Here is a 113,807-nt window from a genome sequence, read left to right as displayed (position 1 = left end):
GATGATGGCGGCGATGGTCGACGGCCCCTCCATCTGCACCACGCGGTCCAGATGCTCCAATGCCCGCTGGCATTCCTGCTCCTCGGTGTCCGCGTAGAACGCCGACCGGTACAGGAATGGCCCGTGGAAGTGCACGATCCCGGCGTTGCCGTGGTCGTTGGGCCAGCGGCGCGGGTCACCGGTGAGGTTGATCGCGGTCTCGGTGCCGCCGTGGTAGGAGCGGTAGCGCGACAACACCTTGTAGCGGCCGGTGTGCAGCCGGGCCATCCGCACCGCGTGCTCGACCGCCTCGGCGCCGGCGTTGGTGAAGAAGATCCGGTTGAGGTCGCCCGGGGTGCGCTCGGCGATCAGCCGGGCCGCCTCCGAGCGCATGTCGTTGACGTGCTGGGGAGCGATCGTGCACAGCGTCGCCGCCTGATCGGCAATGGCGGCAACGACTCTCGGGTGCTGGTGACCGATGTTGGTGTTCACCAGCTGGGACGAGAAGTCGAGCAGCCTGTTGCCGTCGCCGTCCCAGACGTAGGAGCCCCGCGCCGCCAGCACCGTCATCGGGTTCAGCTGGGCCTGCGCCGACCAGGAGTGGAAGACGTACTTGCGGTCCAACTCGTGGGCGCGACGGCCCCGCGCGATGGCGCTATCGATGTCCTCGCCGGGAGGCAGACTGCTCATGGGTGTGATTGTCACAGAAGGTCCTGATTCTTAACCGTTTTGCGGGAAGCCGAGGTTGATGCCGCCGTGGGACGGATCGAGCCAGCGTTGCGTGACCGCCTTCTGGCGGGTGAAGAACGCGACGCCGTCCATACCGTGGGCGTGGCTGTCGCCAAACAGCGAGGCCTTCCAGCCGCCGAAGCTGTAGTAGGCCATCGGGACCGGGATGGGCACATTGATGCCCACCATGCCGACTTCGACCTCGTTCTGGAACCGCCGCGCCGCGCCGCCGTCATTGGTGAAGATCGCGGTGCCGTTGCCGTACGGGTTCGCGTTGACCAACGCCAGGGCCTCGTCATAGCTGTCCACACGCACCACCGACAGCACCGGCCCGAAGATCTCGTCGGTGTAGACGCTCATGCCGGGGGTGACGTTGTCGAGCAGGGTCGGGCCCAGCCAGAAGCCTCCTGGATCCCGCTCGGTGGCCTCCTCGCTACTCACCGTGCGACCGTCGACGACGACCTTGGCGCCGTCGGCCTCACCGGCGTCGATGTAGGAGGCCACCTTGTCGCGGTGTGCCCGGGTGACCAGTGGGCCCATGTCGGAGCCGCGTGTGCCGTCGCCGGTGCGCAGCGTGCGTGCCCGCTCGGCGATCTTGGCGACCAGGTCGTCGGCGACCGGACCGACCGCGACGCAGGCCGAGATCGCCATGCAGCGTTCGCCGGCCGAGCCGAAGCCGGCGTTGACCATCGCGTCGGCCGCCAGGTCGAGGTCGGCGTCGGGCAGTACCACCGCGTGGTTCTTGGCCCCGCCCAGCGCCTGCACCCGCTTGCCGGCGGCTGTGGCGGTCGAGTACACGTACTGCGCGATCGGGGTCGACCCGACGAAGGATACCGACTTGATCTTCGGGTTGGTCAGCAGTTCGTCGACGGCGGTCTTGTCGCCGTGCAGGACGTTGAACACGCCTGCAGGCAGACCGGCTTCGCGCCACAGGTCGGCCAGCCACAGCGACGCCGACGGGTCCTTCTCCGACGGCTTGAGCACCACGGTGTTGCCGGTGGCGATCGCGATCGGGAAGAACCACATCGGCACCATGGCCGGGAAGTTGAACGGGGAGATGATCGCCACCGGGCCCAGCGGCTGCCGGATCGAGTAGGTGTCGACGTTGGTCGACGCGTTCTCGGTGAAGCCGCCTTTCAGCAGGTGCGGTATACCGCAGGCGAATTCGACGACTTCCTGGCCGCGCGAGACCTCGCCGAGCGCGTCGGAGACGACCTTGCCGTGTTCGGAGGTGATGATCTCGGCGAGCTCGTTCTTGCGTTCGTTGAGCAGCTCGCGGAAGCGGAACAGCACCTGGGTGCGTTTGGTCAGCGAGGTGTCCCGCCAGGCCGGAAACGCTGCGGCCGCGGCGTCGATGACCGAGCGGGCGTCGGCGACCGAGGCCAGCGCGACCTGGCCGGTCACCGCGCCGGTGGCCGGATTGGTGACCGGCGCCGTCTGCGCGCCGCTGCTGGCGAACGGCGCGTTGTCGAGCCAGTGCGGAATGGGCGTCGTCATGACCTCAGTGTGGTGCCTCCCATGTCTGTTGGTGTGGTTCAGACCGTAACTGAATAGCCGTAATTGTTTACACTGTGTCAATGGCGGTCACGGTGGGCGAGGTCGTGGAACTACCGGTGGTCCAGCAGGGTGAGCCGGAGGTCCTCAGCGCGCGCCGCTGGTCGGATCCGGTCCGGTGGCTGCACATCGGCGGGGTGGCCGACCTGTCGTCTCTGCTGCAGGGCGGGGAACTCGTGCTGACCACCTCCGCCGGACTGGGCCGTGCGCCGCGACGCTATCTGCAGGGGCTGGCCGACGCCGGCGCACTCGGCGTGGTGGTAGAACTGGGCGGTGCGTCGACCCGACTGCCGCCGTCACTGGCCGTGCTGGCCGACGAGCTGGATCTCACGCTGGTCGTGCTGCACCGCCAGATCAGGTTCGTCGACGTGACCGAGGTCGTACACCGCCGGATCGTCGCCGAACAATACGACGAGGTCGCGTTCGACCGGCGGGTCCACGAGGTGTTCACCGAGCTGAGCATCAAACGGGCGTTGGTGACCTCGATCGTCGACGCGGCCGCCGAGATCCTGGAGCTGCCGGTGGTGCTCGAAGATCTCGCGCACCAGGCCATTGCGGTATCGGCCGCCGGCGCGAAAACCGCCGTACTGCTGGAAGATTGGGAGAACCGGTCCCGCCGCACCCCGACATCAGGCGGCCCCGAGCAATGGGCGCTGACCTCGGTCGGGCCCCGCGGCGAGGAGTGGGGCCGGTTGATCGTGCCCGTACCGGCTACCGACGGACCGCGGGTCACGATGGTGCTGGAGCGGGCCTCGGCCGCACTGGCCCTCAACCGCATGGTCGAACGGAACAACACCGGGCTGCACCAGCAGGCGCAAAGCGGTCTGATCGACGACGTGCTGCAGGGCCGGGTGGCCGATGCGCGGGAGGCATCCGCACGGGCGCACGCGCTCGGCCTCGGCAAGGCCACGCGCTACCACCCCGTGGTGGTACGGGTCGAGCAGACCGCCGCGGAGACTGATCCGCTTGCTGCCCAACGCCGCAACGTGTCCCTGTTGGACGCGGTGGCGCACACCGTCAACGCCGCGGGTCACACCGGCGTGTTCACCAGTCGTCGCAACGGCGAGGTCGAAGCGCTGGTGTCGGTCAGTACCACACGCGGTGGGTCCGACCGGGCACTGACCGATCTCGGTCGCCGGCTGCGCACCGACCTGCGCCGGGTGGACGGGGTGACGCGCTCCGTGTGTGCGGTGGGGACACCGGAAGCCGACGTCACCGATGCGATCCGGGGTCTGGCCGAGGCGGGCCACGTCGCCGAAGTGGCACTGGCCATGCGGGACGACGCGCGACCGTACTTCCGCGCCTCCGATGTCCGGTTGCGGGGCCTGATGGCGCTGCTGCGCGACGATCCCCGGGTGCAGCGGTTCGCCGAGACCGAACTCAAGCCACTGCTGGACCGCGACGCCGCCGCGGATATCGACGTGCTCCGCGAGTATCTAGGGCTGGCGGGCAACAAAGCGGCACTGGCGCAGCGGCTGCACATCAGCCGGCCGGCGCTCTACAAGCGGTTGGCCGCGATCCAACAGGCACTCAGGGTCGACCTCGACGACGCGGAGTCGATGACCTCACTGGCGGTTGCGCTGATGGTGCTCGACGCCCGACAGCGACCGTGACGGGCGCCAGGCCAGGAAGCCGACGATCAGGCCCACGAACGGGATCGCGGCCAGGATGGTGCTCAAGGTGACACTGCCGCCGGTGACCAGCGTGAAGTTCGACAGCACCAGCCACAGGCTGCCGGCCAGCCCGGCCACCGCCAGCGCGGGCGCGACCAGCGTCGTCGCGACCCGCCCCGAAGCCCGCTCGCGGAGGAAGAAGACCAGGACGGCGACCGACGTGGTGAGCATCAGCGTCACCATCCCGACCGTCGCGACACCGGCCATCGACCCGAAAACCCCGACCAGCGGGTCGATTCCGAGCAGCGCGAGCACGCCGATGATCACGGCTGCGGTGACGGTCTGTACCACCGACGAGAACGACGGCGAGTGGTGGCGACCGTGCACGTCAGCCAGGCGCGCCGGCAGGAGGCCCTTGCCCGCCAGCACGAACTGGTAGCGCGCGATGACGTTGTGGAAGGACAGCACGCAGGCGAACAGGCTGGTCAGCAGCAGGACGTTCATGATGTCGCGGCCGAGGCCGCCCAGCATGTCGCCGGTGGTGTCCAGCAACATGTTTCCCTCGCCGTCGAGGGTCTGCTGGGCCACGGCGCCGACCTCGTCGGGTCCGATCGCGACGACGAACGCCCAGGACGTGATCGCGTAGAACGCGCCGATGAGCAGCACCGCCGCATAGGTGGCGCGCGGGATCGTGCGCTCCGGGTCGCGGGCTTCGTCGCGGAACACCGCGGTGGCTTCGAAGCCGATGAAACCGGTGAGCGCGAACAGGATCGCGATCCCGAGGGCGCCCTGGGTGAAGGTGGCCGGGTCGAACGAGGTGAAGGTGATGCCGGCCGGGCCGGGGTTGGCGACCATCACGGCGTCGAGGATGACGACGATGCCGATCTCGAGGGCCAGCGCCACGCCCAGAACCTTCGCGCTGAGCTCGATGTGCCGGTAGCCGAGCACCGCGACGATCGCGAGCACGGCGAAAGAATAGACCGGCCAGGGGATCACCGGCCCGTTGTAGTGGGCCACGGTGTCGGAGATGGCCCAGCCGATGTATCCGTAGATGCCGATCTGGATTGCGGTGTAGGCGATCAGCGCGACCACCGCGATGCCCTTGCCCATGCGTTCGCCGAGGCCGACGGTCACGTAGGAGAAGAACGCGCCGGCCTCGGGCACGTAGGGCGTCATCGTCACGAAACCGATGCTGAAGACCAGCAGCACCAGCGCGGCGATGGCGAAGCCGACCGGTGCGCCGGCGCCGTTGCCGATCCCCATCCCCAGCGGCATGTTGCCGCCGATCACGGTCAACGGTGCGGCGGCCGCGACGACCATGAAGACGATCCCGACGGGCCCGAGATGCCCGGTGAGGCGCCGACTCTCGCTCCGGGTGGATGCAGTGGTCACGAGATCTCCTGAGGTGGTGGGGTATTGACGCGCAGCGCCTGCCGGAGCAGGACGTGGTCCAATGCATGGGCGGTGAAACCGTGTCGCCCGGTCATGGTGGTTGCGGCGACCATCGCGTTGACGATGGCCTCCTCGGTCGCCTCGATGGTCAGGTCGAACAGCCGGGTCATCAGTTGCGGGGCGACCATGCGCACCGCGACCTCGGGCTGGGCCGCGGTGGGGTCCTCGTCCCAGGCGTAGGCCGGGATGCCGCGATTGCCGGTCGAGAACGCCAGCATCAGGTCACCGCTGTACTGCTCGCCGGTCCCGCCGAGCCGTCCCACCGCGAGTGCGGCCCGCTGGGCCAGCCGGGTGCATTGGTGGGGGAGCAGCGGGGCGTCGGTGGCGACGATGACGATGATCGAGCCTGAGCCCGGCTCATAGCGTGCGGGCAGGTCGGGCAACGGCACCGCGTTCGGTCCGATCCGTTCGCCGACCGGGACACCGTTGATGCGCAGGCGTTCCCGCCGGCCGTGATTGGCCTGCACCAGCACGCCGACCGTGTAGCGGCCGGACGCGGTGGCGGTGACCCGTGACGAGGTGCCGATGCCGCCCTTGAAGCCGTGGCAGATCATGCCGGTCCCGCCGCCGACGTTGCCTTCGGCGGGACGCGCGTCCGAGGCGGTTTCCAGCGCGGAGCGCACGTGCTCGGGCCGGACGTGAAAACCGTTGATGTCGTTGAGCAGCCCGTCGTAGGTCTCGCCGACCACTGGTAGCGACCAGTACAGGCCGTCGCCGCGGGCACGCACCTGGGCAGCCACCAGTTCGTCGCGGACGACGCCGACACTGTGGGTGTTGGTGAGGCCGATCGCGGTGGTCAGCTCGCCGGACTCGCGGATCCACTCCAGACCGGTGAGCTCACCGCTGCCGTTGAGCCGGTGCGAACCGGCGAACACCGGTTCGGTCCAGATGTCGTCGTGCGGGACGACGACGGTCACGCCGGTGTGCACGGCCGGCGGCCCGTCGGCGTCGAGGGTGGTGTGCCCCACCCGCACACCGGCCACGTCGGTGATGGCGTTGACCGGCCCGGTGGGATGGTCGCCGATCACGATGCCGAGGTCTCTGGCACGCACAGCTTCTACTCATTCCGTATAGTTGTTTTCCTTAGTGGAAAAGAACTATGCGCCCGTGTGATCCCCAGCGCAACCGGAACGGCAGAATAAGTTCACACCAATGCGGGGTGCGGAGGAGGTGACCACGATATGGCGCGGCCGAATCGGCAGGTGGAGCGGCGCGGCGACATCATGGACGCCGCGATCGCGCTCATCGAGCGCCACGACCTGGCCACCCTCAAGCTTGCCGATGTGGCCGTCGAGCTCGGGCTGACGACCAACGCGGTGCGCTACTACTTCAAGGACATGTCCGCGCTGCTGTCCGAGCTGGCGCTGCGTTCGGACATCCGCTTTTACGACGAGCGTCGGCGGCTGGCGGCCGAGGCCGGTGATCCGCCGGCGCAACTGGCGGTGACCATCGCCGCGGGCCTGCCGACCGGGCCGGAGGACGCCGAGTGGCGCGCCATCTGGCGGGCGGTGCTGGCCGCGGGATTCGAACTCGATCAGCGCAGCGACGTACAGGGCATCTATCACCGTCAGGTCGGCCTCTACCGGGACCTGCTCGACGCCGGCGCCGATGCCGGCGCCTTCACGCTGGCCAACCCGGCCGCGGACATCGCGATGACGCTGATGTCGATGGAGGACTACTTCGGCTACCGCATCGTCGCGCGCGACCCCGCGATCGACCGTCCGACCGCACTGCGGCTGATGCGCCAATACGCCGAGTTGGCCACCGGGGCCCGGCTTCCCGAGACGGTCTGAGCTCGACGCGGTTTCGGCGTGATGACGATCGCTGAGCGTCGAGAATCACGCCGAAATCACGCGCGGCCGGTGAGTCGCTTGATCGCTTCGTGGGAGCCGAGGACGACGGCCGCGCGGTCGGGGCCGCTGCTGCGCGCCGCCTGGGCGGCGTTGCCGCCCGCGACGCAGACCGGGCCGTCGGCGAGGTGGCGCAGGCCCTCGCGGGCCACGTCCGCCGGGTCGTTGATGATCATCCCCGGCACGTCGAAATTCAGCCCCGCACGCTGCATCGCCGGGGTGCGCGTCACGCCGAGCACCAGCTCGAGCACGTCGACGTTGTCGTCGCGCAACTCGAGCCAGAGGCTCTCGGCGAACACCCGGCTGAATGCTTTGACACCCGCGTACACCGAGTGCCGTTCGGCGCCCATGTAACCGGACAGTGATCCGACCAGGATGATGCCGCCCCGTTTCATGGAAACCATGCGACGGCCGAAATGCTGGGTCAGCTCCAGCATTCGGGTGGTGTTCAGATCAATGACCTTGGAGAACTCGCTGAGCTCGGCGTCGAGGAACCGCTCGTTGCAGGTGCTGGCGCCCGCGTTGTATACGAACAGTCCGACCTCCACGTCGGAGGTCGCCTCGGCGATGAGCGACGTCGCGTCGGCGCGCAGCAGATCCAGCGCCAGCGTGCGGACCTCGGCGCCGAGCTGCCGGCATCGGTCGGCGGTCTGCTCGAGCGGGTCGGGCTTGCGGGCGATCAGGACGAGGTTGAACCCGTCCTCGGCGAGCGCCGCCGCGAACTCCGCGCCCACGCCCTCCGATCCGCCGGCGATGACCGCCCAGGGCCCGTACTTAGCGATGTCCACCGTTCGGGTACTGCCTGAAGTCATGAGGCCATCTAACAACATCGTCGGCAGTGACATATAACAGAACGGTGCTGATCGGACTGTCGACACCCGTCGTGGTGCAAACACCGGCGACCGCCAGTTCGTGGGAGGCAGGCGCCGACATCGAGGACATCGCGCGCATCGCCCAGACTGCCGACCGCCTCGGGTTCGACTACCTGACCTGCTCGGAACACGTGGCGGTGCCGGCCGCCGACGTCGGCGTCCGCGGTGCGGTGTACTGGGATCCGCTGGCCACGCTCGGCTTCCTGGCCGCCCGGACGAAACGGATCCGGCTGGCAACCTCCGTGCTGGTGCTCGGATACCACCACCCGCTGGCGATCGCGAAGCGCTACGGCACTCTCGACCGGGTCAGCGGCGGCCGGCTGGTGCTCGGGGTCGGAGTCGGTTCGCTACAACCCGAATTCGAGATGCTCGGCGCGCCGTGGGGCGACCGCGGCGCGCGGGCCGACGACGCGATCCGGGCATTGCGCGCGTCGTTGTGCGAGCCCGAACCGGTCTACCACGGCGAGTTCTACCGCTTCGACGCAATGGTGGTCGAGCCACACGCCGTGCAAGCCCGGGTGCCGATCTGGGTGGGCGGACGCAGCCGTTGTTCGCTACGACGCGCGGTCGAGCTTGCCGACGGCTGGATGCCGTTCGGGCTGCGGGCATCCGAAGTCGCCGAGATGCTGGCCGCGGTAGATGTTCCCGACGGATTCGTCGTCGCGTTGCCGACCGGCCCCGTCGACCCGCGCGCACCGTCGGAGTGCCTGAAGCGGCTGAGACGGTTGCGCGAGGCCGGCGCCACCGCCGTCACGTGCTCGTTGGTCGCGACGTCGGCCGACCACTACTGCGAGCAGCTCTCGGCGTTGCGCGCCCTCGCCGGCGAACTCTGAGATGACGAACGGAGAGTGACGATGCCCGCTGATCTCAATGCCCTGGAAGCCCGCCTGCATCAGCTGGAGCGACGGCTGACCGCGGTCGAGGACGAACGCGACATCGCGCGCCTGATCGCGACCTACGGTCCGCGCGTGGACGCCGCGGATGCGGCCGGAGCAGCGGCATTGTGGAGCAGCGACGGCATCTACGACGTCGAAGGCTGGAGAATGACGGGGCGCGGGGACGTCGACGCGATGGTGCGCTCGGACAACCACCGTCGGCTCGTCGACCACGGCTGCTGTCACTTTCTGGGCCCGGCGGTGATCACGGTGCGGGGCGACGACGCGGTCGCAGTGTGCGAGTCGCTGGTGGTGCTGCGCGCCGCCGACGGGTATGCGGCGCGCGAAAAGACCTCGACCGCAGACGGATTACCCGGCCCTGGATACGTCGTGTGGCGCGCAGCGGCCAACCACTTCCAGCTGCGGCGGGTCGGCGGTCAGTGGCAGATCACCGCGCGCACCAGCCGGCTGCTCGACGGCAACCCGGCTGCGCACGCGTTGCTGACCGCCGGTGTCGCCGGTCAAGCGATCACAGACGAACCAGCGTGAACGGATAGTTCAACACCCCGCCCGGGGCGCCGTCGCAGCCGGTCGCGAACGACGACGTCAGCGTTCCGTGCAGAGTGGCCGCATCCCAGGAGTACACGTCGCGGGTCGGGATGATCGGCCCGTAATACACGTTGCCGCAGCGTAATCCGTCGGGCACATCGACGGTCAGCGTATAGCGGCCGTCAGCCAGTCGGGCGTCACCCTGGTACTCGAAGGCCTTCGCAATCGGCATCGGGATGGCTTGGATGTGCGCGCAGTCAGCCGCAGCTGGGATGCAGTGCGTCACCGACCATGTCCAGGTGTGGAAGTCGTAGCGACCACCGACGTTCAGCGAGTAGTTCGCGAAGAACGGCTCCGCCTGGGCGGTCGGAGCCGCGATCAGAGACGCTGCGGCCAGCACCGCCACGCTACATATGCGCACCGCCATCAATGCGGACCTCCGTCCCGGTGATGAAGAATGCATCCGGACTGCCCAGCATCGCGACCACCCCGGCGACCGCGTCCGGGCCGGCGAAGATCGCGCCGCCGGGTAGCGGCAGCATCGGCGCCACCTTGCCGAACAACGAGTAGTCGGCGTCCTCGGGCAGCCCAGGCCCGACGCTCTGCCGAGACGATCCGCTGCCGTCGGTCATACCTGACGAGATGGATCCCGGCTGAACGCAATTGAAGCGTATCCCGGCCTTGGCGAACTCCAGCGCCCAGGCGTGGGTCATGGCCAGCACGCCGCCCTTGGACGCTGCGTAGGCCGCCATGTACGGGTGCGCGAAGTGCGCCGAGGTGGAGCTGAAGTTCACCACAGCCGGACCCTCACCTTCGTGCAGCGCCGCAATGGCCTCCCGGGTCACCAGGAACGTCCCGATCAGGTTGATGCGCAACACCTGCTCGAAATCGGCCAGCGTGGTCTGGGCCAGGTGTGCCGAGCGCAGGATGCCTGCGGCGTTGACCAGCGTGTCCAAACCGTCGAGTGTCGCCAGCGCCTCAGCCACGCCGGATCGCACCGAGCCCTCGTCGCCGACGTCCATCACCACCGTCGACAGTCTCGCGCCGTGCTTACCGGCCCTGTCCAGGGTGTCGGCCAGGCCGTCAGGACTGATGTCGGCGGCCACCACGCGGCCGCCCTCGGCGAGGATGCGCAGCACGCAGGCCTGGCCGATGCCCGACCCCGCGCCGGTGATCAGCACGCGCCGATCCGTGTAGCGCGAGAGATGCGGCGCCTGCGCCGACGGTGCGGTCATGCACAACTCCTTGTCGATCGGTCGGGCAGCGACGATGTTCGACGAGGCCGAATGTGGCCCGCCGGGCGCTTCCCGGTGGATGGGACGCAGTGTGTGCTGCGCCACGGTCAGGTGTCAACGTGTGTCTCGCCGCCGCGGCGGCGCATTTCGAGTCAGTCATCGGAGAAGGGTGCGGCGGCACATGGTGAACAAGGCCGCAGACCACTGGTCCTCCGGGATCCCAGCACTGGGCGCCGGCGTCGCCGGGCCGATGCAGGGCGTCGGTGGGCTGCTGTCGATGTCGGCCGACGCGGTGAAGTTTCTGTTCCGAAGGCCGTTTCAGGTCAAGGAGTTCGTCGAGCAGTCCTGGTTCGTGGCGCGGGTGTCACTGATGCCCACGCTGCTGGTGGCCATCCCGTTCACGGTGCTGGTCAGCTTCACCCTCAACATCCTGCTGCGCGAGCTCGGCGCGGCCGATCTGTCCGGTGCGGGTGCCGCGTTCGGTGCCGTCACCCAGGTCGGGCCGATGGTCACCGTGCTGATCGTCGCCGGCGCCGGCGCCACCGCGATGTGCGCCGACCTGGGGTCGCGCTCCATCCGCGAGGAGATCGACGCGCTCGAGGTGCTCGGCATCAACCCGGTGCAACGGCTCGTGACGCCGCGCATGCTCGCGTCCGGCGTGGTCGCGCTACTGCTCAACAGCCTGGTGGTGATCATCGGAATCCTTGGTGGTTATGGATTCTCGGTGTTCATCCAAGACGTCAACCCGGGCGCGTTCGCCGCGGGCATCACGCTGCTCACCGGCGTCGGTGAGGTGGTCATCTCGTGTATCAAGGCCGCGCTGTTCGGGCTGATCGCCGGCCTGGTCGCCTGCTACCGGGGGTTGAGCATCACCGGTGGCGGCGCAATGGCGGTCGGCAATGCGGTCAACGAGACCGTGGTGTACGCATTCATGGCCTTGTTCGTGATCAACGTGGTCGTGACCGCGATCGGCATCCGGATGACGGCATGATGGCGGTACGCGCGCTGCACCCACGGCTGGCCCAGCAGGCCGGTCGTCCGCTCGATGCTCTCGGCCGGATCGGTGACCACACGTCGTTCTACGGCCGCGCCCTGGCCGGTGTCCCGCACGCCGCGGTGCACTACCGACGCGAGATCCTCCGGTTGATCGCCGAGATCAGCATGGGGGCAGGCACTCTGGCGATGATCGGCGGAACGGTCGTCATCGTCGGCTTCCTCACTCTGGCCGCCGGCGGCACGCTCGCGGTCCAGGGCTACAGTTCGCTCGGCGACATCGGGATCGAAGCGCTGACCGGCTTCCTGGCCGCGTTCATCAACGTGCGGATCTCCGCGCCGGTGGTCGCCGGCATCGGCCTGGCCGCGACGTTCGGTGCCGGGGTCACCGCCCAGCTGGGCGCCATGCGCATCAACGAGGAGATCGACGCGCTGGAGACGATGGGCATCCGACCGGTCGAGTACCTGGTCAGCACCCGCATCGTGGCGGGGATGATTGCGATCACCCCGCTGTACTCGATCGCCGTCATCCTGTCCTTCGTGGCGAGCAAGCTGACCACCGTGGTGCTGTTCGGCCAGTCGGCCGGGCTGTACAACCACTACTTCACCACCTTCCTGAACCCGATCGACTTGCTGTGGTCGTTCCTGCAAGCGATCCTGATGGCGATCGCGATCCTGTTGGTGCACACCTACTTCGGCTACTTCGCCAGCGGCGGCCCCTCCGGCGTCGGGGTGGCGGTCGGCAACGCGGTGCGCACCTCGCTGATCGTGGTCATCTCGGTGACCCTGCTGGTGTCACTGTCCATCTACGGCTCCAACGGCAACTTCAACCTGTCGGGTTAGGGATCTGATGGCGGCGAAGTTCGGTGAGCGGCGGACGTGGATCGGCCTGGCCAGTGTGCTGGCGGTGCTGGCGGTGATCGCGCTGGCGGTTGGCCTGTTCCGCGGCAGCTTCACCGCGACGGTCCCGGTCACAGTGCTCTCGCAGCGGGCCGGGCTGGTGATGAACCCCGACGCGAAGGTGAAATTGCATGGCGCCCAGGTAGGTTCAGTACAGTCCATCGAATCGCTGCCGGACGGCCGCGCGGCGATCCACCTCGCGATGGACCCCGCCTACCTGGATATCATCCCGTCCGACGTGACCGTCGACATCGGCTCGACGACAGTGTTCGGGTCGAAATCCGTCGAGCTGGTGCCGCCCGCCACACCGTCGGCCGGCTCGCTGCGCGCCGGACAGGTGTTGACCGCCGAGCACGTCACCGTCGAGATCAACACCGTCTTCGAGCAGCTCTCCGCGGTGCTGGCCACGATCGAGCCGGCCAAGCTCAACCAGACCCTGGGCGCGCTGGCCACCGCCGTCGACGGCCGGGGCGAGCAGATCGGGCAGATGCTGGCCGATGTCGACGGTTTCCTGGCCACGATCGAGCCGAGCCTTCCGGCCATGGAGCATGAACTCGCGATCGCGCCGACCGTCATCGGGACCTACGCCGACGTGGCTCCCGAACTCATTGACACGCTCGACGCGGCCACCACGATCAGCCGGACCGTCGTCGACGAACAGGACGATCTCGACCGCCTGCTGGTCGGCGTGATCGGACTGTCGGACACCGGAATCCAGGTAGTGGGAGGTAACAGGCAGCAGATCACCGAGGTGATGAAACTCCTGGTCCCAACCACCGACCTGCTCAACCAGTACCATGAGGCGCTCAACTGCGGCCTGGGCGGCGCCGTGCAACTCGCCAAGGCCCCGGGCACGCCGGTTCCCGGTGGACTGCTGCTGCAGACCATCGTCTTCGGCCAGGAGCGCTACCGATACCCGCAGAACCTGCCCAAGGTGGCGGCCAAAGGCGGCCCCCAGTGCACCGACCTGCCGAAGGTCCCGTTCCAGAAACATCCACCGTTCGTGATCACCGATGTCAACGCCAACCCCGCGCAGTACGGCAACCAGGGCATCGTGCTCAACTCCGATGGACTCAAACAGCTGCTGTTCGGGCCCATCGACGGACCGCCCCGAAACAGCGCCCAGATCGGTCAGCCCGGATGAGCACCGTGAGCAGATCCGCGCTGAAGTTCGGAGCCTTCGGGATCACGATGGTGCTGCTGACCGCCGGGTTGTTCGTGATCTTCGGCGAGTACCGGTCCGGTTCCACCCACCGGTACTCCGCGGTGTTCACCGACGCATCCAGTGTGCAGAGCGGTGATTCGGTGCGCGTCGCCGGAATTCGCATCGGGACCGTTCGAGGTGTGGAACTCCTCGAGGACAACACCGTGGTGGTCGACTTCGACGCCGACGACACCATCCGGCTCACCGAGAGCACCCGCGTCGCCGTGCGCTACCTCAACCTCGTCGGCGACCGTTACCTCGAACTGCTCGACGAACCCGGCCCGGCGACGATCCAGCAACCGGGCACCCGCATCGGCGCCGACCGTACTGAGCCGGCGTTGGACCTCAACCTGCTGCTCGGCGGCCTCAAACCGGTGATCCAGGGCCTCAACCCCGACGACGTCAACGCGCTGACCAGCTCGCTGATCCAGGTCCTGCAGGGCCAAGGCGGCGACCTCGAGTCGCTCTTCGCCAGAACCTCGTCGTTCACCAACGCCCTGGCCGACAACGGCCAGACCGTCGAGCAGCTCATCGAGACCCTCAACGACACCATCACCACCGTCGCCGAGAACGGCGAGCAGTTCTCCGGCGCGATCGACCGGCTCGAACGGCTGGCAACCGGCCTCGCCGAGGACCGCGACTCCATCGGAGAAGCCATCACCGCGCTGGACGACGGCACCGCATCGCTGGCCGGGCTGCTGACCGAGGCGCGGCCTCCGCTGGCGGGCACGGTCGATGAGCTCACCCGGCTGGCTCCGCTGCTGTCGAACGAAACCGATCTGGCCCGATTGGACCTCGCGCTGCAGAAGACACCGAAGAACTACCGCAAGTTGGTCCGGCTGGGGTCCTACGGAAGCTGGCTGAACCTCTACATCTGCGGTGTGTCGATCCGCGTGTCCGACCTGCAGGGCCGGACCGCCCACTTCCCGTGGGTCATCCAGAACACCGGAAGGTGCGCCGAGCCCTGATGCACAAATACCGCGGTTCCACACTCGTGCGCGCCGGCTTCCTCGGCGTCGTCCTCATCGTGCTGGTCATCGTCGTCGGCCTGCAGCCCCAACGGCTGTGGTCGATGGCGACGTCGGTGCGCTACCAGGCCGTGTTCGCCGAGGCCGGCGGGCTGTCGGCGGGCAACGAGGTCAAGGTCTCGGGCGTCACCGTCGGCACCGTCTCCGACGTCGCACTCGACCGGGGCCGGGCCGTGACGACGTTCGCCGTGCACAGTGGCGTGCGGTTGGGCCGCGACACCACGGCCAGCATCGGAATCGCCACCGTGCTGGGTGAGCGGGTACTGGTGCTCGAACCGGCCGGCAGCGGCAGTCTCGGCGCGATGGGGGTGATCCCGCTGTCCCGGACCGGATCCCCGTACTCGCTGACCGACGCGGTGGGGGAGTTCACCTCGAACACCGCGCAGACCGACACCGCCGCGATCAACCAGTCGCTGGACACGCTGTCGGACACCATCGCACGCATCGCTCCGCAACTCGGGCCGACATTCGACGGGGTGAGCCGACTGTCGAAATCACTCAACAGTCGCAACGAATCGCTGAGCAGCCTGTTGGCGGCCGCGGCCGATGTCACCGGGGTGCTCTCCGAACGCAGTGCGCAGGTCAACGCGCTGCTGCTGAACGCCAACGACCTGCTCGCGGTGCTGCGGGAGCGCCGCTACGCGATCGTGAACCTGCTGGCCAGCACGACGGCGGTGGCACAGCAGCTGACCGGCATGGTCGCCGACAACGAGCAGGAGCTCGCCCCGACCCTGCAGCAGCTCAACACGGTGGCCGAGATGCTCGAACGCAACCGTGACAACATCACCGCGTCGCTGAAAGGCCTGGCGAAGTATCAGGTCACGCAGGGCGAGGCCGTCAACAACGGATTCTTCTACAACGGGTTCGCGTCGAACCTGCTGCCCGGCCCCGCAATTCAGCCCTTCCTGGATTATGCGCTGGGCTTCCGCCGCGGTGTCGACGCCGGACAGCCACCGGACAACGCCGGCCCGCGCGCCGAGTTCCCGTTCCCGTACAACGGAATCCCCGGGGGATCGCGATGAGCCGAACCATCACCCGCACACTGCTATCGACCGGCCTGGCCGTGCTCGCCGTGGCCGGCATCGGTGTCGTCGTCTATGAGAAGTTCCTCAGCCCCATCACGATCGTGGCCTACTTCCGCTCGGCCACGGCGATCTACGCCGGCGACGAGGTTCGCGTCGCCGGAGTTCGGGTCGGCACGATCGACGCAATCGAACCGCAGGGCACGCGCACCAGGATGACGCTGTCCGTGGACCGCGACGTGCCGATCCCCGCCGACGCCGAAGCGATCATCGTCGCGCCCAACCTGGTGTCCGCGCGCTATGTGCAGCTGACGCCGGCCTGGGGGACCAGCCCGGAAACCAGCGGACCGACGATGGCCGACGGCGACGAGATCGGCCAGGACCGCACCGCGGTACCCGTCGAGTGGGACCAGATCAAAGAACAGCTCACCCGTCTGGCCACCGAGCTGGGCCCCGGCAGCGGCGTATCGGAAACCTCCCTCGGGCGCTTCATCGACACCACCGCCGACGCGATGGCCGGCAACGGGGACAAGCTGCGCGAGACCATCGCCCAGCTCTCCGGGGTGGGACGGATCCTCGGCGAGGGCAGCGGCGACATCGTCGCGGTGCTGCAACATCTGCAGACGTTCGTCACCGCGCTGCGCGACAGCAACACCCAGATCGTGGCTTTCCAGGACCGGCTGGCCGACGTCACCAGCGTCATCGACGGCAGTCGCAGCGACCTCGACTCCGCGCTCACCGCGCTGTCCGAGGCGGTCGGCGAGGTGCAGCGCTTCGTCGCCGGGTCGCGCGACCAGACCGTCGAGCAGGTGCAGCGGCTGACCAACGTCACCCAGGTGCTCGCCGACGACACCATGGTGCTCAAGAACATCCTGCACGCCGCACCCAACGCGTTGGTCAACGGCTACAACATCTACAACCCCGACACCGGCGGGCCCCGAGGTTCTTTCGCACTGAACAACTTCGCCAACCCGGTGACCGCGATCTGCTCGGCAATCGCCGCTGTCGAGAACGCCACCGCCGAGGAATCGGGCAAGGCCTGCGCGCAGTACCTCGGGCCCGCCCTGCGGTTGATGAACTTCAACTACCTGCCGTTGCCGTTCAACGCGTACATGGGACCGGCGCCGCAGAACGTGATCTACTCCGAGCCGGGCCTGGCGCCGGGGGGTGGCGGGACGCCGGCCGCGCCCGCCGAGACTCCGCCGGCGGTGTCCGCATACACCGGTGCCGGCGACGTGCCACCCCCGCCGGGCTGGTCCGATCCGCCGCACCCGCCGGGCGCCTATGCACCGCACGGTCTGCCGGCCAACCCGCATCCGGCGCTGTACCCGGGGGCGCCGGTCCCGCCCGGGGTGCCGCCGGCTCAACCCGCCCCGTCGAGCATCGGCGACATGTTGCTGCCGGCCGAGGCGGCACCCTCCGCACCGGAAGGACCGCAGGGATGACGCGATTGTGCGCGCGCGCCCTGCAGCGGTGGCTGGCGGTGGGCGGCTGCGTAGCCGTGACGGTGACCGGATGCTCGTTCGACGGGTTGAACTCGCTGCCGCTGCCGGGCACGGTCGGCACCGGGTCGGACGCCGTCGTCTATCACCTACGACTGGCCAATGTCGGCACGTTGGAATCGAACTCGCCCGTGATGGTCAACGACGTCGTGGTCGGTGCGGTCGGCCGGATGACGGTGACCGACTGGCACGCCGAGGTCGACGTGTCGGTGCAGCCCGACGTGGTGGTCCCGGCCAACGCGGTCGCGACCGTCGGACAGACCAGCCTGCTCGGTTCGATGCACGTGGCGCTGGACCCGCCGGTCGGCGAAGAGCCGACGGGCCGGTTGCAGCCCGGAGCGCTGGTGCCGCTGCAGAAGACGTCGACCTACCCGTCCACCGAGCAGACGCTGTCGTCGTTGTCGGTGGTGGTCAACGGTGGCGGGTTGACCCAGATCGGCGACATCATCGAAAACTTCAACGCAGCCCTCGACGGCCGGCAGGATCAGGTTCGCAGCCTGATCACCCGGATGAACGACGTCGTGGGCATTTTGGACCGGCAGCGCGAGAACATCCTCACCACGGTCCGGGCGCTGCACCGCCTGTCCGAGACGTTCGCCGGGCAGCGCGACACCTTGACCGCGGCGCTGCGCAGAATCCCGGAGGCTCTCGACGTGCTCGACCGCCAGCGGCCGCAGATCGTCACCGCGATGCAGCGGCTCGGCGAATTCAGTGACACCGCAACGCAGTTGATCGATGAGACGCAGGGCGACATCGTGACCAACCTGCGCAATCTCGAGCCGACCGTGCGCGCGCTGGCCGACGTCGGACCGGATCTGGCAACCGCGCTGTCCTTCCTGCCGACCTACCCCTACACCCAGGAGTTCATCGACCGCGGAATCCGGGGCGACTACATGAACCAGTTCATCGTGTTCGACTTCACCATCTCGCGGCTCAAGAGCGGCATCTTCCTCGGCACGCGCTGGGGAGAGCCGGGAGCCTCGCTGGTGCCGGCCCCGGGCGATCCGTGGTACTCCACCTACACGCGTGATCCGCTGATGGCTCCGGTGACACCGGTTCCCGACCAGGTGGCGACCATGCCGCCGCTGGTCGAAGCGCCGGCCGAGCCCGCACCCGCAGAAGGCGGCAACTGATGCTGACCAGGTTCGTCCGGATCCAGTTGATCGTCTTCACCATCGCGTCGGTGGTCGGGGTGGGGGCGATGGTGCTGGTCTATCTGCAGGCTCCGGTACTGCTCGGCTTCGGGCGTATCGCGGTGACCTTGCATCTGCCCAGAACCGGCGGCCTGTACGAGTTTTCGAACGTGACGTACCGCGGCGTCGAGGTCGGCAAGGTCACCGAGGTCCGCCCGACCCGTGACGGTGCCACCGTGACCATGTCGCTGAAGACCTCACCGAAGATCCCGGCCGACCTCACGGCCACCGTGCGCAGCGTGTCCGCCGTCGGCGAACAGTACGTCGATCTGGAACCGCGGTCGGACAGCGGGCCCTATCTGGTCGACGGTGCGGTGATCACCGGCGATGAATCGTCGATTCCGCAAGCCGTCGGCCCGATGCTGGAACAGATGAGTGCGCTCGTCGAGAGCATCCCGAAGGGTTCTCTGCGCGGACTGCTCGACGAATCCTTCATCGCGCTCAACGGAACCGGCCACGAGCTGGGGTCACTGTTCGACTCGTCGGCCCGGCTGGCCGGCGACGCCAACGCCGCTGCAGCGCAGACCCGCACCCTGATCGACGACAGCCGTCCGCTGCTCGACGGCCAAGCCGCCACAGCCGACGCCATCACCACCTGGGCGCGCAGCGTGGCCGGGATCAGCCGTCAGGTCGCCGCCGACGACGAACAGGTGCGGACCATCCTGCAGACCGCACCGGGCGCCGCCGACGAAACATCCCGGCTGCTCAACGAGATCAAACCGACTCTGCCTGTGCTGCTGGCCAACCTGACCAGCGTCGGGCAGGTCGGGGTGGCCTACCACCCGTCGCTGGAGCAGCTGCTGGTGCTGTTGCCGCCGTATCTGGCCGCGACGCAGTCCTACGGTTCCTCGCTGAACAATCCGACGGGCATGGCCCTGTCGGAGTTCAGCCTCACCCTGGGGGATCCGCCCGCGTGCTCCGTGGGGTTCCTGCCCCCGTCGTCGTGGCGCTCGCCGGCCGACCTGACCGATGTCGACACCCCCGACGGGTTGTACTGCAAGCTTCCGCAGGACTCGCCGATCGGCGTGCGCGGCACCAGGAATTTCCCGTGCATCGAGCAACCGGGTAAGCGGGCGCCCACCGTCGAGATCTGCGAGAGTGACCGGCCGTTCGAGCCGCTGGCGATGCGCCAGCATGTGCTGGGGCCGTATCCGATCGATCCCGCACTGCTGGCTCAGGGCGTTCCACCGGACGACCGCATCGACTTCGGTGAGCAGATCTTCGGCCCGACCGAAGGCACGCCGCCGGCCCCTCCCGGCCCCGCGGCGCTGCCAAGCGGAGGAGCCACCCCCGTCGCCCCCAGCAGTTCGACCGCGCCCGAGGGTGATTCACCGGTGGCCTTCGCGACCTACAACCCGGAGACGGGGCAGTACGCGACGCCCGACGGTGGGGTGTTCACTCAAACGGACCTGGGAGCGGCGACGCCGCAGACTTGGGAGGACCTGCTGCCCCGGTAGGGCTCAGCCGGACTTGACCAACTTGAACGGCATGTTGATGTAGACCGGCTTGCTCACACCGCAGGCGCCGCTGACACCGGTGGTGATGTCCTCACCGACCAGCGTGTCCGAGGTCGGGTCGGCCGTGCCGCCCTCCGGGGTCATCGGCTTGAACCGGAACACCTGCAGGCCCGGCGCCGAGGTGCCGTCCGGACAGGGAATCCAGTTCTCCACGGTGTGCTTGACGTACCAGACACCGCTGCGCTGGTAGATCGGTGCGCTCCAGCCCCACTCGCTGTCGACGGTGCCGGTGCACTCACCCGGGTAACTGCACTGGGTGCGGACGGTCCACGTGCTGCGCAGACTCGCCTGGTCGTAGAAGACCTCGTTCTTGCGGGCCCACTCGCCGTTGGAGATGGCGATGTAGGTGCCGTTGAGGCCCCAGTCCGGGCCCGCCGTGGCGGACGGCACACCGCACACGGTGCCGCACACCACGATCGCTGCAACACCATTCATCACCGCGGCGCCGTGATTCATGACTGTACCTCCGAACGAGCTGCGGCATGTCTGGGCAGCGGACGTTAACACCGACGGGGACGGGGCCACGGCGCAGTGTCCGCTGAGCGGACTGCGTGGGTGCGACAGGCGTTTCCGGATGTCAGGCTGTGCGGCGTGCGCAAGGGAAGTCGTCGTCGTGGCCGCGTCGCTGGCGGCAGGGCTGATGCACGCTGTGCCCGCTTCCGCGCAGCCCGCGTCCTGCGACGGCCCCGGCTGCACCCCGAACATCACGGGCGGCGTCGTCCTCGGCGCCCCGTGCGCCGACACGGCCTACCACGTGTTCGGTACCACCTCCTGGGGGCGGTTGGTGTTCTGCGGATCACCGCGCCGCTACGAGCCCCGCTACTTCCGTTCGCCGTCGATGGCGGGGGTCAAGGAGTTCGGTGCGAGCTGCGCCGGGTACGAGAACTGGGTCGCCCAGGCCCCGGACGGACTGTTCCTGAGTTGCCAATCCAACAACGGCGCCCCACGCTGGGACCGCGGCGATGACGAGTAGAGCCCTCGTCGTGCTGATCGGCGCCGTGACGGTCCTCGCGCCCGTCGCCCCCGCCCGCGCCGACGGGCCGCGACAGGTCACCTACACGGTCATCACCGACCATCCCGTCACTGCCGACATCTACTATCGCGAGGTCGATCCGCCGACCTGGGCCGACTACAGCCACAACCCGTACCTGTACAGCCCGAAGGCGCGCGTCGACATCGGCCCCGACAGACCGTGGGTGCGGACCGTCGCACTCACCGATCCGCAGCGGTGGGCGATGGTGTCGGCGACCAGCGGCCGGGAACCGGTCGAACCGGGCTTCCGGTGCCAATTGACGGTCGACGGCGTCATCGTGGGCACCGGCGACGGACCGAAAGGTGCGCTGTGCTCAATCAGGCATTGGTGACGACTGAGGCCCGCCGCCGGCCACGTCGGCGGCTGATCGTCACGATCGTCGCGCTGCTGAGCGCGGCGGCGATGGCGGCCGCGAGTGGCTATCTCGCGTGGTCTCATCAGCAGGTGCAGGCCGACCGGCAGAACCGCGCCGAGTTCGCCGCCGCGGCCAAACAGGTCGCGATCACCCTGATGTCGGTCGACGCCGACGACCCTGAGTCCGGCGTGCAGCGCATACTGGACAACGCGGTCGACCCGTTTCGTGCCGAATTCGCTAGCGCTGCAGACGATTTTGTGAGGGTCAGTCAGGACGCGAAGGTGACCACGAAGGCGACGGCGGATGCGGCTGCGGTCAAGTCCGTCGACGATGACTCGGCGGTCGTTCTGGTCGCCGCGACGTCGACGGTGACCGACGCCGAGGGCGTGGCCGAACCGCCGCGCAGTTGGCGGCTTTCGGTCGACCTGCGCCGAGACGGGGACCGCATCAAGATGTCGAGCGTGGAGTTCCTGTCGTGACCGCCGTGCGGGGGCGCGCGCTGGCGCTCGCGGCAGTGGTGGTCGCGTCGGCGGCAGTGCTGGTCGCGGTGTACCTGACGCAGTACCGCGTCGACCGCGCGAGCGGTCCTGCCGCGGAGCGGTCGGCCGTGGCGGCAGCCTCGAGCGCGACCGCAACGCTGCTGTCCTACGCCCCGGACACCATCGAGGAGGATCTCGCCGCCGCGAAGTCGGTGATGACGGGCGACTTCGCGACGTATTACGGAAGGTTCACCGCCGACGTGGTCGGGCCCGCCGCTCGAGACCACGGAGTTCGGGGCAGCGCCCGCGTGGTCGACGCCGCAGCGATGGAGGTGCACTCCGACCACGCCACGGTGCTGGTGTTCCTGCATCAGGAGACGACCAGCGCCGATCGGCCGGAACCGGCGCTAACGGCCAGCAGCGTCATCGTCAACCTGACCAGGGTCGACGACAGATGGCTGGTGTCGGGGTTCGACCCGGTGTGACGCTCAGCCGCCGCGGACTCGGGGCCGGATGAAGATCCCTTCGGCTTCGACGGTCACCGTCCCGTTCGCATCGGTGATGCGGCCCGCCGCGAACGTCTTGATGCCCTCCTCGCGGTCGACCCACGCCTCGGCGCGCAGGGCTCCCAGGCGGGTGGGCGCCACGTAGCGGACCGTCAGGGTGCCCGTGAAGGCCGGCGCGTCCGGGCGATGCGCGGTCGCGCCGAGGATGTGGTCGAGTATCAGCGCGCAGACCCCGCCGTGGACGTGTCCGACCGGACCCTCGTAGGCCGCACCCAACACGAGATCCGTTGTCACCCGACCGTTCTCGACCCGACGGACCTTCAGCGGCGGAGCGATCGCGTTGCGCAGCCCGATCGCCACGTTGCCCCAGGTCAGAAATCGCCCGTCGACGGTGCGCCGCACCGGGTACGGGTCGGGGTGCACGTGGCTGCCGAGCAACTCGGCGGCCTCCTCGATAAGCTGGCGCGCCCGCACGACGTCGGGTTCGTCGGCGTCGCTGCGGATGGTCACGTCGACCAGCCGGCGCAGCGACTCGGTCAGCGGTCCGTACAGCTCCTCGGTGCGACGGGCGTCGTCAGGGTCGGGTGCTGCGGTCACTCGGAGCGGTCCTGGGTGGCCATGTCCAGCGCTGCCAGGTGGCTGAACAGCAACGATGCGCCGATCGGGTTGCCCCCGCCGGGATAGGTCGTGCCCGAGACGGCGGCCATCGTGTTGCCCGCCGCGTACAAGCCGGCGATCGGTGTGCCGTCGGCGGTCAGGACCCGGGCGCGCGCGTCGGTGCGCAGTCCGCCTTTGGTCCCCAGATCCGACAAGCCGAACGCGGCCGCGTGGTAGGGCGGGGTGTCGATCGGCACCAGCGGTGATCCACCGTCGGTGAAGGTTCGGTCATAGGCCTCGGCGCCGCGGTTGAAGTCCTCGTCGACACCGGCCGCGGCCAGCGTGTTGAATCGCTCGACGGTCGCCTGCAACTCGACGGCCGGAACGCCGATCGCTTCGGCGAGCCCGGCGAGGGTGTCGGCGGTGTGCCACAGCCCATTCTGCCGATACTGCGCCGGTTCGACCATCGACACGTTGGTCGCGCCGACCGGCGGGAGGTCTCCGGCGCGGCTGTCGTAGACCATCCAGAACGGCAAACGCATTGTGCCCTGCTCGATCTGGCGGATCGCCTCGCGGCCAAGCCGGTCATAGGGGGCCGATTCATTGGCGAAGCGGCGGCCGTCCTGGTTGACGAAGATGCCGCCGGTGAACCACAGTGCGAACGCCGAGCGCCCGTCGGGATGCGTCATCCCAGGAGACCACCAGGCCTGATCCATCAGGTCGACGTCGGCGCCGGCGGCGATGGCCGCGCGATGGGCACCGCCGGTGCTGCCCGGGCCGCCCATGGTGTCGCGGGCGCTGCCGGGGACCCGGTAGTGCGCGCGCATGTCGGCGTTCTGTTCGAAGCCGCCACTGGCCAGCAGCACCCCACGTCGCGCCCGGACCCGGACCGGAGTGCCGTCGTGGTCGATCACCGCGCCCACCACACGGGCGTTCTCGAGGATCAGTTCCACCAGCGGAGCGTTGCGCCAACACTCGACCTGCGGATTCCGCGACATCGCGGCGAGGAACCTGCCGACCAGGGCGCGCCCACCGACCAGCAGATCGGGGGCGGGGGTACCGAGCCGCTCGGTGTCGAGCGGCCCGCGCACCAACCCCGCGTACTCGCCCAGTGCGCTGTCGGGCAGCGGTAGCGCGACGGTGTGCCGGTACCCGTCGTTGCGCGCGCCGGGCGCCGAGCCGTAGTAATCGGGCCAGGGAAAGACGGTGAACTCGAAGGCTGAATCCTGCTCGAGGTAGGCGATCAGATCGGCGCCACCGCGCACGTAGGCGTCCTGCAGATCCCGGGGGGTGCGGTCGCCGACGACGGCGTGGAAGTACGTCAGCGCTGCCTCGATGGTGTCGTCGGTTCCCGCGCGCTGGAGTACTGGATTGCAGGGGAACCACATGCCGCCCCCGCCGGAATAGGCTGTCGTGCCACCGAACCTGTCGGTGGCTTCCACCAACAGCACCGAAAGACCCTCCCGGGCTGCGGTGTAGGCCCCCGCAACCCCGCCTCCGGACCCGGCGACGACGACGTCGACCTCTGAATCGAATCCGGTGGCAGTCATCGCCCTCCTGCAGTCGACGTCGGTGCAGTTCTCGCGGTTACTGTCCGTCATCGGGCTCGTCGAGCGCAACGACGGTTCCCGGTCAGCGGTAGTGGCGAGACGGGCGGTGACCGGCGTTGCTAGCCTTGGCCGGTGACGGAAAGCGCCGAGCAGGCTCCCCGGGAGCTCAATGTCTCACCCACGGGGTGGGCGTTGCTCGGCATGCTTTCCGGCGGCGAGGAACTGTCGGGTTACGACATCAAGAAGTGGATCAACTGGGCGATCCGATTCTTCTATTCGAGCCCGGCCTACAGTCAGATCTATTCCGAGCTCAAGCGGTTGGAGCGGCTGGAGCTCGTCAGTTCGCGCGTCGACGCCGGTATCCGCAACCGCAGAATGTACAAGCTCACCGAGAAGGGCATGGCGGCCGTGACCCGCTGGGCCAACGAGGAGCCGGTGGAACCGCCGACGCTCAAACACAATCCGCTGCTGCGGGTGATGCTCGGTCACCTGCTCCAGCCGGGCCGCCTCCGGGAAATCCTCACTGAGCACGCGGCATACGCAGAGCAGTTGCAGCGCGCTGCAGCCACCGAGGTGCGGTGGACCGCCGAGCAACCCTCGTGGTCGTATGCGCGCCTGGCGCTGCGGTGGTCGGAGCAGTACTACGCCGCCGAACGCGATCTCGCGCTGCAGATGATCAAAGAGCTCGACGCCGTCGAGGAGGCGTTCGGCGAGACCGGGCCCGAGGGCGTGCAATTTCCGATGCCGGAGTACTGGCACGAGGTCGAGCGGCGCATCGCCGCCGAGGATTCGTCGGACTCCACGGGTTAGGGGAGTCTGCCGGCGGCATGCCGGGCAGCGATATAGCCGAACACGAAACCCTGTCCGATGGTCGCGCCCGCTCCGGGGTACGACTTGCCGAAAGCATTGGCCGCGGTGTTGCCGATCGCGTACAGACCTTCGATCGGCGGGCCGTCCTCGCGCAGGACCCGGCCCCGGGTGTCCGCGCGCAGACCGCCGCAGGTGCCGAGGTCGCTCAGCACCACCTGCACCGCGTAGTAGGGGCCTTTCTCCAGTGGACGCAGGTTCGGGTTGGGGGTGACGGTCGGGTCGCCGTAGTAGCGGTCGTAGGCACTGGCCCCGCGGCCGAAGTCGTCGTCGACTCCGGATCTAGCCAGGTCGTTGAAGCGACTGATCGTGGCCAGGAGAGTCTGTGGCGACGCACCGATGCGCGCCGCCAGACCGTCAAGATCATCGCTGCGGTGGGCGATGCCGGCGTCATACCATGACTGCGGAATCGGCATCCGCGGAAACAGTTCCGCCGCCATCAGATAACTGTTGCGGTAGCGCTGGTCGAACACCATCCACATGGCCTCGACCGGGTCGCCGGCCTGCTCGCGGCGCAGCAGTTCCTGACCGAAGGTCATGTAATCGGTCGCCTCGTTGATGAAACGCTGCCCGGTCTGCTCGACCAGCAGGCAGCCGGGAAGCGACCTCTCGGCCAGCATCACGGTGGGTTCCCCGCCGGGCAGCGGCGCGAAAGCCGGAAACCACCAGGCTTGGTCCATCAGGGCGGTGTCCGCACCCAGATCCTGCCCGAGGCGAATGCCATCGCCGGTGTTGCCCTCGCCGCCGAGGCTCAGATGCTCGCCGAGACGTTCGGACTGGAACTTGTGCCGCCAGCTCATCAGGTGATCGAAGCCACCGGCCGCCAGCACCACGCCGCGCCGTGCCGAAATCTGGGTCTTCACACCGTCTCGAGCGACGATCGCGCCGGTCACCCGTCCCTCTTCGGTGAGCAGGTCGACGACCGGAGCGTCGGTCCACACCGGTATGCGCGCGTCCAGCACCCCGGCGAACAGTCCCGCGGCCAGGGCCTGGCCGCCGGCGGCGTAACGGCGGCGCATCGCCAGGCCACCGATGCCCTGCGCCGCGCGCAGCAGGATGCGCGGCCAGGACTTTCGCGGCACCCGGACCATCAGGTTCAGCCACCGGTAGTCGGCACCTGTCACCGGCATCGGGAAATCGGACTCCATGACACCGGGGCGCAGCCGGGCCAGCGCGTCACCCAAGACCGCGGTGTCGAACGGGCGGCACTCGCAGGTGCGGCCGACCGCGCTGCCGCCGGGTGCTTCGGGGTGGTAATCCGAATAGCCTTTGGCCCACTGGAACTTCATCGGCGTGGTCCGGCACAGCATCTCGATGGTGGCGGGCCCGTGTTCGACGAACGCGTGGGCCCGCTCGATGGGCGCGTCGCCGTCGACCACGGCATCGAGGTAGGTGCGACCGTAGTCCTGGGTATCGCTGGACCCTGCCGCGGTGAGGATGGAGTTGCCCGGCATCCAGAAGGCGCCCCCGGAGCGGGCCAGCGAACCACCGACGAGAGACGTCTTCTCCACGACCAGCACCGAAAGACCGAGTTCGTGCGCTGCCAGCGCGGCGGCCAGACCGGTGCCCGAGCCGACGACCAGGAGATCGACGGAGATGTTCTGCGGAGTCGTCACCGGGAGATTCTGCAGTGCAGGGGCTGGGCGCGTCCCCAGTGCTGCCCGGTCAGTGGAACAGCTGGGGTCCGCGGGCCCGGGAGCGGTGCTACAACATGTTTCTCCGCCGGCAAGCAACCACGTGAGGATGGCAGGCGATGACCTCGTTCCAGTCCGACAGCCCCACAGACGTCCGCCAGATCGAGGCGCAGGCCGCTCCGGCGAGATATGCGCGCGGCTGGCACTGCCTGGGCTTGACGCGGGATCTGGGTGACGGAAAGCCGCACGCCATCGAAGCTTTCGGCGGAAAGCTGGTGGTCTTCCGCGCTGAGGACGGCACGATCAACGTTCTCGATGCGTACTGCCGGCACATGGGTGGCGACCTGTCCGACGGCGAAGTCAAGGGCAATGAGATCGCATGCCCGTTCCACGACTGGCGGTGGGGTGGGGATGGCCGCTGCAAACAGATCCCGTACAGCCGGCGGGTGCCCAAGCTCGCGCGCACCGCGACGTGGCCGACCATGGAGCAGGACGGCATGCTGTTCGTCTGGAACGACCCGGAGAAGAAGGCCCCGCCGGCCGACGTGACGATCCCCCGGATCGAGGGCGTCGGCGGCGACTCCTGGACCGACTGGCACTGGTACAGCACCGTGGTGCACACCAACTGCCGCGAGATCATCGACAACGTCGTCGACATGGCGCACTTCTTCTACATCCACGGCGGACTGCCCACCGGCTTCAAGAACGTCTTCGAGGGTCACGTCGCCACGCAGTACTACACCAGCGACGCGCGCCCCGACCTCGGCGGCGGGGAGGGGGCCAAGATCCTCGGCACCACTTCCGTGGCGTCCTACTACGGCCCGTCTTTCATGATCGACGACCTGACCTACCACTACGAGCACGGCGACCAGCGGACCGTGTTGCTGAACTGTCATTATCCGATCGACGCCGAATCCTTTGTGCTGCAATACGGCATCACCGTGCAGAAGTCCGATGCGCTGCCCGAGGACGCCGCGATGCAGATGGCGATCGCACTCGGCGATTTCGTCAAGATGGGCTTCGAGCAGGACGTGGCGATCTGGCGGCGCAAGGCGCGCATCGACAACCCGCTGCTGTGCGAGGAGGACGGGCCCGTCTACCAGCTGCGCCGGTGGTACGAACAGTTCTACGTCGACGCCGCCGAAGTCACGCCGGACATGGTGGACCGCTTCGAGTTCGAGATCGACACCACCCGCCCCCGTGAGGCGTGGCTGAAGGAGGTGGAGGCCAACCTGGCGGCCGGCCGGCTACCGAGGCTGGTGGGTGTGAACAAGTGACCGTGCGCCCCGACAACCGGCTCGCCGATGCGCCCATGCAACCGGTCGAATGCCGGACGTGCGGGGCGCGCGTGCTGGTGCGCAAGAGCAGTTGGGAGCAGACGAGCGTGCAGTGGGATGCCGCGGCCGCGGCGCGCTGCGAGGAGCGCCGAGCTGCGGCGCGGGCCGGTGACACGTTCCTGCGGGGGTGTACCAACGTGCGTGACGCCATCGAATCCGCGGTGTCGCGCGGGGATCTGCGGGTCCTGTCGGACACCTAGTCGACGGCGACGAGATGGGTTCGGCCGCACCGGGGTAGAGGACCCCGTTTTTGTCGGGGGCCGAATGTATGTTCGAGTCATGTCGGGTGTGGCTGTGCGGGAGGCGGTTTCGGCGGTACGCGCCGCCGTGGACGCGCTCGCCGCCTGCGATCTGGACCTGCTGACCCGGCCGGAACTGGTGGCCGCGCTCGACGAGTTGGAGACCCTGGGGTGTCAGCTGCCCGCGGTCCGTCACCGGCTGCTGGGCCGGTTGCAGACCGAGACCACCCCGCAGCAGATGGGCGCCAAATCGTGGAAAGAAGTGCTCTCGGTGCGCTGGCGCATCTCGCGCGGCGAGGCCGGCCGCCGGCTGACCGAGGCCGCGCTGCTCGCGCCGCGCCAGCCGATCACTGGGCCGGCGCTGCCGCCGGCGCTGCCTGCCACCGCCGCCGCCCAGGCCCACGGCCTGATCAACGACGAACACGTCGAGGTGATCCGCAAAGCCATCAACAAGCTGCCCGGCTTCGTCGACACCACCACCCGCGAGAAGTTCGAGCTCGACCTGGTGCGCAACGCGGTCGGGGCCGGGCCCAAAGAACTCCAGGATGCCGCCGCGCTCACCCTGTTCCTGCTCGACCAGGACGGGCCCGAACCCGACGACACCGAACGCGCCCGCAAACGCGGGGTGTCGATGGGCAAGCAGCGCGACGACGGAACGACTTCGGTCACCGCCGAGTGGACCCCCGAAGCCCGCGCGGTGTGGGAAGTCATTTTCGCCAAATACGCCGCACCCGGGATGTGCAACCCCGACGACCCCCAACCCTGCACCTCCGGCACGCCGACCCAAGCCCAGATCGACAACGACCACCGCAGCCTGGCCCAACGCCAACACGACGCGATGGTCGCCGCCGGACGCATCGTGCTGATGAGCGGTGAACTCGGCCACCTCAACGGGCTTCCGGTGTCGGTCATCATCCGCACCACGCTGCAAGATCTCGAATCCCGGGCCGGGATCGGCACCACCGGCGCCGGCACCGTGTTGCCGATCGCCGAGGTGCTCCGGCTAGCTTCCCACGCCCACCACTATTTGGCGGTGTTCGACCGCGCCACCGGCTCCGCACTGGACCTGTTCCGCACTAGACGCACCGCGTCCCCGGCCCAGCGGATCATGCTCATCGCCCGCGACGGCGGCTGCACCAAACCCGGCTGCACCATCGGCGCCTACGGCTGCCAAGTCCACCACGACACCGACTGGTGCCGCGGCGGCAACACCAACGTCGACGAACTCGCCCTGGCCTGCCCACCCGACAACCGCAGCGTCGACACCAACGGCTGGACCACGCGCATCACCGGCGGCGACGTCGAATGGATCCCCCCACCCCATCTGGACACCGGGCAGGCCCGGCTCAACAACTACCACCGCCCCGAACGCCTGCTGCGCCCACCCGAACCAGAATGGCTCAGCGACAACGCCGAGGCGACCACCAGATCCGTTGGCGGTGAGGCGATCGACGACTCTGAGTCAGACGCCGCACTCCCCGTAGACGATCCCGGCGAGCCCGGCGGACCCGCACCACCGGACGGCCTCACGGCCTGACGGCGGTCACCGACGTTCAGGTGAGCTGGAACGCGCTGAGCGGCGCTTCCTCAGGGTAGATCGCCGGACCGCCGAGGTCGTAGGCGGCGTTCAACGCGCCGATGAACGCCGGATCGTGCAGGGGCGCGCTCGGGATGTCGAGTTTGATGCCCTTGGTGGCCAGATCGTCGACCATCATGTCGATGGCCTTATCGATGGTCAGATCGTCGGTGTGGTCCATGTTCTTCTTCAACTCGTCATAGTCCGAATACACTTCGGCGGACCAGTGCACGAGGAACCGCAACTCGTCGGTGTGGTGGCGGGCGATCACGTCATCACCGTTGCGCAGCACCCAGTGGTCGCGAGAGTCAGGGTCACCGGCGAACACAGTGTCGAACGACAGGCCGGCTGGAACCTGTTGGTCCAGCGGCCCGTTAGCCTCACCGCGGTGCACCATCATCTCGTTCTGCACCACGACGCCGCGGTTGTACACGGGCGGCTGGACACGCTTGGGGGCCTTGAGCGGGCCGTCGGGCCAGTACGTGAATCCGCTGCTCTCATCGTGAGAGAACCAGGTGATCACCTGGGCCATCTTGATCAGGTAGTCGGTGAACAGACCGGACTTGCCCATCACGCTGACCAGCCAGGTCGGCGCGTTCTCGTACCGCACGCCGCGGAAGCTGGGGGAGTCGAGATGACCCGGGTCGCGGTTGCAGCACGGCCCGTTGATGTTGAACAGCATCATCTGCGGTTTGGCGTACTGCGCACCCCAGTACGACTTTGCTTCCTCCAAAAAGCCTGCGTTATAGAAACAGTCGTGCAGCTCGGGGTAGAGGACGGTGCCGTAGTTGGCGAGATGTCCGCGGAACGTCGGCGTCAAGAACAGGTCCAGCGTGGGGGTGAAGCCCTCGGGGAACTGCCCGCTCATGGTCGCCATCAGCTCCTCGGGAGACGCAAAGTGCTGGGCGATGATCAGACTCCAGGGCGCGTCTCTGCGCACCACATCGAGCAGGCGGTCCCGTTGGTCGTCGGTGTAGACGTTGTCGACCTCGCGCGGCGGCGCCGCCGGACGCAGGACGTCGGACAGCTCCATGCGCCGTTCCTCGGTGAGCATCACTGGCACTCCTTCTCTCATTACGGCGCCGCTGCGCCGGTGTTGTGTTCGATTGTGGTTTCGTCCACCGCGGTCGGGACGGGGCATGTCCGGCCATCGGGAGATTGGTCGGTGTCAGGGGAAAAGCAGTGGGTGGGCGAACTTCGCCCGTAGCAGGGCACCGATTTCGGCCATCGCCAGCCGGCCGCGGGCGGTGGTCTCCGAACGCATCAGAAACCCGTGGTAGATACCGGGATAGCGGGTGAGCGTGGTCTGCACGCCGGCGTCTCGGAGCCGGCCGGCGTACCGTTCGCCCCAGTCGGCGATGGGATCCAGTTCGGCGGTGACGACAATCGCCTGCGGCAAACCGCTCAGGTCGGTGGCATACGCGGGCACGCGGCGGACGTCGTGCAGGTTATCCGCGCCTCGGTCGGCGAGCTCGTGCAGGTAGACGATGTCGTCGTGAAGCAGCATGGGCGCCTGCGGGTTCGCCAGTACCGACGCTGCCGCCATGTCCCGGTCCAGGCCGGGATACAACAGCACCTGTGCGAACAGGTCCGGCCCGCCGTCGTCCCGCGCGGCGAGCGCAACCGCGGCGGCCAGCGCCCCGCCGGCGCTGTCACCGCAGACGACTATTCGATCGTGGCGGAACCCGAGCCTTTCCGACTCCGCGGCGACCCACGTGGTCACCGCCCATGCGTCGTCGAACTGGGCCGGCGGCGGGTGCTCCGGCGCCAACCGGTAGTCGACGGCGACGACTACGGCGCCGCTAGCTGCGGCCAACGCCCTGGCCATGGGTTCGAAGGAACGGTTGGAGCCCATCACCAGACCGCCGCCGTGCAGATGAACGATCACCGCAGAGGGACGGTCCGGCGCATCGGGCCGGTAGATCCGCACCGGCACCGGTCCGCCGGATCCGTCGACCTGGATGTCACTGATCTCGGCCATCGCGGGCATTTCCACTGGGAGAGGGGCAGACTCGATCGCATCGCGCACCGCCTCCAGACCACGCTCACGCATCGGGACCTGCGGCCCGAAGGACGCGACGCGGGCCGCGGCGTCGGGATCCAGCACCGGCTGGTGGGTCACCAGGAAGCCTTCAGTGCTCGGCCGGGTCGAACCGGCGCGTGGTGCGAAGCTGGGGCGGGGTCCGGGATCGCAGCACCTCGGCACGCTCGGCCATCGCCGAACCGACGTAGTCCGGCTGGGTCAGCAGATAGAACGCGCCGTCGGCGGCCTGGTCGAACACGACCTCGGCGGCCTCGATCGGGTCCATCGCATCGGCTTTGATGTCGAGCATGGCCGCGCGTTGCGACTCGGCCGCGGCGACGTCGGTGCCGTCGGCGGCCGGGTCGACGCCGCCGGCGGTTTCGAAGATGTTCGACTTCACCGCGCCCGGCAGGACGGCCTGCACCTGAATCAGGTCGGCGTGACCGGCCAATTCCACTTCCAGACGCAGACATTCGGTCAGCGCCAGCACGGCGTGCTTGCTGACGATGTAGGGGGTCTGTAGCGGGACCACCGCCACCCCGCCGATCGACGACAGGTTCCACACCCACGCGCGGGTCTGCGCGGCGATCATCCGCGGCAGGAACGCGCGCACCCCGTGAAACACCCCGCTGACGTTGATGTCCATCACGCGGTTCCAGTTCGCCACCGGGGTGTCCCACAGATAGCCGAACTGCTCCACGCCCGCATTGTTGACCAGCAACCGCACCGAACCGACGTCGCGGTAGACGCGCTCCGCCAGGGCTGCCATCGCGTCGGCGTCGCGCACATCGCACACCACGTCGATCGATCCGGGCAGCTCGTCGCGCAGCGCGGCGGCGGCTTGGGCATCCACGTCGACCAGTACCACCGTCATGCCGAGCCGGTGGGCATGCCGGGCGAGACCGGCACCGATGCCGGCGGCGGCGCCGGTGATGACGGCGACACCGCCGCCGAAAGTTTCGCGAGCTCGCGTCATGCCGTGACGCCAGTGGCGGCCTTCGTCCGATGCTGGGCGAACGGGATCGAGTCCTCGGCGTCGAGAATGACTGTCATCGAGGTGAAGACCAGACAGCCGCCGGCGCGCCGGATGCCGACGTCCACGACGCCCGACGACACGTCGAAGGGCACGTTGTTGGTGACCTGGTTGACGTACAGGTAGAAGCGAACAGTGGTGATGTCGCCGTCGGTCCCGGTCCGATGGATGTTCGTCGCGTGGTGCCGCAGCGGGTACGGGTTCTCGTCACGGTGCTGGTTCAGCCAGGCCAGCGTCTCCGGTCCGCCCTGCACCTCGGCCGCCAACAGTTCCTCGAACGGGCAGTTGCCCGAGTCGGAGCGGCTCAGATACCGCATGTCCTCGGCGAGATAGGCGCCGAGGACGTCGAACTGACCCTGGTCGTAGTGGTACCAGAAGCTGGCGATGAACTCCTGGACTTCGGGCAGCGTGATCTCGTTGGTCATGCCCTCGAGTGAACCGCCGCCGTGTGGCTTCCGGCACACTGCCGTCCGGTCAGCGGAACACTCCTCAGCCGGCGATCAGCGGCCACAGACCCGCAGCGCCGGCGGCCACCGCACCACGGGTCAGCTGTTCGTCCCAGTGCTGCACCGAACCGTATTCCGAGCGCCAAGCCAACGCGGCGCGGGTGTAGCGGTGCAGCGTGTGTTCGACAGTGGTGCCGATCGCGCCGAACGCCTGGTGCGCATTGCGCACCACCACCGACGCGGCATGGCCGGTGCACGAGCGCGCCGTCGCCACCCGGAAAGCGAGCGAGGCGCCGGACCAGTCCGTGGCGATCGCGGTGGACATGGCGGCCTCGGTGGCCGCCCGCGCGAGGGCTGCTTCGGCGGCGAGGTCGGCGACCAGGTGCTGGATCGCCTGGAATTTCGACAAGGGACGGCCGAATTGCACGCGGGTGCTCGTGTGCTCGATGACGAGGTCGACGATGGTGTCGAGGGCGGCACAGACCTGAAGCGACCGCACCAGCGCCGACTTGAGCCGCAACTGCTCGACCAGTTCTTCCGGCACGGTGATCGCGTATGGCGCCAGGTCCGTGAGGTCGGCGGTCACAGTGTCGCGGGGCTCGTCGACCATGTTGGTGCCGGGTGTGATCCGCATTGCGGCGGCGTCGGCGTCGACCAGGTGGTGGCCGTGGGTGTCTGCCCAGACGACGACGATGCGCCGTGCGGTCGAGGCCCACGGCACGCTCGTCGCGGTTCCCGAGTCGTCGAGCACGCACACCGTACGACGGTTGCTGTCGGCCGGCAGGCCTGCCGCCTCCAGCAGCCAGCAGGCCAGCAGATCGTGCTCGGCCAGGGGAACCCGGACCGCGTGCCGGACGGCGGCCGAGATCAGCTCGGCCGCCTCGGCCCATCCTGCTCCGCTGCCGCCGTGCTCCGGTGAGCCGGTGAGGCGCACCAGACCCAACTCGTCCAGGGCTTGCCATATGTCGGGGTCGGCGCACGGTCGTGCTGTGGGCCCGTGGGTGGCCAGCACCCGGTCCATCATCTCGATGAGAGCGGCGTCGACGGTCATCGCATGCCCAATCCGCGCGCAATCACACCGCGCAGTACCTCGGTAGTGCCGCCGCGCAGGGTGAAGCCCGGCCGTTGATCCACCGCGGCGGTGAGGAGCGTTCGCAGCGCCGGATCGGTCGGGGACTCGTCGCCGGTGCGCAGATCGACGAAGTCGGCGATGTCTCCTTCGGTGGTGGTGCCGAGCAGTTTCACCACCGCGGCCGGCACGTCGGCGGGCTCGCGGCGTTCCAATGCGGCAGCTACCGCGGTCGACATGTGGTGCAGCCCGGCGATTCTGCCCACCAGCCGGCCGAGGCCGGGATGGTGGGAGTCTGCGCCGTCCACGGCGGCGGCGAGCAACCTGAACGTCGACAACAACCGTTCCGGTCCGCTGCGTTCGAACGCGAGCTCGGAGGTGACCTGGCGCCAGCCCTGCCCGATCTCGCCGAAGACCATGTCGTCGGCGACGAAGGCGTCGTCGAGGATCACCTCGTTGAAGTGGTGGCTGCCGTTCATCGACACGATGGGCCGGACCTCGACACCGGGGCCGTCGAAACGCACGATGAACTGGCTCAGACCGTCATGGCGGTGGGCCGGATCAGCCGGGGAGGAACGGGCCAGCACGATGAATGCGTGGGCGCGGTGCGCGCCGGACGTCCACACCTTGGTTCCGGTGAGACGCCATCCGCCGGCGACCCGCGTGGCCCGCGTCCGCACACTCGCCAGGTCCGAACCCGAGTCGGGTTCACTCATGCCGATCCCGAAGAAGCATCGTCCCGCGGCGATCTCCGGGAGGAATTCGCGCTTCTGGGCCTCGGTGCCGTCCTTGAGGAGCGCCGGCACGATCTGGCGGTCGGCGATCCAGTGCGCGGCCACCGGTGCACCGGCGGCGAGCAGTTCCTCGGTCACGACAAAACGTTCAACGTGGGAGCGGCCGTGGCCGCCGTACTCGGTGGGGACGGTCATGCCGATAAAGCCGCGTTCTGCCAGCGCTGCGGTGAAGCCTTCGTCCCAGCCGCACAGCCACCCGTCCACCGAGGGCGTGAAGGCACCGGCGGCCAACTGTTCGGTGAGGAACGAACGTACTTCGACACGCAACGCGGCGGTGCCGGCGTGGTCTTCCCCGGTCGCGGGCACCAGCCGAGGCGCGTTCATCAGCTGCTCCGCCAGCGTTCGATGCGGGCTGCGTGCTCCGGGTCGCGGTGGGCCAGCGGCTGCATGGCCGCCGCCATCGCCAGAGTCGATTCCAGCGAGCCGGTGCGCGACTCCTGCAGTAGACGCTTGGCCATCCGCAACGCATGCGGTGGGTTCTTCGCGATGCGGTCCGCGATATCCTTTGCAGCCGTGAGGAGTTCGTCGTGGGCGACTACCCGGCTGACCAGCCCCCACGCCAGCGCGGTGGCGGCGTCGATGCGATCCCCGGTCAGTGTCATCTCGGCGGCGCGCTCGTAGCCGACGGCGCGCTGCAGGAACCAGGTTCCGCCGTCGCCGGGCACCAGGCCGATCTGCACGAAGCTCTCCGCGAACGACGCGCGCCCCGACGCGACCCGGATGTCACACATCGCGGCCAGGTCGCACCCGGCGCCGACGGCCGCGCCGTTGACCGCCGCGATGATCGGCACCTCCAGCCGCGCGAGCGCGCGGGGAATGCGCTGGATACCGTCGACGTACGCATAGCGCTGCGCGATGGGTTCCAGCCCGAACATGCCTTCGCGGTCGGCCATCTCCTTGACGTTGCCGCCGGCCGAGAAGATCTTGCCCGTTCCGGTCAGGATCACCGCGGCCACCGTGCTGTCGGAGTTCGCGGCGTCGACGGCCGCCTCGAACGCGGCAATGAAATCGATTCCACTGACCGCATTTCCGGCGTCGGGGAGGTTGATCGTCCACGTGGTGACTGCGCCGTCGGCGGAGATCAGCAGCGGATCGGGTGTGTTCACGATGTGTCCTTCTTTTCGATTGCTGTCGGTCAGGGCAGCTGCAGGGACTTCACCTGCAGGTACTCCTCGAAACCGAAGCGGCCGAGTTCGCGGCCGACGCCGGAGCGCTTGTACCCACCGAACGGTGCGGCCGGGTTGTACTTCCCTCCGTTGATGTCGAGTTGCCCCGTCCGCACCTGCCGGGCGAAGGCGATCGCGGTGTCGTCGTCGCCGGCCCACACCGCCCCGGACAGGCCGTACGGCGTGCCGTTGGCAATCGTCAGCGCTTCGTCGGTGTCACGGAACGGAATCACCGCCAGGACCGGGCCGAAAACCTCCTCCTGGCCCAGCTCCGACTGCGGATCGACATCCGCGAACACCGTCGGCGCCACGTAATACCCGGTGTCGGCGATCTTCTCGGCACCACCGGTCAGCAAGCGTGCACCGTCGCGCTGGGCCCGCTCGATGAAACCCCGCACCGTGCGGTACTGCGTCTCCGACGCGGAAGGCCCAATGCGAGTGGCCGGATCGCACGGGTCTCCGACTGTGTACTTGGCCACCGCGGACTCGATGATCTCGAGTGCTTCGTCGTAACGGGCCTGCGGCACCAGCATGCGGGTCCATGCCATGCAGGTCTGTCCGCCGTTGAGGAACGCGTTGCCGACGCCGACTTTGACCGCGGCGGCGAGGTCGGCGCCGTCGAGGATCACGTTGGCGGACTTGCCGCCCAGTTCCAGCGCCACCTTCTTGATCGTCGCGCCGGCCAGCTCACCGACCCGGCTCCCGACGCTGGTGGATCCCGTGAACGAGACGACGTCGACATCGGGGTGGACAGCCATCCGCTCGCCGATGACCCGGCCGGGACCGGACACCAAGTTCACCACCCCGGGCGGCAATCCGGCGTCGGCGAGCGCCTCGACGAACTCGAACACCGCCAGCGGGGCCTCGTTGCTGGGCTTGAGAACCACCGTGCAGCCCGCAGCGATCGCCGGGATCACCTTGGCCACCACCTGGTACAGCGGATAGTTCCATGGGGTGATGGCCGCGACCACGCCGTAAGGCTCACGTACTACGAGCGAATTGCCGATGCGTTCCTCGAACTCGAAGCGCCCCAACACCTCCGCGACGGCGCGGGCGACCGCCAGCGGAACCTGCGTCTGGACGGTCTGCGCGACACGGATCGGCGCGCCCATCTCGCTGGTGATCGTCTCGGCGATGTCGGGCAACCGCTTGTCCATCGCGGTGATCACCGCGTCGAGGCGTGCGCGGCGTTCGGCAACGCTGATCAGCGGGTCGAACGCCCGCTGGGCCGCGGCGACCGCGATGTCGACGTCGGCGTCAGAGCCGTTGGGCACGGTGCCCAGCACCTCTTCGGTGGCCGGATTGACCACCTCGATGACTCCGGTGCCGGCCGGGGTGACCCACTCACCGTCGATGAACAGCTGCGTGCGGGTGTACTCGTGGTTGCTCATGGATCCTCTCGGGAAGGGGTCAGGGCACGATGCTGGCGCGGACGTCGCGCTTGTCCGACGCGGCAGCGAAGGCGGCGTTGATGTCGTCGAGCGGGTACGCGGTCGCGGCGAGCCGATCCAACGGCAAAGTGTGCTGGTAGCGCTCGAGGAACGCCAGCGCACGGGACAGCACCGACGGATCGTAGAGCGAGACACCGACCATCGTCTTGTTGGAGAAGACGAACCGCGACGGATCGAACTCGAAGGTCCTGCCGACATTGATGTTGCCGATCTCGACGTAGCGGCCGAACTGGCCAAGCAACTTGAGACCCTCGTCGATCGCCGACGGGTGCCCGACCACCTCGACAACGACGTCGGCGCCCTGCCCGTCAGTGAGCTTGCGGACCATCCTGGTCCGGTCCTGGTCGGTGGTCCCGGTGATGTCGATGACGGCGTCGGCGCCGAACGCGGTGGCCAACTCAAGGCGCTCGGGCACCCCGTCGATCGCGATGACCTTGGCCGCACCGCGGGCCTTGGCCACCGCGACGGCATAAAGACCCAACGCGCCCGCACCCTGGACTACGACGTACTCGCCGAGTTGTTGGTCGACTCGTTCGAGCCCGTACATCACCTGTGACAGTGCACAATTGGCGCCAGCGGCGATCTCGTCGGGTACCGAGTCCGGAACCGTATAGATCACCGCACCGGCCGGCAGTACGAAATAGTCGGCATAGCCGCCGACGAAATACGGCGGCTCGTCGGCGCGGCCCAGCATCGCCATCGTCAGGTTCAGGCACGCGTTGCGCCGCCCGGACAGGCAGTTGCGGCAGGTGTGACAGCAGAAGAAGTAAGGGAAGACCACGCGCGTGCCGACCGACAGCGGGGCGCCGTTGGAGTCCGCGTCCACACCGTCGCCGAGCGCATGGACCATACCGACCATCTCATGGCCCAGCACCGTCGGTAGCTGACCGCCCAACCCGCGCGTGGCGAACGTGCCGTGCCAGGCATGGACATCGGAACCGCAGATGTTCGCGCGCAAGACCTTGACCAGGATCTCACCCGGACCGAGGTCGGCCAGTGTGACCTGTTCGATCTCGAAGGGCGTGCCGGGCTCGTCGAAGCGGGCGATGCGGCCCTGGACACCCTGGAACGGAGCGTGGCTCACAATCGTGAATCCTCCTCGAACAGCAACGGTTTGAGGAACGGTAACGGTGTGTCGGTGGTGAAAAACCGGTAAATCCCGCCCAGCGGTCCCCACCGGCGGCATCGACTAGGCGAACCGCTCCCGAAGTACGCGTTTGAGCAGTTTGCCACTCGGGTTCTTGGGCAGCGCGTCGATGAAGTAGAGCTTCTTAGGAGTCTTGAAGCCGGCCAGGTGAGTGCGGCAGTGCTCGAGGAGTTGCGGTTCGTCGACGTCGGCCCCTGCCCGGACGACGACGGCGGCCACGACCGCCTCCACCCACGTCGGGTGCGGGAGGCCGAAGACGGCGGCCTCTTCGACGGCCGGATGGCGGTACAGGACCTCTTCGACCTCGCGGCTCGCGACATTCTCGCCGCCCGTCTTGATCATGTCCTTCTTGCGGTCGACCACATGCAGTAGCCCGTGTTCGTCGTAGTAGCCGAGATCGCCGGAGTGAAACCAACCGCCACGGAACGCCTCGGCGGTTTTCGCGTCGTCGTCGAGGTAGCCGAGCATCAGATGCGGGCTGCGATGCGCTATCTCGCCCACCACACCGGTGCCCACCTCGGTGTTGTCGTCGTCGAGGATGGCGGTCACGACGTTGACCACCGGCCGGCCCGCCGAGCCCGCATGCGCGTCCTGCTCGTCGGGACCCAGCGCCGAGGCCAGCGGTGCCATCTCGGTCTGCCCGTAGAAGTTCCACAGCCGCAGGTTAGGCAGCCGCTCACGCATCTCGGCGAGGATCTCGACCGGCATCGCCGAGGCGCCGTAGTACCCCTTGCGCAGACTCGACAGGTCGACCTGATCGAAGACCGGCGAGCGCAGCAGAGAGATCCACACCGTCGGCGGGGCGAAATAGTTCGTCGCACCGAAACGTTCGATGTTGCGTAGCACGTGCTCCGGATCCGGGCGGGGCAGGATGATGCTGGTGGCGCCCAGAAAGACGTCGGTGATCAGGAAATTGTCGAGCTGCGCACAGTGATACAGCGGTAGCGAATGGATCTCGACGTCGCTGCCCTCCATCGACCCGGCGATGATCGAGCTGATGTAGTTGCCCATCAGGCTCCGGCTGGAGTGCATGGCGCCCTTGGGATGAGATTCGGTACCGCTGGTGTACATCAACCGAATGAGCTGATCATCGGCGATGTACGGGTTCGGCGCGGTCGAGGTGGTCTGTGTCCACTGCGCGAAGTCGGTCCAGCCCGCCGGTAGGGTCTGTCCCGGCAGGACGAGTGCGGCGGCGGCGCGCACGCTGCCGCCGAGGCGCATCGCCGCTTCGGCGGTGGGTGCCAGGTCGGCTTCGACGAGAAACCCGGTGGCCCTGCTGTGGCCGAGGATGAACGCGATTTCCTCCGCGGTGAGCATGAAATTGACGGGGACCAGCACCACCCCGGTGCGGGCGGTGGCGAACGCCAGCACCGCGTACTGCCAGCAGTTGTGTGACAGCAGCGCCACCCGGTCGCCGACGCCGAAACCATTGTCCGCCAGCGCTGCTGAGACGCGATCGACCAGATACTCGAACTCGGCGAACGTCAAACTGACCTCGCCGTCGACGATCGCGAGCTTGTCGGGATTCCTGCGTGCGGGCCGCCGCGGGATGTCGCCGAGCGCGTGGCTGCGCGCGGTCGCGAGCACCTGGTGCAGATCATCCATGCCGGCGACTGTAGGCGCGCCGCCACGCGCGCCCCCGCCTGGTATCCCGCTGAGTAGACAAGGCCCGGGCTGTCCGGCGGTAGGCGTCCGATACTCGGTGCCGGCAGCGAGGAGGAGCGATGACAACGCGTGACCCGGACCGGATGCGGGCCAACCTGCGGCAGGCCGACGCAGGAATCCTGGTGGCGGTGCTGGCACAGCTGACCGGCGACCCCGGCGTGGTCGACCGCTACGCGCGACGGATCTCCTTCGTGCCGGACCCGCCCGAACACATCGGGGTCACCGACCCGCGGACCCTCGACGAACTCGTCGAGGAGGTGGCCGCCGCGCTCGAGGCACCCTGCCGGCCCGACGCTCTGGCCCCTGATGATCCCGCGTTGTTCGCGCGCGTGGCTCCGCTGGCGCTGGGCACCGAGGTGGACGAGGAGTATCTGGAACTGCTCGCCGAACAAGGCGGATTTCATCCCTCGCAGCCGGTGCTGCCGCGCACCGCGAAACTGCCGCACGACTTCACCGTGGTGATCGTCGGCGCCGGCATCGCGGGGATGGCCGCGGCGCTGGAATGCGCAGCCGCCGGGATCGACTACGAGATCATCGACCGCAACGACGAAGTCGGCGGCACCTGGTACACCACCGTCTATCCGGGTATCGGGGTCGACACCCCGTCGGCGTACTACTCGCTGTCGCGCGACATCAACGGCGACTGGACGAGCTACTACCCGCAGGGTGCGGAGTATCAGCGCTACCTGCAGGCGGTGGCGGACCGGAACGGGCTACGCGAGCACATCCGGTTCAGCACCGAGGTCGAGGCGCTGTGGTGGGACGACGAGCACGCACGCTGGGAGGTTCACACCGTCGGCGCGGACGGCGGCCGAGGGGTCCGTCACGCCAACGTCGTCATCCCTGCCGCGGGATACCTCAACCGGCCCCGATGGCCGGACCTGGCCGGTCGCGAGACGTTCGGCGGGGTGAGCATCCACTCCGCGGAATGGCAGCCCGACCTGTCGCTGACAGGGAAAAGGGTGGCGGTCATCGGCGCCGGCTGTACCGCTGTGCAGATCGTCGACGCCTGCGTGGACGAGGTCGAACACCTGACGGTGTTCCAGCGCCAGCCGCACTGGGTCGCCCCGCGCAAGCGGTCCACCGATGACGTGCCCGAGCATCGACGCTGGCTCAACGCCCATCTCCCGTTTCACGCCAACTGGGTTCGTCTGAAGTCCTTCTGGGGCACCGCGGACAACAACCACCCGGTGATCCTGCGTGATCCGGAGTGGGCCGCCGGACATCTGTCGATCTCGCCGGCCAACGACCGGTTGCTGCAGATCTGCCTGGAATACATCGACCGCACCTTCGGCGCCGACTCGGAGCTGGCGAAGAAGGTCACACCCGACTTCGCGCCCTACGGCAAACGCATCATCCGCGACCCCGGCGGTTACTACGCGGCACTGACCCGCGACCACGTCGACGTCGAGGCCGCCGAACCGGCCGCGGTGAACGAACACGGGATCGTCACGGCCGACGGCCGGCAGATCGATCTCGACGTGATCATCTACGCCACCGGTTATCACCTGGACTTCCTGTCCACGGTCGACATCCGCGGGCGCGATGGGGTGCGGCTGACCGACGTGTGGGGGGACAGTCCCGCGGCTTACCGCGGCGGGCTGGTCCCCGGCTTCCCGAACATGTTCATCTCCTCGGCGCCGAACTACAGCCCCGGCCACGGGGCGGGTCACAACTTCGGCGTCGAGGTGATGGTGCACTACGTGATGGAGTGTCTGCAGCTCATGGCTCTGCGCGGGGCGTCCACGATCGAGGTGAAACCCGAGGCGTTCGACGCCTACGTCCGCCAGATCGACGATGCGATGGCCCAGACCGTGTGGTGCCACACGCCGACGGCGCACACCTACTACCGGTCCGGCGGTGGCCGCATCGTGACCGCGTTCCCGTTCCGGCTGCTCGACGTGTGGCAGAGCCACCGCGTCCCCGACGAAGAGGACTTGGAGCTCCGATGAGTGGATTACTCTCCGGCAGAACGGCTCTGGTGACCGGGAGCAGCCGGGGGATCGGGCGGGCGATCGCGCAGCGCTTCGCCGCCGAGGGTGCGACCGTCGCGGTCACCGCGCGCTCGTATCAGCCCTCACCCTCGTGCCGGGCCGGCCGTCGGGAGGAACTGCCCGGCACCATCGGCGAGACGATCGCACTGATCGAGGAGGTCGGCGGCAAGGCGTTCGGCCTCGCCTGCGATCTCGAGGACGCCGAGGCCCGCGCCGGCCTGGTCGACGCGGTCGTCGAGCGCACGGGCCGGATCGACATCCTGGTCAACAACGCGGGCTACGCCGACTACTCCGTCGTCGAAGACATGGCGATCGACACCTTCGACCGCACCGTCGAACACTATGTGCGTACCCCGTTCGTGTTGACGCAGAAGGCCGTTCCGCACATGCGCCGGCAGGGGGAGGGGTGGATCGTCAACATCGGATCGGTCACCGGACTGGCGCCGGCGCGGCCGTACCGCGAGTACAACAAGACCTCCGGCGACGTCGTCTACGCGTCGATGAAGGCCGCCCTGCACCGGTTCACCCAGGGCGTCGCCGCCGAGCTCCTGGACTCGAACATCGCCGTCAACGTCGTCGGCCCGTCGAGCGCAGTGCGCACCCCCGGGGCCGCGAGCCTGATTCCGGACAACTTCCCGACCGAGCCGGTGGAGTACCTCGCCGAGACCGTGCTCGCCATGTGCCACCTGCCGGCGTCGGTGCGCACCGGTCTGGTGGCCTTCAGCCTGCACTATCCGTGGTCGCAGCAGCTGCCGGTACACAGCCTGGACGGCACCCGAGTGTTACCGCCGCTGGAACCGCCGGCGACCGCAAACCCGAACATCCTGCCCACCGGGCTGTAGGCGCTCAGCGCAGCACGCGAGCCTCGTCGCTGCAGAAGCTGTGGCAGACCCGTTCGCGAACGATCACTTTCGGGCATTCCGGGTCGAACCACTGGTCGACGACGGCCCAGTGGATCGGGTGCATGAGGTAGGCGCCCATGATGCCGTCGGCGTCGGTGAACTCCTGCTCGAACACGTGGGTCCACTGCGTGTCGCCCACGGTGCGCTCCGCGCGGCTGAGCTGCCAGGCGCTGATCGTGTCGACATAGCCGGGGAGCAACCGCAGGTCGGCTTCGAACCGGTCCGCGGTCGGGCCGTCGGTGCCCGGTGCGACCCGCAACAACAGGGTGCGGTAGACACGTCCGGGGGACCGGCCGCCGATGATCTGTGGACTCCCCGGGTAGTCGGCGCCGTTGACCCGGGTGATCGCCGGGTCACGCAGCGCCGCGTCGAACCGGTCGGCGGCCGCTGACCATGCCTCGGCGCTGTCGAAGCGCAGGTGAACCAGCAGGTCGCCGCCGTTGCGGCTGCCGGTCAGGGTGGGGGCGACCAACTGCCGGACCGCGTCGCACTGTCGAGCCACCTGCTGCAGCTCCTGCCGTATCCGGACCCGGTCAGCCTCGACGACATCGAGGAGGCGGGTGACGCTATACATCGCAGAGGCTTTCGACGTCGTCGAACGCCGCCGCCGCGCTGCGGTCGCGCTCCATGACCAGATCGGCCACGCTGTCCCACCACGCCGCCAGAGTCGGGTCGGGGCGGCCCTGCCAGGTCATCTCCCACCAGGCCTGCGGACTCGGCAGCGACCAGGTGACGGTGACGGTGTTCGGCTCGGTGTCGAACCAGATCGGCGGCGACACCAATACGCTGCGCAATGTCATCCCGCGCTGCCGGGCCCCCGGGGCGTAGCCGCTCAGATAGGTGTCGACGAACTCGCGGGCGCGGCCAGGCCGGGTGACCACCCGGTCGATGACGAAGACCTCGGTCATGGCTGCACGGTAAGTGCCCGCCGACGGAGCGGCGGTGACGATCCCGGCCATCGGGAGAGCATGGTTGACGGCGTGCCGCGTGGCGTCGACGCTGCTCCCATGACCGACTCCCCGCCGGACCCGTTCGCTCCGTCCGCTCTGGGCCCGGTGCGGTTGCGTAACAGGATCATCAAAGCGGCGACCTCAGAGGGGCGATCGCCGCATGGCCTGGTGACCGACGACCTGATCGCCTTCCACCGCAGGTTCGCCGAGGGCGGGGTCGGCATGACGACGGTGGCGTACTGCTGCGTCTCACCGCAGGGAGCCAGCGCCCCGGGCCAGATCGTGATGAACGATCAGGCCCTGCCCGGGTTGCGCAAGCTCACCGACGCCGTGCACGACGCGGGGGCGGCCATTTCGGCACAGCTGGGCCATGCCGGGGTCGTCGCGCCCAAGAAGCTCACCGGTGTGACCGCGGTGGCGCCGAGCCGGTTCGTCAACCCCACTTCGTTCGCCTATTGCCGCGAGATCCGCCGCGACGAGATCGCTGCCGTCATCGACCAGTTCGGCCGCGCGGCGCAGACCGCCATGGACGCCGGATTCGACGCCGTCGAGCTGCATTTCGGCCACCTCTATCTGCCGAGCTCGTTCTTGAGCCCGCTGATCAACCGGCGCAGGGACCAATACGGCGGGGACATCGACAACCGGTCACGGCTGGTGCGCGAGATCGCGCAGCGGGTGCGCGACGTCGTCGACGACCGCGTCGCGGTGATCGCCAAAGTCGACATGGACGACGGGCTGCCCGGCAGCATCTGGATCGACGAGGCGCTGCGTACCGCGCAGCTGCTCGACGCCGACGGCACCCTGGATGCGCTGGAATTGACCCAGGGGTCCTCGGTGTACCGGCCGATGTACCTGTTCCGTGGTGACGTCCCGGTGCGCGAGTTCGCCGCGGTGATGCCCCCGATGCTCCGTCCCGGAGTTCGGCTGATGGGTAAGGCCGCGATGGGTTCCTACCCGTACGAGGACCTCTACATGCTGCCGGCAGCAAGGCAATTCGTGCCGGTCATGCAGAACACGAAGCTGATCCTGCTGGGCGGCATCACCAACCGCGGCCATGTCGAGACCGGCATGCGCGAGGGCTTCGAGTTCGTCGCGATGGGACGGGCGCTGCTGCGCGAACCCGACCTGGTGAACACGATGGTCGCCGACCCCGCCGCCCGGAGCCGGTGCACGCACAACAACAAGTGCATGGTGACAGTGTTCGGTCGCACGCATTGCGTACTCGACCCGGAACAGCGCTACGGCGCAGTGGTTTCCAACAGCGTGGCGACATCCGCGCAGACCTGAGCCCGGGCGCGCCGGCAGATGTCGAATGCCGGCATCGTCATGAACCCGTGGACACCGCCGTCGAAGTAACGGCACACGGCCGGCACCCCTGCGGCCTCCAACGCCTCGGTGTAGGCCAACCCCTCGTCGCGGAGCGGGTCATGTCCGGCCACCACGGAGATCGCGGGCGGCAGTCCCGTCAGATCGTCGGAGCACAGCGGCGACGCGTACGGGTGGGTCCGGTCGTTCGGGTGCGGCACGTACTGCTCCCAGTACCACTGCAGGGCCGGGCGGGGGTTGTAGAAACCCTGACCGAACAATCGGTAGGACTCGGTGCCGAAATCGGCTGCGATGAGCGGGTACAGCAGCACCTGCCCGGCCAGGTCGGGACCGCCGCGGTCGCGTGCCATCAGCGCGGTGACAGCGGCGAGGTTGCCGCCGGCGCTGTCCCCGGCGACCAGCACCGCAGACGGGTCACCGCCGAATTCGCCGATGTGGGCGGTGACCCAGTCGGTGACGGCGTACACGTCCTCCGCGGCCGCCGGCCACTGCCCCTCTTCGGAGGCGCGGCGGTAGTGCACGGAGACGACCACGGTGTTCATACCGTTGGCGAAAGCGCGGCAGAGTCCGTCGTGGCTGTCCAGGTCACAGAACACCCAGCCCCCACCGTGGGCGAAAACCATTGTCGGAACGACACCCTCGCGTGCGGCGGCCGGGCGGTAGACACGCACCGCCACCGGACCGCCGGGTCCGGGCACGGTGGTGTCGGCGACGGAGTCGACCGGCTCGGGATCCGGGGGCGCGACGAAGCGTGCTCTGATCGCCGCGCGGGCCTGCTGCCCGGTCATCGTGTGGACGGGCGGAAAGCCCGAATCCAGGGTCTGGATGATCTCCGCGATCTGCGGGTCGAGGCTCATACCAGGTGCAGCGCGGGCTGAGGGCCGGCCGGCCGTGCCGCGAGTCCGCCACGCAGTGGCCGGGGCTGCTGCAGGGTGGGCGTCACCCGGCGGGCGCCGCCCTCCACCGCGCGCCAGATGTGCATAGCGGCCATCCGGACCGGCGCCACCAGGCGCTGGTCGAACCTCAGCTGGTTCATCGGGCCGCACACCGATACCGCGGCGACCGCCTCGCCCGGGTCGCCGATCGGCGCCGCGACGCACCCGAAGCCGGGCAACGACTCCTCACGGTCGAATGCGTAGCCGTGCGAACGCACCCTCGTCAGTTCCTTGCGCAGTTGTGCCGGCGTCGAGATCGAGTACTTGGTGCGTCGCGCGAGGAACTCGGTGTCGAACAACGGGATGTCGGCCTCGTCGGCGAACGCCAACACCGTTTTGCCCACCGCAGTGCAGTGCGCAGGGGCGCGTCCGCCGACCCGGCTGGGGATCGCCGCGGTCATCCGATTGCCGACCTTCTCCATGTACACCACGTCGGAGCCGTCCAGGACCGCGAGGTGGACGACCAGACCGGTCGCGGCGTGCAGCTCGTGCAGCATCGGGATCGCGGCCCTGTGCAACCGGTCCTGATGAACCGCCAGTGAACCGAGCTCGACCAGCCGCATGCCCAGCTCGTAATCGCGGCCACTGCGCCGCAGCCAGCGCAGCTGAACCAGCCGCTCCAACATGCGATGGGCCGACGAACGCGGGAGACCGGTCCGCCGCACGATCTGCGCCAACGTGAGACGTCCCGGCCCGTCGAAGGCGTCGAGCACCAGCGACACCCGGTCGATCACGGCGCTCGGTGTCTCGGGGGCGGCCTTGGGGGCGGTGGTGACGCTGTCGACGGTCACGGTCATCGGGAACCTCCGGAAAGTTACATTCCTAATAGGCATATGCCTAGTGGTCATATAGGTACCACATCGACGTGGGTGCTGTCACATGAACGCGGCGAATGTCATCGCGGCCACGCGTCGTGCCGCCGAATGGGCGGGTGGAGGGGTGAACTCAGGCGCGGGCGGCGCTGTGACCGGCCCGGCGGCCGTAGAAGCTGCCGTCGCCCAGCGAGACGCCGCTGGCATACCCCCACGCGGCCAGACCGGCGGTGCAGCGGCCGGCGGCGAACAACCCGGGGATGGGCTCTCCGCTGACGTGCAGTACTTCGGCGTCCAGCGTGGTCGCCAGTCCGCCGAGGGTGAAGCCACCGGTGCTCTCGCGGAGGTCGATCGCGCCGACCGGTGACCCGATCGGCTTGAGCCACTGGGCCTTCTTGTGCAGCAGCGGGTCCTCGCCACGCGCGGCGCCGTCGTTGTAGGCCGCCACGGTGGCCTGCAGCGACCCGGCGGGCAGGCCGATCTCGGCCTCCAGATCGGCGACCGTCTCGGCCACCCAGGTGGGTGGCCGCATCATCAGGTGCGGCGACAGCGAGGCCATCGCGTCGTCCTGCGCATCGCCGTCGATGATCAGGTAGGCGGTGTTGTTCTGGTGGTACAGCGTCAGCTGACCGACCCGGCCGGGGTAGGTGTCCTCGGTGACGAATCGCTGGCCGCGTTCGTTGACCAGGATGCCCCGCACCAGCTGTTGCGGGTCGATGAAGATCGCGACCTCGGTGGCATCCATGTGTGCGAGGTCGGCGCCCAGCGCCTGGGCCATCCGGATGGCACGACCGTCGTGCTGCTCGATCGAGGCGGCGGGACGGCCGGCGATGCGCGGTGCGTACCGCGCGACCATGGCGTCGTTGTAGGCGAAGCTTCCGGTGGCGAGCACCACCCCGCGGCGGGCGCGCACGCTGATCTCGGTGCCGTACTGCCGGGCGATGACGCCGACGACTCGTCCGTCGGATCCGACGACGAGCCGTTGCGCCCGAACGTCGTAGAGGGCTCGCGCGCCCGCGGCAGTGGCGGTCTCGACGAGTGGTTTCATCAGCATGTAGCCGGCGCTGGCCTCGCCCTGTTTCTTGTCGGCCATCTGCGGCACGTGACCGCGGGGCGCCGGGGCGGCGATGGTGTTGAAGGGGTAGGCGTTCTCGCCGCCGGAGTACATCAGGCCCTGGTCGGCCATCGGCTCCCAGCCGGGTTCGCCGAAGAACTCGGCCTTGAACGGAACGCCGCATCCGACCAGCCAGTCGAAGTGCGCGACGCTGCCCGCGCAGTAGTCGGCGATGCGCTCCTCGTCGGCCCCGGGGCCCATGGCCGCGGTCAGGAACGCGGCCATGTTGTCCACGGAATCGTCGAAGCCGCAGGCCTTCTGGAGGGCGGTGCCGCCACCGAGGTAGATGAAACCTCCGGCCATCGACGCCGCACCGCCCCAGGAGCCGGTGCGCTCCAGGACGAGCACGTCGGCTCCGGCGCGCGCGGCTTCCACGGCGGCCGCAGCACCGGCGATGCCGAAACCGGCGATGACGACATCGGCCTCGTGGTCCCATGCGGTGATCTGCGCGGCCGGGACCGGGACGACCGTCACGGGCGCATCGCCGCGGGCAGGTCGTCGACCCACTGATGACCCCAGTAGCTGTCGGCGGTGATCTCCTCCGCGGTGTAGTAGGTTTCGTCGACGCGCATACCGTCGGTGCCGAACTCGATGTCCCAGTCGCCGGGAGCGCGCACGTAGAACGACACCATCTTGTCGTTGGTGTGGCGGCCCAGCGTGGACGACAGCTGGAAGCCGTCCTTGGCGACGCGGTCGAGCGCCTGGCCGACGGCGTCGAGCGAGTCGACCTCGACCATCAGATGGATCAACCCGGGATCGCGCAACGTGGCGGCCGGGCACAGGGCCAGGCTGTGATGACGTTCGTTGATGCCGAGGAAGCGCACCCGGATCGGCCCGAACTCCGGCGGCGCCGGCACGCGGAACGCGCCGCGAGATCTGAAACCGAGTACCCCGGTGTAGAACTCGAACATGGCGGGGACGTCCATCGCCGGCAGCACCACGTGGCCGAGGCCCTGCTCACCGGTGACGAACCTCGCGCCGAACGGGGTGACGACCGGGCTGTGGTCGAGTACGGCGCCGTGGAAAATCTCCAGCGACGTGCCGGCCGGATCGCGAAACGCGATGACCTCCTCGACCCGGCGGCTGTCCGCGTCGGCCGACGACAACTGCTCGTAGGGGGTGCCGGCCGCATCAAGGGCGCGTTTGACCTCTTCGAGGGCGGCGTGGTCGCGGACCTCCCACCCGACGGTGACGATCTTGTCGACGTCACCAGGGTTGACGATGATGCGGGCGGCACGTTCGTCCATCCGCAGGTACAGCGCATCGGGGTCGGGCCCGCTGCCCTGTGCGAAACCCAGTACGCCGAAGGCGAACTGGCGCCACCGCATCAGATCGGTGGCCTGCACAGTGACATAGCCGAGGCTCTTGATCGGACTCATCGCGGAACCCTCAGATCATCGCCCGCAGCGGGCCCTGCGGATCGACCCCGAGGGAGCTCAGCGCCGAGGCGTGGTAGACGGTACCCGGGACGTGAATGGCGTGCGCCTGTCCGACGTGCACGTCGCGCCAGTACCGCTGCAGCGGCTTGTCCATCCGCGCGGCATTGCCGCCGCAGCGCGCGAAGATCTCGTCCACGGCCGACACCGCGCGCCAGACCGCACGCACCTGGGTGCGTCTGCCGGCGGCGCGCTGCTCGAAAGTGACCTCCTGGCCGGCGGCCACCATGTCGTAGACCCGATCGGCGTTGGCCAGCAGTTCCTGCCGTGCGGCGTTGATGTCCGCGGCCGCCTCGCCGATCGCGTACATCACATAAGGGTCGTCCTTGATCGCGACGCCGCTGGAGTTCACACGCTGACGCTGATAGTCCAGTGCGGCGGCCAGGGCCCCTTCGGCGATGCCGATGGTGGCCGACGAGATGCCCAGCGGGAACATCGTCGACCAGGGCATCAGGTACAGCGGTTCGGTCATGCCGGCCTCGAGTTGCGCCGAACCGTCCATCACTTTCATGCCGTCCATGGTCCGATAGTCGGGGACGAAAGCCCCGTCGACGATCACGTCCTTGGAGCCGGTACCGCGCAACCCGACGACGTCCCAGGAGTCCTCGACGATCTCGTAATCCTTGCGCGGCAGGATCATGTGCAACATCCGGGGCGGCATCAACGGCTTGCCGTCGGAATCGCCGACCATCGCGCCGAGGATGATCCAGTCGCAGTGATCGGTGCCGGAGCTGAACTGCCAGCGGCCGGTGAAGATGTAGCCGCCGTCGGTGGGCACCGCGACGCCCTGCGGCGCGTACGGCGAGGCCACCCAGGTGTCGACGTCGTCGGCCCAGATCTCCTGGCCGACCCGCGGATCGGCGTAGGCGAGCTGGTACGGGTGCACCCCGACCACGCCGTTGATCCAGCCGGCCGACGGGTCCAGCGCGGCGGTGGCCATCACAGTCTCGGCGAACTCCCGCGGATGCACCTCCAGACCGCCGTGCGCTTTGGGTTGCAGCAGCCGGATCGAGCCGATCCGCTTCATCGTCTTGACCGTGTCGTCGGTCAGCTTGCCGATCTTCTCGGCCTCCTCGGCCTGCCCGCGCAGCTGGTCGGCCAGTTCGGCGATGTGATCGATCACCCGTCGTGTCATAAGTCTGATCGTGCCGTGTCGCGGCGTGGCCCGGTGCCGTTTTCCCGTTGAGCGGAAGTCAGAACTCGACGGTCACCGAGTCCGATCGCGGTCGGGCCTGACAGGCCAGGATGAGGCCTTCGGCGATGTCGTCGGCTTCCAGGATCGCCGCGTTGCCCGGGTCAACCTCGCCCTCGACGACGGTCGCCGCGCACGAGCCGCAGTTGCCCTCGCGGCAGGAATACGGCACCTCGATGCCGGCGGCAAGCATGGTGTCCACGAGGTTGCGGTCGACCGGCCACCGCAGATGGTGCCGCTCGCCGTCGATGAGCACCTCGGCGTCGGCGGCCTCCCCGTCGTCGGGGCCGGCGTCGGTGGCCGGCGCGGTGAACGGATCGCCTTCCAGGGATTGGAAGACCTCGAGGTGGATGTTCTCGCGTGGCACACCGGAGTCGATGAGGGTCTCCCTGACCACCGCCATGAACGGCGCGGGTCCGCAGATGTAGGACTGGTAACCGCCGAACAGTCGGCTGAAGTGACTCAGTTGCACCCCGGTGGGCAGGCCCTGGACGGACTCCAGCCAGTGCAGCACGGTCAGCCGCCCGGCATAGCGGGCGGCGAGGTCACGCAGTTCGGCGGCGAAGATCACCGAGGCCTCGTCGCGGTTGGCGTAACAGAGCACGACTCGGCCGGTTCCGGCCGCGAGAACCGATTTCAGGATCGACATCACCGGGGTGATGCCGCTGCCGGCGGCCCACAGCAGGTGGTCACTGTCGAGATCACGAGGGGTGAAGGCGCCCGACGGCGGCAACGCTTCGATCACATCTCCGGCGGAGACGTTGTCGCACAACCAGTTCGAACCGTAGCCGCCGTCAGTCCGCTTGACCGTCACCTTCGGCGCGGTGTCGGTGTGCGGCGAGCTGGCCAGCGAATAGCAGCGCGCCACCGCCCCCGTCCGCTCGCTGGGGATGCGCAGCGTCAGGAACTGACCCGGCCGGTAGCCGAACCGGTCGCGGTGTTCTGCGGGCACCGAGAAGACCAGGGACTTGGCGTCGGGTCCCTCGTCGAGTACGTCGGTGACCGTCAGGGGCACGGCACGGGGCGCGTCGCTCATGCCGCCATCCTGACCGAGGACGAGCCCCCCGCGATGCCGCGCCTACCGGTGGCCGGGACGGCAATCCCGATGACCGTTGACCGGGAGATGCCCGGCGCGTTCCCGGGCCTCGCTCCTACCGTCGGTCGGTGTGAGTAGTCCGGCTCAGAGTTCAGTCGACATCGTGGTGGTCGGTGCGGGTTTCGCGGGTCTGTACGCCCTACACAAGTTCCGTGCCCAGGGATGGTCCGTGCGGGTCTTCGAAGCCGCGCCCGAGGTGGGTGGCACCTGGTACTTCAATCGGTACCCGGGCGCGCGCTGCGACGTGGAGAGCCTGGACTACTGCTACTCGTTCTCCGACGATCTCCAACAGGAGTGGACGTGGACGGAGAAGTACGCGACCCAAGCCGAGATCCTGGACTACATCAAGTGGGTCGCCGACAAACTCGACCTGCGCGCGGGTGTCACGTTCAACACCCGGGTCGTCTCGGCGGTGCTCGACGAAGTGGCCCTCCGCTGGACCGTCACCACCGACAGCGGCGAAGTCGTCTGCGCCCGCTTCGTGGTGATGGCCACTGGGCCGTTGTCCTCGCCGCTGACACCGGACATCGCAGGCCTGGACACCTTCGCCGGCGAGGTCTATCACACCGCCGATTGGCCGCAGGGAGGTGTGGACTTCACCGGCAAGCGTGTCGGCGTCATCGGCACCGGATCCTCGGGAATCCAATCGATTCCGATCATCGCCGAGCAGGCCGACCAACTCGTGGTCTTCCAGAGGACACCCAACTACAGTGTGCCCGCCGGGAACCGTCCGTTGTCGGCCGACGAGGTCGCCCACGCCAAGGCGACCTACGCCGAGCGGCGCCGCATGTCGTGGCGCAGTGGTGGCGGCTCCCCGCATGTCGCGCACCCGAAGCTGACGATGGAGGCCACCCCCGAAGAGCGCCGCGAAGCCTTCGAGAAACGTTGGCAACTCGGCGGTGTGCTGTTCTCCAAGACCTTCGCCGACCAGATGATCGACCTCGACGCCAACGAGGAAGCACGCAAGTTCTACGAGGAGAAGGTCCGGGCGGTCATCGACGACCCCGGGGTCGCAGACCTGCTGATCCCGAATGACCACCCCATCGGCACCAAGCGAATCTGCACCGACACCAATTACTTCCAGACCTTCAACCGACCGAACGTGCGCCTGGTCAGCGTCCGTGAGACCCCGATCGAGACAGTGGACGCCACCGGCATCAACACATCTCGAGAGCATGTCGACCTGGATGCGATCGTGCTGGCGACCGGCTTCGACGCGTTGACCGGGACGCTGGCCAAGATCGACATCGTCGGGCGCGGCGGGCAGCGGTTGGTCGACGACTGGGCCGAGGGGCCCCGCACCTACCTCGGGCTCGGCGTCGACGGCTTCCCCAACCTGTTCCTGGTGTCGGGTCCGGGGGCACCGGCCGTGCTGGCGAACATGGTGCTGCACGCCGAGGCCCACATCAACTGGATCGCCGAGGCGATCGCGCATCTCGACGCGCACGACCTGGTAGGGATCGAGGCAACTCCCGAGGCGGTGGACAACTGGATCGCCGAGTGCAATCGCCGCGCCGAGGCCACGCTGTTCCCGCGGGCCAACTCCTGGTACATGGGCGCCAACGTGCCGGGCAAGCCCCGGGTGTTCATGCTCTTCATCGGCGGGTTCGGGGTCTACCTCGACATCTGCGCCGAGGTGGCCGGCGCCGGCTACAAGGGGTTCAGCCTCATTTAGCGATTTCGGCGTGATTATCGTCGCTCCGCGTCGACAACCACGCCGAAATCACCGGGTGAGGAAGCCGAGCACGGTCTGCTCGAACGCGGCTTTCGCCTCGATCATCACCCAGTGCCCGCAGTTCGGGAACACATGGAACTCGGCGTTCGGGATGGTGCGCATCGGCACCAGCGCCATGTCCAGCGGGCTGACCCGGTCGTCGCGGCCCCAGGTGAGCAGGGTGGGCGCGGCGACCTTGTGCATCAGCGCCCACGGCATCGGCAGGTCGGCGGCGCGCATCATCTGCATCATCGCCGCGAACGCCGCCTTGCCGTACATCCTGCGCGCGGCGGCCAGAGTGCCGGGCTCGGTGGCCAGCGCCCACCGTTCCTCGATCAGTTCGTCGGTGACCAGCGCCGGGTCGTAGACCATCGACCGCAGCCAGTCGATCAGCCTTTCGCGCGTGGGGTTTTCGGTGAACTCCTGCAGAAGTCGGATGCCCTCGCTGGGGCCGGGGCTGAAGATGTTGGTGCCGATGCCGCCGATGGTGACGAGCCTGCCGACGCGCTCAGGATGCTGGATGGCGAAGTTGATGCCGACGCCGCCGCCCATCGAGTTGCCGATCACGTCGACGTGGTCCAGGCCCAGCGCGTCGGCGAAGGCGACGACGGCACCCTGCGCGTCGACCATCGGGTGGCCACCGAAGTCGTCGCTGACGCCGAAGCCGGGGAATTCCAGGACCAGGCACCGGAAGTGACGGGCGAACACCTCGAGGTTGCCCCGGAAGTTCCGCCACCCGGTCACTCCGGGCCCCGACCCGTGCAACAACAGTAGGGTCGGGCCGGTTCCCGCCTCGTGGTAGCGCAGCACTCCCGACGGGGTGCTGACCTCGCGCAGACTCTCGTGGTAGTCGACCGTCATGGGACTGATTGGACACGATCACCGCGCGGGCGGCCAACTCCGTTCCGATGAGTGGGCGTCGCCCTTGTGCGGACCGCTCCCGACACCCAAGGTCTCACCATGCAGCAGGTGCTGGCGCCGGACCGGACGGTGTTACGGCGGGTGGCGCTGTCCAGCCTGCTGGGCACGGCCATCGAGTACTACGACTTCCTGGTCTACGGCACCATGAGCGCTCTGGTGTTCGGGTGGGTCTTCTTCCCGGAGGCCAACCCCGCGACGGCCACCATCGCGGCCTTCGGGACGCTGGCCGCCGGTTATGTGGCGCGACCCGTCGGCGGCATCCTTTTCGGGCACTTCGGTGATCGGCTGGGCCGCAAGGCGATGCTCGTCGTGACGATGGTGTTGATGGGTGTGGCGAGCTTCCTGATCGGAGTGCTGCCGACGTATGCGGCCATCGGCGTCGCTGCACCGGTGCTGTTGGTGACGCTGCGGGTGATCCAGGGGATCGCGATCGGAGGGGAGTGGGGTGGGGCCACCCTGATGGTCACCGAGCACGCCGAGCCGCACCGCCGGGGATTCTGGAACGGCGTGATGCAGATGGGGTCACCCATCGGGTCGCTGCTCTCGGTTGCCGTGGTCACCGTCATCACGCTGCTGCCCGACGAGGACTTCCTGTCCTGGGGCTGGCGGCTGCCGTTTCTGCTCAGCGTGCTGCTGCTGGCGATCGGTGTCTACGTGCGGCTGTCGATCAGCGAGAGCCCGATCTTCGAGGCGACGCGAGGCAAGCCCGCGCCGAAAAGCCTGCCCCTCGTCGACGTGCTGCGCAGGCCGCGCGCATTGGTGCTGGCCTGCGCGGTCGGGATCGGTCCGTTCGCGCTGACCGCGTTGATCAGCACCTACATGATCAGTTACGCCACCGCGATCGGGTACCACCGCACCGACGTGATGACCGCGCTGATCTTCACCTCGGTGACCGGGCTGATCGCGATCCCCGCCTTCTCCGCTCTGTCGGACCGGTTCGGGCGGCGGGCCGTGATCGTCACCGGTGCAGCGGGCATCGTCGCCTATGCGTGGCCGTTCTACGCGCTGGTCGACCTGCGGTCGCAGGTGTGGCTGACCATCGCGATGGTGCTCGCCCAGATCGTCCAGTCCATGATGTACGCCCCGCTGGGCGCGCTGTTCTCGGAGATGTTCGGCACCACCGTCCGGTACACCGGTGCCTCGATGGGCTACCAGCTCGCGGCGCTGCTCGGTGCGGGCTTCACCCCGTTGATCGCCAGCAGCCTGCACGCCCAGCAGATCTCGCGGACGCCGCTGGTGCTGCTGGCCGCCGGTTGCGGCGTGGTCACCATCGTCGCAGTCTGGCGTCTGCGCGAAACCCGCGGAACGGATCTGACGATGGTCTGAGCCCAGCGCCGCGATGTCTGCCATGGTGATGTGGCGTACATCTGCGAAAAGAGGCAAGCGTGACCACGTTCGGTTGGATCGTCCTCGTCGTCGCGGCCGTGTTCTTCGCCGGGATGGGCGTCTACGCGTTGGTGACGCCAGCGAGGCTGGTCGCCCCGTTCGACGTCACCCTCGGCTCGGCGACGGCACGCTCGGAGGTGCGGGCGGTCTACGGTGGCTTCGGTCTGGCGATCGCGGCGATCCTGGTGGTGGCCATCGCCGACGCACAGCTGCGCGCCGGGATCGTCACCACGGTGGCCGCCGCGCTGGCCGGCATGGCGTTCGGCCGCGCGGTGTCGGCGCTCGACGCGCGAACATCGTTCTACCCCAACTGGTTCTACTTCCTGGTCGAGGCCGTCGCCGCGGCGGGGCTGTTCTGGGTGGCCGCCGTCACCGCCTGACGACCACGGGGCCGAAACGCCCCGTGCACGTCGCCGCGCAGCGGAGCAGAATGGGGTCATCGCGACGTGCCGGAGGGGGCTCTGGGCATCGGCGCACCAGACCGCGGGGACCCTCCGCGGGCCGCGAGCAGTACGGCCCACGAGGGAGGAGGCGTGCCATGAAACCAACAGCAGCAGCAGCCGCGGCACTGTTGACCGTCGGCGGGATCGCCGCCGCGGCGCCGGCGTCCGCGCAGCCGTGTGTCGGTCCCAACACCGTCATCGCCGGTCACGGCGGCGGCCGATGCGACCACCCGCCCGACCCGGACGGGAGTTTCATCCGGTGCGACACGATGTACGTGTTCGGCGTCGGTGGAACGAACTGCTATCGCGTGCCGCCGGGCACGCCGCACATGTAGCGGTTCCGGGCAATCGGCCCCATCGCTGAGGTAATCTCCAGGTCATGGAAATACTACGGTCTGTAGTTGTCCTGCTGCACATCGTCGGCTTCGCCGTGCTGTTCGGACCGTGGGTCGTCGAGGCGGTCGCGCGCCGCTTCCAGGTGACCCGGGTGATGGACTACGGACTGCTGCTGTCCCTGATCACCGGTCTGGCGCTGGCCGCGCCGTGGCCCGCCGGCATCGAGCTCAACTATCCGAAGATCGGCATAAAGCTGGTCATCCTGATCGTCATCGGCGCTCTGCTGGGCATGGGCAGCGCCCGCCAGAAGCGCACCGGGGAACCCGTGCCCAGGCCGATGTTCGTCACCGTGGGGGTGCTGGCCTTCGTGGCCGCCGCGCTCGCCGTGGTCTGGTGAGCGCGGGTCACCGTTCGTCGAGTCCCAGCAACGCGGTGACGCCGTGGTCCCGGCCGGCGGTGTAGCCGCCGTCCACCGCGATCGCCTGTCCGCTGACGAAGCTCGCGTCGGCGGAGAGCAGAAACGCCGCCACCGCGGCGACCTCGTCGGGCCGGCCGAACCGGCGCAGCTTGTGCTCCCGACGCAGTTCCTCGCGAACGCCCTCCATGCCGGCGAGTCCCAACGTGTCGTCGAGCAACGGCGTCTCGATGAACCCGGGGCAGATCGCGTTGACCCGGATACCGCTGGGGCCGTAGTCGATTGCCGCGTTCTTGGTCAGTAGCACGACCCCGCCCTTGGAGGCGTTGTAGGCGCTGCCGCCCGCGGTGCCCTCGAGACCCTCGATGCTCGACAGTGTGACGATCGAGCCGCGCTCCCCGGCGATGCGGTCCTGGGGAAGCATCTGGGTCACCGCGGCCCGCAGCACCACGAACGTCGCCGTCAGGTTCACCTCCAGCACGCGTCGCCACTCGTCGTCTGGCAGCAGGTGCACCGGCCCGCCGCCCGCCACCCCGGCCGAGTGCACGACACCGTCGAGGCGTCCGGCGCCGTCGACCACGTCGGCCACCGCGCGCCGCACCGCGTCCGCATCGCACACGTCGCCGGCCAGGCACCGAAACCCGGGCTGATCGGTGGCCGTGCGGTCGAATCCGACCACGTGCGCACCCTCGGCGACCAGCCGCGCCGCCGTCGCCGCTCCGATCCCCGAAGCGGCGCCGGTCACCAGAACACCCTTGCCCGCAAGCCCGTTCACCGGGCCAGTATGGCCCGCCGCACTTGCCGCACACCCTACGATCGGCGGATGACGTCAGCGCCGGAGTCCTTCCTCACCGACGGGCACGGCGGCGTGCGCATCGCCGCCGACCGGACCGGGCACCCCGACGCGACGGCGGTGGTGTTCCTGCACGGCGGTGGGCAGACCCGCCGGTCGTGGGCGAAGGCGGCCGCAGCGGTCGCCCAGCGGGGCTGGCAGGCGGTCACCGTCGACATGCGCGGGCACGGCGAGTCGGACTGGTCGGCCGACGGTGACTACCGGGTGTCGAGTTTTGCCGCCGACGTGCGCGAACTGCTCCGCCGACTCCCGCCGCAGCCCGTGCTGGTCGGCGCGTCGCTGGGCGGCATCACCTCGATGCTGTTGGCCGGCGAACTCGCTCGCGGCTGCGCCGCCGCGGTCGTCCTGGTCGACATCGTGCCGGACATGGACCCGTCCGGGGCCGACCGCATCCACGCGTTCATGGCCGACCGGATGGTCGAGGGCTTCGAGTCGCTCGACGAGGTGGCCGACATGATCGCCGAGTTCAACCCGCACCGCCCCCGGCCCGCCGACCTCGACGGCCTGCGCGCCAACCTGCGTCGTCGCGGCGATCGGTGGTACTGGCACTGGGACCCCCAATTCATCGATGGCACCGCGGAGCACCCGCCGATGGAGGTGACCGACGTCGACCGCCTGCATGCCGCGATCGCGGCCATCCTGGCCGACGGCGTGCCGATGCTGCTGGTGCGCGGGCAGGTCAGCGACCTGGTCAGCCGGGACCGGGCGACCGCGTTTCTGGATCGCTTCCCGCAGGTCGAGTTCGTCGACGTGGCGGGCGCGGGCCACATGGTCGCCGGGGATCGCAACGACCTGTTCGCCGACGCGGTGCTGAACTTCCTGGTTCGGCACCGGCCCGAGCAATCCTGACCATCCACCCGCGCGGCTCTGTATGGTGTGGCCCATGCCACAGGTCAGCGATGCTGCGGTGCGCGATCCCGAACTCGTCCGACTGACCGGCCTGCCGTTCCCCGACGCCGACGACGACGTCCTGCGTCGCGCGATCGACGAGGCCAGCGTGCCCGCGCTGCTGATGTCGCTGGTGCACATGACCGGCGACCTCGGCCTGCTCGACGAACTGCCGCGGCCGGTGATGCTCATCGCGATGGATCTGCAGGGCGCGATGAGCGAACCCGACAAGGCCGCGGTCCGGGAGCGGGCCTTCGACATCGCCCGCGCCTACCGGGACCGGGGGTGCCCGCCGCCGTTCCTGCCCGACGCCGCTCAACTCCGCACGATGCTCGATGTGATCACCGCCGGGCAGGTCACCGACGAGTTCGTCGACTACATCGCCGCGGACCTGCGGTTGACCGACACCGACCAGCACGGGCCGCGGCTGGCGTCGACCGCGGCGCAGCGCGCCGACTTCCCGGTGATCGTCATCGGCTGCGGTGAGGCCGGACTGCTGGCCGGCATCAAACTCAAGCATGCCGGGATTCCGTTCCAGATCATCGAGAAACAGTCCGCGGTCGGCGGAACCTGGTTGGCCAACCGCTATCCCGGCTGTCGCGTCGACATCGCCAGCCAGTACTACACCTACTCGTTCGAACCGACCGACCACTGGGAGCACCACTACGCCACCCAGCCGGAGATCCTCCGGTACCTCGATGACGTGATGGCCCGCCACGACATCGGCCCGCACGTCCGCTTTCAGACCGAGGTGGTGGCCGCGCACTGGGACGAGGCCACTGCGACCTGGCAGGTGGAGATCCGGTCGCCCGACGGTGCCACGGAGACACTGCGCGCCCGTGGCCTGATCTGCGCGGTCGGACAGTTCAGCAACCCGGTGATCCCGGACATCAACGGCGCCAACAGCTTTGCCGGACCAGCGTTTCACACCGCGGACTGGGACGACGCCGTCGACCTGACCGGCAAACGGGTCGCGGTGATCGGGGCGGGCGCCAGCGGATTCCAGCTCGTACCCGCCATCGCCGGGCGAGCCGCCCACGTCGACGTCTACCAGCGCACCCCGCAGTGGATGGCGCCCAACGTGCACTACCACGAACGCGTCGGCGACGGCGCGCGGTGGGCCACCCGCCATCTGCCCTTCTACGCACGGTGGCTGCGGTTCGTGTCCTGGTGGCCGATCGCCGACGCGCTCAACGAACAGATCACCATCGACCCGGCATGGGACAACGGCGGGCTGTCGGTCAGCGAGGGCAACCAGATGATCCGCGACGTGTTCGAGGCCTGGATGCGCGGATTCACCGACGACGAAGACCTGCTGGCCAAAGTCACGCCGAAGTATCCGCCGATGGGCAAGCGCACACTGCAGGACGACGGCACCTGGCTGCGGACGCTGCAGCGCGACGACGTCGAACTGGTCGCCGACGGCATCGCCGAGATCACCGCGCACGGAGTGACCGACGTGCACGGTAACCACCGGCCGGCCGATATCCTGCTGTGGGCCACCGGGTTCGACGTCAACCACCAACTCGGCCCGATCGACATCCGCGGAGTGGACGGCGCCGGCCTCAACGACGTCTGGGGCGACTCCGCATTCGCCTACCTCGGGGTGACCGTCGCCGGTTTCCCGAACTTCTACTGCATGTTCGGTCCCGGCACCAACGCCGTCAACGGCGCCAGCATCATCTACAACTCGGAATGCCAGATGCGCTACATCCTCGGGTGCATCGACATGATCCTCACCCACGGCGCCGATGCGGCGATGCCGAAGGCCGATGTGTGCACCGACTACCACCGTCGCAGCCAGGAACGTCTGCAGACCATGGTCTACGCGCACCCCGCGGTCACGAGTAGTTACTACAAGAACTCCGCCGGCGAATTGCCCACGCTGTTCGCGTGGCGCATCGTGGACTACTGGAAGTGGACCCACCACCCCGACCCCGCTGATTACGAGATGAGTACCGCACGTGCACAGGAGGTTTCATGACAGGTCGGCTGGCCGGTAAGGTCGCCCTGGTCAGTGGCGCGGCACGGGGGATGGGGGCCTCGCACGCGCGTGAGTTGACCCGGCACGGCGCCCGGGTGGTGTGCGGGGACATCCTCGACGACGAGGGTCGGCAGGTCGCCGCCGAACTCTGCGACGCGGCGCGCTACGTCCATCTCGACGTCACCCGCCCGCAGGACTGGGACGCCGCGGTCGCGGTCGCCGTCGCCGAGTTCGGCCGACTGGACGTGTTGGTCAACAATGCCGGCATCCTCAGCATCGGCACCGTCGAAGACTACGAACTCGCCGAATGGCACCGCATTCTCGACATCAACCTGACCGGGGTGTTTCTCGGTATCCGGGCGGCGACGCCGGCGATGAAGGCCGCCGGGGGCGGGTCGATCATCAACATCTCGTCCATCGAAGGCATGGCCGGCACCATCGCCTGCCACGGCTACACAGCCACCAAGTGGGCGGTGCGCGGCCTGACCAAGTCGACCGCGCTGGAACTGGGACCACTTGGTATCCGGGTCAACTCGATCCACCCCGGCCTGATCAAGACGCCGATGGCCGACTGGGTGCCCGAGGACATCTTCCACACCGCGCTCGGCCGCATCGGCCGGCCCGAGGATGTCAGCAACCTGGTGGTCTACCTCGCCTCGGATGAGTCGAGCTTCTCGACCGGTGCCGAGTTCGTCGTCGACGGGGGAACCCTTGCGCACCTGGCGCACAAGGACTTCGCCGCCGTAGACGTCGAACAGCAGCCCGAGTGGGTCACCTAGTCGCCGTTGCTGTGGATCTGGTCCATCCGCCGGCCCAGTTCGGCGCGCGAGCCGATCCCGAGCTTGCGGTAGATCTTGGTGAGGTGATGCTCGACGGTCTTGGGGGTGATGAACATCGCCGCCGCGATCTCCTTGTTCGTCGCACCCGATGCGGCCAGCTCGGCGACCCGCTGCTCGGACGTCGTGAGACCGCCTGCGCCACCGGACGCCGAAACGGCGGTACGGGACAATTCGGCTTGTGCCCGTTGCGCCCACAGCGGGGTGCCCAACCGTTCGAAGGTTCGCAGCGCGTCGGTCAACGTCGCGGCCGCAGCGCTCTTTCGGCGCAGCCTGCGCTGTAACTGGCCCAGTACCAGCTGGGTGCGGGCACGTTCGAACGGCATCGGCAGTAACTCGTGTTCCCTCATCGCCTGCTGCGCCGACTGCTCGGCGGCCGCGACGTCGCCACCCGCGGCCAGCAGCATGGCCCGGCAGCGCGCGCCGACCGCCCGGGTCCACGGACGCCTGTGTTGCTCGCCGGCGTGTTCCAAAGCGGCGGTGAGGTTCTCGGCGTCGGTGAGCTGGCCGACGCCGACCATCGCCTCGATGGCGTCGGGCAGATGCCAGGACATGATCAGCTCGGTGGCGACCGCGGTGCTCGGGTGGAGGAAGTCGTGGTCCAACGCGTCGAGCGCGGCCCGGTGATTGCCCAGCGACTCTTCCAGGAAACACAGCGTCATACCCGGCCAGTCGGCCAGGCTGGACTGCCGGCGCGACGACGCGTCGAGGACCCAGCGGGCATCGGCGCGGGCCTCGTCCACCCGGCCCGCGAACGCCGCGGCCGCCGCGCGCACGGTCATCGGGATGATCAGCACCTCGTCGCCGCCGAGCTGTTCGGCCCGTTCGACGGCCTCGGCGGCCTCTGCCTGTGCCTCGGCGATCTGCCCGCGCCAGATGTGGTTGATGGCAAGGAAACCCGCGATGGCCATCATGTCGCTCTCGGCGCCGCGTTCGAGACCGACGGTGCGCAGCTCGACCAGCTGGCGGTGGGCCTCCTCCAGGCGTCCGGTGCCCGACAGCGCCAGCGCGTTGATCATCGGGGCGCGGAAGATGATCGGAAGATCCAGCGAACTGTCGTAGAGCTCGAGCGCGCGATCCAGCGCGACCTCGTCGAGGCCGTGCCCGCATTGGAAGTCCAGCTGCACCGACCAGGCCAAAGCGGCGCTGGTGATGCCCGCGACGCCGAGTTCCTCGGCCAGTTTGACGGCGTCGCGGATGTGGCGGCGAGCCTCGGCCGAATCACCGATGCTGTGCAGCGCGAACGACAGTCGTAGAAGGACCTGCACCATGACCGGGATGTTCCCGGTGGCGTCGTCGAGCGCGGTCCGCAGCAGGGTGACCGCGGTGGTGTGCTTGTTGTCGTACATGGAGACGGTGGCCAGCAGCACCGCGCCCAGCGCGCGCATGATCGCCGGCTGGTAGTCGGCCACCGCGCCGAGAACCTCCTTGGCCTTGGCGGTGTCGCCGGCCAGGAAGTGGTTCTCCGCCGACTTCAGCCGCCGGACCACAGTGTCGCCGCCGAGTTTGATCGCCAGATCGATCAGCTCGGCCGCGGCCGCGGGCGCGCCCCGCGCCCGCGCCGAATCGCCGGCCTGGTCCAGCGCAGCGAAGATCTCGTCGTCGCCGCTGGTCGAGGCCAAGGCCAGGTGGCGGGCCCGCAGTTCCGGGTGACTCTCCAGGCCGGCCAGCGTGCGATGCGTGGCTCGACGCGTGCCGGCGGGCGCGTCGTTGTAGACCACGCTGGCCAGCAGCGGATGGTTGAACCGGATCCGGTGACCATCGAGGGTGACGACATCGAGCGACTCGGCGTGCTCGAGGAGTGCGGTCACGCGCTCGGGCGGGGTGCCGGCCGCGCTGGACAACAACTCCACCGTCGGGTTCGGCACACATGACGCGGTCAACAGCAGCCCGCGCACGTCCTCGGTGAGCCCATCGACGCGGGCGCGCACCACCTCGGCGAGTGTCTCGGGCAGGGGCTGGTCGGACATGTCGGTGCGGTCGCCGAGCGCGCGAGCCAGCTCCAGCGCGAAAAACGGATTGCCCCGGGATATCTCGGTGATCCGCAATACGGCGGGGCGTGGGAAGCTGCGGCCGAGTCGTTGGGTGATCGTCGTGTGCAGCGCCGGCGCGGTCATCGGCCGCACCGCGTAGCGTTCGAGGCCGTCGGGGCGGTCCAGCTGCAACCACCGTGCCACCGTGCCGCTGCCGGGCACGGTGCGCTCGGTGACCAGCAGCCCGCACGGGCCGCGCAAGCGGCGCGCCACAAAGGCGAGCACCCCGCGACTGGAGGTGTCCAGCCACTGGATGTCATCGACCGCGAGCAAGACCGGGCCGTCCGCGCCCAGCGCGCGCAGTACCGCGACGAAGGCAGCAGCGACCACGCGGTGGTCGGTAGGAGGGCCGTCCACGCCGGCGCGCAGCAGTACCCGGTCCAGGGCCAGCCGTTGCAGTCCGGGCAGTGCGTTCAGATGTTCGGTGTCGACCTCGGCGAGCAGATCGGCCAGCGCCGAGAAGGCCATCACCGACTCCGCCTCGCCGACCCGCGCCGACAACACGCGGTACCCGCGGGCCGCCGCCTGTTCGGCCAGCGACAGCCATAACGTCGACTTCCCGATGCCGGCTTCGCCCTCGATGACAAGCCCGGTGGGACGTGCCGCGACCGAATCGAGGAAACCAGCAACCGGGCGATCGGCGGTAGCGGGCTTCTCAGCGCTGGGCACGGCACCCATCATCGCAGTGGGCAAAGTACATGCGCCAGTGACAGGCGCTACCGCACGGCGACGACGACTTTGCCCCGCGCCGTGCGGTCCTCCAGAGAGGCGATCGCGTCGGCGGCGCGCTCCAGCGGATAGACCACGGGCTGCGGTGCGGCGACTCTGCCGTCGGCCAGCAGCGGCTCCAACTCGTCCCACTGCTCGCGCAGATAGCCGGGGTGGGTCATGGTCCACGCGCCCCACCCCACCCCGACCGCGTCGACGTTGTTGAGCAGCAGCCGATTGACCTTGATGCTGGGAATGTCGCCGGCGGTGAAGCCCACCACCAGCAGGCGTCCGGCCGGCGCGAGGCAGCGCAGCGAGTCGGTCACCCGGTCCCCGCCGACCGGGTCGACGACGATGTCCACGCCACGACCCCCGGTCAGCTCCTTGACCGCGTCCTTGAAACCGTCGGCCAGGACCACGTCGGACGCGCCCGCCGCCCGGGCCACGTCGGCTTTGGCGTCGCTGCTGACCACAGCGATGGTGCGTGCCGCACCGAACGCGGGGGCCAGCCGCAGTGTCGAGGTGCCGATGCCCCCGGCCGCGCCGTGCACGAGTACGGTCTCGCCGGCCTGCAGCCGACCCCGGGTGCGCAACGCGAAGTGCATCGTCAGGTCGTTGAAGAGCAGACCCGCACCCGCCTGGAACGACACCGAGTCGGGCAGCTTGAACACCCGCTCCGGGTGCAGCGCAACGACTTCGGCCATGGCCCCGCACAGCATCGTCAGACCCGCGACCCGGTCGCCGGCGACCACACCGGCGCCTTCGGGGGCGCTGCGCACCACGCCGGCGACCTCCGCGCCCGGGGTGTAGGGCATCTCGGGCTTGTACTGGTAGAGCCCGCGCGACTGCAAGGCATCGGGGAACGCGACCCCGGCCGCATGCACCTCGACAAGGACCATGCCGTCCTCGGCCGCCGGTTCGGAGATGTCGACCAACGTCGCGGCCTGTGGTCCGTCGAGACTGGCTATCTGGATCGCGCGCATCGCGGCCTCCTGGTTGTCGTCGGCACCATTCAACCGCACGGTGTCGTCGCCGCCGACGGGGCTGCGCGGCGGTACAGTCGATTTCCCGGCAATGTCGCCGAACGAGGAGTGGTGATGGCACAGCGGGTGAGCTCCAGATCGCGCCGACGGGTGTACGCCCCCGCCGCCGCCCTGCCCGAGGGGCGCATCGTCGAGGTGCGGTCCGCTGACAGCGTGCGACTGCACACCGAGGTGTTCGGGCCTGAGGACGGCTACCCGATCGTTTTCGCGCACGGCATCACGTGCGCGATCCGGGTGTGGGCTCACCAGATCGCCGAGCTGTCGGAGCACTACCGGGTGATCGCCTACGACCACCGCGGCCACGGCCGCAGCGGTGTGCCACCGCGGCGCGGCGGGTACACCATGGACCATCTGGCCGCAGACCTCGACTCGGTGCTGGATGCGACGCTGGCGCCGGGCGAGCGTGCGGTCATCGCGGGGCACTCGATGGGCGGCATCGCGATCACGTCGTGGTCGGAGCGCTTCGCCGACAGTGTCGCGAACCGCGCCGATGCGGTGGCCCTGATAAACACCACGACCGGCGAGCTGCTGCACCACATCAACCTGTTGCCGGTGCCGGCCGGCTTCGCCGAGGCGCGAGTGCGTGCTGCGGCGTCGGTGATCCGTACCTTCGGCGGGGCGCCGCTGGGCCGCGCCGTCACCGGGCCCAGCCGCCGGCTGATGTCGCTGATCGCGGTGGGCCGCGACGCCCACCCCGACATCGGCCGCTTCGTGTTCGACCTGTTCGACACGACGCCTCCGGCCGGGCGCGGCGGGTGGGCCGCCGCGCTGGTCGACCATCTGGGGCCCCAGCACATCGACCTGACCAATCTGACGGTGCCGACGCTGGTCATCGGCAGCAGGCAGGACCGCCTGTCACCGATGGTCTCGGCACGCAAGATCGCCGCGGCGGCGCCGAACCTCGCGCGGTTCGTCGAGTTGCCGGGCGGGCACTGCGCGATCCTGGAACGCCCCGACGAGGTCAACGCCCAGTTGCGGTGGCTGCTCGAATCCGTGGCTCAGCCGCGCCGCGCCAGTTCCTGATGCACGTCGGCGGCCGCCCGCAGTCCCGAACGCACGGCGCCGTCGAGGAAGCCCGTCCACACGTCGGCGGTCTCGGTGCCCGCCCAGTGGATCCCGTTGACCGGTTGGCGTAGCCACCGGCCGTGTTCGGTCCAGGCGCCCGGCGGCACCGCCGCGGTCGGCCCGCCCGGCGCGAAATCCTCGGCGCCCCAGCAGTGATCGAGGTAGGCCACCGGCCGGTGCGCGGCCTCGCCGAACAGGCCGGCGAACCCGGCCAGCGCGACCTCGCGGCGCCGGTCGGCGGGCAGCGGATCGAACGTCCGCGCGTCGGTGAAGCCGAGCAGCACGCCCGGACCCGCGTCGCCCGGGCTGACGTCGAAGGTGATGAACACCGGTCCCTCATCGGACAGCGCCTCACCCGAACAGCCGTCACGGCGCCAGAACGGCGTGTCGTAGGCGGCGTAGGCCTTGCTGAGCCGGCCCTGCGGCCAGTGCCGGGCGAGCATGTCGTAGCCGGGCGGCAGCGGTGGATCGAACTCGATGCCGGCGCGGTGGGCGGGCGGGACCGCGACCACCACAGCTGCGGCGGCGATCTCCGCGACATCGGTCGCGACGGTCAGCGTGCCATCCGCTGCGGTACTGATGCGGCGTACCGGCGCGCCCAGCCGCACCCGGTCGCCGAGCTCCTCGGCCATCCGCACCGCGATCTGCTGGGTGCCGGCGGCGAATCGGTCCTGCTGGGCGCCACCCTCGACGTCGAGCATGCGACCCAGCCCGCCGGCGGCTTTGACGTAGCGCACCGCGTGCAACAGCGACACCGCGTCGGGTTCGGCGCCCCACGTGACGCGGGCCATGATGGCCATCAGCTCGCGCGCCGAGGCTCCGGCGTGCACGGAGCGCAGCCAGCGGTCCAGTGACATGGAGTCCAGCTGCTCGGCGGCCGGGGAGTTCCACGGCTCGCTGACCGACACTTTGCGGCAGATGCGCTCGAAACGCCACTGGATGCGCGACACGTCGAGCAACTCGAGCACCGACAACCGCGGGATGGTGCTGCGATAACTGCGGACGCGGCCCCGCCAGCGGATCAGGTTCTTGCCCTGCCCGTAGGTCGGGACCGGCTCGCACCCCAGCTCGGCGGCCAGCCGCAGGACCGCGTCCTGGGTGGGCCCGACGAACGTCGCGCCGAGATCGACCGGGACGCCGGCCAGCTCCACGGTGTACGAGCGGCCACCGACCCGGTCGCGTCCCTCCACGACGACCACATCGTGACCCGCCCGGGTCAACTCGCGCGCCGCGGTGAGCCCCGCGAAACCTGCCCCCACGACAACCACGTCGGCCATGGGCCCCATCCTGGCTGATTCGGCGTGAAAACTGTCGCAGAGCGTCGTTTTGCACGCCGAAATCGCAGCGATCGTCGACGCGCCGGGCCACTGACCCATATCGTGGTACGTACGCGGACCAAAGGAGGGTGCGGGTGCGCCAGCACGACCAGGAATTCTCAGTACGTCCGGACGCCGATGTCCTGATCATCGGAGCGGGTATCTCCGGGATCGGTGCGGCCTACCGGATCCAGCAGCGCAACCCGCAGTTGAGCTACCGGATCCTGGAACGCCGCTCCCGGATCGGCGGGACGTGGGATCTGCACCGGTACCCCGGCATCCGCTCCGACAGCGACATCCTGACGTTGTCCTATCCGTGGGAGCCCTGGACCCGGCCGGAGAACGTCGCCGACGGCCCCGACATCCGCGACTACCTCGAGGACACCGCGCGCAAGCACGACATCTACCGCCACATCCAGTTCGACACCCGGGTGCTGTCCGCGGACTGGGACTCGGCCACCGACACCTGGACGGTGCAGGTCACCCACGACGGTCAGGCCACCACGCTGCGCGGCCGGTTCCTGTTCTTCGCGACCGGCTACTACGACTACGACCATCCGTTCCGTCCGGAATTCCCGGGCCTGGCCGACTTCGCCGGCCCGGTGGTCCACCCCCAGCACTGGCCCGAGGATCTGGACTACACCGGCAAGCGGGTCGTGGTGGTCGGCAGCGGCGCGACCGCGATCAGCATGGTGCCGGCGCTGGTGCGCGACGCCGCGCACGTGACCATGCTGCAGCGGTCGCCGACGTATCTGCTGTCCGGGCAACGTGTGAACTCGGTGGTGCAGTTCCTGCGCAGGATCCCCCCGCGCCGGCTCGGTTACCGGCTGGCCTGGCTGTACAACCTGCTGTTCATCGTCACGGTCTACGGCGTCGCGCGCAAAGCGCCCAAGCTGAGCCGGCGCCTCATCCGGGCGGTCGCGAAATACTATCTGCCCAAGGACTATCCGGTCGACGTGCACTTCAAGCCGAGCTACGACCCGTGGGACCAGCGGCTGTGCCTGATCCTGTCCGGCGACTTCTACGAGGCCATCAAGGCCGGCCGCGCGGACGTGGTGACCGACCAGATCGACCACATCGACACCACCGGCGTGGTGCTCAAGTCCGGCGAGCGGATCGACGCCGACGTGCTGATCACCGCGACCGGCCTGCAGCTGCAGGCCCTCGGTGGGGTGGACCTGAGCATCGACGGCGAGGAGATCAAGCCGCAGGAGCGCTTCGTCTACAAGGAGCACCTGCTCGAGGACGTGCCGAATCTGGCCTGGTGCGTGGGCTACATCAACGCCTCCTGGACGCTGCGGGCCGACCTGACCGCCCGGGCGGTGGCAGATCTGTTGGCGCACATGGACGCTCACGGGTACACGCATGCCTACCCGCACCTCGGTGACGTCGTGATGCCGGAGAAGCCCGCCTGGGACATCAACGCCGGCTACGTCAAGCGGGCACCGCACGCGCTGCCGAAGTCCGGGACGCACCGGCCGTGGAACGTGCGGCACAACTATGTGCTCGACGCGATCGACCACCGGTTCGACCGCATCGAGGAGTCGATGGTGTTCGGCCGCGCGAAAGTCCCCGAGGCCCGTTCGGCCTGACCCCGGCCGCCCGGCCGCGGGTCAGGGCGCGACGGTCAGCCAGTCGGCGAATCCGGACGGGTCGTGACGGCCGAGAGCGCCGTGCTCGAACAGCCCCCATCCCTCGCGTTCGGTGCCGTCGGCATCCCGGCACACCGCGCGGCCGACGTGGTCGATCACCCCGAACCCGGCCCGGCCGACGATCGCCGGATCGGTCATGTCGTAGGTCAGGCGCTCGGTGAAACGCTCGCCCTTCCACATCCCGTGCAGCCAGTCGGAGTCTCCGCCGTAGCCGCCGCCGACGTGGATCGGCACCGCCAGCTTCGACTCGACGTCGAAATGTACCGGGCTGCCGTCGAATGCGGTCGCGTCGATGGTGGCGCCGGTCGGGATGCGGGTACCGGAGCGGTAATGGATCTTGACCCGCGGCCAGCCCAGCTGTTCGACGCGGCCGTCCTTCCAGATTCGGGTGCAGTCGTTGAGCGAGCGGAAACCCGACGGATCCTCCTGCATGATGATCACGATGCCGAAGTCGTCGAAAGCCATCGGCACGTAGAGCCACCACATGCCCTCGAACGGCGGGTCGTCGGGACGCCCGGCGGGTTCGGCCTCGCCGACCGGCCGGATCCCCCACGAGCGGTCCCGAGTGCCGATCCAGCGCTGCGGGTCGACGGTGATGTCCTCGCCGTCGACACTCAGCGTCCCGCTCCAGGTGCCGACCTGCGCGAAGCGTTGCGCATCGAGCGTCACCCGGGTGCCGCGCCGCATCACATGCGGCTGTTCCTGCACGGCGTCGAACAGTCCCTCCCAGGTGAGATCGGCGGCGATGCCGTCGGTTTCCTCGCACACGATGCGCAGCTTGCGCAGCGGCTCGACGACCTCCACCCGATAGTTGCCGACGTGCTGATCGAGCCTGTTCTGGTCGATCGCGTCGGACAGGTGCACCGCGGTCTGGGTGTGCCCGCCCGCCCCGAACCTGCCTTCGCGGCGGGACACCAGCAGGAACGCGTCCTTGACCCCGAGATTGGGGTAGTAACCGATGCCGGTGATCAGGAAGATGTCGCCGGTACGGTCGTGGGCGTTGAAGTAGGAGCGGTCGTAGAAGTTGCGGTCCGACGACCCCGGCCACGCGATCGGCTGCGGTACCTGGTGTACCGGGTATTCGTCCATCGGTCCCAGCATCAGTTGTCCTCTCCGATCATCCGCCGCAGCAACGAGGCGTGGTAGAACAGCGATTCCACGTCGTCAGGCTTGTCGATCTCGCCGAAGCGGACCCGCCGGGCGCCGGTGCGCATGAATACGCAGCACCAGATCACGCCGGAGTAGACGTAGAACCAGTCGAGGTCGGCGACCTCGACTCCGGTCAGTTCCCGATAGGTGGCCAGCACATCTGCTTCGCGCAGGAAATCCGGCATGCCGGGCAGACCGGCGAGTTTGGCGAGTTCCTGAAAGACCATGTGCGCAAAGCAGATCCAGGCCAGATCGAGATGACGGGGGCCGACGGTCGCCATCTCCCAGTCCAGCACCGCGACCGGGGAGAAGTCCTGGTAGATCACGTTGCCGATGCGCGCGTCACCCCACGCCAGGACCGGCTGGTCGGCCGCGACGTCCTCGGGGAAGTGGTCGTCGAGCCACGCCAGCGCTCGCTCGACCAGCGCCGAGCGCCCGATGTCGGGCACGCTGAACTCATACCAGCTCTTCAGCCACGCGAAGTGCCGGTGCAGCGCCGTCTCACCCGGCGGGTCGGCGTCCTGCAGGAAGCCGAACACCTGCTCGGCGTGGGGGATGGAGTGCAGCGCCGCCAGCACCGCGACGGTCTCGTCCTGGAGTCGGCGCTGCTGGTCGGGAGCCGCGTCGAACAACCAGTTGCCGCCGAATGGGTAGGGCATCACGTCGGGCGGGACAACGCCGTCGACGCGGTCCATCAGGAAGAACGGGCGGCCGAGCACGTCGCCGGTCGTCTCCAGCCAGCGCACACGGGGCACCGGCACATCGGTCAACTCGGCGACCAGCCGCATCACCTCGTGCTGATGGTCGAGCCGGTAATGTTCGAACACGGGGACGTCGGCCTCGGCCGGCGCGACCCGGGCCACCCACTTCTGTTCGACCGGAGCGCCGGCCTGGTGCCAGCGACCGGACAGCAGAATCGTCTCGGAGGACATGCCGTTGCTGTCGACGCCGCTTTCCACGGTGATCTCCGGCGTGGCGTCGGACAGCACCGTCGACAGCCACCGCGACAGGGCGACCGGGACATCTGACATGTCGCGGCTGGATCGCTGGAGGCGTTCGACGTCCTCGACTGATGGTTCAGTGCCCACGGATAGTCCTTTCCGGCCACCAATTACGATACGATGGGTAGCGTTATGAAAGCAGAGCCGCCCGCGGCTGACAAGGGTTCCGGCGCCGGACGGCCCAGGGATCCGCGTATCGACGCTGCCATACTGCGGGCGACCGCGGAGCTTCTTGTCGAAATCGGCTACACCAACCTGACGATGGCCGCCGTGGCGGAGCGGGCCGGCACCACCAAGACGGCGCTGTACCGGCGATGGTCCAGCAAGGCCGAGCTGGTGCACGAAGCGGCGTTCCCGGCCACGCCCTCGGCGATCGAGACCCCGCCCGGTGATTTCGGCTCGGACCTCCGCGCGATGATCGAGGTCACGCGCGACGTGTTCGTCACCCCGGTGGTGCGGGCGGCTCTGCCGGGACTGGTCGCCGACATGACGGCCGACGCCGACCTGGCCGGGCGGGTCGCCGCCCGCTTCGGCGACGTGATCGTTGCGCTGCGGGTGCGTCTCGACGAGGCCATCAAGCGCGGCGAGGTGCGCAGCGGGGTAGAACCGGAACGCCTGGTCGACCTCATCGGCGGCGCGACGCTGTTGGCGGTGCTGCAATCACCGGAAGACCTGATCAGCGGTGACTGGGTGGACGGCATCACCGAGATATTGGTGCGCGGAGTCTCGGCGCCCTGAGGCTCAGCGCGGGCCGATCTGGCCCTTGTTGCGTTCGGTCACCGCGTCGAACCGCGCCCCCAGACCGTCGAGGTCCCGTTCCTGGCTGACGGCGATCCGTTCCTCGGCGGCCAGGGCCGGGTCGATCACCGCGGCCGCGCCGGTGGTGTAGATCTGCTTGAGGTCGCGCATCGTCGCTCGGGGCACTTCGGCGATCTGCGCCGCGAGTTCCACCGCGCGCGGCAGAAGCCGCTCGTGCGGCACCACCTCGGTGACCAAGCCGATGCGCGCCGCGCGGGCGGCGTCGACCACCTCGCCGGTCATCGACAGCCGCCGCGCCATCGCCGCGCCCACCAGCTGCGGCAGCCGGGCGGTCATGCCGCCGGCGGGCAGGATCCCGACCCGGGCGTGGGTGTCGGCGAACACCGCACGCTCAGAGGCGATCAGGAAGTCGCACCCCAGCGCCATCTCCAGGCCGCCGGTGAACGTCGCCCCGTTGATGGCGCCCACGACCGGGGTGCCCATGTCGGCCACCGCGGCGATGCAGCTGAACGACTGGAACTCCTCGAAATACGCCATACCGTCGCGGGCCGCCTCCTTCAGGTCGACGCCGGCGCAGAACGCCGGATCGGCTCCGGTGAGCACCACCGCGCGCACGGACTCGGCCGCGTCGGCTGCGGTCAGCGCGTCATGGGCGGCACGGATCAGCCCGCGGCTCAGCGCATTGCGCGCAGCCGGCCGATTCAGCGTGATCACCCGCACCGCGTCGATGTCGGCGGTCAGCACCAGTTGCTCAGTGGTCATGCGACTGTGCTTATCACAAACCGTTACCCGAGAAACGCGTCCGCGGAGTTCACCAGGTCCAGTAGCGGCTGGGGCAGGGCGCCCAGCGCGAACGTCACCGCGGCGGTGACCGTCACCACGGCGGTGGTCGCCGCACCGGGCACCACCACGTCGGGCGCGTCGTCGGGGCGGTCGGTGAAGAACATCAGCACGATGACCCGGACGTAGAAGTACGCCGCGACGGCGCTGGCGATCACGCCGACCACTACCAGTGGGATCGCCCCGCCCTCCCCGGCTGCCTTGAAGACCGCGAATTTGCTGACGAAGCCACTGGTCAGCGGGATGCCCGCGAAGGCCAGCAGAAACAGCGAAAACACGATTCCGACAACGGGATACCGCCGACCCAGACCGGCCCACCGCGCCAGCGCGGTGTCCTCCTCCCCGGCCGCGTCACGCACCAGCCCGACAACCGCGAACGCGCCCAGGGTCGAGAAGCCGTAGGCGAACAGATAGAACAACGTCGACGACAGACCCGATCCGGTGCCGGCGATCACGCCGGTCAGGATGAAACCGGTGTGCGCCACCGCCGAATAGCCGAGCATCCGTTTGACGTCGACCTGGGTGACCGCGGCAACGGTGCCGACGACCATGGTCAGAATCGCGACGGTCCACAGCACCGGCCGCCACGCGGTGTGCAACTCGGGCAGCGCGACGTAGAACACCCGCAGCAGGGCCCCGAACGCGGCGATCTTGGTGGCAGCGGCCATGAACGCGGTGATCGCGGTCGGTGCGCCCTGGTAGACGTCGGGGATCCACGAGTGGAACGGGACGGCCCCGATCTTGAACAGCACACCGACCAGCAGCAGGGCCACCCCGACCAGGGCCAGCGACGTGGTGCCCGCACCGGCGGCCACCGCGTCGGCGATGCCCGGCAGTTTCAGGGTGCCGGCGTAGCCGTACAGCAGCGCGGCGCCGTAGAGAAAGAACGCCGACGAGAACGCGCCCAGCAGAAAGTACTTGAGCGCGGCTTCCTGAGACAGCATCCGCCGACGGCGCGCCAGGCCGCACAGCAGGTACAGCGGCAGCGACAACACCTCCAACGCGATGAACATCGTCAGCAGGTCGTTGGAAGCGGGGAAGATCAGCATGCCGCCGGTGGCGAACAGCGTCAGCGGGAAGACCTCGGTCTGCACCACGCCGGCCCGGGTCGCCACCTGCTCGGCGACACCGCCGGGCACCGCCGAGGCCTGCGGGGTGAATCCGTCCAGGCCCGCCTCGTCCCGCGCGTGCGCGCCGGCGAGGTGCCGCTGACCGATCAGCAGCATACCCAGTACCCCGATCAGCAGGATGGTGCCCTGCAGGAACAGCGCGGGCCGGTCGACGGCCAGCGCCCCCATGACCGCGAGGGATCCGTTGCCTCCGGCGAGGTTTCGGGCCACCAGGAGCACGGCGACGAACGCCGCGGCCAACCCGCCCAGACTCAGCAGCAGCTGCGCCCCGTAGCGCAGGCGCCGCGGCAGGAACGCCTCGAAGAGCACCCCGAGTACCGCAGCGCCGAACACGATCAGCATCGGCGAGATCAGACTGTATTCGACCGCCGGGGTCACCGGGTTCATCGCAGCGGTCCTTCCGCGATCGCGGGTGGTGGGTCGGACTGGTCGATGGTGGTCAGCGTGTAGCCGACAGCCGGATCGATGACGTCCAGCGCCGGTTTCGGGTAGACACCGAGCACCACGAGCAGCGCGATCAGCGGTGCCACCACGGCGACCTCCCGCGGCCGTAGATCTCGCAGCTCACCGTTTCCGGGTCGGACCGGTCCGGTCATCATGCGCTGGTACATCCAGAGGATGTAGATCGCCGACAGCACCAGCGCGCTCGCGGCGAACACCGCCAGCGCGGGGTACCGGGTGAATGTGCCGATCAGCACCAGGAATTCACTGATGAACGGGGCCAGCCCAGGCAGCGACAACGTCGCCAGCCCGGCGACCAGGAAGGTTCCCGCGAGCACCGGTGCCACCTTCTGTACCCCGCCGTAGGCACTGATCAGACGCGAACCGCGCTGCGACACCAGGAAACCCGCGATAAGGAACAGCGCGGCCGTCGAGATGCCGTGGTTGACCATGTACAGCGTCGACCCGGACTGCCCCTGCGAGGTCATCACAAAGATGCCGAGAATGATGAAGCCGAAGTGCGAGATCGACGTGTAGGCGATCAACCGCATGACGTCGGTCTGCCCGATCGCGACGACCGCGCCGTACACGATGCCGATGACCGCGAGGGTGACGATCAGCGGCCGGAAGTAGGCCGCCGAATCGCCGAACAGCGGGAGGCAGTAGCGGATCATGCCGAACGTGCCGACCTTGTCCACGATGGCCATCATCAGCACCGCGCTGGCCGGGGTGGCCTCCACCGCCGCGTCGGGCAGCCACCGGTGAAACGGCCACAGCGGCGCCTTGATCGCGAACGCGAACATGAAACCGCCGAAGATCAGGTGCATCACCAGCGGGTTGAGGACGAACTCACCACCGGTGACCGCGGCGACGATGGCGCGGAAGTCGAACGTCCCGGCATCGAACGCCGCGCTGGTGGCCGTCGCGACATAGAGCCCCACCACAGCGGCCAGCATGATCAGACCGCCGAACAGGTTGTACAGCAGGAACTTCACCGCCGCGGCGCTGCGCCGCTCCCCGCCGAAGCCGCCGATCAGGAAGTACATCGGAATCAGCATGGCTTCGAAGAACACGTAGAACAGCAGGATGTCCAGAGCCAGCAACGAGATCAGCACCATGGACTCGACGGCCAGCGTCAGCGCGAAGTACACGTGGACCGACCGGCCGCCCCAGCTGGACTGGTCGCGCGCATCGTTCCAGCCGGCCATGATGAGCAGTGGCACCAGCACGGCGGTCAGCACCACCAGGGCCAATGCGATCCCGTCGACGCCGAGAATGTATCCGGTCCCGAAAGACGGTATCCAGCGGTAGTTCTCGACGAACTGGAATTGTTCCCCGGACGGGTCGAACCCGACCGCCACCACGCCGGCGAGGACGAGCACCAGCAGCGACACCGCGAGGGCCACGGCCTTGGCCAACCCGCGCGCGGCCGCGGGCAACACCATCACCACCAGCGCGCCCACCATCGGGACGGCCCACAACACGGTCAACCACGGGAAGCTCACCACAGATTCACCGCCAGGATCATCGCCGTGAGCAGGACCGCTCCGGCCAGCATCGTCAGCGCGTAGGAGCGGGCGAAACCGGTCTGCAGCCGCCGCAGCCCGTCCGACACCCGCCCCACCGCGTGGGCCAGCCCGGTGCCGACCCCGTCGACCGCCTCGTCATCGATCTCGACGAGACCGCGTGTGAGGTTCCACCCCGGCGCCATGAACACCTTTTCGTTGAACGTGTCGCCGTAGAGATCACGGCGCGCGGCGACGGTCAGCGCTGACGCGGCCGGTGGCTCGTCGGCGACCGGCCGGGTGCCGTACATGCGGTAGGCGACGACGATGCCGACCGCGACCACCGAGAGCACGATCGCGGTCACCACCCAGACGGGCAGCACGTGGTGGACCTCCGCCCCGCCGACCACCGGTTCCAGCCAACGCTGCAGGGTGCCGCCGATCGCCAGCGCGGCACCCGAGGTCACCGACCCGACCGCCAGCAGGATCATCGGCCACGTCATAACCGCGGGTGCCTCGTGGGGATCTCTCGCCGTACCATCCCCCGTCGCTTCGCTCGCCCCTGCCGTACCCCAACGCTTTTCACCGAAGAACGTCAGCAGCATCACCCGCGTCATGTAGAACGCGGTGATGCCCGCACCCAGGATGGTCACCGCCCCCAGCACCACACCCTTGACGCCGCCGGCCCCCAGCGCGGCCTCGATGATGCTGTCCTTGGAGAAGAACCCGGCCAGCGGCGGGACCCCGATGATGGCCAGATAGCCCAGACCGAACGTGACAAAGGTGATCGGCAGCGCGGTGCGCAGCCCGCCGTAGCGGCGCATGTCCACGTCGTCGTCCATCGCATGCATCACCGAGCCGGCGCCGAGAAACAGGCCGGCCTTGAAGAACCCGTGGGTGAGCAGATGCATGATCGCGAACGCGTAGCCCACCGGGCCCAGGCCTGCGGCGAGCACCATGTAGCCGATCTGACTCATGGTCGAGGCGGCCAGCGCCTTCTTGATGTCGTCCTTGGCGCAGCCGATCACCGCGCCGAACAGCAGGGTCACCGCGCCGACGAGCACCACCGCGGTCTGCGCGTACGGTGCCGAGTCGAACACCGGCCCCGACCGCACGATCAGGTACACGCCCGCGGTGACCATCGTCGCCGCGTGGATCAGCGCCGACACCGGCGTGGGGCCCTCCATCGCATCGCCGAGCCAGGACTGCAGCGGCACCTGCGCGGACTTGCCGCACGCGGCCAGCAGCAGCATCAATCCGATCGCGGTCAGCGTGGTCTCGCCGAGTTGCGGTGCGGCGTCGAAGACGGCGGTGAACGACACCGCACCGACGGCGCTGAACATCACCATCAGCGCGACCGCCAGTCCGACGTCGCCGACTCGGTTGACCACGAACGCCTTCTTGGCCGCGGTGGCCGCGGACGGCTTGTGCGCCCAGAACCCGATCAGCAGGTAGGACGCCAGGCCGACGCCCTCCCAGCCGAGATACAGCCCGAGGTAGTTGTCGGCCAGCACCAGCACCAGCATCGCGGCCAGGAACAGGTTCAGGTACGCGAAGAACCTTCTGCGGTCGGGATCGTGGGCCATGTAGCCGATCGAGTAGATGTGGATCAGCGACCCGACGCCGGTGATCAACAGCACGAAGCACATCGACAGCTGGTCGAGGTGCAGCCCGAAGTCGACTCGCAGCTCGCCGACCGGGACCCAGGTGAACAGGGTCTGGCCGAGGGTGCGTGCCTGCGCATCGCGTCCCAGCATGTCGGCGAACAGTGCTGCGGCGCAGCCGAAGGACGCCAGCGCCGCGGCAGTGCCCAGCAGGTGGCCCCACCGGTCGGTACGCCGGCCGCCCAGCAGCAGCACCAGGGCACCGGCGAGCGGCAGTGCGATCGGCAACCACACGGGGAGGGTCATCGGCGCTCAGTGCCTCAACAGGTTCGCCGCGTCGACGCTGGCCGAGCGCCGGGTCCGGAAGATGGTCATGATGATCGCCAGCCCGATCACCACTTCGCAGGCCGCCACCACCATGGTGAAGAACGCGACCACCTGTCCGTCGAGGTGCCCGTGGATGCGGGAGAACGAGACGAACGCCAGGTTGGCGGCGTTGAGCATCAGTTCGACACACATGAACATCACCAGTGCGTTGCGCCGCAACAGCACTCCGGCGGCGCCGATGGTGAACAGCAGCGCGGACAGGTACAGGTAGTTATCGGGGTTCATCGGCGCTCCCGTCGGTTTCGGGGACCGGTCGGGTCTGCAGGATCGCGCTGACCGACAGCGCCGAGCCGCTGCCGTCGGGCAGCCGCGCGGGGACGTCCACCGCGTTGTGGCGGGCGTAGACCCCCGGGTTGGGCAGCGTCGTGGGATGGCCGCCCGGACCGAAGCGCTCGACGGCCAACTCACGCTGGGTCTTGCGGCGGTCGAACCGTTCCCGGTGCGCCAGCACCATCGCGCCGAGCGTGGCCGTGATGAGCAGCGCCCCGGTCAGTTCGAAGGCCCACAGGTACTCGGTGAAGATCAGCGCCGCCAGGCCCTCCACGTTGCCGTCGGCGTTCGCGGCGGCCAGTCCGGCGACACCGTCCACCGAGACGCTGCCGATGCCCGCAATCAGCAGAATGCCGAACCCAACCCCGATGACGATGGCCGCCACGCGTTGTCCGCGAATCGTCTCCACCAGGGACTCCGAGGAGTCGACCCCGATGAGCATGACCACGAAAAGGAACAACATCATCACCGCGCCGGTGTAGACCACCACCTGGACGACGCCGAGAAACGGTGCGTCCTGGGCGATGTAGAGCACCGCGAGCGCGATCATGGTGCCGGCCAGCGAGATCGCCGAGTACACCGCTTTCGGCGCGGCGACCACGCCGAGCGCACCGACGACCGACACCACCGCCAGCACCCAGAACAGAATCGTCTCACCCACGTCGGCGCCTCCCGTGCGACGTCACCGAGCGTCCTCCGAGATGGGAGCGATGTTGCCGAGGTAGTAGTCCTCGTCGGTGCTGCCCGGGGCCATCGGGTGCGGCGGCGCCTGCATGCCGGGCGCGAGCGGGGCCAGCAGCTTGTCCTTGCCGTAGATCAGGTCGGCGCGGTTGTCGTCGGCCATCTCGTAGTCGTTGGTCATGGTCAGCGCGCGGGTCGGACAGGCCTCGATACACAGCCCGCAGCCGATGCAGCGCAGATAGTTGATCTGGTACACCCGTCCGTAGCGTTCGCCGGGTGAGTAGCGTTCGGCTTCGGTGTTGTCGGCGCCCTCGACGTAGATCGCGTCGGCCGGGCACGCCCACGCGCACAACTCGCAGCCGATGCACTTCTCCAGACCGTCGGGGTACCGGTTGAGTTGGTGCCGGCCGTGATAGCGCCGCGCCACCGGGCCCGGTTTCTCCGGGTACTGCTCGGTGACCGGCTTCTTGAACATCGAACCGAACGTCACACCGAACCCGGCGATCGCGTCGAGGAACCTAGGCATCTGCACGCTCCTTCACGGGGAGAGGCGGCACCGGGAAGGCGCCGGAATCGGGCGGCGGGGGAGACGTGCGGCGTCGCCGGTCACGCCGGACGCGCCGGCCCGCCAACAGGGTGGCCGCGATCGCCGCGACGGTGCCGAGGCCGACCAGCCCCACCGCCCACCTGCTCGCGTCCTCGTCGACGAGGACCCGCAGGGCGGCCACGACCATGATCCAGCCCAGCGACACCGGGATCAGCAACTTCCAGCCCATCGCCATGAACTGGTCGTACCGCAGGCGCGGCAGCGTCGCGCGCAGCCACATGAAGAAGAACAGGAACAGCCAGACCTTGGCGGTGAACCACAGCAGCGGCCACCAGCCGCTGTTGGCGCCGTCGATCATGCTCACCGGCCACGGCGCCTGCCAGCCGCCGAGGAACATCGTGGTCGCCAGCGCCGACACGGTGGTCATGTTGACGTATTCGGCGAGCATGAACATCGCGAACTTCAGCGACGAGTACTCGGTGTGGAATCCGCCGACGAGCTCGCCCTCGGCTTCGGGCAGGTCGAACGGCGCCCGGTTGGTCTCGCCGACCATCGACACCAGGTACACCAGAAAGGATGGCAGCAGCACCAGCACGAACCAGCTGTTCGACTGTGAGGCAACGATTCCCGACGTCGACATGGTGCCGGAGAAGATGAACACCGCGACGAACGACAGGCCCATCGCGATCTCGTAGCTGACCACCTGCGCGGTGGATCGCAGTCCGCCCAGCAGCGGATACACCGACCCCGACGCCCAGCCGGCCAGTACGATCCCGTACACGCCGATCGACGTCACCGCCAGGATGTAGAGCACCGCGACCGGCAGGTCGGTGAGCTGCAGCGCGGTCGGGTGCCCGAACACCGACACCTCGCCACCCAGCGGGATGACGGCGAAGGCCATGAACGCCGGGATTACCGAGATGACCGGCGCGGCGAGGTAGATCCACCGGTCCACCCCGGCCGGGACCAGTCCTTCTTTCAGCGCGAGTTTGACCCCGTCGGCCAGTGACTGCAGCAGGCCCCGCGGGCCGACGCGGTTGGGCCCCAACCGCAACTGCATGCGGCCGAGGATTTTTCGCTCGATCAGGATGGCCGCCAGCACGGTCAGCACCAGGAACGCGAACACGCCCAGCGCTTTGGCCAGAATCAGCCACCAGGGGTCGTGACCGAACAGGGTCGGGTCGGGGTAGGTCATCAGCGTGGCCGTCCGATCGCGACGACTGCACCGGTTGTCACGCCCAGGGTTGCGTGCACGGTGCTGTCGCGGGAGTTCAGCGGCAACCACACCACGCGATCGACCATGCCGGTGATCTCGAGCGGGACGGTGATCGCGCCGTGCTCGGTGCTGACCGTGACCCGATCACCGTGGCCGACTCCGATCTCGGCGGCGGTGGCCGGTGACAGCCGAGCCACCGGCGGGCGGGCCGTGCCCGCCAGGTGGGGTTCGCCGTCCTGCAGCCGTCCGTTGTCGAGCAGCATCCGCCATCCGGCCAGGACCGCCTGACCGGGGCCGGGCTCGGGGCCGGGTGACGACGATGCCGGCACCGGCGCACGGTCGCCGGCCCAGACGCCGAGGCGGGCCCGTTCCTCGGCTGCTGCGGCGGGGGTGGGCAGGCCGAGGTCGACACCGATCTCGTCGGCCAGGAAATTCAGCACCCGCAGATCCGGGACGGCGTTGGTGTGCAGCGAGGGCTCGAACGGCCGAATCCGCCCCTCCCAGTTGACGTACGAGCCGGCTTTCTCCACGGCCGGGGCGACCGGGAAGACCACGTCCGCGCGGGCGGTGACCGCGCTCTCCCGCAGCTCGAGGCTGACGAGGAACGGCACCGCCTCCAGCGCAGCCAGGGCACCGGCCGGGTCGGTCAGGTCGGCGGGCTCGACGCCGCCGACCAGCAGCGCGCCCAGCGCACCGGCGCGTGCCGCCGCGAGGATCGCCTGCCCGTCCCGCCCGGGTGTGCCGGGCAGGCCGTCGACATACCAGCCCGCGGCGACCTGCGCACGGGCGCGCGCGTCGTCGACCGGGTGGCCGCCGGGGAGCAGGTTCGGCAGCGCTCCGGCCTCGACCGCGCCGCGGTCTCCGGCGCGCCGCGGCACCCAGGCCAGCCGCGCGCCGGTGCTCTCCGAGAGGCGCACCGCCGCGGCGAAGGCGCCCGGCGAAGCGGCCAGCCGCTCCCCGAGCAGGATCACCGCTCCGGGCATGCCGAGCAGTTCGTGACCGGTCAGTCCGTCGAGCACGTCGGCTTCGCGGCCCGGCACCGCCGGGTGGAGCTGGGCGGAGAGCTTCTCGGCGCCCCGGCTCGACAGCGCGGCGGCGGCCATCACCCGCAGACCGTGGCGACGGACCGCCTTGCGCAGCCGCAGGAACACGATCGGTGACTCGTCCTCGGGCTCCAGACCGGCCAGCAGCACGGCGGGGGCGTGCTCCAGATCGGCATAGGTCACGGTCATCGGCCGGCCGGCGACATGCCCGGCGAGGAAGGCGGCCTCCTCGGCGCTGTGCGCGCGAGCGCGGAAGTCGATGTCGTTGGTGCCGAGCACGATTCGGGTGAACTTCGCGTATGCGTAGGCATCTTCGGCGGTCATTCGTCCGCCGACCAGCACACCGGCGCGGCCCTTCGCCGCCGCGAGGCCCGCAGCCGCCACCGTCAGGGCCTCCGACCACGACGCGGGCCGCAACCCGCCGTCGGCGTCGCGCAGCAGTGGGGTGGTGATGCGGTCGCCGACCGTGGCATAGGTAAATGCCCACCGGCCCTTGTCGCAGTTCCACTCCTCGTTGACCTCGGGGTCGTCGCCGGCCAGGCGCCGCAACACAGCGCCGCGCCGGTGGTCGGTGCGCTGCGCGCACCCCGATGCGCAGTGTTCGCACACGCTGGGGCTCGATACCAGATCGAACGGCCGGGCCCGGAATCGGTACGCGGCGCCGGTCAGCGCCCCGACCGGACAGATCTGCACCGTGTTGCCGGAGAAATAGGACTGGAACGGTTCTCCCACAGCGATTCCGACCTGTTGCAGCGCACCGCGTTCGAGCAGATCGATGAAGCGGTCGCCGGCGATCTGATCGGAGAAGCGGGTGCAGCGTGCGCACAGCACGCAACGCTCCCGGTCGAGCAGGACCTGCGACGAGATGTTGATCGGCTTCGGGAACGTCCGCTTCTGGTCGGTGAACCGGGTCTCGGCCCGGCCATGCGACATCGCCTGGTTCTGCAGCGGACACTCGCCGCCCTTGTCGCAGACCGGGCAGTCGAGCGGATGGTTGATCAGCAGCAATTCCATCACGCCCTGCTGGGCCTTGTCGGCCGCGGCCGACGTCAACTGGGTGCGCACCACCATGTCCGCGGTGACGGTGGTGGTGCACGATGCCAGCGGTTTGCGCTGGCCCTCGACCTCGACCAGACACTGCCGGCAGGCGCCGACCGGGTCGAGCAGCGGATGGTCGCAGAACCGGGGGATCTGAATCCCGATCAGTTCAGCCGCCCGGATCACCAGCGTGCCCTTGGGCACCTCCAGCTGCTGGTCGTCGATGGTCAGCGACACCATTTCTTCTTGCCGAGCAGACGCCAAATCCCGCGAATTCCCCTCTTTCTGGGGGCTTTCGCGTCTGCTCGCGAAGGAGGTCATCGACGCGCTCCTTCCGGGGCCGCCAGCATCGAGGCGTACGGGTCGAACGGGCAGCCGCCCGCCAGGTGCGCTTCGTACTCGGGGCGAAAGTACTTCAGCGAGCTCATGATCGGGCTGGCTGCGCCGTCGCCGAGCGCACAGAACGACTTGCCGAAGATGTTGTCGGAGATGTCGAGGAGCTTGTCGAGATCGGCCTCGGTGCCGGCCCCGTTCTCGAGCCGCTCGTAGATCTGGGCCAGCCAGTAGGTGCCCTCCCGGCACGGCGTGCACTTCCCGCACGATTCGTGGGCGTAGAACTGCGTCCACCGGCGCACGGCGCGCACCACACAGGTCGTGTCATCGAAGATCTGTAGCGCCTTGGTACCCAGCATCGAACCGACTCCGGCCATCCCCTCGTAGTCCAGTGGCACGTCGAGGTGCTCGTCGGTCAGCAGCGGCGTCGACGAGCCGCCGGGGGTCCAGAACTTCAGCGAATGCCCCGCGCGCACTCCGCCGGCGTAATCGAGCAACTCGCGCAACGTGATTCCCAGCGGCGCCTCGTACTGACCGGGCGTGGTGACGTGCCCGGACAGCGAATACAGCGTGAAGCCGGGCGACTTCTCCGAACCCATCGAGCGGAACCAGTCCACGCCGTTGAGCAGAATCGGCGGCACGCTGGCTATCGACTCGACGTTGTTGACCACCGTCGGGCACGCATACAGACCGGCGATCGCCGGAAACGGCGGGCGCAGCCGGGGCTGACCGCGCCGGCCCTCCAGCGAATCGAGCAGCGCGGTCTCCTCGCCGCAGATGTAGGCGCCGGCGCCGGCGTGCACGATCAGCTCCAGGTCGAAGCCGGACCCGTGGATGTCACGGCCGAGATGGCCCGCCCGGTAGGCCTCGGCGACCGCGGCCTGCAACCGGCGCAACACCGGCACCACCTCGCCGCGCAGATAGATGAACGCGTGGTGGGCCCGGATGGCGTACGCCGCGATGATCGCGCCTTCGACCAGAAAGTGCGGTGTGGTCAGCAGCAGCGGAATGTCCTTGCACGTTCCGGGTTCTGACTCGTCGGCGTTGATCACGAGGTAGTGCGGCTTGGCCGCCGCGCCCGTGTCACCCTGTGCCGTCTGGTCGCTCCGCGGGCTGCGCTGCTGCGGGATGAACGACCACTTCGTGCCGGTCGGGAAGCCGGCGCCGCCGCGGCCGCGCAGGCCTGAGTCCTTCACCGTCGCGATGACGTCGTCGGGACTCATCGCCAAGGCCCGCTCCAGCGCCTGATAGCCACCGTGGCGGCGGTAGGTGTCCATCGACCACGGCTGCGGTTCGTCCCAGAACCGGCTGAGCACGGGGGTCAGGGCCGTCGTCATGAATCCGCTGCTTCCGGGTCGGTTTCGGGTGTGGCCGGTTGCGCGGGCACGTCGGCCGACGGTGCCGGCGCCGGCTGGTTCCGCACCGCGTCGGCGGCCTCGGCACGTTCGTGGCCGGGTTCGGCCACTGCATTGTCGGTCGGGGTCGCGCCGGGCTCCGGTGCGGACATCGCGTGCTCGCGGGCATACCGCAGCCCGGCCAGTGTGGCGGTGCCGACCGGCGCGTCACCGCCGTCGGAATCACCGAGCCCGGCAAGGAGTCTCGCGGTTTCCCGGAACCGGCACAGCGCCGTACTGCGTGACGGCGTCGGCGGCCGGCCGGACCGCAGCGCGTCGACGAGATCACGTGCCGACGACGGGGTCTGGTTGTCGAAGAACTCCCAGTTGACCATCACCACGGGGGCGTAGTCGCAGGCGGCGTTGCACTCCACATGCTCGAGGGTGACGGTGCCGTCGGCGGTGGTCTGCCCGGCCGGGATGTCGAGGTGTTGTTCGAGGGCGTCGAGGATCGCGTCACCGCCCATCACCGCGCACAGCGTGTTGGTGCACACGCCCACGAGATAGTCGCCTGTCGGCGTCCGCCGGTACATCGAATAGAAGGTGGCCACCGCGGTCACTTCGGCATCGGTGAGCCCCAACTGTCGTGCGCAGAAACCGATTCCGGCCGGTGTCAGACAGCCGTCCTCGGCTTGCACCAGATGGAGCAGCGGCAGCAGTGCCGACCGGGCTTGCGGGTAGCGCGCGACGATCACCGCCGCGTCGGCGTCCAGGCGCGCAGTGACATCGGCCGGGTACTGCGACGGGCCGTGGATCGGGGGACCGGGTTCGTCGGGTCGTTGCCCGAGCTCGAGGAAGATGCCCGTCACCTGTCCACCCCGCCCATGACCGGGTCGATCGACGCGACCGCGGCGATCGCATCGGCCACCATGGCGCCTTCGCACATCGCGGCCACCGCCTGCAGATTGGTGAACGACGGGTCGCGGTAGTGCACCCGGTAGGGCCGGGTGCCGCCGTCGGACACCATGTGCACACCCAGTTCCCCGCGTGGTGACTCGACGGCGACGTAGACCTGACCGGCGGGCACCCGGATCCCCTCGGTTACCAGCTTGAAGTGGTGGATCAGTCCCTCCATCGAGTGGCCCATGATCTTGGCGATGTGCTTCGGGGAGTTGCCCAGCCCGTCGGGACCCACTTCCAGGTCGGCCGGCCACGCGAGCTTCTTGTCGGTGATCATCACGGGCTCACCGGCCGATCTTTCGAGCCGTTGCACACACTGCTCGACGATCTTGATCGACTCCCGCATCTCTTTGACGCGAATCAGGTAGCGGCCGTAGGAATCACAGCGGTCGTCGGTGACGACGTCGAAGTCGTAGGTTTCGTAGCCGCAGTACGGCTGCGCCTTGCGCAGGTCGTGGGGGAGCCCGGTGGAACGCAGTACCGGCCCCGTCACACCGAGCGCCATGCACCCGGTCAGGTCCAGATATCCGACATCCTGGGTGCGGGCCTTCCAGATGTAGTTCTCGTTGAGCAGATCCTCCATGTCGCTCAGGCGCGTCGGCAGCAGGTCGAGCAGCTCGTGCAGCTCCGGAAGAGCCTCGTCGGGGAGATCTGCCGCGACCCCTCCCGGCCGGATGTAGGCATGGTTCATCCGCAGCCCGGTGATGGTCTCGAACACCGACAGGATGAGCTCGCGCTCGCGGAAGCCGAGGAACATCGCCGTCATCGCGCCGAGTTCCATCCCGCCGGTGGCCAGCGCGACCAGGTGGCTGGAGATCCGGTTGAGCTCCATCAACAGCACCCGGATCACCGACGCGCGTTCCGGGATCGCGTCGGTCACATCGAGCAGCTTCTCGACGCCGAGGCAGTACACCGTCTCGTTGAAAAACGGTGACAGGTAATCCATTCGCGTGACGAAGGTGACACCTTGGGTCCAGGTGCGGTACTCGAGGTTCTTCTCGATCCCGGTGTGCAGGTAGCCGATTCCGCAACGGGCCTCGACGATGGTCTCGCCTTCGATCTCCAGGATCAGCCGCAGCACACCGTGGGTGGACGGATGTTGCGGGCCCATGTTCACCACGATGCGTTCCCCGGCGTGCTCGGCGGCGTTCTGCCGGGCCGCGGTGACGACCTGGTCCCAGTCCTGGCCGCCGACGACGACCACACGATCGGTGGGACCGGGAACGCTCTGCGATGTCGTCATCAGTGGTAGGACCTCCGCTGGTCGGGCGGCGGCACCTCGGCGCCGTGATACTCCACCGGGATCCCGCCCAGCGGGTAGTCCTTGCGCTGGGGATGGCCGATCCAGTCGTCAGGCATCTCGATGCGCGTCAGGGCCGGGTGGCCGTCGAAGACGATGCCGAAGAAGTCGTAGGTCTCCCGCTCGTGCCAGTCCGTCGTCGGATAGACGCCGAACAGCGACGGAATGTGCGGGTCGGCGTCGGGCGCGGTGGCCTCGATACGGAGGCGACGATTGTGGGTGATCGACATCAGCGGATACACCGCGTGCAGTTCCCGCCCGCTGTCGTCGGGATAGTGCACGCCGCTGACGCCCAGACATAGTTCGAATCGCAGGTCCGCATGGTCGCGCAGGGTCTGCGCGACCACTCGCAGGTGTTCGCGGCGGGTTTCGAGCGTCAGCTCGTCGCGGTAGACGACGACCGCCTCGATCGCCTCGCCGAAGCGATCGCCGAGGGCGGCGGCCAACGTGTCGACGACCTCGTCGAAATAGCCGCCGTACGGGCGCGGCGAACCGCCCGGCAGCACCACCGGCCGCACCAACCGCCCGTAGCCCGAGGTGTCCCCGCTGTCCTGGGCGCCGAACATGCCGCGGCGCACACCGATGACCTCCGGGCGGCCCCCGCCCTCGCTGTCGCCGGAGCTCACCTCAGCAGCCCCCGGAGTTCGATCGTCGGCGGCAAGGCCAGCGCGGCCTGCTCAGCCGCGCGGATGGCTTCCTCGCGGTTGACTCCGAGCGGCATCTGCGCAATCTTGTCGTGCAGCTTCAGGATCGCGTGCAACAGCATCTCCGGGCGGGGCGGACAGCCCGGCAGGTAGATGTCGACGGGCACCACGTGGTCCACGCCCTGCACGACCGCGTAGTTGTTGAACATGCCGCCCGACGACGCGCACACCCCCATCGCGAGAACCCACTTCGGTTCGGCCATCTGGTCGTAGATCTGCCGCAACACCGGCGCCATCTTCTGGCTGACCCGCCCGGCGACGATCATCAGGTCGGCTTGTCGGGGAGTCGCCGAGAACCGCTCCATCCCGAACCGGGAGATGTCGAAACGTGGCCCGGCGGTGGCCATCATCTCGATCGCGCAGCAGGCCAGGCCGAACGTCGCCGGCCACAGTGACCCTTTCCGGACGTAGCCTGCGACCTTCTCCACCGTCGACAGCAGGATGCCGCCGGGCAACCGCTCCTCTAATCCCACGCCATGCCTCCCCGTCGCCATTCGTACGCGTACGCCACCGAGACGTTGAACAGGAACAGCGCCACCGCGATCACGCCGAACGCCCCGAGCTCGTCGAACGCGACGGCCCACGGGTAGAGGAAGACGATCTCGATGTCGAAGATGATGAACAGCATCGCCGTCAGGTAGTACTTGATCGGAAAGCGCTGCCCGGTCGCGGCCGCCGCCGGATCCGAGGCATCCATCGGCTCGATGCCGCACTCGTAGGCCTCGAGCTTGGCGTGGTTGTAGCGTCGGGGCCCGATCAGCAGGGCGATGCCGACCGACCCCACGGCGAACACGGCAGCAATCGCGCCAAGCACCAGTATCGGCGTGTACAGATTCATACGGCGCTGGCGCTCCTCGGGGTCAGTCGATGTGAGCTGCCACACAGCCTAGACCCGTTTGCGACACAAGCCACACATTTTGGTTAGTATCGCTACTGGCGTCGCGCGGCGATCCCTCCTTGCCGCGAACAGGGAACGGCCACAGGTGTTTTGGCCGAAATCGCCACGCTAGGCCGCGGCGCGCAGCACGGACACCACAGCCTCACCGAGGCGGATCGGGTCGATCGGGTGCGGCACTGCGGCCTCCGCGCGCGACCACCGGGCCAGCCAGGCGTCGTCGGGTCGTCCGGTCAGCACCAGCACCGGCGGACAGTCGGTGATCTCGTCCTTGAGCTGTTTGGCGATGCCCATGCCGCCGACCGGGCTGGCCTCTCCGTCGAGGATCACCAGATCGAAGCCGCCCGCGTCCATCTGCTGTATCACCATCGGGCCGGTCGCGACGTCGTGGTAGCTCAGCTCGGGCAGCTCGGGATGAATTCGTTTGCCCAGAGCGAGTCGCACCTGTTCGCGGGTCCTCGGATTGTCGCTGTACACCAGGATCCGCAACGTCGACGGGGGCATCGAGGCGGACTCAGCCATGACCGCGATGCTATCCGTGCTGTCGGGTCCCGTCCCGGAAATACGACGTCAGGCCGGTTGGTCGAGCAACGGCGCAATCTCTGCCGGGTCGAAGTACTCGTCGACCCGGGTGATCCGCCCGTCGGCACCGATCTTGATCACGATGCAGACGCGGATCGCGAGCGCTTCGCCGGTCGGCGCGGTCGCGTGCAGGAGGTGTTGCTGTACGAAGCCTCCGGGGAACAACTGGCGGTCCAGCACCTGGTAGCGGCGATCCACGGTCGAGGTGATGAACCAGTCGAGGATCCTGACCGAGCGGGCGTGGTCGTTGTCGCGGCGATCGCCGGTCTTGCGCACCGCGATGTCCGGGGCGAACAGCCGCGCCACCGTCGCGATGTCGCCACCCTCGATGGCCGCGAAAAGCGCGTCACCGATGGCGGCGACGCGGTCCGGATCGATCACACACATCGGGTTGACCTCAACTTCTGTTCAGGTTGCATGCTGCGGACATGGATCAAACGCCCACCCTGTCCAATTTCGACGACTTCTACAAGAACCGGACCCCGCCCTGGGTGATCGGCGAGCCGCAGCCCGCCATCGTCGAGCTGGAACGCGCCGGCCTGATCAGCGGACGCGTCCTCGATGTGGGCTGCGGCACCGGCGAGCACACCATCCTGCTCGCCCGTCGCGGCTACGACGTCGTCGGTGTCGACGGTGCACCGGAAGCCGTGGCCCAGGCGCGGCGCAACGCGGCGCAGCAGGGAGTCGACGCGCGGTTCGAGGTCGGCGACGCGCTGAACCTCGGTGCGCACCCCACCTACGACACCGTCGTCGACAGCGCGCTGTTCCACATCTTCGCCGATGACGACCGGGCGCGTTACGTGACCGGCCTGCACCGCGCGACCACCCCCGGCTCCGTCGTGCACGTGCTGGCGTTGTCGGACGCCGGTCGGGGCTTCGGCCCACAGGTCGGCGAGCGAACCCTGCGTGCTGCCTTCGGGCAGGGCTGGGATCTCGAGTCCCTGACGACGACGACCTACCGGGGCGTGGTCACCGAGATCCATGCCGCCGATCTGGGCCTGGCGGTCGGTACGCGCGTCGACGAACCGGCCTGGCTGGCCCGGGTGCGCCGGAGCTGACGGTCACCGACTGTCGTCGTAGCCGGGGTGGTCGTGCGACAGCCGGTGACGTACCAGGACCCGCAGGCAGGCGATGACATCCTCGCCGCGCTCGTCGAGCTGTCCGGCCCGGATCGCCGCGGCCAACGAGTCCTCGTCGGTGTAGCCGAGATCCTGCAGCGCCGCCTCGGCCGATGCCGCAGTGGTGTCGCGCAGTTCGCGCTCCACGATGCGCAGCACGTTGGCGGCCACTCGGGCATGAAATCCGACCTGGCCTGTGGTGGCAGCGCGGACGTCGCCGTCGAGGAAGTCGGCGACCGCGGCGACGAGCTCGGCCGCGGTGGGGCGGTTCGTCATCGCGGCCCGGCTCCTTCGAGCAGATCCAGCAGGTCCCATTCGGTTTCGCTGACGCGCCGGCCGATCGCCGCCAACTCGACCGACCGATTCTCGCCGGACAGGTGACGCTCGGCCTGGTGCCGGCAGATCACCCCCCACCGCAGCGTGGCCACGGTCAGCCACCAGCGGAACGCGTCGCGGTCGACCTGGGCGCCCGCTGCGTCCTCGTAGGCCCGCAGGAACGACTCGACGCTGCCCAACCCGCCGGCGCCCATGGTCTCGGGGGCCCCGAACCGCCACGCGCGGATGCAGAACCAGGCGAGGTCTTCGTAGATCTCGCCGAGGTGGGTCAACTCCCAGTCCAGCACGGCGGCCAGCCCGGACTCGTCGACGATCAGGTTGCCCATCCGGAAGTCGCCGTGCACCAACCGCATCGGCGACGGATCGGGGCGCAGCTGTTCGAGTCGGCGGAAGGTCCACTCGAATGTGGCTGTGGTGTCGCCCATCTCGTCGAGCCGGTGGCGCCAGCCGGCGAGTTCGTCGGGGGCGGTCAGGCCGGCACCGTCGGCGTCGGCGCGGTGAATCGCCGCCAGTGCCTGCGCGCACTGCGCCAACAGCCGGGCGCGACCGGCGTCGTCAAGGGTCCGAAAGATACGCCGCACGATCGTCTCGCCGGGCACCGCATCGCAGATCAGATACGGATTGCCCAGCGCTGCAGCAGAATTGTCCGCAGCCAGGATGTTCGGAACCGGAGCGCCCGCCGCGGCGGCGCGCTGCTGCACCCGGGCTTCGAGCTCCATGCTGGCGTGCAACTCGTCGCGCTCACCGGTTCGCAGGATCAGCGCCCGGCCGTTCGCCACGAACGCCCACGTGGTGCGGCTGGCGCCGCCGGTCAGCCGTTGCAGGTCGTCGATGGTCACCTCACCCAGGACGGGATGCAGTATGCCTTCGAGTGCGTTCGCCAGCTCAGTCACTGTTGCCCTCTGCTCTTCGCGCGAGCGCTCAGTCACTTGCGCCCGAACCCGAACAGCCGCTGCGCCACCCGCCTGATCTGGATCTCCTCGGCGCCCTCGGTGATTCGGTAGCGGCGGTGGTGGCGGTAGATGTGCTCGAACGGTTCGTGGCGGCTGTAGCCGACACCGCCGAACACCTGCATCGCGCGGTCGGCGGCCTCGCACACCAGGCGGTTGGCCCGGTAGTTGGCCATCGACACCTTGTCCGACACCTCCATGTGATGGTTGCGGTCCAGTTCCGACGCCGCGTAGCGCACCAGCAGGCGCACCATCTGGGCTTCGGTCTGCAGCTCGACCAGTGGCCATTGCACGGCCTGGTGGGTCGACAGCGGCTTGCCGAACACCTTGCGCTCGTTGGCGTAGGCGACGGCGCGGTCGATGCAGTACTGCGCGGCGCCCAGACTGCTGGCAGCCTGTCGGATCCTGTTCTCGTGCAGGAAGGTCTGCCCTACCTCCAGGCCGCGGTCCAACTCACCGAGCACAGCGTCCGACGGGACGCGGACGTTGTCCAACAGCACCTCGCCGTGGTCGGTCGGCATGTTGAAGGTCCACCAGTAGTACGGTACCGAGAAGCCGGGTGCATCGGTCGGCACCAGGAACGCGGTGATACCACGCGCCTGGCCGGCCTCCCCGGAGGTCCGCGCGAACACCAGGTCGTGAGTGGCCCGGTGCACTCCGGTGTTGAACCGCTTGGCCCCGTTGATGATCCACTCGTCGCCATCCTGCACCGCCGTGGTCTCCAACCAGGTCGCGTCGGACCCGTGGTTCGGCTCGGTCAGGCCGAACGCCATCGACCGCTTCCCGGTGATCAGCGCGTCGGTCCACTCCTGCTTCTGTTGCTCGGTGCCGAACCTATCCATCATGATGACCTGCGGGAAGTTGCCGACGATCGACGACTCGTCCTGCAGGTCGTTGTGCAGCCCGAGGCCCTTGGCCGCCAGATGTTCGCGGATCACCGCCATGTCGAGGTTGCTGCCGTCGCGGCCGCCGAACCGGGACGGCAGTCCGTAGCGCAGCCAGCCCGCGGCGTCGGCACGCCGGCGCATCTCGTCGAGCAACTCCTCCCATTCCCGCCGCGGGACACCGCCGTTGTCCCAATCGGTCCGCGCATGCTCGCGGCGGTGATCGAAGTACTGGATGTGTTCGCGCTCCAGCGGCTTGATCTCGGCCTCGATGAACGCGTCCATGTCGTCCAGCAATGTCGAAAGGTGTTCGGGAAGGGCGAAATCCACTCTGATTCTCCTTGTCCTCGGTCAGTGCCCGTACAGCGTCTTCTTCCAGATCTGCGACAGCGTGGCGATCGCGTCCTCGTCGCCGATCTCGAAGCCGAGTCCGGAGGTTCCCACGAAGACGGTGGTGAAGTTCTCGAACAGCAGGGCGATCGCAGCGGCGGTGTACTCGGGATGCAGATCGGTGCCGTACCCCTGCTCCTGCGCGCGGCGCACCGACGCCGCCACCATGTCCACCCCGAAGCGGCGGAATTCGTTCTGAACGGCGGCGAACCGGGGCTGGGTCGCCGCCAACTGCGCCACGGCGATCATGATGCCGATGTTCTGCTTGAACATCGTCCAGTAGCCGGTCACGACTGTGGTGAAGAACGCGTCGTCGTCCGGTGACTCCGGCATCCGCACGCTCAAGCCCGACGGTTCCACCACGTCGCGCAGAAATGACTGCGCGAGTGCGGCGAGCAGGTCCTCCTTGTCGGTGAAGTAGCGGTAGAACACCGCGGGCGATTTGCCCGCCGCCGAGGTGATGTCGCCGAGGGTGGTGCCGTGGAACCCGCGCTCGGCGAAGAGCTTGCGGGCCGCGGTCTCGATCGCCAGGCGCGTCTGGCGGCCCTTGGCGCTCAATGCTTCGGCGGGTCCGGGAGACATGCCTATCCCGGTATCCGGTCACCGGCTCGCAACAGCGCGCCGGGCAGGTCGTGGCCGACCGCCTGCTGCGCGACGCGCGCCGCGGCGATCGCCGCTTCGAGATCGACGTCGACGCCGATCCCGCTGTCGCGCAACAGGTAGACCAGGTCCTCGGTGGCGATGTTGCCGCTGGCTCCCGGCGCGAACGGGCACCCGCCGAGCCCGCCCACCGATGCGTCGAGGCGCGTGACACCGGCGCTGACCGCGGCGTAGGCGCTGGCCAGCCCGGCTCCGCGGGTGTTGTGGAAGTGCGCGCCCAGCGGTGCGGGGCCGATCTCGGGGCGCACCGCTTCGATCAGGTCGGTCACCCGGCGCGGGGTGGCGGTGCCGATGGTGTCGGCGAGCGCCAGGCGGTCGACCCCGGCGTCGGTCGCCGCGGCGACGATGTCGAGGACTCGGCGGACCGGCGTCGGACCGTCGAAGGGGCAGTCCCACGCCGTCGCCACGATCACCTCGACGGTCGTACCGCTGCCGTGGGCGATTCCGACGATGTCCGAAATCTGGGCGGTGGCCTCCGCCGAGGTGCGGCCGACGTTGGCCCGGCTGTGGCCGTCGGCCGCCGAGACGACGTATTCGATGGAACGCAGCCCGGCCGCGATCGCGCGTTTGGCACCGTTCGGGCTGGCCACCAGGGCCGAGAATTCGATGTCGCCGAAGCGGTGCAGCTCGGCGGCCAGGTCGGGCGCGTCGGCGAGCGCAGGCACCTTCGACGGCGAAACGAACGCCGTCGCCTCCATTTCCCGTACCCCGGTGGCGGCGACGGCAGCCAGTAGCTCCAGCTTCGCCGACAACGGGATCGGCGCCTCGATCTGCAGACCGTCCCGCATGGAGACGTCTCGAATGGTGACGTGGCTGGGCAGATCGGTCATATCACCCCTTCGCCGTGCAGATGAGTCAGTTCGTCACCGCTGCGGCCGAGCAGCCCGCCGAAGACCTCGTCGTTGTGCTGGCCCGGCCGTGAGGGGCCGGCGTTACGGATGGTCCCCGGTGTCTCCGACAGCACCGGAACCACCCCGGGCCCCTTGACATTTCGGCCGATCCGGTCGTCCCAGTGATCGGCGATCATGCCGCGAGCCTGCAGTTGCGGGTCGGTGACCACCTCGGCGACGGTGTTGATCGGGCCGCTGATCACGCCGGCGTCGGACAGCGTGGCGATGATGTCGGTGGGTTGGCGCTGCGCCGCCCAGTCCCCGATGATCTTGTCCAGCTCGTCCTGGTTCCGGCCGCGCGCAACGTGATTGACGAAGCGCTCGTCGGTGGCCAGCTCCGGCTGTCCCATCGCCTGACACAGCCGGCGGAACACCGTGTCCTGATTGGCGGCGATCACGACCCAGCTGCCGTCGGCGCTGCGGTAGATGTTCGACGGGGCGATGCCCTCCAGGCGGGTGCCCGACGGGCCGCGCACGACACCGCCGACGTCATAGTCCGGGATGGTGGATTCCTGTACCGCCAAACATGATTCGGTGAGCGCGGCATCGACGACCTGACCGTCTCCGGTGACGGTGCGGCGGTACAACGCGGCCAGCGCGCCCTGCGCGGCGAACATGCCGGCCAGGCTGTCACCGAGCGACAGCGCCAGCCGCGGCGGGGGACCTCCGGGGAAGCCGTTCATGTGGCGCAGGCCGCTGGCCGCCTCGGCGACCGACGCGTAACCGGCCTTGTGCGCGTCCGGTCCCGTCTGCCCGTATCCGGAGACCCGCACCAAAATGATGCCGCGGTTGCGGGCACGCAGCACGTCATAGCCCAGGCCCCACTTCTCCAGCGTGCCGGGCCGGAAGTTCTCCACGATGATGTCGCTGTGCTCCACGAGGTCGAGGAACAGGTCGCGCCCCTCGGGCACGCGCAGGTTCAGCGTCACCGCCTTCTTGTTGCGGGCGTGCACCGTCCAGAAGAAATGGTGGCCGTCGAGTTCGGCCTGCCCCCACGTCCGTAGCGGGTCGGGGGCACCGGGCGGTTCGATCTTGATGACCTCGGCGCCCATGTCGCCGAGCAGCCGACCGGCATAGGGTCCGGAGATCAAGGTGCCGACCTCGATCACCCGGATGCCGTCGAGCGGTCCGGTCGGGTGTGTCACCGCGGGCCCGCGAACTGGTGGCGCTGCAACCAATCGGTCACTATCCCCACCGCCTCGCGCAGCTGCTCGCGCTGGTCGGGTCCGGCGTAGTAGTGGTTCGCCCCGGTGATCTCGTACATCTCCTTGTCCGGGTGTCCGATCGCCTCGAAAATCCGGCGGGTATGGCTGGGTGTGCACGCGTCGTCGGCCAGATTACCGATCACCAGCGCCGGCACTGCGATATCGGGCCCGCAGGTGACCGCGTCGCCGTGTGCGTCGTCGTAGCTCCACTGGGACAGCCAGCTGCGCAGGGTGCAGAACCGGGCCAGCCCGACGGGGCTCATGTTCACCACCTGCGGGTCACCGAGGTAGCAGGTGCCCGGCGTGCGCTCGTTCGGGTCGACGGCGGGGTCCAGCCAGCGGGGGTCGGCCATGGTGCCGTGCACGACGAAGGCGAACTCGTCATCGGGACGGCCCGCCGCTTTCAGCTCGGCGAGTTTGTCCTTGACCCAGGTGGTGATTCGCCGGTTGCGGGCGATCTGCGCGGCGCGGTAACGCTCGAGGAACTCGGCGGTATAGGGCGGCTGGTTCGGGTTGTCGGGGTCGTACAGGTCGAGTTCGGGGTCGCGCTTGGTCGGATCCGACTCGTCGAGGATCGACGCGTCCAGCCACTCGGTCATCGTGCCGTGCCGGCTGATGTGGGCGGCGAGCAGCATGATGCCGTCGGCGGGGATCAGGCCGAGCTTGGTCAGATCCGGTCCGTCGCCGGACGGGCTGGACGTGACGGTCGGGTGCTGGGCCTGCTGCTGGTAGAACGCCGACAGCGACCCGCCGCCGCTCCACCCGGCCAGCACCACCTTCTCGTAGCCGAGCCGATTCCTGGCGTCCTTGATGCACTCGCCGAGGTCTTCGACCACCTTCTCCATCAGCAGCGCCGAGTCGGTGCCCCGGAATCGGCTGTTGCAGTAGATGACGTGGTGCCCGGCGCGGGCGAGCGCGTTGATCATCGGCAGGTATGCGCCCCCGCCGATCGGGTGCATGAACACCAGCACGGTATCGGATTCGACGGTCTTGGGTCTGAGCAGATAGCTCTCCAGCACGACGAGTTCGGCGACCCCGCCGTACACATCGCGAACGCTCGAGTTGTTCTGATAGGCAACGAGATAGGGGATGCGGTCGTACTCGTACTTGACCGGAGCGGCGGCGGTCACGCGTGCTGGCCCAGGTCGTTGGCCAGGATCTCGGCCGACGGCACCAGCCGGCGACGGGTGTCGACGGCGATCACCTGCCAGTCCACCGACCGGTAGTCGTCGAACTTGCGGCGGGCGCGTTCGCGCGCCTTCTCAGGCGCCCCGTGGTGAATGCCCTGGGGCGCATGGGAGATCAGTCCGGGCGGCATCGGGATGCCGTAGAGGGATCCGCCGTGGAAGAACGCGATCTCGTCGTAGTCGACGTTGCGGTGGTACCACGGGGTGCGCTCGGTGCCCGGCACGCCCTCGGCGGGCTTGGGCAGGAAGTTCATGATGTACACGCCGGTGGCCTGCATGAACAGGTGCACCGTCGGCGGCAGGTGCACGCTGTCGGAGGTGACGACGTTGTAGTCGTCGATGTTGAAGGTGAACGCGAAGTTGTCGCCCCGCCAGCCCTCGACGTCGAGCGGATGATGTTCGTAGAACAGCGAAGTGGTGCCCACACCGTCGATCGGAGCATGGAACAACCGGACCTCGTAACCGCCCTCGTGCTGCGGACCCTCGCCGGTGCTCAGCGGCTGCGGATCGGGGATGACCGCCAGCGTGGGATCGAAGGGGAAGTGCCGGCCGAGATAGCCGGCCGGCGGTACCCGGAACTCGTCGGTGGCCTGGATCATCAGCCAGGTCGACGGCTCGTCGGGCACCTGACGCCAGGTGCACGCCTTGGGGAGGTACACCCAGTCGCCCCTGCGGTAGCGCAGCGGGCCGAATTCGGTCTCCAGCAGGCCGGAACCTTCATGCACGAACGACAGCAGATCGCCGTCGACGTAGCGCGCGAAGAACGGCATCGCCTCGGCCCGGCGCGACAGCAGCACCTGGCAGTCCGCATTGGAGAACATCAGCAGGGGAGCGCCGTTCGCGTCGGTCGCGTCGGACGGTTTCAGCTCGCTGGACAGCACGTCGCGAGGGCGCAGCGGTCCCTTCGCTCGGAATGCGGTCGGGTCCTCGCGTCGGTACAGGTTGGCGGTTCGCCCGGTGAACCCGCCGCGGCCCAGTTCGTCGTCCTTCTGTCCTTCGAGGTCGGCGTGAGCCCGCCTGGGGGTCTTACCTTTTCGAAGATGAACGAACGACTCCATACCGCCTCCTCGTCGACCAAAAGTAAAACTGACTTTACTTTTGTTGGGTCTGTCGGTCAATGCCGGATCGAACCGGATCGAAGCGCCGGTTCGCCGAGCGTGCGACTCGGACGTCGGCTCGCCGAGCGTGCGCTGGAGGCGGCACCCGGGGCGTTTTCTCGCCCGCAGCGCACATTCGGTGGGGAGGGGCGCCCTTGATCGCACGCTCGGCGACGGGGCCTGCCGTCAGGCCGACGGGCTCAGTCGTGCAGGTCCACCCGCACGGTCAGCAGATTCGTGCCGAAGGTGCGCACCCCGAAGCTGTTGAGTGACGGCAAGGTTCGCAGGCGTGCCTCGGCGTCGTCATCGGGCAGCAGGTGCGCCGTGCCGCGGTGCCAGCGGCCGTTGATGCGTACGCGAACCCGCGGGTCGGCCTTGATGTTGCGGATGTACTGCGACCGCTCGCCGAACTCGGAGACGAACCAGAACTCGTCTCCGATTCGCTTGCCGCCCAGCGGCGTCTGTCGGGGCAAGCCTGACGTGCGGCCCGTGGTCTCGAGCAGGGTCTGGAACGGCATGCGCCCCATCACCTGGTTGCCGAAGTACTTCTGGAAGAACTTGGTCACTCGGTCGCGCACACTGTCGGCCATCGGGCCGCTCCTTCCGGTGATCACACCATCGCGGTGCGGGGGATCTTGAGGCCGAGGCTCAGCGCACCGGCCAGTTCTCGGCTGGTGTCGTAATCGAACACCACATGACCGGCGATGACATCCACATCGCGTTTGATGCGTTGAAGGGGGTTGTCCACGAAGTGGGCGCTGGCGCCCGACGCGCTGAGCAGGTCGGCGATCACCGTGCGTGATTCGCTGACGATGTGGGCCGCGGCCAGCCGCGCCTGGCCTCGGGCGGCACGGCTGACCGGATCTCCGGCGAGGACCGCCGCCTCGATCCCGCCCACGGTGTCGTCCAGGAGGGCCCGCAGCGCACGCAACCGCACGAGGGCGTCACCGAGGCGGATGGACGCCACCGGCTTGTCCTTCTGCATCACGCCCTCATAGGCCAGGAACCGCTGCGACAGTCGCTCGGCGAAGATCTCGGCGGCGCGCTCGGCGCTGCCCAACGCCGGCATGGCCGCCAGTAGCGCCAGCGCCGGCACCAACGGCCAGCGGTAGGTGGCGGAGTCGTGCAGCGCCGCGCCGGGGGCGGTGCCGCCGTAGATGTCGGTCACCTCGACGATCCGGTGGGCCGGCACGAACGCATCCTCGATCAGGACGTCGTTGGAGCCGGTGGCGCGCATACCGTCGGTGTGCCAGACGTCGGCCACGCGCGCGTCGCTGATCGGGAGCAGCGCCAGCACGGGATAGATCGACGCCGGGTCGCCGGGCTCGCGTTCGCACAGTGCACCGACGAGGATCCAGTTGCCGTCCATCACGCCGGTGGCCCAGGACCATCGTCCGGTCACCCGGATCCCGCCGTCACCAGCGACGCCGCGTCCGGTCGGGGCCAACGGCGCCGGCGCCAGGAAGGGGCGGGTGGCGAAAGCCTCGGTCTGGGCCGCCTCGCTGAACAGCGCCAGCATCCAGTTGTGCAGTGCGTAGAAGCCCAGCGTCCAGGCGCTCGACGCGCAGCCGTGCGCCATCCGGCGGACCGGGTCGAGAATCTCGGGGAACGACGCCTCCCGACCGCCGTACCGCGCGGGCACCAACAGGTCGAAGAACCCTGACGCCGTCGCCTCGGCGATCGTGTCGGGCGGCAATCGACGCAGGCGCTCGGCCTCTTGGGCCCGGTCGGCCAAGCGTGCGACGAAGTCATCGGTGATCGCCGGAATGTCGGTCATGCCGCGCAAATTACCATACCTTTTAGTATGGAGAAGCGGCCCTCAGCGCGCGAGCAGCAGGTCCAGAAACCGGTCCCGCTGCGCGGCCAGGCGCTCGTCGGGTGCGCCCGCCGAGAGGTGGAGGAACCCGATGCCGGCGGCGAAGGTCGCGTTGGCCCGCAGTTCGGCGTCACCGCCGGCGAATCCGGCGTCGGTAAAGGCTTGCCGAACCGCGGCGAGTACCCGGAGGTCGGCGGCATGCACGCTTTCCGCCACGACCGGGTCGGTCCGGGCCCACTCCCGCATGGCTCGTTCCAGATTCCACTGCCGGGGGTCGAGCAGCGCCGACATCATCGTCGCCAACCGTTTCCGTGGCGGGACATCGTTGAGGTCGTGGAAGTAGCTGCGGTCGCGGTCGCGCAGTTCGGCCCAGGCGGTGACCAGGGCCGCGCGGTAGGCGGCCATGTCGGTGAAGTGCCAATAGAAGCTGCCCTTGGTGACGCCCAGCCGGGCGCACAGCCGGTCGAGCTTGAGCGCTTTGATGCCTTCGTCGGCCAGAATCGCATAACCGGCCTGAATCCAGTCCTCGGCGGATCGCTTGCGTGAGCCCACCGATCCTGCAGTCATTTTGCGGACTGTACTTAAAGGTCTGTTCGGAAGCCGCCACCTCGGCAGGTGTCGCGATTCCGCCAAATTTGCGGGACGGTCAACGGCCGAGACCGCGCCGCGTATTAGCCAGCTTTTCCGCAGGCAGTGACGCATTCTGCCGGAATGGACTTTCTCCTGTCGGTATCGCATGTTTTACTGCAACCGCTACAACTGAAGAATTCTCGGACTCCCTGCCCGCCATTTGGCGGATTCGGAGTGGCGTCACAGCGCAGTGAAACCATCGCTGATCGCTGCCCAGGCCTCCGAGAATCGCAGATCAGGCCGAACATGCCGCGGGCATGCGGTACCGGAAGATGGATGGATTGACGGTATGAGACTTCTTGACAGACTTCGTGGACCTTGGGCGCGGCGCCTCGGTGTCGCGGCCATCGCCACGGCCCTGCTGCCGGGCCTCGTCGGCGTCGCCGGACAGTCGGCGACCGCCGGTGCGTTCTCCCGGCCGGGCTTGCCGGTCGAGTACCTGATGGTGCCGTCGGCGGGCATGGGACGGGACATCAAGATTCAGTTCCAGAGCGGCGGCCCCAACTCGCCGGCCGTGTACCTCCTCGACGGCCTGCGCGCCCAGGAGGACTTCAACGGCTGGGACATCAACACCCAGGCGTTCGAGTGGTACCTCGACTCCGGCCTGTCGATCGTGATGCCGGTCGGCGGACAGTCCAGCTTCTACACCGACTGGTACCAGCCGGCCACCAACAAGGGCCCGACGGTCACCTACAAGTGGGAGACCTTCCTGACCCAGGAGCTGCCGCAGTACCTCGCGTCGCAGCGCCAGGTCAAGCCGACCGGCAGCGCCGCGGTCGGCCTGTCGATGGCAGGCTCGGCGTCGCTGATCCTGTCGGTGTACCACCCCGAGCAGTTCGTCTACGCCGGGTCGATGTCGGGCTTCCTGAACCCGTCGGAGGGCTGGTGGCCGTTCCTGATCAACATCTCGATGAGTGACGCGGGCGGCTTCGATGCCAACGAGATGTGGGGCAGGACCGAGGACCCGAACAGCGCGTGGAAGCGCAACGACCCGATGGTCCAGATCCCCAAGATCGTGCAGAACGGCACCCGCATCTGGATCTACTGCGGTAACGGCCAGCCCAACGAGCTCGGCGGCGGCGACCTGCCGGCCACCTTCCTCGAGGGTCTGACCATCCGCACCAACGAGACCTTCCGCGACAACTACCTGGCCGCGGGCGGAACCAACGGCGTGTTCAACTTCCCGGACAACGGCACCCACAACTGGGCGTACTGGGGTCGGGAACTGCAGGCGATGAAGCCGGACCTGCAGGCGAACCTGCTCTGACATCTCTCGTTCGAAGCCCCCGGTCGCGCTGCGGCCGGGGGCTTCGGCGTTCCGCCGGCTGACTACTGTGGCGCCATGACCGAAATCAGCGCGATGGTGGCCCACCAGGACGCCGACGGGGACATCGTCCTGCGTCGCGAACTGCTCGACGACTCCGCGTTGCCCGACGGTGACGTCGACATCCATGTCGAATACTCGAGCGTCAACTTCAAAGACGCACTGGCGGTCACCCCCAAGGCCGGGGTGGCCCGCTCCTACCCGCTGGTGCCGGGCATCGACGTGATCGGCACGGTGACGGCGAGCAGTTCCGCCGACTTCGCGGTCGGCGACACCGTGATCGCGCACGGCCAGGACATCGGCACCGGTCGCCACGGTGGGTACGCCGAGAAGGCGCGCTATCCCGCCGACTACCTGGTCAAACTGTCGACCATCAGCGCGGCGGACGCCGCCGCGATCGGCACCGCCGGCTTCACCGCGGCGCTGAGCGTCAACGCCGTGCGCGCCCACGTCGACCCGGCTGACGGTCCCGTTCTGGTCACCGGCGCCACCGGCGGGGTGGGCAGCATCAGCGTCGACCTGTTGGCCGGCTTGGGCTATGAGGTCGTCGCCTCCACCGGCAAGACCGCGGCCCGCGACTGGTTGCGCGACCTCGGCGCCGCCGAGGTCATCGACCGGATCCCCGGACCCGAGGACAAGTTGCGGCCACTGGGCAAGGCGCGCTGGGCCGCGGTGGTGGACTGCGTCGGCGGCACAACGCTGGCCTATGCGCTGAGCACGATGAAATACGCCGGCGTCGCCGCGATCTCGGGTTTGGCCGGTTCATCGGACCTGCCCGCCACGGTGCACCCGTTCATCCTGCGCGGCGTGACGCTGGCAGGGATCGACTCGGTGCTGCTGCCGATCGACAAGCGCCGGGACACGTGGACGCAGATCGAAACCGAGCTGCGGCCGCGAAATCTGGCGCGCATCACCCGCGACGTCCCCGTGCGCGAGGTCGACACCGTGCTCAAAGCCATCGTCGGCGGTGGTGTCACCGGACGCACCCGCGTCGTCGTCCACGACGGGTTCTGACCTCGGCTGATTCCGTCATTGCGGACCGTAGCCGCGCTCGGCGCGCGATCATGATCTCGAGCGGGGGCAGCGGGAAAGACGGGGATGGCCGGGCCGGAAGTCGCGACGGGCGTTACATGCGGGTCGTGTGCCAACGATCTGCGGGCCCGCTCGCGGTTCTGCGACGTCTGCGGTTCGCCGGTCGCCTCGCTCTCGACCGGTGGCGAGCACAAGCACGTGACGGTGCTGTTCGCCGACGTGGTCGGGTCGATGAAGCTCGCAGCGGAACTCGATCCCGAGCGGCTGCGCGACATCATGAACGACCTGTTCAACCGGTCGGCCGCGGTGGTGCAGCGCTACCAGGGGACGATGGACAAGTTCACCGGGGACGGCCTGATGGCGTTGTTCGGCGCGCCGATGGCGCTGGAGGACCATGCGCTACGGGCGTGTATCGCGGCCCTGGAGATTCAGGCTGTGGCGCGTGGGCTTGCCGAGGAGGTGGCCCACCGCGACGGCGTCGATGTGCAGCTGCGGGTGGGCCTGAACTCCGGCGAGGTGATCGTCGGTGACATCGGTGCAGGCCCGGGCAGATACACCGCGGTCGGGCACGCCGTCGGCATGGCTCAGCGTATGGAAGCCGCGGCCGCCCCGGGCACGGTTCTCTGCTCGGTGACGACGGCCGACCTCGTCGCGCACGCCACCCGCTTGGGCGCGGTGCAGTCGGTGCACGTCAAGGGAGCCGACGAGCCGGTGCCGGCGCGCCGGCTCGAGGCCGTAGAAGCAGCACGCATGGTGGTCGGCCGCAACGAGGCACTGATGCTCGGGCGTGACAGTGAACTCGATCGTCTGTTCGGCTGCCTGGCTGCCGATCCGAACGTCGTCGACGTCGTCGGTTCGCCGGGCATGGGCAAGAGCCGCCTTGTCGACGAGTTCGGTCGACGTGCCACGGAGGCGGGCGCTGATGTCCTGCTGGTGGGGTGTGACGCGCACGCGCAGCCGATCGCGTTTCGCGCGTTGTCGCGGCTCCTGCGGGCCATGTTCGCCGTCGACGGCCTCGGGGACGGCGAAGCCCGGGAGTGCATCTTGGCGCAGTTCCCGATGCCGCCGATCGACGCCCAGATCGTGTTCGAGGCAATGGGTGTCGCCGACGCGAGCCGGCCGCCCCCGATCGTCGGCGCTGACGGCCGTCGACACCGACTGGTGGAGACGCTGAGCCGATTCGTCCGGCGGCGGTCCGCCCCGCTCGTCATCATCCTCGAGGATGTGCATTGGATCGACAGGGCCAGCGACGCGGTGCTCGCAGGGTTCGCCGGTGCGATCCGATCGACGTCGGTGGTGTTCGTGGTCACCCATCGACCGGAGTACCACGGCCCACTCCTGGAGCATTCCCAGCTCACCGTTCCTCTTGCGCCCTTGGATGATTCGTCGACGCTCGATGTGGCGCTCAATCTGCTCGGACGTGACGGCGCGTTGTATGGACTGGCGGTACGGATCGCCGAGGCGGCGGGCGGCAACCCGTATTTCGTCGAGGAGATCGTCCGAGACCTGGTCGGGCGCGGCGTACTCGCGGGCAGTCGTGGCGGCTACCGGCTCCTCGGCGAGGCCGAGGACATCAGGGTGCCGTTCACCGTGCAAGCGGTGCTCGCGGCACGCATCGACAGACTGGAACCGGCAACGAAGTCGGTGCTCATCGCCGCGGCGGTGATCGGCAACCGCTTCGACGTCGACGCTCTGCAGATGCTCACCCCACCGGATGCGCTGTCGGGACAGCTGGCCGAGTTGGTGGCCACCGAGTTGATCGACCAGACGGAATTCGTTCCGCGGCAGCGCTACTGCTTCCGGCATCCGCTGGTGCGTGCGGTCGCCTACGAGTCCCAGATGGGTAGGGATCGCGCGCGGGCCCACCGTCGGCTGGCCGGTGCCATCGAAGCCCGTGGCGATCAGGACGAGAACGCCGCGTTGATCGCCAGTCATCTCGAGGCTGCCGGTGAGTTGGTGCCGGCCTGTCGCTGGCATCTGCGGGCAGCTGAGTGGCTCAGGATGCGCGACATGTCGGCCGCACGTCACCAGTGGGAGACCGCCATGCGGGTGGCAGACCGACTGCCCGGCTGCGATGAGGCGATCGCATTGCGGATCGCGCCGCGCACGATGCTGGTGTCAACCGAACTCTTCGTCGGCGCGGACCCGGAAAACGAGCAGCGTCTGCTCGAGCTGCGCGAGCTCACCACCCGGGCCGACGATCCACGTTCCCTTGCGCTGGCTCTCGCGGGCCGCGTCGTCACGTTCATCGTGAACAGCAATAGGGTCTCCGAGGCGATTCCGTTGGCGGCCGAGCTGACAGATCTCGTGGACAGGCTCGGCCCGATTCCTACCGATGAACTCGAAATCCTCTATTCTGCTCTGGCTTTCGCACATCTGGCCGGTTGCGAGTTCGATGCGGCTTTAGAGGTGACCGGGCGGAGCATAGCGTTGGAGCTCCAGCACCCCTCGATCGACCGGGCGGTGGCCTATGCGATCGCCGGCCTGTGCGAGGTGTGCCGCGGCGACCATGATCGCGGCATCGACCACCTCCGGCTGGCGACCGAGCTCGCTCGCGCGATGTCACCGGTGAGCTATTCGACCGTGTCACTGTACTGGGGCATGCTCGCCGTCATGGGGCTGCATGTGGCCGAGGATCTGGTCGACGACATGCGGGCGTGGTTGGCGCGGGCGGAGTCGTTCGGCGACCGGTTCGGGATCATCGCCGCGCAGTGGACCTACGCGACGTTGCTGATTCAGACCGGAAACCCCTGTTGCGCCCAAGCTTTCGACCTACTCAGGCGCGCCGAAGTCGGCATCACCACCCACAATCTGCAGTCTTTCGCGCTGGCTATCACCGGCACGCAGCTGGCCAGGGAAGCGGCGCGTGCCGGGCATCGTGACGAAGCCATCGACTCGATCCGCGCTCTGGTGACGTTGCATACACGCGACGCACCCTTGCTGCACCTGCTCTGTCCAGCCGAAACCCTGTGTGAGCTGTTGATCGATCGAGGAAGGCCGGCCGACTTGCTCGAAGCGGAAGGCGTGCTCGAACAATGGCGCATGCGCAGCCCGGCGACGACGCCGATGGATCTGTGGACCATCAGGATTCGCGCCCTGCTTGCCTCGGCCCGGGGTGACCGGCACGCTCACGGGCGACTGGCCGGCGAGTACGCGAAAACGCGCGAGTCGCTGGGGTACCGACGTCGATGGGATGGTCCCTACCCGGTACTGACGAAGCGGAGAGATTGATCGTGGCCGTGATCCTCGCTTACACCTCGCCGGCGCTCGGCCACCTGCTGCCGATGAGCGCGCTGCTGGGCCAGCTGGCAAGCCGTGGACACTCCGTCCACCTTCGAACACTGTCGAGCGGACTGGATTACGCACGCAGGCTGGGGTTTTCGGTCGAGGCGATCGATTCGCGGATCGAGGCCATCGAGCTGGACGACTGGAAAGCGTCCAATCCGCTGGGCGCCTTGAAAAGGTCGATCTCCACATTCGGCCGCCGGGCGGCGCATGAAGTCGGCGATCTGCAGCGTGCGCTGGCCGGTGTCGCGCCCGACGGCGTGCTGGTCGACGTCAACTGCTGGGGGGCGCAATCGGCCACCGAGGCGACGGGCCTGCCGTGGGCTTGTTTCTCGCCGTACAGCCCGGCGCTCACCGTGGAAGGGGTGCCGCCGTTCGGGTTGGGGTTGCGACCGATGCCTGGCATCGTCGGCCGCTGGCGTGACGCCGCGGTTCGCGCGGGAATCAGCCGGCCTCTGGAACAGCCGGCGCTGAGGGCGATCAACTCGATTCGCGCGCAGCTGCACGTCGCTCCGGTCGACTCGATGGACCAATTCCTACGCCGGGCGCCACTTCTCTTCCTCGCCACCGGTACCCCGTTCCAGTACGCGGGGCAGTGGGGAGAGCAGGTACACATGATCGGGCCCTGTGTGCCCGAGACGGCTGCGGGTGACCCACCCGACTGGCTGGCGGCGATCGACCGCCCGATCGTCCTGGTCACGACCTCCTCGGAGCGCCAGGGCGACGCAGGTCTGGTCGAGACCGCGATCGCTGCACTCGCCGACGACCCCGTCCATGTGGTGGCCACCCTGCCGTCCGGCGCCCCGCCGGAGAGCCTGGGCGGCCCGAATGCCACGGTCCGTCGATTCGTCGACCACGACTTGGTGCTCGGCCGCGCGGTGTGCGCCGTCACGCACGGCGGAATGGGCGCCACGCAGCGCGCACTCGCGCGCGGGGTTCCGGTGTGTATCGTGCCCTACGGTCGTGACCAGTTCGAGGTCGCTCGTCGCGCGCAGGTCGCCGGCTGTGGAACCCGGCTGCCCGCCAGGCGATTGTCGACTCGGCGGCTGCGCGCCCGGATCCAGGAGGCCATCGCACTGCGGCCGGGAGCCGTCGAGGTCGCGCGTGGTTTCGCCGCCACCGGGGGTGTCACCCGGGGAGCGGACCTGTTCGAGCAGCTGATGTCGGGCCCGTGACGACGTCCTACTTCAGTTCCGCCGAGGTAAGGCCGAGCAGTCGCCGGGCCACCACCAACTGCTGGATCTGCTGGGTGCCTTCGAAGATGTCGAGGATCTTCGAGTCGCGGGCCCACTTCTCCAGCAGCGCTTCCTCCGAATAGCCTGTGGTGCCGGCCAACTCGACGGCTTTGAGCGTGATGTCGCTGGCCACCCGCGCCGCCTTGGCTTTACCCATGGAGGCTTCCTTGGAGTTCGGGATGCGGTTGTCGGCCTGCCACGCCGACCGTACGGTCAGCAGGTAGCCGGACTCCCACTCGGCCTCCATGCGCAGGAATTCCGCGGCCGCGGCGCTCTGCGCATGAGCCGGCTTGTCGTAGGAGATCTCGATGCCGGCCTCGGTGAGGATCTTGCGCAGGTCCTCCAGCGCCGCCCGGGCCACGCCCACAGCCATCGCCGCCACGATCGGCCGGGTGTTGTCGAAGGTCTCCATGACCCCGGCGAACCCCTTCTCGACGTGAATCTCGGGGTCGCCGAGCAGGTTGTCCTTCGGGATGCGCGCGTTGTCGAAACGGATCGCGGCGGTGTCGGAGGCTTTGATACCGAGCTTGTTCTCGAGCCGTTCGACCGTGACGCCCGGGTGGTCGCGCGGCACGATGAACGACTTGATCGCCGCGCGGCCCTTCGACTTGTCCAGCGTCGCCCACACCACGATGTGGGTGGCACGCGAGCCGGCGGTGACGTAGATCTTCTCGCCGTTGATGACGTACTCGTCGCCGTCGAGCACCGCCGTGGTCGACACCGCCGCCGAGTCGGACCCGAAACCCGGCTCGGTGATGGCCATCGCGGCCCAGACGCCCTTGCCGAGCCGCTCGAGTTGCTCGGGCGTGGCCACCGACGAGATCGCGGCGTTGCCAAGGCCCTGGCGTGGCACCGACAGCAGCAGTGCCACGTCACCCCAGGAGATCTCCAGAGCGTTGAGCAGAGCGGACATGTTGGCGCCGTTGACGTTTGCCTTCTTGTCGTCGTCGGTTGCGCCCACGAACGCGTCCGTACCCGCGAACGAGATGGTCTTGGCCTCCGAGATGCCCTCGAACAGGTCGGCCAGGGTGTCCAGCTCGACGGGGTAGGCATGCTCTTTCAGGTCGTATTTGCGGGAGATCGGCCGGATCATCTCGGCCGCGCCCTGGTGGCCCTTCTCGATGACCGCCTGGAGCTTCTTCGGCATCTCCAGATTGATCGCCATGTCAGTCTCTCTTCGCTTCGCCGGGGAAAAATCGAGGGGGGATCAATGTCAAATTCGCAGTACGGTTCACAGCACCACCACGCCTTCGGCCACCCCGATGGCCCGCAGGTCGCGGTACCAGCGTTCGACCGGGTGTTCCTTGGTGTAGCCGTGCCCGCCGAGCAACTGCACACCGTCCAGGCCGATCTGCATACCCTTGTCCGCGCCCAGCTTCTTGGCCAGGGCCGCCTCGCGGGTGAACGGCAGACCCTGCTCGGCGCGCGCGGCGCCGCGCCAGGCGATCAGCCGCAAGCCGTCGAGCTCGATCGCGATGTTGGCGCACATGAACGCCACCGACTGCCGGTGCGCGATCGGCTCGCCGAACGCTTCGCGTTCCTTGACGTAGGGGATGACATAGTCGAGCACCGCGTGTGAGGTGCCGACCGCCAACGCCGCCCACCCCAGCCGCGACAACGCGATCGCCTCGGAATAGTTCTGGGCGAGATCGGCCTCGCTCGCATCCGCCTCGCCCAGGCGGGCGGTCAGCGGCACGGTGACATTGTCGAGTTGCACGCGCCCCAGCGCGGCGGCGCGGATCCCCATGCTGGGGTCGGCCTTGACGGTCAGTCCCTTCGCGGACGCCTCGACGATGAAGAGCGCCGGCCTGCCGTTGAGTTGGGCCGCGATGATGAACAACTCGGCGTCGGCGGCAGCCGGCACCAGCGACTTGACGCCGTCGAGCCGGTATCCGCTCGGGGTGCGTACTGCGGTGGTCTGCAACGCGGTGGGGTCGAACAGCGGCTGTGGTTCGGCGATCGCCAGGCAGGCCTGCGGCACGTTGTCGCCGGCGAACTCCTCGAGGTAGGTGGCCTGCTGATCGGCGCTGCCCCAGTGGGTCAGAGCCGAGGCGACGCCGCCCGGCGCCAGGATCGGCAGCGCCAACCCCATGTCGCCATAGGCCAGGGCCTCGGCGACGAGCGCATTGGTGACGGCGCTGCGATGCTCGGCGATACCGTCGAAGTCCTCGGGCACGTTGATCGCCGTGATGCCGAGTTCGGCGGCTTTGGCGATCAGGTCCGGCGGGTAGGACGCGGCCTCGTCGGCGTCTCGCGCCGCCGGCCGGAGGATCTCTTCGGCGAACTCCTCGACGGTCGCGACGATCATCTTCTGGTCGTCGTCGGGGGTCAGGTCGAACGCGTCGGAGCCGCTCGGCTTGAGCCGGGTGGCCGGCTTGCCGAGGCCCTGGACCCGCTTGAACTGCCGGGTGGATGCTCCCGCGGCGGAGAAGGCCTGTTTCACGCCGTAGCGCAGGCCGCGGTTCAGCGGATCGCGCAGGCGATACTTGTCCAGGAATTCCTGTCCCAGCAGCGGGGTGATCAAGGCCAGACCGATGTCGGTGGCCGAGCGCTTGTGCTTCTGCAGGCCCACAGCGCTCTCATGGTCGCGTCGCTTGGACGGCAGGGTGTTCGTCATGGTCAGCTGCCTTCGTCGGTGTCGAGGAAGCGCGTTCTACGCAACTGACTCCAGAGTAAGGTATCGGAACTGACTCTTGAGTAAGGTGGCCCGAGGTGTAATCGACCTCACAGCCGCAGCGCGGCCAGCACCGCGTCGTGCAACAGTCCGTTCGTCGCCACCGCACTGCCGCCGTGCGGTCCCGGCCGGTCCGCCAGATCGGTGAAGCGGCCGCCGGCTTCGCGCACCAGGATGTCCAGCGGTGCCAGGTCCCACAGCTTGACCTCGGGTTCCACCGCGATGTCCACCGCGCCCTCGGCGACCAGACAGTAGGACCAGAAATCGCCGTAGCCGCGTACCCGCCACACCGCATCGGTCAGCGCCACGAACCGGGTCCGGGCGGCGTCCCAGCCGGTGGTCAGGTCGGAATACGACAGGCTCGCCGCATCGAGGTCGGCCACCGCGGAGACGGTGATCGGGCGCGTCCGTCCGCCGAACGACGTGTGCGCACCGCGGCCCGCGGCCGCCCACCAGCGCCGGCCCAGGGCGGGCGCGCTGACCACCCCGACGATGGGTGTGCCCTCGTCGAGCAGAGCGATCAGGGTGGCCCACACCGGGACTCCGCGCACGAAGTTCTTGGTGCCGTCGATCGGGTCGATCACCCACTGTCTGCCGGAGAGATCCCGCTGACCGCCGAACTCCTCGCCGAACACAGAGTCGGCGGGGCGGTGCTCGCTCAGACGCCGGCGCAGCAGTTTCTCGGCGTCGAGATCCGCGTCGGTGGCCGGCGTCATGTCCGGCTTGGTCTGCACGCGCAGGTCGATGGCACCGAACCGTTGCATCGTCAACGCGTCGGCTTCGTCGGCCAGAGCGAGGGCGAGGTCGAGATCGTCATCGGTTGCGTGCGCCGGTGTGCCCATGCCTGTCGTCCTACCATGGCCAGATGATTGAACTCGCGGTCATGCTGCTGATCGTCGGTGCCATCGCGGTGCTGGCGGCGCCGTGGATCATGCGCCGACGAGGCGTCGGCAAGGACTGGGTGCACGGAACGCTGCTGGTCACCGGTGTCAGCCCGCGCCCCGACGGTGTCGAGGGCGAGCAGTACGTGACCATCACCGGGGTGATCAACGGGCCGACGGTCAACGAGTACACCGTGTACGCACGGCTGGCGCTCGATGTCGCGAGCTGGCCGACGATGGGGCAGCTGTTCCCGGTGATGTACTCACCGGGCAACCCGGAGAAATGGGCATTCGCCCCGCAGGAGCCATCACACGAACCGCAGCAGCCACCGCCGCCGCCGGCCACCTGACCGCTGGGTCAGCCGTGGCCGACCACCCGCAGCATCTCGGCCACGCTGCTCAACTTCACCCGCGGCCGGCCCGACCCCTGCCCGGCGGTGCGTTCGTGTTCGTCGATCAGCTTCCAGTGGTCGCTGGTGACGATTCGGGGCTGGCGCTGCTCGAGCCAGCGCTGCAGCTCGTCGGTGTGCTCGGCGGCGAAGTCCGCCAACTCGGCGGTGCGCAGGTCCTGCAGCAGCGTGTCGACGGTGTCCTGGGAGTCTTTCTTGTTGCTGCCGATCACGCCGGTGGGCCCGCGCTTGATCCAGCCGACGACGTAGGAGTTGCGGCTGCCCTCGATCCTGCCGTCGGTGTGCGGGATGGTGCAGGAACGCTCGTCGAACGGCAGTCCGGGCGTCGGCAGGCCGCGGTAGCCGACCGCGCGGACCACGAGCTGCGCCGGCACCTCCTCACGCTCCCCGGTGTCCTTGGCGCTGACGCGGCCGTCGGCACCGGTGACAAGTTCGTTGCGGCCCAACACGATCGACTCCACTTTTCCGTCGCCCTTGATCTCGATCGGTGACGTCCGGAACCGGAACACGATGCGCCGGCGGGCCGCGGTCGGCGCGATGTCGGCATAGCCGCGCAGCACCTTGATGTTGTTGCGCACGGTCTTGCCGGCGGCGTCGAGATCCTCGTCGGTGATGTCGGCGAAGTCGTCCGGGTCGACGATGACGTCGACGTCGCCCAGGGCTTCCAGCGCGCCGAGCTCACGCAGCTCCAGCGTCGTGAACGGGGCCTGCAACGGGCCGCGCCGGCCGATGATCAGCACTTCCTCGACGCCGCGCGCGTGCAGGGGCTCCAGGGCGTGGTCGGCGATGTCGGTGCCGGCGAGCGCATCCGGGTCGCTGACCAGGATGCGGGCCACGTCGATCGCCACGTTGCCGTTGCCGACGACGACCGCGCGCCCGCCGGAGATGTCGGGGGACATCTCCTCGAAGTGCGGGTGTGCGTTGTACCAGCCGACGAAATCCACCGCCGATACGCTGCCCGGCAGGTCTTCGCCCGGAATGCCGAGCTCGCGATCGGACTGCGCGCCGACGGCGTAGATCACCGCGTCGTAGCGTTCGGCCAGTTCGGCCGGCTGCACGTGGTTGCCGACCTCGATGTTGCCGAAGAACCGGAAGCGCGGATCGCTCGAGGTCCTGTCGAACTGATCGCTGATCGACTTGATCTTCGGGTGGTCGGGCGCCACCCCCGAGCGCACCAGACCCCAAGGGGTCGGGAGCATTTCGAGCATGTCGATCCGCACATCACGGTCGGCGTCGGCGTCGGCGAATTTCAGCAGGGATGCGGCGGCGAAGTATCCGGAGGGTCCGGAGCCGACGATCGCCACGTGGTACGGGCGCAGAGAAGGCATTCAGGGCGTACCTATCGTCAAGGTCGGTCGCTGCCCGGACGTGCGCAAGGGGCTGTCGCGTCACGGCCGGGCGGGGCTGGCACCCCGATGCTAGAACGCCGAGCGGGTGACTCGGCGGTAATCGGCGAGTCGCGGCGGAAATGCCTGCGCAGACCGCTGACGGCAGCGACGGCGGTGCGGATCGCCGGGGTGGGTACCCTGATGTTCCGTGGATCCCGACCGCCAAGCCGACATCGCCGCCCTCGATTCCACGCTCACCACCGTGGAGCGTGTGCTCGATATCGAAGGCCTCCGCGGTCGCATCCACCAACTGGAGCAGGACGCGTCGGACCCGAACCTCTGGGACGACCAGACCCGCGCGCAGAAGGTCAC

The 113,807-nt window shown here is 68.6% G+C and carries 109 protein-coding genes (2 of these 109 running past the window's edge); 41 read left to right on the top strand and 68 right to left on the bottom strand.

Annotation, left to right across the window (positions count from 1 at the left end):
* Positions 1–669, bottom strand: partial view of an aspartate aminotransferase family protein gene (locus G6N31_RS13395; protein WP_098004098.1) — the 5' end (the start) only. It extends 699 nt beyond the left edge of the window; 669 of the gene's 1,368 nt are visible here — the first part of the coding sequence; its start codon is at positions 667–669; the stop codon falls past the left edge of the window.
* A gap of 30 nt (positions 670–699) precedes the next feature.
* The gene (locus tag G6N31_RS13390; protein WP_098004099.1) at positions 700–2,205 is read right to left on the bottom strand and encodes a CoA-acylating methylmalonate-semialdehyde dehydrogenase; all 1,506 of its coding nucleotides are present in this window, start codon (positions 2,203–2,205) and stop codon (positions 700–702) included.
* Positions 2,206–2,285: 80 nt separating this feature from the next.
* Here G6N31_RS13390 and G6N31_RS13385 point away from each other — a divergent pair, with 80 nt between their 5' ends.
* Positions 2,286–3,875, top strand: a complete 1,590-nt coding sequence (locus G6N31_RS13385) for a PucR family transcriptional regulator (protein WP_098004100.1) — start codon at positions 2,286–2,288, stop codon at positions 3,873–3,875.
* Here G6N31_RS13385 and G6N31_RS13380 read toward each other — a convergent pair.
* Entirely contained in the window at positions 3,828–5,195 is a 1,368-nt protein-coding gene (locus tag G6N31_RS13380; protein ID WP_098004101.1) for an APC family permease, read from the bottom strand. The genes G6N31_RS13385 and G6N31_RS13380 overlap by 48 nt on opposite strands.
* Before the next feature lie 68 nt (positions 5,196–5,263).
* Positions 5,264–6,379: a DmpA family aminopeptidase gene (locus G6N31_RS13375; protein ID WP_098004102.1), complete on the bottom strand. Its 1,116-nt coding sequence runs from the start codon at positions 6,377–6,379 to the stop codon at positions 5,264–5,266.
* A gap of 129 nt (positions 6,380–6,508) precedes the next feature.
* Between G6N31_RS13375 and G6N31_RS13370 the strand changes: the two genes are divergently transcribed.
* Positions 6,509–7,120, top strand: coding sequence for a TetR family transcriptional regulator (locus G6N31_RS13370; RefSeq protein ID WP_098004103.1), 612 nt, complete (start codon positions 6,509–6,511; stop codon positions 7,118–7,120).
* 56 nt (positions 7,121–7,176) lie between these two features.
* Here G6N31_RS13370 and G6N31_RS13365 read toward each other — a convergent pair whose 3' ends face one another.
* Positions 7,177–7,965: an SDR family NAD(P)-dependent oxidoreductase gene (locus tag G6N31_RS13365; RefSeq protein WP_234815359.1), complete on the bottom strand. Its 789-nt coding sequence runs from the start codon at positions 7,963–7,965 to the stop codon at positions 7,177–7,179.
* 68 nt (positions 7,966–8,033) lie between these two features.
* Here G6N31_RS13365 and G6N31_RS13360 point away from each other — a divergent pair, with 68 nt between their 5' ends.
* Both G6N31_RS13360 and G6N31_RS13355 read left to right on the top strand, forming a co-directional pair.
* On the top strand, positions 8,034–8,882 hold the full coding sequence (locus G6N31_RS13360) for an LLM class F420-dependent oxidoreductase (RefSeq protein WP_098004105.1): 849 nt from the start codon (positions 8,034–8,036) through the stop codon (positions 8,880–8,882).
* Positions 8,883–8,903: 21 nt separating this feature from the next.
* Positions 8,904–9,473: a nuclear transport factor 2 family protein gene (locus G6N31_RS13355; protein WP_098004106.1), complete on the top strand. Its 570-nt coding sequence runs from the start codon at positions 8,904–8,906 to the stop codon at positions 9,471–9,473.
* On the opposite strand, the gene G6N31_RS13350 is transcribed toward G6N31_RS13355, so the two are convergent.
* Both G6N31_RS13350 and G6N31_RS13345 read right to left on the bottom strand, forming a co-directional pair.
* Positions 9,454–9,900 (bottom strand): hypothetical protein, encoded by a 447-nt coding sequence (locus G6N31_RS13350; protein ID WP_098004107.1) that lies wholly within the window; start codon positions 9,898–9,900, stop codon positions 9,454–9,456. The genes G6N31_RS13355 and G6N31_RS13350 overlap by 20 nt on opposite strands.
* Positions 9,881–10,708, bottom strand: a complete 828-nt coding sequence (locus G6N31_RS13345) for an SDR family NAD(P)-dependent oxidoreductase (protein ID WP_098004134.1) — start codon at positions 10,706–10,708, stop codon at positions 9,881–9,883. Before G6N31_RS13345 ends, G6N31_RS13350 begins: the two co-directional genes overlap by 20 nt.
* Before the next feature lie 181 nt (positions 10,709–10,889).
* Between G6N31_RS13345 and G6N31_RS13340 the strand changes: the two genes are divergently transcribed.
* Genes G6N31_RS13340 through G6N31_RS13305 form a run of 8 tightly spaced genes read left to right on the top strand, consistent with a single transcriptional unit; the run spans position 10,890 to position 20,007 of the window.
* Positions 10,890–11,699: an MlaE family ABC transporter permease gene (locus G6N31_RS13340; RefSeq protein ID WP_098004108.1), complete on the top strand. Its 810-nt coding sequence runs from the start codon at positions 10,890–10,892 to the stop codon at positions 11,697–11,699.
* The gene (locus tag G6N31_RS13335; RefSeq protein WP_098004109.1) at positions 11,699–12,544 is read left to right on the top strand and encodes an MlaE family ABC transporter permease; all 846 of its coding nucleotides are present in this window, start codon (positions 11,699–11,701) and stop codon (positions 12,542–12,544) included. The genes G6N31_RS13340 and G6N31_RS13335 overlap by 1 nt, the downstream gene beginning before the upstream one ends.
* Positions 12,545–12,551: 7 nt before the next feature.
* Positions 12,552–13,745 (top strand): MCE family protein, encoded by a 1,194-nt coding sequence (locus G6N31_RS13330; protein WP_098004110.1) that lies wholly within the window; start codon positions 12,552–12,554, stop codon positions 13,743–13,745.
* The gene (locus G6N31_RS13325) at positions 13,742–14,773 is read left to right on the top strand and encodes an MCE family protein (RefSeq protein ID WP_098004111.1); all 1,032 of its coding nucleotides are present in this window, start codon (positions 13,742–13,744) and stop codon (positions 14,771–14,773) included. The genes G6N31_RS13330 and G6N31_RS13325 overlap by 4 nt, the downstream gene beginning before the upstream one ends.
* Positions 14,773–15,855 carry an MCE family protein gene (locus tag G6N31_RS13320; RefSeq protein WP_098004135.1) on the top strand — a complete coding sequence of 361 codons (1,083 nt, stop codon included), beginning with the start codon at positions 14,773–14,775 and terminating at the stop codon, positions 15,853–15,855. The genes G6N31_RS13325 and G6N31_RS13320 overlap by 1 nt, the downstream gene beginning before the upstream one ends.
* Positions 15,852–17,300: an MCE family protein gene (locus tag G6N31_RS13315; protein WP_098004112.1), complete on the top strand. Its 1,449-nt coding sequence runs from the start codon at positions 15,852–15,854 to the stop codon at positions 17,298–17,300. The genes G6N31_RS13320 and G6N31_RS13315 overlap by 4 nt, the downstream gene beginning before the upstream one ends.
* The gene (locus tag G6N31_RS13310; RefSeq protein ID WP_098004113.1) at positions 17,297–18,490 is read left to right on the top strand and encodes an MCE family protein; all 1,194 of its coding nucleotides are present in this window, start codon (positions 17,297–17,299) and stop codon (positions 18,488–18,490) included. Before G6N31_RS13315 ends, G6N31_RS13310 begins: the two co-directional genes overlap by 4 nt.
* Complete coding sequence (locus tag G6N31_RS13305) at positions 18,490–20,007, top strand: MCE family protein (protein WP_098004114.1); 1,518 nt, start codon at positions 18,490–18,492, stop codon at positions 20,005–20,007. The genes G6N31_RS13310 and G6N31_RS13305 overlap by 1 nt, the downstream gene beginning before the upstream one ends.
* A gap of 3 nt (positions 20,008–20,010) precedes the next feature.
* Here the strand turns inward: G6N31_RS13305 and G6N31_RS13300 are convergent, their stop codons facing one another.
* Positions 20,011–20,502 carry an Rv2253/PknI dimerization domain-containing protein gene (locus tag G6N31_RS13300; RefSeq protein WP_234815361.1) on the bottom strand — a complete coding sequence of 164 codons (492 nt, stop codon included), beginning with the start codon at positions 20,500–20,502 and terminating at the stop codon, positions 20,011–20,013.
* Positions 20,503–20,641: 139 nt separating this feature from the next.
* Here G6N31_RS13300 and G6N31_RS13295 point away from each other — a divergent pair, with 139 nt between their 5' ends.
* Genes G6N31_RS13295 through G6N31_RS13280 form a run of 4 tightly spaced genes read left to right on the top strand, consistent with a single transcriptional unit; the run spans position 20,642 to position 22,419 of the window.
* On the top strand, positions 20,642–21,040 hold the full coding sequence (locus G6N31_RS13295) for a hypothetical protein (RefSeq protein ID WP_098004116.1): 399 nt from the start codon (positions 20,642–20,644) through the stop codon (positions 21,038–21,040).
* Positions 21,030–21,431 (top strand): Rv2576c family protein, encoded by a 402-nt coding sequence (locus G6N31_RS13290; RefSeq protein WP_098004117.1) that lies wholly within the window; start codon positions 21,030–21,032, stop codon positions 21,429–21,431. Before G6N31_RS13295 ends, G6N31_RS13290 begins: the two co-directional genes overlap by 11 nt.
* Entirely contained in the window at positions 21,428–21,934 is a 507-nt protein-coding gene (locus G6N31_RS13285) for an Rv1363c family protein (protein ID WP_234815360.1), read from the top strand. Before G6N31_RS13290 ends, G6N31_RS13285 begins: the two co-directional genes overlap by 4 nt.
* On the top strand, positions 21,931–22,419 hold the full coding sequence (locus G6N31_RS13280; protein WP_098004119.1) for a hypothetical protein: 489 nt from the start codon (positions 21,931–21,933) through the stop codon (positions 22,417–22,419). Before G6N31_RS13285 ends, G6N31_RS13280 begins: the two co-directional genes overlap by 4 nt.
* Positions 22,420–22,422: 3 nt before the next feature.
* Here the strand turns inward: G6N31_RS13280 and G6N31_RS13275 are convergent, their stop codons facing one another.
* On the bottom strand, positions 22,423–23,037 hold the full coding sequence (locus G6N31_RS13275; protein ID WP_098004120.1) for a hotdog domain-containing protein: 615 nt from the start codon (positions 23,035–23,037) through the stop codon (positions 22,423–22,425).
* A complete protein-coding gene (locus G6N31_RS13270; RefSeq protein WP_098004121.1) occupies positions 23,034–24,587 on the bottom strand; it encodes an FAD-binding protein in 1,554 nt (517 codons plus the stop codon). Before G6N31_RS13270 ends, G6N31_RS13275 begins: the two co-directional genes overlap by 4 nt.
* A gap of 201 nt (positions 24,588–24,788) precedes the next feature.
* Here G6N31_RS13270 and G6N31_RS13265 point away from each other — a divergent pair, with 201 nt between their 5' ends.
* Positions 24,789–25,397 (top strand): PadR family transcriptional regulator, encoded by a 609-nt coding sequence (locus G6N31_RS13265; RefSeq protein ID WP_276057502.1) that lies wholly within the window; start codon positions 24,789–24,791, stop codon positions 25,395–25,397.
* Here the strand turns inward: G6N31_RS13265 and G6N31_RS13260 are convergent.
* Positions 25,394–27,070 carry a 3-ketosteroid-delta-1-dehydrogenase gene (locus G6N31_RS13260; RefSeq protein WP_098004123.1) on the bottom strand — a complete coding sequence of 559 codons (1,677 nt, stop codon included), beginning with the start codon at positions 27,068–27,070 and terminating at the stop codon, positions 25,394–25,396. The genes G6N31_RS13265 and G6N31_RS13260 overlap by 4 nt on opposite strands.
* A gap of 137 nt (positions 27,071–27,207) precedes the next feature.
* On the opposite strand from G6N31_RS13260, the gene G6N31_RS13255 reads away from it, so the two are divergent.
* The 3 genes from G6N31_RS13255 to G6N31_RS13245 all read left to right on the top strand — a co-directional run bounded on the left by G6N31_RS13255 (position 27,208) and on the right by G6N31_RS13245 (position 30,201).
* The gene (locus tag G6N31_RS13255; RefSeq protein ID WP_098004124.1) at positions 27,208–28,365 is read left to right on the top strand and encodes a 3-ketosteroid-9-alpha-monooxygenase, oxygenase component; all 1,158 of its coding nucleotides are present in this window, start codon (positions 27,208–27,210) and stop codon (positions 28,363–28,365) included.
* Positions 28,362–28,625, top strand: coding sequence for a hypothetical protein (locus G6N31_RS13250; RefSeq protein ID WP_098004125.1), 264 nt, complete (start codon positions 28,362–28,364; stop codon positions 28,623–28,625). Before G6N31_RS13255 ends, G6N31_RS13250 begins: the two co-directional genes overlap by 4 nt.
* A gap of 64 nt (positions 28,626–28,689) precedes the next feature.
* Positions 28,690–30,201: an HNH endonuclease signature motif containing protein gene (locus G6N31_RS13245; protein ID WP_163722163.1), complete on the top strand. Its 1,512-nt coding sequence runs from the start codon at positions 28,690–28,692 to the stop codon at positions 30,199–30,201.
* Between the two features lie 16 nt (positions 30,202–30,217).
* On the opposite strand, the gene G6N31_RS13240 is transcribed toward G6N31_RS13245, so the two are convergent.
* The 10 genes from G6N31_RS13240 to G6N31_RS13195 form a co-directional block, all read right to left on the bottom strand.
* The gene (locus tag G6N31_RS13240) at positions 30,218–31,294 is read right to left on the bottom strand and encodes a hypothetical protein (protein ID WP_098002983.1); all 1,077 of its coding nucleotides are present in this window, start codon (positions 31,292–31,294) and stop codon (positions 30,218–30,220) included.
* A 114-nt stretch (positions 31,295–31,408) separates the two neighbouring features.
* Entirely contained in the window at positions 31,409–32,362 is a 954-nt protein-coding gene (locus G6N31_RS13235) for an alpha/beta hydrolase (protein ID WP_098002966.1), read from the bottom strand.
* 10 nt (positions 32,363–32,372) lie between these two features.
* A complete protein-coding gene (locus G6N31_RS13230; RefSeq protein WP_098002965.1) occupies positions 32,373–33,239 on the bottom strand; it encodes an SDR family NAD(P)-dependent oxidoreductase in 867 nt (288 codons plus the stop codon).
* Positions 33,236–33,721, bottom strand: a complete 486-nt coding sequence (locus G6N31_RS13225) for a nuclear transport factor 2 family protein (RefSeq protein WP_098002964.1) — start codon at positions 33,719–33,721, stop codon at positions 33,236–33,238. The genes G6N31_RS13230 and G6N31_RS13225 overlap by 4 nt, the downstream gene beginning before the upstream one ends.
* A gap of 64 nt (positions 33,722–33,785) precedes the next feature.
* A complete protein-coding gene (locus G6N31_RS13220; RefSeq protein ID WP_098002963.1) occupies positions 33,786–34,793 on the bottom strand; it encodes an acyl-CoA dehydrogenase family protein in 1,008 nt (335 codons plus the stop codon).
* On the bottom strand, positions 34,790–35,929 hold the full coding sequence (locus tag G6N31_RS13215; protein WP_098002962.1) for an acyl-CoA dehydrogenase family protein: 1,140 nt from the start codon (positions 35,927–35,929) through the stop codon (positions 34,790–34,792). The genes G6N31_RS13220 and G6N31_RS13215 overlap by 4 nt, the downstream gene beginning before the upstream one ends.
* Positions 35,929–36,711, bottom strand: a complete 783-nt coding sequence (locus G6N31_RS13210) for a crotonase/enoyl-CoA hydratase family protein (protein ID WP_098002961.1) — start codon at positions 36,709–36,711, stop codon at positions 35,929–35,931. Before G6N31_RS13210 ends, G6N31_RS13215 begins: the two co-directional genes overlap by 1 nt.
* 29 nt (positions 36,712–36,740) lie before the next feature.
* Complete coding sequence (locus G6N31_RS13205; protein ID WP_098002960.1) at positions 36,741–38,162, bottom strand: aldehyde dehydrogenase family protein; 1,422 nt, start codon at positions 38,160–38,162, stop codon at positions 36,741–36,743.
* A gap of 19 nt (positions 38,163–38,181) precedes the next feature.
* Positions 38,182–39,306 carry a zinc-binding dehydrogenase gene (locus G6N31_RS13200; protein ID WP_234815253.1) on the bottom strand — a complete coding sequence of 375 codons (1,125 nt, stop codon included), beginning with the start codon at positions 39,304–39,306 and terminating at the stop codon, positions 38,182–38,184.
* A 105-nt stretch (positions 39,307–39,411) separates the two neighbouring features.
* A complete protein-coding gene (locus G6N31_RS13195) occupies positions 39,412–40,974 on the bottom strand; it encodes an acyl-CoA synthetase (protein WP_163722161.1) in 1,563 nt (520 codons plus the stop codon).
* Between the two features lie 119 nt (positions 40,975–41,093).
* Between G6N31_RS13195 and G6N31_RS13190 the strand changes: the two genes are divergently transcribed.
* Both G6N31_RS13190 and G6N31_RS13185 read left to right on the top strand, forming a co-directional pair.
* Entirely contained in the window at positions 41,094–42,986 is a 1,893-nt protein-coding gene (locus tag G6N31_RS13190) for a flavin-containing monooxygenase (RefSeq protein WP_098002958.1), read from the top strand.
* Positions 42,983–43,870, top strand: a complete 888-nt coding sequence (locus G6N31_RS13185) for an SDR family NAD(P)-dependent oxidoreductase (protein WP_098002957.1) — start codon at positions 42,983–42,985, stop codon at positions 43,868–43,870. Before G6N31_RS13190 ends, G6N31_RS13185 begins: the two co-directional genes overlap by 4 nt.
* A gap of 4 nt (positions 43,871–43,874) precedes the next feature.
* On the opposite strand, the gene G6N31_RS13180 is transcribed toward G6N31_RS13185, so the two are convergent.
* Both G6N31_RS13180 and G6N31_RS13175 read right to left on the bottom strand, forming a co-directional pair.
* Positions 43,875–44,504: a Dabb family protein gene (locus tag G6N31_RS13180; protein WP_098002956.1), complete on the bottom strand. Its 630-nt coding sequence runs from the start codon at positions 44,502–44,504 to the stop codon at positions 43,875–43,877.
* Complete coding sequence (locus G6N31_RS13175) at positions 44,497–44,838, bottom strand: hypothetical protein (protein ID WP_098002981.1); 342 nt, start codon at positions 44,836–44,838, stop codon at positions 44,497–44,499. The genes G6N31_RS13180 and G6N31_RS13175 overlap by 8 nt, the downstream gene beginning before the upstream one ends.
* A 99-nt stretch (positions 44,839–44,937) precedes the next feature.
* On the opposite strand from G6N31_RS13175, the gene G6N31_RS13170 reads away from it, so the two are divergent.
* Positions 44,938–46,167, top strand: coding sequence for an NADH:flavin oxidoreductase (locus tag G6N31_RS13170; RefSeq protein ID WP_098002955.1), 1,230 nt, complete (start codon positions 44,938–44,940; stop codon positions 46,165–46,167).
* On the opposite strand, the gene lipP1 is transcribed toward G6N31_RS13170, so the two are convergent.
* The 6 genes from lipP1 to G6N31_RS13140 all read right to left on the bottom strand — a co-directional run bounded on the left by lipP1 (position 46,119) and on the right by G6N31_RS13140 (position 52,731).
* Positions 46,119–47,063, bottom strand: coding sequence for a LipP1 family hormone-sensitive lipase (gene lipP1, locus G6N31_RS13165; RefSeq protein ID WP_098002954.1), 945 nt, complete (start codon positions 47,061–47,063; stop codon positions 46,119–46,121). The genes G6N31_RS13170 and lipP1 overlap by 49 nt on opposite strands.
* Complete coding sequence (locus tag G6N31_RS13160; protein ID WP_098002953.1) at positions 47,060–47,938, bottom strand: IclR family transcriptional regulator; 879 nt, start codon at positions 47,936–47,938, stop codon at positions 47,060–47,062. The genes lipP1 and G6N31_RS13160 overlap by 4 nt, the downstream gene beginning before the upstream one ends.
* A 148-nt stretch (positions 47,939–48,086) precedes the next feature.
* Positions 48,087–49,541: an FAD-dependent oxidoreductase gene (locus G6N31_RS13155; protein WP_098002952.1), complete on the bottom strand. Its 1,455-nt coding sequence runs from the start codon at positions 49,539–49,541 to the stop codon at positions 48,087–48,089.
* Positions 49,538–50,446, bottom strand: a complete 909-nt coding sequence (gene bphC, locus G6N31_RS13150; RefSeq protein ID WP_098002951.1) for a biphenyl-2,3-diol 1,2-dioxygenase — start codon at positions 50,444–50,446, stop codon at positions 49,538–49,540. The genes G6N31_RS13155 and bphC overlap by 4 nt, the downstream gene beginning before the upstream one ends.
* A gap of 10 nt (positions 50,447–50,456) precedes the next feature.
* A complete protein-coding gene (locus G6N31_RS13145; RefSeq protein ID WP_098002950.1) occupies positions 50,457–51,638 on the bottom strand; it encodes an acyl-CoA dehydrogenase family protein in 1,182 nt (393 codons plus the stop codon).
* Positions 51,639–51,696: 58 nt separating this feature from the next.
* Positions 51,697–52,731 (bottom strand): ferredoxin--NADP reductase, encoded by a 1,035-nt coding sequence (locus G6N31_RS13140; protein ID WP_098002949.1) that lies wholly within the window; start codon positions 52,729–52,731, stop codon positions 51,697–51,699.
* A gap of 130 nt (positions 52,732–52,861) precedes the next feature.
* Between G6N31_RS13140 and G6N31_RS13135 the strand changes: the two genes are divergently transcribed.
* Positions 52,862–54,466 carry a flavin-containing monooxygenase gene (locus G6N31_RS13135; RefSeq protein ID WP_098002948.1) on the top strand — a complete coding sequence of 535 codons (1,605 nt, stop codon included), beginning with the start codon at positions 52,862–52,864 and terminating at the stop codon, positions 54,464–54,466.
* Positions 54,467–54,514: 48 nt separating this feature from the next.
* On the opposite strand, the gene G6N31_RS13130 is transcribed toward G6N31_RS13135, so the two are convergent.
* Positions 54,515–55,366 carry an alpha/beta fold hydrolase gene (locus G6N31_RS13130; RefSeq protein WP_098002947.1) on the bottom strand — a complete coding sequence of 284 codons (852 nt, stop codon included), beginning with the start codon at positions 55,364–55,366 and terminating at the stop codon, positions 54,515–54,517.
* A gap of 99 nt (positions 55,367–55,465) precedes the next feature.
* Here G6N31_RS13130 and G6N31_RS13125 point away from each other — a divergent pair, with 99 nt between their 5' ends.
* From G6N31_RS13125 to G6N31_RS13110, 4 genes are all read left to right on the top strand, one after another.
* Positions 55,466–56,752 carry an MFS transporter gene (locus G6N31_RS13125; RefSeq protein WP_098002980.1) on the top strand — a complete coding sequence of 429 codons (1,287 nt, stop codon included), beginning with the start codon at positions 55,466–55,468 and terminating at the stop codon, positions 56,750–56,752.
* 113 nt (positions 56,753–56,865) lie between these two features.
* The gene (locus G6N31_RS13120; protein ID WP_234815256.1) at positions 56,866–57,192 is read left to right on the top strand and encodes a DUF4345 domain-containing protein; all 327 of its coding nucleotides are present in this window, start codon (positions 56,866–56,868) and stop codon (positions 57,190–57,192) included.
* 158 nt (positions 57,193–57,350) lie between these two features.
* A complete protein-coding gene (locus G6N31_RS13115; RefSeq protein ID WP_098002945.1) occupies positions 57,351–57,590 on the top strand; it encodes a CDGP domain-containing protein in 240 nt (79 codons plus the stop codon).
* Between the two features lie 44 nt (positions 57,591–57,634).
* Positions 57,635–57,988, top strand: coding sequence for a Fe-S protein (locus G6N31_RS13110; RefSeq protein WP_098002944.1), 354 nt, complete (start codon positions 57,635–57,637; stop codon positions 57,986–57,988).
* A gap of 7 nt (positions 57,989–57,995) precedes the next feature.
* On the opposite strand, the gene G6N31_RS13105 is transcribed toward G6N31_RS13110, so the two are convergent.
* Positions 57,996–58,781, bottom strand: a complete 786-nt coding sequence (locus G6N31_RS13105) for an SDR family NAD(P)-dependent oxidoreductase (protein ID WP_098002943.1) — start codon at positions 58,779–58,781, stop codon at positions 57,996–57,998.
* Between the two features lie 48 nt (positions 58,782–58,829).
* Between G6N31_RS13105 and G6N31_RS13100 the strand changes: the two genes are divergently transcribed.
* The 3 genes from G6N31_RS13100 to G6N31_RS13090 are packed head-to-tail and all read left to right on the top strand — an operon-like array spanning position 58,830 to position 62,510.
* The gene (locus tag G6N31_RS13100; protein ID WP_098002942.1) at positions 58,830–59,708 is read left to right on the top strand and encodes an alpha/beta fold hydrolase; all 879 of its coding nucleotides are present in this window, start codon (positions 58,830–58,832) and stop codon (positions 59,706–59,708) included.
* A 34-nt stretch (positions 59,709–59,742) separates the two neighbouring features.
* Positions 59,743–61,731: a flavin-containing monooxygenase gene (locus tag G6N31_RS13095; RefSeq protein ID WP_098002979.1), complete on the top strand. Its 1,989-nt coding sequence runs from the start codon at positions 59,743–59,745 to the stop codon at positions 61,729–61,731.
* A complete protein-coding gene (locus tag G6N31_RS13090) occupies positions 61,728–62,510 on the top strand; it encodes a glucose 1-dehydrogenase (RefSeq protein WP_098002941.1) in 783 nt (260 codons plus the stop codon). The genes G6N31_RS13095 and G6N31_RS13090 overlap by 4 nt, the downstream gene beginning before the upstream one ends.
* On the opposite strand, the gene G6N31_RS13085 is transcribed toward G6N31_RS13090, so the two are convergent.
* The gene (locus tag G6N31_RS13085; RefSeq protein ID WP_420090482.1) at positions 62,507–65,278 is read right to left on the bottom strand and encodes a helix-turn-helix transcriptional regulator; all 2,772 of its coding nucleotides are present in this window, start codon (positions 65,276–65,278) and stop codon (positions 62,507–62,509) included. The two genes, G6N31_RS13090 and G6N31_RS13085, sit on opposite strands and share 4 nt — an antisense overlap.
* A gap of 38 nt (positions 65,279–65,316) precedes the next feature.
* Entirely contained in the window at positions 65,317–66,291 is a 975-nt protein-coding gene (locus G6N31_RS13080; protein WP_098002978.1) for an NADPH:quinone oxidoreductase family protein, read from the bottom strand.
* Positions 66,292–66,405: 114 nt separating this feature from the next.
* On the opposite strand from G6N31_RS13080, the gene G6N31_RS13075 reads away from it, so the two are divergent.
* Positions 66,406–67,374, top strand: coding sequence for an alpha/beta fold hydrolase (locus G6N31_RS13075; protein ID WP_098002977.1), 969 nt, complete (start codon positions 66,406–66,408; stop codon positions 67,372–67,374).
* On the opposite strand, the gene G6N31_RS13070 is transcribed toward G6N31_RS13075, so the two are convergent.
* Complete coding sequence (locus G6N31_RS13070) at positions 67,350–68,693, bottom strand: flavin monoamine oxidase family protein (RefSeq protein WP_098002939.1); 1,344 nt, start codon at positions 68,691–68,693, stop codon at positions 67,350–67,352. The genes G6N31_RS13075 and G6N31_RS13070 overlap by 25 nt on opposite strands.
* 134 nt (positions 68,694–68,827) lie before the next feature.
* Here G6N31_RS13070 and G6N31_RS13065 point away from each other — a divergent pair, with 134 nt between their 5' ends.
* The gene (locus G6N31_RS13065) at positions 68,828–70,324 is read left to right on the top strand and encodes a flavin-containing monooxygenase (RefSeq protein ID WP_098002976.1); all 1,497 of its coding nucleotides are present in this window, start codon (positions 68,828–68,830) and stop codon (positions 70,322–70,324) included.
* A 21-nt stretch (positions 70,325–70,345) separates the two neighbouring features.
* Here the strand turns inward: G6N31_RS13065 and G6N31_RS13060 are convergent, their stop codons facing one another.
* The gene (locus G6N31_RS13060; RefSeq protein ID WP_098002938.1) at positions 70,346–71,485 is read right to left on the bottom strand and encodes an Rv3169 family protein; all 1,140 of its coding nucleotides are present in this window, start codon (positions 71,483–71,485) and stop codon (positions 70,346–70,348) included.
* The gene (locus G6N31_RS13055; protein ID WP_098002937.1) at positions 71,485–72,621 is read right to left on the bottom strand and encodes a phosphotransferase family protein; all 1,137 of its coding nucleotides are present in this window, start codon (positions 72,619–72,621) and stop codon (positions 71,485–71,487) included. The genes G6N31_RS13060 and G6N31_RS13055 overlap by 1 nt, the downstream gene beginning before the upstream one ends.
* 45 nt (positions 72,622–72,666) lie before the next feature.
* Between G6N31_RS13055 and G6N31_RS13050 the strand changes: the two genes are divergently transcribed.
* The gene (locus G6N31_RS13050) at positions 72,667–73,272 is read left to right on the top strand and encodes a TetR family transcriptional regulator (protein WP_098002936.1); all 606 of its coding nucleotides are present in this window, start codon (positions 72,667–72,669) and stop codon (positions 73,270–73,272) included.
* 3 nt (positions 73,273–73,275) lie between these two features.
* Here the strand turns inward: G6N31_RS13050 and G6N31_RS13045 are convergent, their stop codons facing one another.
* From G6N31_RS13045 to G6N31_RS12965, 17 genes are all read right to left on the bottom strand, one after another.
* The gene (locus G6N31_RS13045) at positions 73,276–74,055 is read right to left on the bottom strand and encodes an enoyl-CoA hydratase (RefSeq protein WP_098002935.1); all 780 of its coding nucleotides are present in this window, start codon (positions 74,053–74,055) and stop codon (positions 73,276–73,278) included.
* A gap of 23 nt (positions 74,056–74,078) precedes the next feature.
* Complete coding sequence (nuoN, locus tag G6N31_RS13040; RefSeq protein ID WP_098002934.1) at positions 74,079–75,650, bottom strand: NADH-quinone oxidoreductase subunit NuoN; 1,572 nt, start codon at positions 75,648–75,650, stop codon at positions 74,079–74,081.
* Complete coding sequence (locus tag G6N31_RS13035) at positions 75,647–77,212, bottom strand: NADH-quinone oxidoreductase subunit M (protein WP_098002933.1); 1,566 nt, start codon at positions 77,210–77,212, stop codon at positions 75,647–75,649. Before G6N31_RS13035 ends, nuoN begins: the two co-directional genes overlap by 4 nt.
* Positions 77,206–79,119: an NADH-quinone oxidoreductase subunit L gene (gene nuoL / locus G6N31_RS13030; RefSeq protein WP_098002932.1), complete on the bottom strand. Its 1,914-nt coding sequence runs from the start codon at positions 79,117–79,119 to the stop codon at positions 77,206–77,208. Before nuoL ends, G6N31_RS13035 begins: the two co-directional genes overlap by 7 nt.
* Positions 79,120–79,125: 6 nt before the next feature.
* On the bottom strand, positions 79,126–79,425 hold the full coding sequence (gene nuoK, locus G6N31_RS13025; protein ID WP_098002931.1) for an NADH-quinone oxidoreductase subunit NuoK: 300 nt from the start codon (positions 79,423–79,425) through the stop codon (positions 79,126–79,128).
* Entirely contained in the window at positions 79,412–80,131 is a 720-nt protein-coding gene (locus G6N31_RS13020; protein WP_098002930.1) for an NADH-quinone oxidoreductase subunit J, read from the bottom strand. The genes nuoK and G6N31_RS13020 overlap by 14 nt, the downstream gene beginning before the upstream one ends.
* A gap of 21 nt (positions 80,132–80,152) precedes the next feature.
* A complete protein-coding gene (gene nuoI / locus G6N31_RS13015) occupies positions 80,153–80,677 on the bottom strand; it encodes an NADH-quinone oxidoreductase subunit NuoI (RefSeq protein WP_098002975.1) in 525 nt (174 codons plus the stop codon).
* Positions 80,670–81,893 (bottom strand): NADH-quinone oxidoreductase subunit NuoH, encoded by a 1,224-nt coding sequence (gene nuoH, locus G6N31_RS13010; protein ID WP_098002929.1) that lies wholly within the window; start codon positions 81,891–81,893, stop codon positions 80,670–80,672. Before nuoH ends, nuoI begins: the two co-directional genes overlap by 8 nt.
* On the bottom strand, positions 81,893–84,235 hold the full coding sequence (locus G6N31_RS13005) for an NADH-quinone oxidoreductase subunit G (RefSeq protein ID WP_234815251.1): 2,343 nt from the start codon (positions 84,233–84,235) through the stop codon (positions 81,893–81,895). The genes nuoH and G6N31_RS13005 overlap by 1 nt, the downstream gene beginning before the upstream one ends.
* Before the next feature lie 77 nt (positions 84,236–84,312).
* Positions 84,313–85,665, bottom strand: a complete 1,353-nt coding sequence (nuoF, locus tag G6N31_RS13000) for an NADH-quinone oxidoreductase subunit NuoF (RefSeq protein ID WP_098002927.1) — start codon at positions 85,663–85,665, stop codon at positions 84,313–84,315.
* Positions 85,662–86,531 carry an NADH-quinone oxidoreductase subunit NuoE gene (gene nuoE, locus G6N31_RS12995; RefSeq protein ID WP_098002926.1) on the bottom strand — a complete coding sequence of 290 codons (870 nt, stop codon included), beginning with the start codon at positions 86,529–86,531 and terminating at the stop codon, positions 85,662–85,664. The genes nuoF and nuoE overlap by 4 nt, the downstream gene beginning before the upstream one ends.
* Entirely contained in the window at positions 86,528–87,865 is a 1,338-nt protein-coding gene (nuoD, locus tag G6N31_RS12990; RefSeq protein ID WP_098002925.1) for an NADH dehydrogenase (quinone) subunit D, read from the bottom strand. Before nuoD ends, nuoE begins: the two co-directional genes overlap by 4 nt.
* Entirely contained in the window at positions 87,865–88,488 is a 624-nt protein-coding gene (locus G6N31_RS12985; RefSeq protein ID WP_234815255.1) for an NADH-quinone oxidoreductase subunit C, read from the bottom strand. The genes nuoD and G6N31_RS12985 overlap by 1 nt, the downstream gene beginning before the upstream one ends.
* Positions 88,489–88,544: 56 nt before the next feature.
* Positions 88,545–89,099 (bottom strand): NuoB/complex I 20 kDa subunit family protein, encoded by a 555-nt coding sequence (locus tag G6N31_RS12980; protein WP_098002923.1) that lies wholly within the window; start codon positions 89,097–89,099, stop codon positions 88,545–88,547.
* Positions 89,090–89,464, bottom strand: a complete 375-nt coding sequence (locus tag G6N31_RS12975; RefSeq protein ID WP_098002922.1) for an NADH-quinone oxidoreductase subunit A — start codon at positions 89,462–89,464, stop codon at positions 89,090–89,092. The genes G6N31_RS12980 and G6N31_RS12975 overlap by 10 nt, the downstream gene beginning before the upstream one ends.
* Positions 89,465–89,632: 168 nt before the next feature.
* Positions 89,633–90,043 (bottom strand): Rv3143 family two-component system response regulator, encoded by a 411-nt coding sequence (locus tag G6N31_RS12970; protein ID WP_179964305.1) that lies wholly within the window; start codon positions 90,041–90,043, stop codon positions 89,633–89,635.
* 48 nt (positions 90,044–90,091) lie between these two features.
* Complete coding sequence (locus tag G6N31_RS12965) at positions 90,092–90,490, bottom strand: nuclear transport factor 2 family protein (RefSeq protein WP_098002921.1); 399 nt, start codon at positions 90,488–90,490, stop codon at positions 90,092–90,094.
* Between the two features lie 41 nt (positions 90,491–90,531).
* Here G6N31_RS12965 and G6N31_RS12960 point away from each other — a divergent pair, with 41 nt between their 5' ends.
* Positions 90,532–91,161 (top strand): class I SAM-dependent methyltransferase, encoded by a 630-nt coding sequence (locus G6N31_RS12960; protein ID WP_098002920.1) that lies wholly within the window; start codon positions 90,532–90,534, stop codon positions 91,159–91,161.
* A 3-nt stretch (positions 91,162–91,164) separates the two neighbouring features.
* On the opposite strand, the gene G6N31_RS27235 is transcribed toward G6N31_RS12960, so the two are convergent.
* From G6N31_RS27235 to G6N31_RS12905, 11 genes are all read right to left on the bottom strand, one after another.
* Entirely contained in the window at positions 91,165–91,497 is a 333-nt protein-coding gene (locus G6N31_RS27235) for a DUF6285 domain-containing protein (RefSeq protein ID WP_098002919.1), read from the bottom strand.
* Positions 91,494–92,450, bottom strand: coding sequence for a phosphotransferase family protein (locus tag G6N31_RS12950; protein ID WP_420090464.1), 957 nt, complete (start codon positions 92,448–92,450; stop codon positions 91,494–91,496). The genes G6N31_RS27235 and G6N31_RS12950 overlap by 4 nt, the downstream gene beginning before the upstream one ends.
* A gap of 32 nt (positions 92,451–92,482) precedes the next feature.
* A complete protein-coding gene (locus G6N31_RS12945; RefSeq protein WP_098002918.1) occupies positions 92,483–93,721 on the bottom strand; it encodes an acyl-CoA dehydrogenase family protein in 1,239 nt (412 codons plus the stop codon).
* Between the two features lie 21 nt (positions 93,722–93,742).
* Positions 93,743–94,363, bottom strand: a complete 621-nt coding sequence (locus G6N31_RS12940; RefSeq protein ID WP_098002917.1) for a TetR/AcrR family transcriptional regulator — start codon at positions 94,361–94,363, stop codon at positions 93,743–93,745.
* Between the two features lie 2 nt (positions 94,364–94,365).
* Positions 94,366–95,271, bottom strand: coding sequence for a hydroxymethylglutaryl-CoA lyase (locus tag G6N31_RS12935; protein WP_098002916.1), 906 nt, complete (start codon positions 95,269–95,271; stop codon positions 94,366–94,368).
* Positions 95,268–96,476 (bottom strand): CaiB/BaiF CoA transferase family protein, encoded by a 1,209-nt coding sequence (locus tag G6N31_RS12930; protein WP_098002915.1) that lies wholly within the window; start codon positions 96,474–96,476, stop codon positions 95,268–95,270. Before G6N31_RS12930 ends, G6N31_RS12935 begins: the two co-directional genes overlap by 4 nt.
* On the bottom strand, positions 96,473–97,666 hold the full coding sequence (locus G6N31_RS12925; protein ID WP_098002914.1) for an alpha/beta hydrolase: 1,194 nt from the start codon (positions 97,664–97,666) through the stop codon (positions 96,473–96,475). The genes G6N31_RS12930 and G6N31_RS12925 overlap by 4 nt, the downstream gene beginning before the upstream one ends.
* Positions 97,663–98,781: a homogentisate 1,2-dioxygenase gene (locus G6N31_RS12920; RefSeq protein ID WP_098002913.1), complete on the bottom strand. Its 1,119-nt coding sequence runs from the start codon at positions 98,779–98,781 to the stop codon at positions 97,663–97,665. Before G6N31_RS12920 ends, G6N31_RS12925 begins: the two co-directional genes overlap by 4 nt.
* 239 nt (positions 98,782–99,020) lie before the next feature.
* Positions 99,021–99,410: a nitroreductase/quinone reductase family protein gene (locus G6N31_RS12915; protein WP_098002912.1), complete on the bottom strand. Its 390-nt coding sequence runs from the start codon at positions 99,408–99,410 to the stop codon at positions 99,021–99,023.
* Between the two features lie 20 nt (positions 99,411–99,430).
* Positions 99,431–100,597 (bottom strand): acyl-CoA dehydrogenase family protein, encoded by a 1,167-nt coding sequence (locus G6N31_RS12910; RefSeq protein WP_098002911.1) that lies wholly within the window; start codon positions 100,595–100,597, stop codon positions 99,431–99,433.
* Positions 100,598–100,639: 42 nt separating this feature from the next.
* Positions 100,640–101,203, bottom strand: coding sequence for a TetR/AcrR family transcriptional regulator (locus G6N31_RS12905; RefSeq protein ID WP_098002910.1), 564 nt, complete (start codon positions 101,201–101,203; stop codon positions 100,640–100,642).
* 352 nt (positions 101,204–101,555) lie between these two features.
* Between G6N31_RS12905 and G6N31_RS12900 the strand changes: the two genes are divergently transcribed.
* The 4 genes from G6N31_RS12900 to G6N31_RS12885 all read left to right on the top strand — a co-directional run bounded on the left by G6N31_RS12900 (position 101,556) and on the right by G6N31_RS12885 (position 108,082).
* On the top strand, positions 101,556–102,533 hold the full coding sequence (locus G6N31_RS12900; protein ID WP_098002909.1) for an esterase family protein: 978 nt from the start codon (positions 101,556–101,558) through the stop codon (positions 102,531–102,533).
* A 75-nt stretch (positions 102,534–102,608) separates the two neighbouring features.
* Positions 102,609–103,604 carry an MDR family oxidoreductase gene (locus G6N31_RS12895; RefSeq protein ID WP_098002908.1) on the top strand — a complete coding sequence of 332 codons (996 nt, stop codon included), beginning with the start codon at positions 102,609–102,611 and terminating at the stop codon, positions 103,602–103,604.
* Between the two features lie 84 nt (positions 103,605–103,688).
* Positions 103,689–106,853: an ATP-binding protein gene (locus G6N31_RS12890; protein WP_234815250.1), complete on the top strand. Its 3,165-nt coding sequence runs from the start codon at positions 103,689–103,691 to the stop codon at positions 106,851–106,853.
* 2 nt (positions 106,854–106,855) lie between these two features.
* Positions 106,856–108,082: a glycosyltransferase gene (locus G6N31_RS12885; protein ID WP_098002907.1), complete on the top strand. Its 1,227-nt coding sequence runs from the start codon at positions 106,856–106,858 to the stop codon at positions 108,080–108,082.
* A gap of 7 nt (positions 108,083–108,089) precedes the next feature.
* Here the strand turns inward: G6N31_RS12885 and G6N31_RS12880 are convergent, their stop codons facing one another.
* The 3 genes from G6N31_RS12880 to hisN form a co-directional block, all read right to left on the bottom strand.
* Positions 108,090–109,307 carry an acyl-CoA dehydrogenase family protein gene (locus G6N31_RS12880; RefSeq protein ID WP_098002906.1) on the bottom strand — a complete coding sequence of 406 codons (1,218 nt, stop codon included), beginning with the start codon at positions 109,305–109,307 and terminating at the stop codon, positions 108,090–108,092.
* A 66-nt stretch (positions 109,308–109,373) separates the two neighbouring features.
* Positions 109,374–110,759: an acyl-CoA dehydrogenase family protein gene (locus G6N31_RS12875; protein ID WP_098002905.1), complete on the bottom strand. Its 1,386-nt coding sequence runs from the start codon at positions 110,757–110,759 to the stop codon at positions 109,374–109,376.
* A 107-nt stretch (positions 110,760–110,866) separates the two neighbouring features.
* Positions 110,867–111,658 (bottom strand): histidinol-phosphatase, encoded by a 792-nt coding sequence (gene hisN / locus G6N31_RS12870; protein ID WP_098002904.1) that lies wholly within the window; start codon positions 111,656–111,658, stop codon positions 110,867–110,869.
* 23 nt (positions 111,659–111,681) lie between these two features.
* Between hisN and G6N31_RS12865 the strand changes: the two genes are divergently transcribed.
* Positions 111,682–112,047, top strand: a complete 366-nt coding sequence (locus G6N31_RS12865) for a hypothetical protein (RefSeq protein ID WP_098002903.1) — start codon at positions 111,682–111,684, stop codon at positions 112,045–112,047.
* A gap of 8 nt (positions 112,048–112,055) precedes the next feature.
* Here the strand turns inward: G6N31_RS12865 and G6N31_RS12860 are convergent, their stop codons facing one another.
* Positions 112,056–113,435 (bottom strand): FAD-dependent oxidoreductase, encoded by a 1,380-nt coding sequence (locus tag G6N31_RS12860; protein WP_098002902.1) that lies wholly within the window; start codon positions 113,433–113,435, stop codon positions 112,056–112,058.
* A gap of 208 nt (positions 113,436–113,643) precedes the next feature.
* Here G6N31_RS12860 and prfB point away from each other — a divergent pair, with 208 nt between their 5' ends.
* Positions 113,644–113,807, top strand: partial view of a peptide chain release factor 2 gene (gene prfB, locus G6N31_RS12855; RefSeq protein ID WP_098002901.1) — the start only. Its footprint extends 952 nt past the window's final position; the window shows 164 of its 1,116 coding nt (coding positions 1–164); its start codon is at positions 113,644–113,646; the stop codon falls past the right edge of the window.

This window comes from Mycolicibacterium duvalii (assembly GCF_010726645.1).
GTDB lineage: Bacteria > Actinomycetota > Actinomycetes > Mycobacteriales > Mycobacteriaceae > Mycobacterium > Mycobacterium duvalii.
This window is presented reverse-complemented; position numbering and strand designations above follow the sequence as displayed.

Bases quoted from the DNA above. Each gene is read 5' to 3' on its own strand.
- G6N31_RS13290 (WP_098004117.1), top strand. From the start codon at position 21,030: ATGACGAGTAGAGCCCTCGTCGTGCTGATCGGCGCCGTGACGGTCCTC.
- G6N31_RS12910 (WP_098002911.1), bottom strand. From the start codon at position 100,597: ATGACCGACATTCCGGCGATCACCGATGACTTCGTCGCACGCTTGGCC.
- G6N31_RS12905 (WP_098002910.1), bottom strand. From the start codon at position 101,203: ATGACTGCAGGATCGGTGGGCTCACGCAAGCGATCCGCCGAGGACTGG.
- G6N31_RS13070 (WP_098002939.1), bottom strand. From the start codon at position 68,693: ATGGCCGACGTGGTTGTCGTGGGGGCAGGTTTCGCGGGGCTCACCGCG.
- G6N31_RS13060 (WP_098002938.1), bottom strand. From the start codon at position 71,485: ATGCTGGGACCGATGGACGAATACCCGGTACACCAGGTACCGCAGCCG.
- G6N31_RS12965 (WP_098002921.1), bottom strand. From the start codon at position 90,490: ATGTGTGTGATCGATCCGGACCGCGTCGCCGCCATCGGTGACGCGCTT.
- G6N31_RS13045 (WP_098002935.1), bottom strand. From the start codon at position 74,055: ATGACCACTGAGCAACTGGTGCTGACCGCCGACATCGACGCGGTGCGG.
- G6N31_RS12970 (WP_179964305.1), bottom strand. From the start codon at position 90,043: ATGGCTGAGTCCGCCTCGATGCCCCCGTCGACGTTGCGGATCCTGGTG.
- G6N31_RS13180 (WP_098002956.1), bottom strand. From the start codon at position 44,504: ATGTATAGCGTCACCCGCCTCCTCGATGTCGTCGAGGCTGACCGGGTC.
- G6N31_RS13130 (WP_098002947.1), bottom strand. From the start codon at position 55,366: ATGACGGTCGACTACCACGAGAGTCTGCGCGAGGTCAGCACCCCGTCG.
- G6N31_RS13080 (WP_098002978.1), bottom strand. From the start codon at position 66,291: ATGCGCGCGATCCAGATAGCCAGTCTCGACGGACCACAGGCCGCGACG.
- G6N31_RS12915 (WP_098002912.1), bottom strand. From the start codon at position 99,410: ATGGCCGACAGTGTGCGCGACCGAGTGACCAAGTTCTTCCAGAAGTAC.
- G6N31_RS13315 (WP_098004112.1), top strand. From the start codon at position 15,852: ATGAGCCGAACCATCACCCGCACACTGCTATCGACCGGCCTGGCCGTG.
- G6N31_RS13050 (WP_098002936.1), top strand. From the start codon at position 72,667: ATGAAAGCAGAGCCGCCCGCGGCTGACAAGGGTTCCGGCGCCGGACGG.
- G6N31_RS13245 (WP_163722163.1), top strand. From the start codon at position 28,690: ATGTATGTTCGAGTCATGTCGGGTGTGGCTGTGCGGGAGGCGGTTTCG.
- G6N31_RS13305 (WP_098004114.1), top strand. From the start codon at position 18,490: ATGCTGACCAGGTTCGTCCGGATCCAGTTGATCGTCTTCACCATCGCG.
- G6N31_RS12895 (WP_098002908.1), top strand. From the start codon at position 102,609: ATGACCGAAATCAGCGCGATGGTGGCCCACCAGGACGCCGACGGGGAC.
- G6N31_RS13085 (WP_420090482.1), bottom strand. From the start codon at position 65,278: ATGGGTGCCGTGCCCAGCGCTGAGAAGCCCGCTACCGCCGATCGCCCG.
- G6N31_RS13090 (WP_098002941.1), top strand. From the start codon at position 61,728: ATGACAGGTCGGCTGGCCGGTAAGGTCGCCCTGGTCAGTGGCGCGGCA.
- G6N31_RS12975 (WP_098002922.1), bottom strand. From the start codon at position 89,464: ATGAATCTGTACACGCCGATACTGGTGCTTGGCGCGATTGCTGCCGTG.
- G6N31_RS12985 (WP_234815255.1), bottom strand. From the start codon at position 88,488: ATGTTCGGCGCCCAGGACAGCGGGGACACCTCGGGCTACGGGCGGTTG.
- G6N31_RS13390 (WP_098004099.1), bottom strand. From the start codon at position 2,205: ATGACGACGCCCATTCCGCACTGGCTCGACAACGCGCCGTTCGCCAGC.
- G6N31_RS13160 (WP_098002953.1), bottom strand. From the start codon at position 47,938: ATGACCGTGACCGTCGACAGCGTCACCACCGCCCCCAAGGCCGCCCCC.
- hisN (WP_098002904.1), bottom strand. From the start codon at position 111,658: ATGGGCACACCGGCGCACGCAACCGATGACGATCTCGACCTCGCCCTC.
- G6N31_RS13265 (WP_276057502.1), top strand. From the start codon at position 24,789: ATGCTTTCCGGCGGCGAGGAACTGTCGGGTTACGACATCAAGAAGTGG.
- G6N31_RS13170 (WP_098002955.1), top strand. From the start codon at position 44,938: ATGACCGACTCCCCGCCGGACCCGTTCGCTCCGTCCGCTCTGGGCCCG.
- G6N31_RS13300 (WP_234815361.1), bottom strand. From the start codon at position 20,502: ATGAATGGTGTTGCAGCGATCGTGGTGTGCGGCACCGTGTGCGGTGTG.
- nuoI (WP_098002975.1), bottom strand. From the start codon at position 80,677: ATGCCTAGGTTCCTCGACGCGATCGCCGGGTTCGGTGTGACGTTCGGT.
- nuoH (WP_098002929.1), bottom strand. From the start codon at position 81,893: ATGACCTACCCCGACCCGACCCTGTTCGGTCACGACCCCTGGTGGCTG.
- G6N31_RS13175 (WP_098002981.1), bottom strand. From the start codon at position 44,838: ATGACCGAGGTCTTCGTCATCGACCGGGTGGTCACCCGGCCTGGCCGC.
- G6N31_RS13355 (WP_098004106.1), top strand. From the start codon at position 8,904: ATGCCCGCTGATCTCAATGCCCTGGAAGCCCGCCTGCATCAGCTGGAG.
- G6N31_RS13370 (WP_098004103.1), top strand. From the start codon at position 6,509: ATGGCGCGGCCGAATCGGCAGGTGGAGCGGCGCGGCGACATCATGGAC.
- G6N31_RS13215 (WP_098002962.1), bottom strand. From the start codon at position 35,929: ATGAACGCGCCTCGGCTGGTGCCCGCGACCGGGGAAGACCACGCCGGC.
- G6N31_RS13385 (WP_098004100.1), top strand. From the start codon at position 2,286: ATGGCGGTCACGGTGGGCGAGGTCGTGGAACTACCGGTGGTCCAGCAG.
- G6N31_RS13095 (WP_098002979.1), top strand. From the start codon at position 59,743: ATGCCACAGGTCAGCGATGCTGCGGTGCGCGATCCCGAACTCGTCCGA.
- G6N31_RS12890 (WP_234815250.1), top strand. From the start codon at position 103,689: ATGGCCGGGCCGGAAGTCGCGACGGGCGTTACATGCGGGTCGTGTGCC.
- bphC (WP_098002951.1), bottom strand. From the start codon at position 50,446: ATGAGTCCGATCAAGAGCCTCGGCTATGTCACTGTGCAGGCCACCGAT.
- G6N31_RS12875 (WP_098002905.1), bottom strand. From the start codon at position 110,759: ATGACGAACACCCTGCCGTCCAAGCGACGCGACCATGAGAGCGCTGTG.
- G6N31_RS13345 (WP_098004134.1), bottom strand. From the start codon at position 10,708: ATGACCGCACCGTCGGCGCAGGCGCCGCATCTCTCGCGCTACACGGAT.
- G6N31_RS12960 (WP_098002920.1), top strand. From the start codon at position 90,532: ATGGATCAAACGCCCACCCTGTCCAATTTCGACGACTTCTACAAGAAC.
- G6N31_RS13270 (WP_098004121.1), bottom strand. From the start codon at position 24,587: ATGACTGCCACCGGATTCGATTCAGAGGTCGACGTCGTCGTCGCCGGG.
- G6N31_RS27235 (WP_098002919.1), bottom strand. From the start codon at position 91,497: ATGACGAACCGCCCCACCGCGGCCGAGCTCGTCGCCGCGGTCGCCGAC.
- G6N31_RS13325 (WP_098004111.1), top strand. From the start codon at position 13,742: ATGAGCACCGTGAGCAGATCCGCGCTGAAGTTCGGAGCCTTCGGGATC.
- G6N31_RS13205 (WP_098002960.1), bottom strand. From the start codon at position 38,162: ATGAGCAACCACGAGTACACCCGCACGCAGCTGTTCATCGACGGTGAG.
- G6N31_RS13225 (WP_098002964.1), bottom strand. From the start codon at position 33,721: ATGACCAACGAGATCACGCTGCCCGAAGTCCAGGAGTTCATCGCCAGC.
- nuoK (WP_098002931.1), bottom strand. From the start codon at position 79,425: ATGAACCCCGATAACTACCTGTACCTGTCCGCGCTGCTGTTCACCATC.
- nuoF (WP_098002927.1), bottom strand. From the start codon at position 85,665: ATGACGACGGCCCTGACCCCCGTGCTCAGCCGGTTCTGGGACGAACCG.
- G6N31_RS12880 (WP_098002906.1), bottom strand. From the start codon at position 109,307: ATGGCGATCAATCTGGAGATGCCGAAGAAGCTCCAGGCGGTCATCGAG.
- G6N31_RS12900 (WP_098002909.1), top strand. From the start codon at position 101,556: ATGAGACTTCTTGACAGACTTCGTGGACCTTGGGCGCGGCGCCTCGGT.
- nuoN (WP_098002934.1), bottom strand. From the start codon at position 75,650: ATGAACCCGGTGACCCCGGCGGTCGAATACAGTCTGATCTCGCCGATG.
- G6N31_RS13255 (WP_098004124.1), top strand. From the start codon at position 27,208: ATGACCTCGTTCCAGTCCGACAGCCCCACAGACGTCCGCCAGATCGAG.
- G6N31_RS13075 (WP_098002977.1), top strand. From the start codon at position 66,406: ATGGCACAGCGGGTGAGCTCCAGATCGCGCCGACGGGTGTACGCCCCC.
- G6N31_RS13115 (WP_098002945.1), top strand. From the start codon at position 57,351: ATGAAACCAACAGCAGCAGCAGCCGCGGCACTGTTGACCGTCGGCGGG.
- G6N31_RS13100 (WP_098002942.1), top strand. From the start codon at position 58,830: ATGACGTCAGCGCCGGAGTCCTTCCTCACCGACGGGCACGGCGGCGTG.
- G6N31_RS13190 (WP_098002958.1), top strand. From the start codon at position 41,094: ATGACAACGCGTGACCCGGACCGGATGCGGGCCAACCTGCGGCAGGCC.
- lipP1 (WP_098002954.1), bottom strand. From the start codon at position 47,063: ATGAGCCTCGACCCGCAGATCGCGGAGATCATCCAGACCCTGGATTCG.
- G6N31_RS12860 (WP_098002902.1), bottom strand. From the start codon at position 113,435: ATGCCTTCTCTGCGCCCGTACCACGTGGCGATCGTCGGCTCCGGACCC.
- G6N31_RS12865 (WP_098002903.1), top strand. From the start codon at position 111,682: ATGATTGAACTCGCGGTCATGCTGCTGATCGTCGGTGCCATCGCGGTG.
- nuoD (WP_098002925.1), bottom strand. From the start codon at position 87,865: ATGACGACATCGCAGAGCGTTCCCGGTCCCACCGATCGTGTGGTCGTC.
- G6N31_RS13340 (WP_098004108.1), top strand. From the start codon at position 10,890: ATGGTGAACAAGGCCGCAGACCACTGGTCCTCCGGGATCCCAGCACTG.
- G6N31_RS13335 (WP_098004109.1), top strand. From the start codon at position 11,699: ATGGCGGTACGCGCGCTGCACCCACGGCTGGCCCAGCAGGCCGGTCGT.
- nuoL (WP_098002932.1), bottom strand. From the start codon at position 79,119: ATGACCCTCCCCGTGTGGTTGCCGATCGCACTGCCGCTCGCCGGTGCC.
- G6N31_RS13230 (WP_098002965.1), bottom strand. From the start codon at position 33,239: ATGACGCGAGCTCGCGAAACTTTCGGCGGCGGTGTCGCCGTCATCACC.
- G6N31_RS13195 (WP_163722161.1), bottom strand. From the start codon at position 40,974: ATGGATGATCTGCACCAGGTGCTCGCGACCGCGCGCAGCCACGCGCTC.
- G6N31_RS12935 (WP_098002916.1), bottom strand. From the start codon at position 95,271: ATGACCGATCTGCCCAGCCACGTCACCATTCGAGACGTCTCCATGCGG.
- G6N31_RS13005 (WP_234815251.1), bottom strand. From the start codon at position 84,235: ATGGTGTCGCTGACCATCGACGACCAGCAGCTGGAGGTGCCCAAGGGC.
- G6N31_RS13330 (WP_098004110.1), top strand. From the start codon at position 12,552: ATGGCGGCGAAGTTCGGTGAGCGGCGGACGTGGATCGGCCTGGCCAGT.
- G6N31_RS13295 (WP_098004116.1), top strand. From the start codon at position 20,642: ATGTCAGGCTGTGCGGCGTGCGCAAGGGAAGTCGTCGTCGTGGCCGCG.
- G6N31_RS13125 (WP_098002980.1), top strand. From the start codon at position 55,466: ATGCAGCAGGTGCTGGCGCCGGACCGGACGGTGTTACGGCGGGTGGCG.
- G6N31_RS13140 (WP_098002949.1), bottom strand. From the start codon at position 52,731: ATGAGCGACGCGCCCCGTGCCGTGCCCCTGACGGTCACCGACGTACTC.
- G6N31_RS12920 (WP_098002913.1), bottom strand. From the start codon at position 98,781: ATGGAGTCGTTCGTTCATCTTCGAAAAGGTAAGACCCCCAGGCGGGCT.
- G6N31_RS13185 (WP_098002957.1), top strand. From the start codon at position 42,983: ATGAGTGGATTACTCTCCGGCAGAACGGCTCTGGTGACCGGGAGCAGC.
- G6N31_RS13350 (WP_098004107.1), bottom strand. From the start codon at position 9,900: ATGGCGGTGCGCATATGTAGCGTGGCGGTGCTGGCCGCAGCGTCTCTG.
- G6N31_RS13380 (WP_098004101.1), bottom strand. From the start codon at position 5,195: ATGGTCGTCGCGGCCGCCGCACCGTTGACCGTGATCGGCGGCAACATG.
- G6N31_RS12940 (WP_098002917.1), bottom strand. From the start codon at position 94,363: ATGTCTCCCGGACCCGCCGAAGCATTGAGCGCCAAGGGCCGCCAGACG.
- G6N31_RS13310 (WP_098004113.1), top strand. From the start codon at position 17,297: ATGACGCGATTGTGCGCGCGCGCCCTGCAGCGGTGGCTGGCGGTGGGC.
- G6N31_RS13120 (WP_234815256.1), top strand. From the start codon at position 56,866: ATGGGCGTCTACGCGTTGGTGACGCCAGCGAGGCTGGTCGCCCCGTTC.
- G6N31_RS13240 (WP_098002983.1), bottom strand. From the start codon at position 31,294: ATGCTCACCGAGGAACGGCGCATGGAGCTGTCCGACGTCCTGCGTCCG.
- G6N31_RS13320 (WP_098004135.1), top strand. From the start codon at position 14,773: ATGCACAAATACCGCGGTTCCACACTCGTGCGCGCCGGCTTCCTCGGC.
- G6N31_RS13110 (WP_098002944.1), top strand. From the start codon at position 57,635: ATGGAAATACTACGGTCTGTAGTTGTCCTGCTGCACATCGTCGGCTTC.
- G6N31_RS13145 (WP_098002950.1), bottom strand. From the start codon at position 51,638: ATGACACGACGGGTGATCGATCACATCGCCGAACTGGCCGACCAGCTG.
- G6N31_RS13220 (WP_098002963.1), bottom strand. From the start codon at position 34,793: ATGACCGTCGACGCCGCTCTCATCGAGATGATGGACCGGGTGCTGGCC.